Annotated in this window: 90 protein-coding genes, 1 tRNA gene and 1 pseudogene (1 of these 92 only partly in view); 53 read left to right on the top strand and 39 right to left on the bottom strand. The window is 33.8% G+C overall.

From position 1 onward, the window contains the following. The 14 genes from Q0787_RS04135 to Q0787_RS04070 all read left to right on the top strand — a co-directional run. Positions 1-927, top strand: the 3' portion of a protein-coding gene (locus Q0787_RS04135; protein WP_298900973.1) for a S8 family serine peptidase. Its footprint begins 351 nt before the window's first position; only the last 927 of its 1,278 coding nucleotides appear in the window; its start codon lies beyond the left edge, outside the window; it ends in the stop codon at positions 925-927. Positions 928-1,127: 200 nt separating this feature from the next. Then, positions 1,128-3,881, top strand: a complete 2,754-nt coding sequence (locus Q0787_RS04130; RefSeq protein WP_298900972.1) for a CHAT domain-containing tetratricopeptide repeat protein — start codon at positions 1,128-1,130, stop codon at positions 3,879-3,881. A gap of 335 nt (positions 3,882-4,216) precedes the next feature. Beyond that, positions 4,217-5,974, top strand: coding sequence for a helix-turn-helix transcriptional regulator (locus tag Q0787_RS04125; protein WP_298900971.1), 1,758 nt, complete (start codon positions 4,217-4,219; stop codon positions 5,972-5,974). 191 nt (positions 5,975-6,165) lie between these two features. Further along, positions 6,166-10,362, top strand: coding sequence for a T9SS type A sorting domain-containing protein (locus Q0787_RS04120; RefSeq protein WP_298900970.1), 4,197 nt, complete (start codon positions 6,166-6,168; stop codon positions 10,360-10,362). A 4-nt stretch (positions 10,363-10,366) separates the two neighbouring features. After that, positions 10,367-12,787, top strand: a complete 2,421-nt coding sequence (locus Q0787_RS04115) for a S8/S53 family peptidase (protein WP_298900969.1) — start codon at positions 10,367-10,369, stop codon at positions 12,785-12,787. Between the two features lie 4 nt (positions 12,788-12,791). Continuing rightward, positions 12,792-15,377 (top strand): zinc-dependent metalloprotease, encoded by a 2,586-nt coding sequence (locus Q0787_RS04110; protein WP_298900968.1) that lies wholly within the window; start codon positions 12,792-12,794, stop codon positions 15,375-15,377. Positions 15,378-15,381: 4 nt separating this feature from the next. Beyond that, entirely contained in the window at positions 15,382-16,125 is a 744-nt protein-coding gene (locus tag Q0787_RS04105; RefSeq protein WP_298900967.1) for a hypothetical protein, read from the top strand. A 4-nt stretch (positions 16,126-16,129) separates the two neighbouring features. Then, positions 16,130-18,298, top strand: coding sequence for a S8 family serine peptidase (locus tag Q0787_RS04100; protein WP_298900966.1), 2,169 nt, complete (start codon positions 16,130-16,132; stop codon positions 18,296-18,298). A gap of 227 nt (positions 18,299-18,525) precedes the next feature. Further along, on the top strand, positions 18,526-18,885 hold the full coding sequence (locus tag Q0787_RS04095) for a hypothetical protein (protein WP_298900964.1): 360 nt from the start codon (positions 18,526-18,528) through the stop codon (positions 18,883-18,885). Then, positions 18,875-19,336 (top strand): hypothetical protein, encoded by a 462-nt coding sequence (locus tag Q0787_RS04090; RefSeq protein ID WP_298900963.1) that lies wholly within the window; start codon positions 18,875-18,877, stop codon positions 19,334-19,336. The genes Q0787_RS04095 and Q0787_RS04090 overlap by 11 nt, the downstream gene beginning before the upstream one ends. Beyond that, positions 19,336-20,583, top strand: a complete 1,248-nt coding sequence (locus tag Q0787_RS04085; protein WP_298900962.1) for a hypothetical protein — start codon at positions 19,336-19,338, stop codon at positions 20,581-20,583. Before Q0787_RS04090 ends, Q0787_RS04085 begins: the two co-directional genes overlap by 1 nt. 23 nt (positions 20,584-20,606) lie before the next feature. Next, the gene (locus tag Q0787_RS04080) at positions 20,607-20,903 is read left to right on the top strand and encodes a hypothetical protein (RefSeq protein WP_298900961.1); all 297 of its coding nucleotides are present in this window, start codon (positions 20,607-20,609) and stop codon (positions 20,901-20,903) included. Continuing rightward, positions 20,900-21,358 (top strand): hypothetical protein, encoded by a 459-nt coding sequence (locus tag Q0787_RS04075; protein ID WP_298900960.1) that lies wholly within the window; start codon positions 20,900-20,902, stop codon positions 21,356-21,358. The genes Q0787_RS04080 and Q0787_RS04075 overlap by 4 nt, the downstream gene beginning before the upstream one ends. Continuing rightward, positions 21,358-22,491, top strand: a complete 1,134-nt coding sequence (locus Q0787_RS04070) for a type II secretion system F family protein (protein ID WP_298900959.1) — start codon at positions 21,358-21,360, stop codon at positions 22,489-22,491. Before Q0787_RS04075 ends, Q0787_RS04070 begins: the two co-directional genes overlap by 1 nt. 16 nt (positions 22,492-22,507) lie before the next feature. On the opposite strand, the gene pilO is transcribed toward Q0787_RS04070, so the two are convergent. Genes pilO through Q0787_RS04035 form a run of 7 tightly spaced genes read right to left on the bottom strand, consistent with a single transcriptional unit; the run spans position 22,508 to position 29,346 of the window. Next, entirely contained in the window at positions 22,508-23,020 is a 513-nt protein-coding gene (gene pilO, locus Q0787_RS04065; RefSeq protein ID WP_298900958.1) for a type 4a pilus biogenesis protein PilO, read from the bottom strand. Continuing rightward, the gene (locus Q0787_RS04060) at positions 23,004-24,218 is read right to left on the bottom strand and encodes a hypothetical protein (protein WP_298900957.1); all 1,215 of its coding nucleotides are present in this window, start codon (positions 24,216-24,218) and stop codon (positions 23,004-23,006) included. Before Q0787_RS04060 ends, pilO begins: the two co-directional genes overlap by 17 nt. Further along, on the bottom strand, positions 24,218-26,365 hold the full coding sequence (locus Q0787_RS04055) for a general secretion pathway protein GspD (RefSeq protein WP_298900956.1): 2,148 nt from the start codon (positions 26,363-26,365) through the stop codon (positions 24,218-24,220). The genes Q0787_RS04060 and Q0787_RS04055 overlap by 1 nt, the downstream gene beginning before the upstream one ends. 10 nt (positions 26,366-26,375) lie before the next feature. Beyond that, positions 26,376-27,782 (bottom strand): GspE/PulE family protein, encoded by a 1,407-nt coding sequence (locus Q0787_RS04050; protein ID WP_298900955.1) that lies wholly within the window; start codon positions 27,780-27,782, stop codon positions 26,376-26,378. Between the two features lies 1 nt (position 27,783). Continuing rightward, the gene (locus Q0787_RS04045) at positions 27,784-28,263 is read right to left on the bottom strand and encodes a general secretion pathway protein (protein WP_298900954.1); all 480 of its coding nucleotides are present in this window, start codon (positions 28,261-28,263) and stop codon (positions 27,784-27,786) included. Next, positions 28,263-28,682 carry a type II secretion system protein gene (locus Q0787_RS04040; protein WP_298900953.1) on the bottom strand — a complete coding sequence of 140 codons (420 nt, stop codon included), beginning with the start codon at positions 28,680-28,682 and terminating at the stop codon, positions 28,263-28,265. Before Q0787_RS04040 ends, Q0787_RS04045 begins: the two co-directional genes overlap by 1 nt. Further along, positions 28,669-29,346, bottom strand: a complete 678-nt coding sequence (locus Q0787_RS04035) for a response regulator (RefSeq protein WP_298900952.1) — start codon at positions 29,344-29,346, stop codon at positions 28,669-28,671. The genes Q0787_RS04040 and Q0787_RS04035 overlap by 14 nt, the downstream gene beginning before the upstream one ends. Before the next feature lie 233 nt (positions 29,347-29,579). On the opposite strand from Q0787_RS04035, the gene Q0787_RS04030 reads away from it, so the two are divergent. The 8 genes from Q0787_RS04030 (at position 29,580) to Q0787_RS03995 (ending at position 43,125) form a co-directional block, all read left to right on the top strand. Further along, entirely contained in the window at positions 29,580-33,032 is a 3,453-nt protein-coding gene (locus Q0787_RS04030; RefSeq protein WP_298900951.1) for an RHS repeat domain-containing protein, read from the top strand. Positions 33,033-33,043: 11 nt separating this feature from the next. Continuing rightward, on the top strand, positions 33,044-37,399 hold the full coding sequence (locus Q0787_RS04025; RefSeq protein ID WP_298900950.1) for a DUF6443 domain-containing protein: 4,356 nt from the start codon (positions 33,044-33,046) through the stop codon (positions 37,397-37,399). A gap of 5 nt (positions 37,400-37,404) precedes the next feature. Beyond that, the gene (locus Q0787_RS04020; RefSeq protein WP_298900949.1) at positions 37,405-37,653 is read left to right on the top strand and encodes a hypothetical protein; all 249 of its coding nucleotides are present in this window, start codon (positions 37,405-37,407) and stop codon (positions 37,651-37,653) included. 499 nt (positions 37,654-38,152) lie between these two features. After that, entirely contained in the window at positions 38,153-39,787 is a 1,635-nt protein-coding gene (locus Q0787_RS04015) for an RHS repeat-associated core domain-containing protein (protein WP_298900948.1), read from the top strand. Positions 39,788-39,790: 3 nt separating this feature from the next. After that, positions 39,791-40,210 (top strand): hypothetical protein, encoded by a 420-nt coding sequence (locus tag Q0787_RS04010; protein ID WP_298900947.1) that lies wholly within the window; start codon positions 39,791-39,793, stop codon positions 40,208-40,210. A gap of 339 nt (positions 40,211-40,549) precedes the next feature. Then, positions 40,550-42,265 (top strand): RHS repeat-associated core domain-containing protein, encoded by a 1,716-nt coding sequence (locus Q0787_RS04005; RefSeq protein WP_298900946.1) that lies wholly within the window; start codon positions 40,550-40,552, stop codon positions 42,263-42,265. A 15-nt stretch (positions 42,266-42,280) separates the two neighbouring features. Continuing rightward, positions 42,281-42,571: a hypothetical protein gene (locus tag Q0787_RS04000; protein WP_298900945.1), complete on the top strand. Its 291-nt coding sequence runs from the start codon at positions 42,281-42,283 to the stop codon at positions 42,569-42,571. 293 nt (positions 42,572-42,864) lie between these two features. Continuing rightward, on the top strand, positions 42,865-43,125 hold the full coding sequence (locus Q0787_RS03995; protein WP_298900944.1) for a hypothetical protein: 261 nt from the start codon (positions 42,865-42,867) through the stop codon (positions 43,123-43,125). An 89-nt stretch (positions 43,126-43,214) separates the two neighbouring features. Here Q0787_RS03995 and Q0787_RS03990 read toward each other — a convergent pair whose 3' ends face one another. Next, entirely contained in the window at positions 43,215-44,480 is a 1,266-nt protein-coding gene (locus Q0787_RS03990) for a DDE-type integrase/transposase/recombinase (RefSeq protein ID WP_298900943.1), read from the bottom strand. A gap of 165 nt (positions 44,481-44,645) precedes the next feature. Then, positions 44,646-45,314: a hypothetical protein gene (locus Q0787_RS03985; RefSeq protein WP_298900942.1), complete on the bottom strand. Its 669-nt coding sequence runs from the start codon at positions 45,312-45,314 to the stop codon at positions 44,646-44,648. Positions 45,315-45,483: 169 nt separating this feature from the next. On the opposite strand from Q0787_RS03985, the gene Q0787_RS03980 reads away from it, so the two are divergent. The 4 genes from Q0787_RS03980 to Q0787_RS03965 all read left to right on the top strand — a co-directional run bounded on the left by Q0787_RS03980 (position 45,484) and on the right by Q0787_RS03965 (position 54,081). After that, positions 45,484-46,200, top strand: coding sequence for an XRE family transcriptional regulator (locus Q0787_RS03980; protein ID WP_298900941.1), 717 nt, complete (start codon positions 45,484-45,486; stop codon positions 46,198-46,200). A 686-nt stretch (positions 46,201-46,886) separates the two neighbouring features. Next, positions 46,887-50,180, top strand: coding sequence for a CDC27 family protein (locus tag Q0787_RS03975; protein WP_298900940.1), 3,294 nt, complete (start codon positions 46,887-46,889; stop codon positions 50,178-50,180). Position 50,181: 1 nt separating this feature from the next. Next, positions 50,182-52,098, top strand: coding sequence for a DUF3857 domain-containing protein (locus Q0787_RS03970; RefSeq protein ID WP_298900939.1), 1,917 nt, complete (start codon positions 50,182-50,184; stop codon positions 52,096-52,098). 12 nt (positions 52,099-52,110) lie between these two features. Next, complete coding sequence (locus Q0787_RS03965) at positions 52,111-54,081, top strand: DUF3857 domain-containing protein (RefSeq protein ID WP_298900938.1); 1,971 nt, start codon at positions 52,111-52,113, stop codon at positions 54,079-54,081. Between the two features lie 89 nt (positions 54,082-54,170). Here the strand turns inward: Q0787_RS03965 and Q0787_RS03960 are convergent, their stop codons facing one another. From Q0787_RS03960 to Q0787_RS03945, 4 genes are all read right to left on the bottom strand, one after another. Then, on the bottom strand, positions 54,171-54,839 hold the full coding sequence (locus Q0787_RS03960) for a hypothetical protein (protein ID WP_298900937.1): 669 nt from the start codon (positions 54,837-54,839) through the stop codon (positions 54,171-54,173). 399 nt (positions 54,840-55,238) lie between these two features. Further along, positions 55,239-55,312: transfer RNA gene (locus tag Q0787_RS03955), tRNA-Asn, on the bottom strand. Positions 55,313-55,399: 87 nt separating this feature from the next. Further along, a complete protein-coding gene (gene rseP, locus Q0787_RS03950; RefSeq protein ID WP_298900936.1) occupies positions 55,400-56,725 on the bottom strand; it encodes an RIP metalloprotease RseP in 1,326 nt (441 codons plus the stop codon). Positions 56,726-56,804: 79 nt separating this feature from the next. Continuing rightward, positions 56,805-58,739 (bottom strand): M1 family aminopeptidase, encoded by a 1,935-nt coding sequence (locus tag Q0787_RS03945; RefSeq protein WP_298900935.1) that lies wholly within the window; start codon positions 58,737-58,739, stop codon positions 56,805-56,807. Positions 58,740-58,854: 115 nt separating this feature from the next. Here Q0787_RS03945 and Q0787_RS03940 point away from each other — a divergent pair, with 115 nt between their 5' ends. From Q0787_RS03940 to feoB, 3 genes are all read left to right on the top strand, one after another. Next, entirely contained in the window at positions 58,855-59,523 is a 669-nt protein-coding gene (locus Q0787_RS03940) for an SCO family protein (protein ID WP_298900933.1), read from the top strand. 72 nt (positions 59,524-59,595) lie between these two features. Further along, complete coding sequence (locus Q0787_RS03935; protein WP_298900932.1) at positions 59,596-59,829, top strand: FeoA family protein; 234 nt, start codon at positions 59,596-59,598, stop codon at positions 59,827-59,829. After that, a complete protein-coding gene (feoB, locus tag Q0787_RS03930; protein ID WP_298900931.1) occupies positions 59,822-61,921 on the top strand; it encodes a ferrous iron transport protein B in 2,100 nt (699 codons plus the stop codon). The genes Q0787_RS03935 and feoB overlap by 8 nt, the downstream gene beginning before the upstream one ends. Positions 61,922-62,122: 201 nt before the next feature. Here the strand turns inward: feoB and Q0787_RS03925 are convergent, their stop codons facing one another. After that, entirely contained in the window at positions 62,123-62,551 is a 429-nt protein-coding gene (locus tag Q0787_RS03925) for a hypothetical protein (protein WP_298900930.1), read from the bottom strand. Between the two features lie 116 nt (positions 62,552-62,667). Between Q0787_RS03925 and Q0787_RS03920 the strand changes: the two genes are divergently transcribed. The 6 genes from Q0787_RS03920 to Q0787_RS03895 are packed head-to-tail and all read left to right on the top strand — an operon-like array spanning position 62,668 to position 68,054. After that, the gene (locus tag Q0787_RS03920; RefSeq protein ID WP_298900929.1) at positions 62,668-63,324 is read left to right on the top strand and encodes a metal-dependent transcriptional regulator; all 657 of its coding nucleotides are present in this window, start codon (positions 62,668-62,670) and stop codon (positions 63,322-63,324) included. Then, positions 63,314-64,120, top strand: coding sequence for a transporter (locus Q0787_RS03915; RefSeq protein ID WP_298900928.1), 807 nt, complete (start codon positions 63,314-63,316; stop codon positions 64,118-64,120). Before Q0787_RS03920 ends, Q0787_RS03915 begins: the two co-directional genes overlap by 11 nt. Before the next feature lie 5 nt (positions 64,121-64,125). Further along, positions 64,126-65,037 (top strand): zinc ABC transporter substrate-binding protein, encoded by a 912-nt coding sequence (locus Q0787_RS03910; RefSeq protein WP_298900927.1) that lies wholly within the window; start codon positions 64,126-64,128, stop codon positions 65,035-65,037. Then, positions 65,037-65,774 (top strand): metal ABC transporter ATP-binding protein, encoded by a 738-nt coding sequence (locus Q0787_RS03905; protein ID WP_298900925.1) that lies wholly within the window; start codon positions 65,037-65,039, stop codon positions 65,772-65,774. The genes Q0787_RS03910 and Q0787_RS03905 overlap by 1 nt, the downstream gene beginning before the upstream one ends. Continuing rightward, a complete protein-coding gene (locus Q0787_RS03900) occupies positions 65,774-66,901 on the top strand; it encodes a metal ABC transporter permease (protein WP_298900924.1) in 1,128 nt (375 codons plus the stop codon). Before Q0787_RS03905 ends, Q0787_RS03900 begins: the two co-directional genes overlap by 1 nt. Continuing rightward, positions 66,894-68,054 carry a metal ABC transporter permease gene (locus Q0787_RS03895; protein ID WP_298900923.1) on the top strand — a complete coding sequence of 387 codons (1,161 nt, stop codon included), beginning with the start codon at positions 66,894-66,896 and terminating at the stop codon, positions 68,052-68,054. The genes Q0787_RS03900 and Q0787_RS03895 overlap by 8 nt, the downstream gene beginning before the upstream one ends. 307 nt (positions 68,055-68,361) lie before the next feature. Here Q0787_RS03895 and Q0787_RS03890 read toward each other — a convergent pair whose 3' ends face one another. The 6 genes from Q0787_RS03890 to Q0787_RS03865 form a co-directional block, all read right to left on the bottom strand. Beyond that, entirely contained in the window at positions 68,362-69,027 is a 666-nt protein-coding gene (locus Q0787_RS03890; protein ID WP_298900922.1) for a response regulator transcription factor, read from the bottom strand. 7 nt (positions 69,028-69,034) lie between these two features. Continuing rightward, positions 69,035-69,850, bottom strand: a complete 816-nt coding sequence (locus Q0787_RS03885; RefSeq protein ID WP_298900921.1) for an ATP-binding protein — start codon at positions 69,848-69,850, stop codon at positions 69,035-69,037. Further along, positions 69,817-70,305 carry a hypothetical protein gene (locus tag Q0787_RS03880; protein WP_298900920.1) on the bottom strand — a complete coding sequence of 163 codons (489 nt, stop codon included), beginning with the start codon at positions 70,303-70,305 and terminating at the stop codon, positions 69,817-69,819. The genes Q0787_RS03885 and Q0787_RS03880 overlap by 34 nt, the downstream gene beginning before the upstream one ends. Before the next feature lie 213 nt (positions 70,306-70,518). Next, positions 70,519-71,037 (bottom strand): hypothetical protein, encoded by a 519-nt coding sequence (locus Q0787_RS03875; RefSeq protein WP_298900919.1) that lies wholly within the window; start codon positions 71,035-71,037, stop codon positions 70,519-70,521. A 228-nt stretch (positions 71,038-71,265) separates the two neighbouring features. Then, a complete protein-coding gene (locus tag Q0787_RS03870) occupies positions 71,266-72,723 on the bottom strand; it encodes a hypothetical protein (RefSeq protein WP_298900918.1) in 1,458 nt (485 codons plus the stop codon). Positions 72,724-72,771: 48 nt separating this feature from the next. After that, positions 72,772-73,218 (bottom strand): hypothetical protein, encoded by a 447-nt coding sequence (locus tag Q0787_RS03865; protein ID WP_298900917.1) that lies wholly within the window; start codon positions 73,216-73,218, stop codon positions 72,772-72,774. 514 nt (positions 73,219-73,732) lie between these two features. On the opposite strand from Q0787_RS03865, the gene Q0787_RS03860 reads away from it, so the two are divergent. From Q0787_RS03860 to Q0787_RS03830, 7 genes are all read left to right on the top strand, one after another. Then, positions 73,733-77,161: a hypothetical protein gene (locus Q0787_RS03860; protein WP_298900916.1), complete on the top strand. Its 3,429-nt coding sequence runs from the start codon at positions 73,733-73,735 to the stop codon at positions 77,159-77,161. A gap of 11 nt (positions 77,162-77,172) precedes the next feature. Beyond that, a complete protein-coding gene (locus Q0787_RS03855; RefSeq protein WP_298900915.1) occupies positions 77,173-77,598 on the top strand; it encodes a hypothetical protein in 426 nt (141 codons plus the stop codon). 11 nt (positions 77,599-77,609) lie between these two features. Continuing rightward, on the top strand, positions 77,610-81,383 hold the full coding sequence (locus tag Q0787_RS03850; protein ID WP_298900914.1) for a DUF6443 domain-containing protein: 3,774 nt from the start codon (positions 77,610-77,612) through the stop codon (positions 81,381-81,383). After that, positions 81,352-81,726, top strand: coding sequence for a hypothetical protein (locus Q0787_RS03845; RefSeq protein WP_298900913.1), 375 nt, complete (start codon positions 81,352-81,354; stop codon positions 81,724-81,726). The genes Q0787_RS03850 and Q0787_RS03845 overlap by 32 nt, the downstream gene beginning before the upstream one ends. A 314-nt stretch (positions 81,727-82,040) precedes the next feature. Then, positions 82,041-83,900, top strand: a complete 1,860-nt coding sequence (locus Q0787_RS03840; protein WP_298900912.1) for an RHS repeat-associated core domain-containing protein — start codon at positions 82,041-82,043, stop codon at positions 83,898-83,900. Further along, positions 83,901-84,425 carry a hypothetical protein gene (locus Q0787_RS03835; RefSeq protein ID WP_298900910.1) on the top strand — a complete coding sequence of 175 codons (525 nt, stop codon included), beginning with the start codon at positions 83,901-83,903 and terminating at the stop codon, positions 84,423-84,425. It begins immediately after the preceding gene. A 483-nt stretch (positions 84,426-84,908) separates the two neighbouring features. Further along, positions 84,909-85,277, top strand: coding sequence for a hypothetical protein (locus Q0787_RS03830; RefSeq protein WP_298900908.1), 369 nt, complete (start codon positions 84,909-84,911; stop codon positions 85,275-85,277). 391 nt (positions 85,278-85,668) lie between these two features. Here the strand turns inward: Q0787_RS03830 and Q0787_RS03825 are convergent, their stop codons facing one another. The 3 genes from Q0787_RS03825 to Q0787_RS03815 form a co-directional block, all read right to left on the bottom strand. Continuing rightward, on the bottom strand, positions 85,669-87,834 hold the full coding sequence (locus Q0787_RS03825; RefSeq protein WP_298900907.1) for a hypothetical protein: 2,166 nt from the start codon (positions 87,832-87,834) through the stop codon (positions 85,669-85,671). Between the two features lie 11 nt (positions 87,835-87,845). Beyond that, positions 87,846-88,388, bottom strand: a complete 543-nt coding sequence (locus Q0787_RS03820; protein WP_298900906.1) for a sigma-70 family RNA polymerase sigma factor — start codon at positions 88,386-88,388, stop codon at positions 87,846-87,848. Positions 88,389-88,483: 95 nt separating this feature from the next. Next, positions 88,484-88,807, bottom strand: coding sequence for a TraR/DksA C4-type zinc finger protein (locus Q0787_RS03815; RefSeq protein ID WP_298900905.1), 324 nt, complete (start codon positions 88,805-88,807; stop codon positions 88,484-88,486). Between the two features lie 88 nt (positions 88,808-88,895). Here Q0787_RS03815 and Q0787_RS03810 point away from each other — a divergent pair, with 88 nt between their 5' ends. After that, the gene (locus Q0787_RS03810) at positions 88,896-89,039 is read left to right on the top strand and encodes a hypothetical protein (RefSeq protein ID WP_298900904.1); all 144 of its coding nucleotides are present in this window, start codon (positions 88,896-88,898) and stop codon (positions 89,037-89,039) included. Positions 89,040-89,052: 13 nt separating this feature from the next. On the opposite strand, the gene Q0787_RS03805 is transcribed toward Q0787_RS03810, so the two are convergent. Next, a complete protein-coding gene (locus Q0787_RS03805; protein WP_298900903.1) occupies positions 89,053-89,844 on the bottom strand; it encodes a TerB family tellurite resistance protein in 792 nt (263 codons plus the stop codon). 126 nt (positions 89,845-89,970) lie between these two features. Here Q0787_RS03805 and Q0787_RS03800 point away from each other — a divergent pair, with 126 nt between their 5' ends. The 4 genes from Q0787_RS03800 (at position 89,971) to Q0787_RS03785 (ending at position 92,387) form a co-directional block, all read left to right on the top strand. Further along, positions 89,971-90,372, top strand: a complete 402-nt coding sequence (locus tag Q0787_RS03800) for a hypothetical protein (RefSeq protein WP_298900902.1) — start codon at positions 89,971-89,973, stop codon at positions 90,370-90,372. A 122-nt stretch (positions 90,373-90,494) separates the two neighbouring features. Further along, positions 90,495-90,905, top strand: coding sequence for a BrxA/BrxB family bacilliredoxin (locus tag Q0787_RS03795; protein ID WP_298900901.1), 411 nt, complete (start codon positions 90,495-90,497; stop codon positions 90,903-90,905). A gap of 85 nt (positions 90,906-90,990) precedes the next feature. After that, positions 90,991-91,734 carry a 1-acyl-sn-glycerol-3-phosphate acyltransferase gene (locus Q0787_RS03790; RefSeq protein ID WP_298900900.1) on the top strand — a complete coding sequence of 248 codons (744 nt, stop codon included), beginning with the start codon at positions 90,991-90,993 and terminating at the stop codon, positions 91,732-91,734. Next, positions 91,734-92,387, top strand: coding sequence for an HD domain-containing protein (locus Q0787_RS03785; protein WP_298901522.1), 654 nt, complete (start codon positions 91,734-91,736; stop codon positions 92,385-92,387). The genes Q0787_RS03790 and Q0787_RS03785 overlap by 1 nt, the downstream gene beginning before the upstream one ends. Positions 92,388-92,404: 17 nt before the next feature. Here the strand turns inward: Q0787_RS03785 and Q0787_RS03780 are convergent, their stop codons facing one another. After that, positions 92,405-93,370, bottom strand: coding sequence for an NAD-dependent epimerase/dehydratase family protein (locus Q0787_RS03780; RefSeq protein ID WP_298900899.1), 966 nt, complete (start codon positions 93,368-93,370; stop codon positions 92,405-92,407). A gap of 154 nt (positions 93,371-93,524) precedes the next feature. On the opposite strand from Q0787_RS03780, the gene Q0787_RS03775 reads away from it, so the two are divergent. After that, complete coding sequence (locus Q0787_RS03775; RefSeq protein WP_298900898.1) at positions 93,525-94,049, top strand: hypothetical protein; 525 nt, start codon at positions 93,525-93,527, stop codon at positions 94,047-94,049. Between the two features lie 103 nt (positions 94,050-94,152). Next, positions 94,153-96,216, top strand: a complete 2,064-nt coding sequence (locus tag Q0787_RS03770) for a M13 family metallopeptidase (protein ID WP_298900897.1) — start codon at positions 94,153-94,155, stop codon at positions 96,214-96,216. Between the two features lie 71 nt (positions 96,217-96,287). Here Q0787_RS03770 and Q0787_RS03765 read toward each other — a convergent pair whose 3' ends face one another. Continuing rightward, entirely contained in the window at positions 96,288-96,977 is a 690-nt protein-coding gene (locus Q0787_RS03765; RefSeq protein WP_298900896.1) for a hypothetical protein, read from the bottom strand. 69 nt (positions 96,978-97,046) lie between these two features. Beyond that, positions 97,047-97,853 carry an NAD-dependent epimerase/dehydratase family protein gene (locus Q0787_RS03760; protein WP_298900895.1) on the bottom strand — a complete coding sequence of 269 codons (807 nt, stop codon included), beginning with the start codon at positions 97,851-97,853 and terminating at the stop codon, positions 97,047-97,049. Between the two features lie 108 nt (positions 97,854-97,961). On the opposite strand from Q0787_RS03760, the gene Q0787_RS03755 reads away from it, so the two are divergent. Continuing rightward, positions 97,962-98,426: a CBS domain-containing protein gene (locus tag Q0787_RS03755; protein WP_298900894.1), complete on the top strand. Its 465-nt coding sequence runs from the start codon at positions 97,962-97,964 to the stop codon at positions 98,424-98,426. A 2-nt stretch (positions 98,427-98,428) separates the two neighbouring features. Here Q0787_RS03755 and Q0787_RS03750 read toward each other — a convergent pair whose 3' ends face one another. Both Q0787_RS03750 and Q0787_RS03745 read right to left on the bottom strand, forming a co-directional pair. Further along, the gene (locus Q0787_RS03750; protein ID WP_298900893.1) at positions 98,429-99,118 is read right to left on the bottom strand and encodes a GIDE domain-containing protein; all 690 of its coding nucleotides are present in this window, start codon (positions 99,116-99,118) and stop codon (positions 98,429-98,431) included. A gap of 55 nt (positions 99,119-99,173) precedes the next feature. Beyond that, positions 99,174-99,524 (bottom strand): hypothetical protein, encoded by a 351-nt coding sequence (locus tag Q0787_RS03745; protein WP_298900892.1) that lies wholly within the window; start codon positions 99,522-99,524, stop codon positions 99,174-99,176. A gap of 535 nt (positions 99,525-100,059) precedes the next feature. On the opposite strand from Q0787_RS03745, the gene ssb (Q0787_RS03740) reads away from it, so the two are divergent. Further along, positions 100,060-100,386 (top strand): single-stranded DNA-binding protein, encoded by a 327-nt coding sequence (ssb, locus tag Q0787_RS03740; RefSeq protein WP_298900891.1) that lies wholly within the window; start codon positions 100,060-100,062, stop codon positions 100,384-100,386. A gap of 81 nt (positions 100,387-100,467) precedes the next feature. Beyond that, on the top strand, positions 100,468-100,800 hold the full coding sequence (gene ssb / locus Q0787_RS03735; protein ID WP_298901520.1) for a single-stranded DNA-binding protein: 333 nt from the start codon (positions 100,468-100,470) through the stop codon (positions 100,798-100,800). A 143-nt stretch (positions 100,801-100,943) separates the two neighbouring features. On the opposite strand, the gene Q0787_RS03730 is transcribed toward ssb (Q0787_RS03735), so the two are convergent. Genes Q0787_RS03730 through Q0787_RS03700 form a run of 7 tightly spaced genes read right to left on the bottom strand, consistent with a single transcriptional unit; the run spans position 100,944 to position 105,704 of the window. Beyond that, the gene (locus Q0787_RS03730; RefSeq protein ID WP_298900890.1) at positions 100,944-101,357 is read right to left on the bottom strand and encodes a bleomycin resistance protein; all 414 of its coding nucleotides are present in this window, start codon (positions 101,355-101,357) and stop codon (positions 100,944-100,946) included. A 1-nt stretch (position 101,358) separates the two neighbouring features. Next, positions 101,359-101,616 (bottom strand): hypothetical protein, encoded by a 258-nt coding sequence (locus tag Q0787_RS03725; protein WP_298900889.1) that lies wholly within the window; start codon positions 101,614-101,616, stop codon positions 101,359-101,361. Then, positions 101,600-102,022 (bottom strand): NUDIX hydrolase, encoded by a 423-nt coding sequence (locus Q0787_RS03720; protein WP_298900888.1) that lies wholly within the window; start codon positions 102,020-102,022, stop codon positions 101,600-101,602. The genes Q0787_RS03725 and Q0787_RS03720 overlap by 17 nt, the downstream gene beginning before the upstream one ends. Before the next feature lie 6 nt (positions 102,023-102,028). Further along, positions 102,029-102,328, bottom strand: coding sequence for a hypothetical protein (locus Q0787_RS03715; RefSeq protein ID WP_298900887.1), 300 nt, complete (start codon positions 102,326-102,328; stop codon positions 102,029-102,031). Positions 102,329-102,339: 11 nt separating this feature from the next. After that, positions 102,340-103,317, bottom strand: coding sequence for a deoxyhypusine synthase family protein (locus Q0787_RS03710; RefSeq protein ID WP_298900886.1), 978 nt, complete (start codon positions 103,315-103,317; stop codon positions 102,340-102,342). Further along, on the bottom strand, positions 103,304-104,242 hold the full coding sequence (speB, locus tag Q0787_RS03705) for an agmatinase (protein WP_298900885.1): 939 nt from the start codon (positions 104,240-104,242) through the stop codon (positions 103,304-103,306). The genes Q0787_RS03710 and speB overlap by 14 nt, the downstream gene beginning before the upstream one ends. A gap of 1 nt (position 104,243) precedes the next feature. Beyond that, positions 104,244-105,704, bottom strand: coding sequence for an arginine decarboxylase (locus tag Q0787_RS03700; RefSeq protein ID WP_298900884.1), 1,461 nt, complete (start codon positions 105,702-105,704; stop codon positions 104,244-104,246). Positions 105,705-106,124: 420 nt separating this feature from the next. Between Q0787_RS03700 and Q0787_RS03695 the strand changes: the two are divergent. Continuing rightward, positions 106,125-106,292 (top strand): annotated as a pseudogene (locus tag Q0787_RS03695) (single-stranded DNA-binding protein); the annotation flags it as partial. 115 nt (positions 106,293-106,407) lie between these two features. Here Q0787_RS03695 and Q0787_RS03690 read toward each other — a convergent pair. The 3 genes from Q0787_RS03690 to Q0787_RS03680 are packed head-to-tail and all read right to left on the bottom strand — an operon-like array spanning position 106,408 to position 115,157. After that, a complete protein-coding gene (locus Q0787_RS03690; protein WP_298900883.1) occupies positions 106,408-106,857 on the bottom strand; it encodes a hypothetical protein in 450 nt (149 codons plus the stop codon). 11 nt (positions 106,858-106,868) lie between these two features. Continuing rightward, positions 106,869-113,330: an RHS repeat-associated core domain-containing protein gene (locus tag Q0787_RS03685; RefSeq protein ID WP_298900882.1), complete on the bottom strand. Its 6,462-nt coding sequence runs from the start codon at positions 113,328-113,330 to the stop codon at positions 106,869-106,871. 12 nt (positions 113,331-113,342) lie between these two features. Beyond that, positions 113,343-115,157 (bottom strand): T9SS type A sorting domain-containing protein, encoded by a 1,815-nt coding sequence (locus tag Q0787_RS03680; RefSeq protein WP_298900881.1) that lies wholly within the window; start codon positions 115,155-115,157, stop codon positions 113,343-113,345. Positions 115,158-115,343: the final 186 nt, after the last annotated feature.

Genomic DNA, 115,343 nt, shown 5'->3' with positions numbered 1-115,343 from the left:
CTTAATCCAGTAATTAGTATACCTCATGATCAATTGGCATTCAATTTTAACTCCTTTGGAGTCTTAGATGATGCTGTTACTAAAGTTGTTGCCCTTAATCAAAGTATTACTATTGCCGTATTAGATACAGGGATTAATTATCACTACGACGGATTTTCGAATTCGTTTTTATATAATGCCAGTGAAGATGCTTGCATAGATAACAATAGCGAAGAATTATTTGGTTGGAATTTTGTTGAAAATAATAATGATCCGTTTGATAATCACTTGAGTATGCACGGAACAGTTGTAAGTCATATTATAACATCAAATTTAGATAGTAATAATGTGCCTTATCAATTGCTACCAGTAAAAATTGCCAATGAAAACGGAAACATAAATTATTTCGATGCGCTATGCGGATTTCAATATGCTACTAAAAAACGAAATATTAAAATAATAAATATGAGCTTTGGATGGTATAATCAGGATTATGAAATTCTGAATAAGTTTATCGATACTGTTGAAGATGATATTTTAGTGGTTTGCTCGGCTGGTAATGAGCATCAAAACAATGACCACGAACCGCATTTTCCATCATCTTTTGAATCTGAAAATGTTCTATCAATTGCTGGTTTGTCTGGAAGTTTTAATACAGCTACAGGTCCTTCTAGTCCAGGAGCAATTGGCTTATCAGACTTCTCCAATTTTGGAAACATTTCAGTTGATGTGGCAGCAATAAGTGAGAACATTCCGTTTGTTTATAATAATGAAACTTATTATTATAACGGGACCTCTTTTTCAGCAGCTTATGCATCATTTTATAGCGCCTATCATTACCAAAATGGGATGTCTGCTCAAACTTTAAAAAATCAAGTAATAGCAAGTAGTATTTATATACCTTCATTATTCAAAATTAAGCATTCGGCATTTTTATATGTAGATTGATTATAGCACAGTTTAAATTAAAGTTTAGGTAAATCTTACATTTAAACTCAAAAGAGGAGTTTAACCGCTCCTCTTTTATTTAAACAACTTATTTTCAGTGTTCTAAAAAAGAGGCTGTGAATTTTTATATGAAGTCTATCTGCGATATTTGACTGTTTATTTATATATTAATGATTTGAACTTTAAATCTAACTTGCTTAATGTTTTACAAAGGTTTTTTTGTGGTATTATGTTGTTTTTGGTCGTGCGGTTTAACGGCTCAAAATGATAAATCTCTCTTAGATATTTATGAAATACTATGTGAGAAAGAAGACTTAGATATACATAAAAAACAACAACTATTAGACAGTTTAATACATGGCAAAGAAGATAAGGTTAATCAGGATAAACTTGCACGTATATATCATTCTTTGTTAAAAGGGTTTTATAGAAAAGATCTTGACAAGTCTATTGCTTATGCTTTAAAAATTGAAAATATTGGAAAGAATATTCCCGATGAAGACGATTTTTATTTAAAGAATGATAAAAATCTTGTTAACCTATACTATAAGAAAAAACAATATAATAAATCTATCATATACGGAAAAGCATTCCTAAAAAAACACCCAAAGGAAACCGTTAGACAGGCAATAATATATAGAGTTTTAGGAAATTCTTATTGCGATCTTGGTGATTTTAACGAAGCTATTTCATTTTATAATAAAGCCATATATATTCTCAAAGAACGTGAAGATTATAAAGAAGAGGGGCGAACCCTCATTAATCTTCTAGATACGTATTCGAAAATTGACAATAGAAAATTTAAAGATGAAGTCCTACAAATTATTAAACGAATTGATAAACTTAGCCTAGAATATGAGTTTAAAAACACCGATATTATAACAAAAGAACTAAATGCAGGATCATTTTACGACGAGATTGGAGCATATGAAAACGCTAAATTTAGATACTTAAAATCTCTAGAGTTATCTCGTGAGTTATCAGATTCATTAAATATATGTAATTCACTTATAAATTTAGGAATAACAAATAGAAAAGATAACAACCTAAAAGAATCTCGAAAGTTTTTCAATGACGCATTACCTTATGTTAATGATAACGAAAAGAGAGCATCATTATACAATAATTTGGCAGATTTGCATAAAGAGGAAAAAGACTATGAACTTGCCCTATCTTATTATAATGACGCCATTTCAGAATTTCTTCAAACCGAAAACACTAATGTTTTTGATATTCCAAATTTTAATGCACTTCATGCTGTTAACGATAAGGTAGATGTATTGGGTTATATTATAGATAAGGCTAACATTCTAATGTTAATAAAGAATGAAGCCTTACAAACCAAATATTTACAATTAGCACTGAAACTATATACATTATCAGACCAAATAGTAGATGTTATTTATTTTGAGAGTAGAGAAGAATTTTCAAAATTACTTTGGAGAGAAGAAGCATCAAACTTCTATTTAAATGCTACAGAAGCAGCCTATTTATTAAACCAACCAGAAACTGCTTTCTATTTTATTGAAAAAAGTAAAGCCTTATTATTATTAGAGAATATTACAACTAGTAAAGCCAAGGTCTTAGCTCAACTTCCCGATTATTTAATTCATAGAGAATATGATCTTATTGGTGCAATTAAAAAGGTAGAAGAACAACTGTTTTTATTAAAAAAATCACATCAGGATATTAAAATAAGAGATAGCCTAAAAAACGAAGTGTTCTCTAAAAAACAAACTTATATGCGTTTTATAGATTCTCTGGAAACAGCATATCCTAGATATCATAATTTTAAGAAAAAAATCACAGTATTCAACTCTAAAATGGTCCAAGAGTCTCTTAAGGACAATGAAATAGTTCTGCAATACAAACTTAGTTTAGACAAAGGTTTTGTTGTTTTGGTAACAAAATCGCATAAGGAGGTATTCTATTTAGAAGATATGGTTTATATTAATAAGGCTTTAGATCAGTATGATGGTCTTATTAGAAAGCCGTTTGTTGATTACAAAGATCAACAGTACTTTAAAGATATATCTCATAAACTTTATCTTAACCTGTTCCCTTTTCTTAAAAACAACAAAGACATCTTTACCAATAAAAAGTTAATTATAATACCTGATAGTAGATTAAACTATATTCCTTTTGAATCGTTTATAACAAATAAAGAGCAAGATTTAGCGTCTTCATATTTAATAAATTTTTGCGAAGTGAGTTATGCGTATTCATATTCATCATTAGCAATTTCTCATAATGAGGAATTTAAGAATGATTTCTTAGCTATTAGTCCTTCGGTTTTTAAAGACCGTTCCTTACCTAATTTATTTATTTCAGAAAGCGAAACTTTAACTATTGAAACAACATTAAATACACGCATGATTGTTAATGAAGCAGCAACAAAGCATAAATTTCTTAGTGAATATGGCAATTCAAAAGTAGTTCATATATCTACACATGGAGGTGTCTTAAATAATCAACCTTGGATATCTTTTAATGATCAAAAACTAATGCTAAATGACATTTATTTTAAAAATCAAAAATCAAATTTAGTCGTACTTAGTGCCTGTAAAACGTCACATGGAGAACTTAAAAAGGGAGAAGGCGTAATGAGTATAGCTAGAGCATTTATTAATTCGGGATCTAAAAGTGTGGTGTCTTCACTCTGGGACATTAATCAACAATCAACAAACGAAATAATAACTACATTTTATTCAAACCTTAAGGAAGGCGATTCTAAATCTGAAGCCCTCAGAAATGCGAAAATATCATATATAAACAATCATAAAAACACGAGTGAAGCTTCTCCTTTTTATTGGAGTTCGTTAGTATTAACTGGAGACACAACTCCTGAGTTTGACAATCATAGAAATGTATACTATATCGTGATTGCAATTCTAAGTATTGGTATTTTATTAGTTGTGTTTTTTAAGTTTAGAACGCATAATCATAATAGATGATATACGTAATTCGTTAATAAAAAAAGTCCAACATTGCTTTTAAACTTTTGTTTGCTTCCCCTCATAATATACTATCGAACCTTAACGCCCTGTTTTGTAGAGTTGTTTGTTTTTTAAGTTTTTAATACCAAAAATCGTTTTTGTGCGTTACTTTTAGCGGTTATGAACTACTATAAGGTGTATCAATCTCCCATCAAAATAACCTATGACTTGGGATTAGAATTTCAAAAAAGATCTTTTAATTTATTTAGTAATAAAAAGTTTCATTTAATCACACAATGTTGGCTAAATTTAAATTATACTATTTCTATATTACTTACAAAAAGCAATTATCAATGAAAATTATTAAAAAGGAAATGTGCTATTTAACCCAAAATATTAATTGGTTGACGTTCCTTGTTTTTACGTTTTTATTTTTTGAGTATTCATACTCTCAGCAGAGAATTGACGAATATAAATATTGGTATGACAAAGCTCAAAATACTGAACGTGTCAAAAATGACAGTACAATATTTTATGCTGAAAAGGCAGTTTTATACGCTAAAAACAGATGTGATTCTATTAGGGCAATACACCTAAAAATAAATAGTATTCATTATGCAGAACAATATACAGAAGCAAGATCACAATGCCTTAAAGTCATTGATTTTTTAGAAAAGAACTTAAATAAGGAGAATGAGAGTTGTTTTATAGATATGAAGTCAAAAATTCTAGAACGGATTTTTTACGTAGAAAAAAATTTAACCAACTACTTAAAAGCACTTGAATACTTGGAAAAAAACAAGCAAGTGATTAAGGATTATCAACAGTATTTTCCAAGCTATTATTTTAACATAAAAATGCAGGAACTCAATATAAATCTTGAACTTTTTAATTATGATAAAGCTCGAAAGATATTGGCGGAAATGTTGAAAGAAGAGAATAAAAAATTAGAAAAAGAATATACCGGTGTTTATGTTTACTCAAACTTACTACAACTACATATTGAATACTTTAAAAGAGACCCTAGCAATATTGCATCTTTAGATTCAGCTCATTTTTACAATAAAAAAAGACATGGTTTGCTGAAAATTTTAGATAAAGACATTGCTTTTGCAGATATGTGTTACTTCTTAAGAGAAGGAAGTATAGCATTTTATAGAGAGAATTATAAAATGGCCATAGATCATTTTAGAAAAGCACTAGCTATTAGTGCTCGCAAAAGGCTTAAAACAGAAATTGACCCGTACTTTTATATGACTCAAGCTTTTTTTGAATTGAACCAGGCAGATTCTACATTGTACTATGCAAATAAAACATTAGACAATCAAAATACAACTTACAAAAAAGAAGGATCTGATATAAAATTGAAAATGTATCACATTCTTTCAAAACAATACAAAAAAATAGGGAAAGATTCACTGGCTTATATCTATGCAGAGAAAGAGTTATCCGAAACTCGTAAAAAGAATGTTGAAGAGTTAGATGGATTACAAGAACTTTCTAAAATAGATATTAATGAAGTGACCAATACTTACATTGAAAATCAAAAATCAAAAGACAATCAAATTCTATATGGAAGTATTGCCTTTGCCTGTATGATTATTTTTGGAATTGTTTTTTTCCAACATACACGTTTAAAGAATAAACGAAGATTTAATTCTATTTTAAAGGAAATTAAGAATAAAGACAAAACAGTTTCTTCTACACAGACAAAAGCGAATTTCTCAAAATCTACCTTAGATATTAAACCAGAAACCATTACTAAAATTTTAGATGGATTACAGAAACTAGAAAAGAAACATTATTTTCTAAAAAGTGAGTGCAATAGCACTAATGTTGCAAAAAAATTAAAAACAAATACAACATATTTATCTAAGGTGATTACGATTCATTATCAAACTAATTTCAACACCTATATTAACGACTTGAGGATTAATTATGCGCTTGAAAGGCTGAAAAACGATTCTCTTTTCAGATTGTACTCCATCCAGTCCATCTCAGAAGAATTAGGTTATAAAAGTCCAGACTCATTTACTAAATATTTTAAAAAAAGTACTGGATTGTTACCTTCTTATTTTATAAAGAAATTGAACAAACAACTTGAAAGTTAACTAGCTAAATATCAGAAGTATAAACATCTTCAGAAGTGCCCTATTTTTCTAAAAATAGGGCTAAAAGTGTTGCTTTTAAGGGCTTTTTATTGGTAGTTTTAAGGGTGGAGTTAGAAATAAGAACTGCGGTACACTTCACTAAATTTTATTGATAACTCGACACATCATCAATCACAAAACAAACAATAATTATGAAAAAAATAGCTCTACTCTTTTTTTGTTTCTTTACCTTTTTTATTAGTCAAGCCTCTAATTCTTGTAGTTTATATACTGGCACAGAACTAAAGGCTGATCTTCGTTATATAGATGTTTCTTTAACCTCAGGGCTCAATCAAGTTTTTGCTATCAATGGTCATAGTTTTTCCACAGATGATGTAGGTAAATTAATTGCTATAAGAAAAGGTCACCATAATCCATACAATGGTGTCGATGTTCCGTTTACAACCCCAGGGCGCATTGTTACAATTACAGCAGGTATTACTTCTGTTGCTACAGATGGCTCCTATGCAACAATAAATTTCACACCTAATCAAACAGTTAGTAATACCAAAGCTTATGTTTATACCAATAACTTTGAATTACTACAAACCTTAATGCACTCTGGAGCAACCACAATAGATTTGCCGCAGGACGGGATAATAGGTGTAAATCCATTTTATAATGCTGTTGGACCGGTTGCCAATACTGCAATTAAGGCACTAATGTTTCCCCAAACCAATGCATTAAGCATTCAAAATACAGGAAATGCACGTATTAAATTATGTGCTGAAACCATTGACTGGGATATTGAATTTGCTCTATTTGGTACTGCAGTAAGTAATCACGATATTACAGTTAATATATCTTGTATACCACCAGATGAAGCTACAACATGTTGGGGTGGTCGTTGCTCATTCTTCTCTACAAAATTAATATCTGATGATATTGGAACAGGTTCATCTCTTCGTACTATTAGATTATTAAACACTATAGCTAATGCTACAGACTTAAATTCTAACACAGACTCCTTCTGGAATTTTTATTTCGATGGACTTAATGGAGGTTTAGAGGACAACGTAAACTTTCAGGAAATTATTATTGAAAACAGTGATGAAGCAGCTGAAATTAGAACTAGAAATGGTGGTATATATCAATTTGGTGGTGGATCTCAAATGCATATCACCAATTTAAAAGTCAATTATAGTGGTCACTATTTAGGCGAAAATGGTCGAGACTTTATTGCAAATGAGGGTTTAAATGAAATCGATTATATCTATAATGAAACATTCGGTGGACAATGGCAATTTGAAAATTTTGAAATAGATAATGGCATTTTAAAACCTATAGCAAATACTGATTTTTCATGGTACGATTATGTAGCTCCTTCAAGAACTATGGGTGTTAGTATTGATGGGGTTACATTTTATCAATTTGACCTTGATGATCCATTGCGACCAGGCATAACAGATATTCTTAATGGTCATGAATTGGATATATCCAATGCTAGTTTGCCAAATGGAGTGTATACAATCACCATTCAGTTTCATAATGATTTTGATGACCTCGTGTTACCAATTCCTCGCCCTCATGATGATCCGCCTTTTGATCCTTATGTTAGAACTTATGGCCATCCAAACTATGTGCATCCAGATGTAGCCTTTAGATTAGATAATGTTACTAGTGAATTTGGGCATTGGAGATACTATGCAACGGGAGATCAATATGATGGTATTGATGCTTCAATAGTCCCTGTATTCTCAGAGATTTATAACTCCAATATTCAGGGAACTGGTTTACAATTTCAAAACTTTGGTGATGGCTCAGACAACCGAGAAATAGCCAATGTTACTAGAGGGACTTTAAAAATATTTAATAGTGATGTTAAAGCTCGGTTAATATTTGGGAGTTTAGAATTAACAGATACCGAAATTGATGGGGATTTTATTTATGTAAACAGTTTAGTGAGTCATGGAGGAAATCGTCTAGAGTTCCAAACAGTAGATGTATATCACTCTAATTTTATAAGTGTAAATGATTTTTATGACGGCTATTTAGTTCGGTTTTTAAAAGAAGATGTTTTAGTAAAACTTGATAGCACAACTTTTGGCACAAACTATGGTCAAGAACACTTGTTTCCGTATGTTCCTAATGGCACATTACAGTACATAAATAATTTAGATCCTAATAATCGATTACCACGATATGATAACAGCATAACTTCAATTTATGCCAATGAATTTACAGAGGAAAGCACAGTTATTTTTGAAAATTGTGAATTTGAACATGTTGATGGTAACTCATTCTTTTACAATAGTTTTAACAATGGTGTTCTAAGAAATGGTGCTAAGATAGAATTTAGAAATTTCAAGTTTAGAAACGCTACTGGTTTTGGTAAACTTATCCGACCATATTTCGCTCCAGATCATAAAAACAATGGCATGGCAGACATACCTATTGGGGACGAGTTACTGACATATAAACTCAACAAGACAAGTGATTTGCCATATTGCCTCGATGGATCAGACTTAAATGCCATAGGAGCTAGAATATCTTTTTCCAACAAACATACCTTGGCCAATAAATTTGTAAGTATCATAGTTCCTACTTTCACTACTAATGATTTTGGACAGTTCTTTTTTACAACAGATTGGGCTAATGGTGCTTATGTAAATGATGAATTTACACTTCGCATTACCGATGACTTTGTGCGTTTCAATCCATATTATACCAGTGGTAATACCAATAACAAAAGAGGTAATACTTCCCTTTCAAACTTAGTATTAAACACTTCAGGTAAAAGGCAAAATGGAGAAATTATTCGATTTAAGGTAGACTCAAAACAGAACAGAGTTATTGAGATTGTTGCTACATTAGATGGAAACCCAATAAACAAATATTACATAGATTCTGACCCTACTGGCACATTAGGGCTAGATGGGGAAATCTTATATTTAGAAGGAGACGACTCCGTCTTTTGGACGCACCAAGTGTTGCACAATAACATTACAGGAAACACATACTCTGTTAATCCTCAAATAGTAGATGGTCATACTGAAATTGATACAGATATCTATTTCTCTATAAAACAAGAACTACGTTCACAAGCGCCTTGGGAAGATTTTGAATTTAAACTAAAAGATACACATGGAAATGAATTTACATTCATCAACTCATCTGCCGATTTCTTCAGGCCAACAGCTATTACAGGTGCAAGTACAGATGTACATCCTGAATACTTAAAACACTTCTGGGCTTTTGAATCTCGTAGCCCTGAACACGGTAGTATTTTATGTTATATAGAAAACCGTACAGGACGAATTATATTTAAAGATGTATTGCCTTTTAATTTGGCAGCAGTAAATGCGCTAACGATAAATAACGGTTGGGAAGTTACGGAGCACCTTTGGATTCCGGGACCTAATAATCCCAGAGACTGTAGCGTTGATATCTACGGAAATTTTGACACTTCAGATACAGATTTTGCGGATGGGAATCCATGCACAGCCCTTCCTTTTGGGCATTTTAATCCTGCATGGAACACACCTTTCCCTTGGAAGGCAACAGAATACTATGCGGCATATCACACATTGTTGACCGAAAATTTCTGGGGCATCAATGGTTGTTCAGAGATTGTGAACCAAGGAACAGGAACAAATGTATGGATGCTTGGAAGCTCTAATCCTATCGATACTTCACCAGCGGGCAACGAAAGTGTGATTGCCTTTTGGGTGAAACGCAAACACTACGAATCCGTTTATAATGGTGTATTTACCGATTTGAATGATTTGGAAATAGGGAAACAGTACAGGCTTTCTTTCTACGATTCGCCAGTCTCTACACCAGGAGGGAGACAAACACCTAATCTATACTACAAGACTAAGGTAAAGGTAGAGGATGCTTCTGGGGAGCAAGAATGGGATGGTCCTAATGCGCATTACTACAATTTTAACAGCACAGCACCAAATATCTGGTATGAACGGGAGATGATTTTTACTGCAACCAGTGAAAGCATGAAACTCACCTTGGAGTTTCCATTGTATCCAGATCCGAACAATATAGTGAATGATGGTTATGTGGCCATAGATGAGATCAAGGTTACTTGTTTAGATAATATGGCAGGTAGGCAGCCTGTTGTGTCTATAGATAGAGAAACCATTGAAAATTCAATATCAGATGAGATCAAGCTGTATCCTAATCCTACAAAAGGATGGCTTACAGTCGATTTGTCCAACACAAAAGAGGTCATAGACCTAGTGACGGTATATAACCTACAAGGCGCCAAGGTAAAATCTGAAAAGCCAACCTCGTCAAATACAATCGATATTTCAGACCTGCAAAGTGGAATGTACTTTGTTAAGATTGAAACATCAACAGGTAAGAGTAACACCCAAAAAATAATTAAACTTTAAAATCATGAAAAAATTAATCACTATAACCATTTCATTCTGTATTCTTTTTTTAAATGCAAGTAATGCTCAAACAATAAGTAAAAAGAATGTCACTCTAAATGAATCATATACGCTTTATATAAAGATAAGTTCTAAAATAGATTTAGATAGTGGTAAAAATCTTTTGGGCTCTGTTTTACAAAAAATACCAGCCCTTGAGGACGTTTATAAAGAGACACCTTTCCAGTTGAAAAAAGGAATAGCTCTTTCAGTAGAAAAATTGCGAGCTATAGAAAATGCTGGCATTCAAAAACGTAAGGGTAAAAGAATTGGCCTGGAGAATATTCTCAAAGTAAGAATTGAAAACCCAACGTACGAGAAATTACTATCACTTAAGAAACGCATGGAAAAGATAATGGTTATTGAGTATTGTCATCTTGTTTCCAACAGACCACCGCTACCACCAAATGACATCTTTCCTGAAACACCATCTTTTAGAAATCAGCAAGAATACATAGATGAAGACCCAGGAGTTAATATGCAGTACGCATGGGATATTGGAGTTGATGGCTCAGGAATATTTGTTAGAAACATAGAATATGGTTTTAATAAAGCTCATGAAGAGTTAAACGATGTAAATGCATTTTATGCACCTGGAAGAACAGTACATCCATTGGCCTATGACTATTTAGGTGTTAACTACACTGAACACGGAACTTCAGTAATAGGAACTATATATGCCGATAATGGCGATTATGGAGTTACAGGAATGGTATCAGGTGTTGAAGAAGTAATTTTACACCCTGAGTGGACCGAAGAATATATAAGCGATGATAATATTTATGGTTGGGATAGAATAGCAACAGTTTCTGAGGCAATTGCAAATACAACTTCAGGAAATGTTATTATCTATGAAATGCAATCTAACGATAATGGTCCTGCAGAGCTAGACCCTGTAATTTGGGATTTAACCAAAGCTGCTACAGATGCAGGAATAATTATTGTAGCTGCCGCAGGAAACGGGGCCATAAACCTGGATGCACCAGCTTATAGTGAGTATATGTCACGTGGAGATAGTGGTGCCATAATAGTTGGTGCTGGAACGTCAGACACAAATCACGACGCATTATTTTTTAGCACTTATGGAACTCGTATAGATTTACAAGGTTGGGGAAATAATGTATTCACTTCTGGGGCAAACGCAGCCGTTGAAGTAATAGATGGCGATGTTAATCAAAGCTATACAAATTTCACAGGAACGAGTTCAGCCACAGCGATTGTAGCTAGTTGCGTGATTGCTGTTCAATCCTTTTATTTTAATAATACAGGAGCTTATTTATCAGGTGAAGAGCTAAAGAATATTTTAAGAGACACAGGAATTGCGCAGGGGACTTTAACATCTTCAGATCAACCAATTGGTCCATTACCCAACATGGAGGCAGCATTAAATTATTTAGACCCAATTGTTAATTGCAATGGTTATGTATATGGAAATTTTGATAGTGCAGATGCCGATTTTGCAGACGGGAATCAATGTACTGCCTTTCCATCAGGTCATTTTAATGCCGCATGGAATACACCTTTTCCATGGAAAGCAACCGAATTCTATGCAGCCTATCATATTCTGCTTACTGAAGATTATTGGGGCGAATATGGTTGTACATCTATCGTAAATCAAGGAACAGAAACAAATGTATGGATGCTAGGAAGCTCTAACCCTATTGATACCTCACCAGCTGGTAATAAAAGCGTCATGGCCTTTTGGGTTAAGCGTAAACATTATGAATCAAATTATAATGGTGTTTATATTCAATTAAACGATTTGGAAGTTGGAGATCAATACAAACTTACATTTTATGACTCTCCAGTCTCGACTCCTGGAGGAAGACAAACACCAAACTTATATTATAAAACCAAAGTAAAAGTAGAAGATGCCTTAGGTGTTCAAGAATGGGAGGGTCCTAATACACATTACTATTACTTCAATACAACAGCATCAAATACTTGGTATGAAAGGGAACTGATATTTAAAGTAACAAGCTCAAGTATGAAATTGACATTAGAGTTTCCATTATATCCTGATCCAGAAAACATTGTAAATGACGGTTATGTGGCTATAGATGATATTAAGCTTACTTGCGTGGGTGGCCCACAGGGTAGACAAGTAGATATAGCAATAGATAACGAAACAATTGAAAGTACATTGTCTGAAAACATAACACTATATCCTAATCCTACCAAAGGATTACTTAAAATCGACCTAAAAAACACTAAAGATTCAATAGATATAGTTAAAATCTACAATCTACAAGGTGCTCTTGTAAAATCTCAAAAACCAAACAACTCGAATGCAATTGATTTTAAAGGACTTCAAAACGGGATGTATTTTGTTAAGATCAAAACATCTTCAGGAAAACAGATCACTCAAAAAGTTATTAAGATTTAAAATCATGAAAATAAGAAAGTTACAAACTAGAATGTTGATGATTATACTTTTGTCTACAATGATATCAAGAGCTCAAAAAAATAGTCTTAATTGTGTTGATGAAACTTCTAGTGAATTTGTGCAACCTCTTAATAGGATAAGTGACAACAATTTCAGACATGAATCTAGTCAAGATATCGTAAACTTACCCGTAATTGTTCATTTAATTGGTTTTCCTGATAACGATAGTACACTTGGTGAAGATGATATTGCTAGATACTTTTCTGTAGTTAATTCCTATTTTTATAAAGTTGGACTAAGATTATATCTAGTAGAAATTCGTTATATATCTGAAGATCCTGTAGATAATGACCTTAATGTCTTATATCAATATTTGGATACAACAGCATACAACCTTCCTATAAGATACTTTGGTGGAAATTCTGGAGGAGCTAACAATGTGATTTCCTTTATCAGTAATAATTCTATTGGTGCAGAGCCTTTTGATTTTAATCAAACTTCACTTCACGAGCTAGGACATAATTATGGCTTATTACACACATTTGCAGGTACTGAATTAGGAAATAATCATCCTTTGGCTGAAAATGTAGCCAGAAGTGGAAGCCAAGCTAATTGTGATACAAAAGGTGATGGGATTTGTGACACACCTGCAGACAATTATTCGAGTTTTAATGATTTTGATATACATGGAGAACCTTATCACCCAGACTATGACAATATTATGTCTTATTACAATAGAACAAAAAGTTTTACAGAACAGCAGTATGAGGTAATGAGAGCTGGATTTCAGCACGATTTAAGCACAACAAGCCATATTAGATTGGGTCAAACCATTAATTACTCTTTAGATAGTTATGTGCAGACAGATATTCCCGATGCACCAGTTTTAAGTTCTTTAGGCGCTACTCATCTGGATAATAGAATGTCATGGTCTGTTGTTTCCAATAGTATGGGATACATGGTTGAGCGTTCTGAAGTCTCTTCCGAAGAAGGGTTTGTTACTATTGCCTTGAGTGGTGTAAGTGAGAACACCACAGAGTTTATAGATAGAAATATTCAACCAAATACTACATACTGGTATAGGGTTATTTCAGTGAATTCAAAAGAAGCATATAGCAATGTTTTACAAGTTACAAGTAATGAAATATTGTACTGCTCACCTGAAGATTTAAGTGATTGTAATTTTTTTGGATCAACTCAGTTTTACCCTCGTAGAGTAATCATATCAGATAATGTCACTTCTGTATTAGATACACCTGATATTACTTGTAGACCATATATTTCAATACAAGATTATGGCAGCGTTATTCTTTACCCTAACACAGATTATCAACTCGATCTAGATATGTACAATTATAATAATGGATTTTATAATGTATTTCTAGATTTAAATCAAGATGGTGATTTTGAAGACAGTGGTGAATGGGTAGTGAGCAACATCTATGGTGAAAGGCTTAACGATGTGCAGACAACATTTTCTTTTGATGAAGACATCGTTGTGCATGGAACTACAATTATGCGTATGAGTTTTTCTAATTATGAACTGATAAATGCTTGTGAATTTCCAAATGGACTTACATCAACCCAAGACTATATAATTTCACTTGGGGAAGACTGTAGCGTTGATATCTACGGAAATTTTGACACTTCAGATACAGATTTTGCGGATGGGAATCCATGCACAGCCCTTCCTTTTGGGCATTTTAATCCTGCATGGAACACACCTTTCCCTTGGAAGGCAACAGAATACTATGCGGCATATCACACATTGTTGACCGAAAATTTCTGGGGCATCAATGGCTGTTCAGAGATTGTGAACCAAGGAACAGGAACAAATGTATGGATGCTTGGAAGCTCTAATCCTATCGATACTTCACCAGCGGGCAACGAAAGTGTGATTGCCTTTTGGGTGAAACGTAAACACTACGAATCCGTTTATAATGGTGTATTTACCGATTTGAATGATTTGGAAATAGGGAAACAGTACAGGCTTTCTTTCTACGATTCGCCAGTCTCTACACCAGGAGGGAGACAAACACCTAATCTATACTACAAGACTAAGGTAAAGGTAGAGGATGCTTCTGGGGAGCAAGAATGGGATGGTCCTAATGCGCATTACTACAATTTTAACAGCACAGCACCAAATATCTGGTATGAACGGGAGATGACTTTTACTGCAACCAGTGAAAGCATGAAACTCACCTTGGAGTTTCCATTGTATCCAGATCCGAACAATATAGTGAATGATGGTTATGTGGCCATAGATGAGATCAAGGTTACTTGTTTAGATAATATGGCAGGTAGGCAGCCTGTTGTGTCTATAGATAGAGAAACCATTGAAAATTCAATATCAGATGAGATCAAGCTGTATCCTAATCCTACAAAAGGATGGCTTACAGTCGATTTGTCCAACATAAAAGAGGTCATAGACCTAGTGACGGTATATAACCTACAAGGCGCCAAGGTAAAATCTGAAAAGCCAACCTCGTCAAATACAATCGATATTTCAGACCTGCAAAGTGGAATGTACTTTGTTAAGATTGAAACATCAACAGGCAAGAGTAACACCCAAAAAATAATTAAACTTTAAAATCATGAAAAAATTAATCGTATTAATCTCAATGCTCATAGCGAGTATGGTAACAGCACAAAATGAAATCCCAGAAAACGGAAATGTGGGAATAAATACAACCACGCCAACCCAAGAATTAGAAGTAAATGGAATTACAAAAACAAATCAATTAATAGTAGGGGAAACAAATACAATTCCTTTTTTTGTAAATGCATGGTTAGAGGGTGGATTTTCTTCGCAATTATTCCTTAATTCCTCATTAAGCCAAACTAATGAAAGACTTTGGGCTTTATCTGCCATAAATGGAAGTTTTAAAATTTTTAGTGAGTCTGATGACTTCTCTTCAATAAAAGAGGCATTTGTTATAAATAGAAGTTCTGGTATAGAGATAGAAAACGTATTATTTCCGAACGGAAATGTAGGAATAGGCACCTCTTCTTTTGTAGAAGGAGATGATACATATCGTCTCTCTGTAAATGGGAAAATAAGAGCACACGGTGTTAAAGTATACACAACTTGGGCCGATTATGTGTTTGAAGATAGCTATGAACTTAAGCCTTTAGATGAGATAGAAAATTATATAAAAGAACGCGGCCATCTACCGAATATACCTTCTGAAGAAGAGGTATTAAAAAATGGCATTGAATTAGGTGAAATAAACAAACTGCTTCTTGAAAAAATTGAAGAACTGACCTTATATATGATAGACCAAGACAAGAAAATAAAAAGTTTACAGAGACAATTAGATACCTTAACTAAGAATTGAAATTATGTTAAAACAAAGTCATACTAAGAAATATATATGCTTGTTATTATGCTTGTTAAGTGGTTTTATGTATTCTCAATCTGAAGATGATATTGAGAACCCAAAAAAAAGTTACTATGTTGTAATGATAAGTGAGTTTCAAGCTCCAGAATTCAAAGCTCAAAATGGGGTTTTGAGATATTCAGGCGATAACTCAAAAGAAAAAGAAGTTTTTGATCGTTATGAAATATTAAAGTTTTACCAAGTGTATTCAAGATTTAAATCCTCATCGTTGAGAAGCGCATTCTATTTAGAAACGACTTCGGAGGATTTGCCATCAATTTTACTCAAAAATTTTCCTATCAAGTATAAAGCTATAGAGGATATTACGGATCATAAAATTGAATTATTGTCTCAAGATCCTTATTATCCAGAGGAATTCACTACGAGTTCAGTCAGAATCCCTTTTGATGCCAATACCTTTGATAGATCAGGATTAGAATATATTAATGCTCCTAGGGCATGGGGAATTACCAATGAGTTAGATCCCGGAACGGTTATAGGAATATCTGACGCAAAAATTGATGATACAGATAGTGAATTTGACGAAGGCAAAGTTGAATTTGTGGGTTATTATCCTTTTGCAAATACCACGCCCGACTGTGAGGATCCATCAGCAGAATCAACACACGGTACAGGTGTAGCTGCTATAGCCGCAGCAAAAGGGGATAATGGTTACGGATCTATCGGAGTATGCTACGATTGCAATATTTTGGCAACAAGCTACAAACCAGATGTTAATACAGGTCCACAGTTCAGTGAGTTAAATGGTGTCTTGGCACTTGCCCAACATGGAGCACGAGTCATTAATATGAGTTGGGGTTTAAAAACTTCACTCAACCCAGACGAATATCGAGCAACGTATTATGGATCAAATTTTCAAGAGGCTATAAACGAAATTGTTGATGGCTATGACGTTGTTTTAGTTGCTGCTGCAGGAAATAGAAATTCATTTGAAATTTGGAGTGGGAATAGTTTAATTGGGCACTCAAATACGCCTGTACATTATGAGTATCCGGCTTCATTAGATAATGTAATATCGGTATCCAGTGTAAACCATTGGTATACCTTAAACGAATATCCTGATACTGAATTTGACACAGAGTTTGAATTAAATGGTGATAAGTATTATAGATTCATGGAAGATGCTGTTTCCCCTTATGTAAAAGATCCCGAAAATGTTGATGAATCGCCTTATGGGATTTATATCAACCCATGGCATCCCGAAGTTGGGTTTCCGATGCATACATTAAATGAGAGTATAGACATTCTTGCACCAGGTTATCAAGTTTTTGGTTATCCAAAAATAATATATGATTGTGTGGGAGATTTAGACCCAGATGAAAATCCTATTCATCAATCAGGCAAATACGGCTCTGGAACTTCTGCTGCAGCACCTTTTGTCACTGGTACGATTGGCTTAATGTATACGGTTGATCAATGTTTAACGTCAAAGGAAGTAGAAGCTATTTTAAAATTAACGGCAAAAGATGTCGAATCTAACCCAATAAATTCACCTTTTATAGGACACATTGGTGCTGGAAAATTAGAGACTGGTAATGCTGTTGAATTCGTTAATGAAATGAATAAATCTGATGGCGATGTCAAAATTAAAAATCATATATTTTATCGTTACAATTTTGATATTAGCCGCTTTGAAAATGACTTATCTCTTGAAAATGTAGAGTTTATAGAAGATGCTAAAGTCACCTTCAAAGCAAAAAATATTATTGATCTTAGCGGAGAAGTTACTTTAGAACCAAATATAAACGGTTTTATTGACTTAGGAATTGATAATGATATAGAAAACAGATGTAATTATATGCCTCCTATTCCACCAGACCCAGATCCTATAGACCCAGTAGATCCAGGTCATGGAAATGATGAGCCAACGGATGAAGATGTTATGTTATCACCAAACCCTGCAAGAGATTACTTTATCGTAGAATTAAATTATGATGACGATCAAGTTTCACAGGTTTTAATATATAATTCACTTGGTGTACAAATAATGGATGTTGCTTTAGATGGGCAACAGGAAATAAATGTATCAAGTTTAAATTCAGGTATTTACTCTGTCAAAATTTTTACTTTTCAAGGCTATGTTTTTAGCAAGCAACTAATTAAATATTAAACAAAATGGGATAAAATAAAAAGCCTGACGTATTCGTCAGGCTTTTTTCGCTCCTCTTCATAGTCCACTTTCGGATCGTATAACTATGATTATCAATTGCTTAAAAGATGATAGCTTATTTTAAAGTTCTATTTTTAAGCATTATCCTTAATCATTTAAAGGTTTAACCTTTAATAAAGTATCTAAAGGCAATGTATTTTTAAGTCTAGATTAATCGTAATGAAACTATGTTAAAAAAAGTAGCCGTAGTACTTGTTCTTCTGTGCTTATATACTTGTGAAGAAATTATTGCAGTTGAAGATATTTCTGAAATGGATCTTACCATTTTAGCGCCAACAAATAATGCAACATTAGATAATACAGCAATCAATTTCTCTTGGCAGCCTATCGAATTTGCAGATAGCTATCAATTGCAAATCGCAACTCCAAATTTTGAAACGCCACTTCAGTTTGTAGAAGATACCCTTCTAACGGGTTCGAGCTTTACTAAAAGTTTATTAAGTAATGAGTACCAATGGCGTGTTAGAGCAATAAATTCTGCATACGAAACAGCGTATACTACACAAAATTTGAGTATTGAAGATTAAAAAGAAAACATATGTGCTATTGGTGTTGGTTATAGGGGTATGGGGAACCGTTACCTATAAAATTATTGCTGGATTGAATCCTGATTTGCCAGAGTTAAACACACCGCAAGTATTGGCAAAAGCAAACTTTAAAGTGGATACAGTCATTGATACGTTTTCAATTAAAACCGTAGATAGAGATCCTTTTTTAGGAACAATCACAAAACCCAAAACAGTTCAGAGTAGTACTAAAAAAAGAAAAACAGTGACATGGTTACCTGTTGAGTATTTAGGGATTGTTAAGAACAAAAATTATAAGGAACAGATCTTTATTATAAGCATTAATGGCAAACAGTCTTTAGTAAAAAAAGGACAAACAAAGGATAGTATCACTTTAGTTAGAGGTAATAAAAATAGGCTAACCCTTCGTTATAAAAATGAACAAAAAGTAATTGTAAGAAAAGCACACTAATGAGAACATTAAAAGCAGGAGCATTACAGATGGTCACTTTCATTATCGTAGTGATCGCATTGTTCTTGTCATCAATTCTCATTTTAATGCATGTTCACAAGCAATTTAGAATACAAACCAATCATACTATCGAAACGGTAAAGTTATTAGATGAAGGCATTCATTATCAAATGCCTAAAACCGTTACAACAGATGAAAATAGGACCATGTCATTAATTGCTGAAGATGATAAACACTTAAAACTAACAAAAGGCTTTTGGGGTGTTTTCGAACAGATGCACGTCGAAGCACAAATAAAGAACAAAAAGCTAGTGAAAATGGCATTTGTTGGTGAGCAACCAAGGCCATCAAGAGTAGCACTGTTTTTAAAAGATAATAATAAACCCTTAGTGGTTGTTGGCAATACCCGAATAGAAGGCAGTGCCTATTTACCCAAACGAGGGATCAAAACAGGGCATATTTCAGGACATTCCTATTACGGAACAAAAACTGTATATGGCGCTACAGAAGTAAGTCGGCAATTCCCTAAGCTAGATAGTAAACTAGAAGCACATATTAAATTATTGACCGAATATAAACTAGTGAATCAAGAAAATATACAGAACATCGATTTGCATTCAGGCAAAACACATATCAATTCGTTTGAAAATCCATTAATGTTGGCATCTAGTCGTAATGAGATTATGCTTTCTAATATCACACTTAGTGGTCATATTATCGTACAGTCCAACCGCAAGATTATCGTAGATGAGACTACACAATTAAAAGATGTTGTTCTTATAGCTCCAAATATTGAGATAAGAAAAGATGTAAAAGGAATCTTTCAAGCCTTTGCCACAAAACAGCTTAACGTTTCTGAAAATGTAAAACTCAATTATCCGTCTGCCCTCGTATTGTATGGCGATTATATAAAGGAAGAAGCGCATCACCTTGAGCTAGCTTCTAATTCTGAAATCAAAGGTATTTTACTGTGCTTAGGGAGAACACGATCTGATAATTTTGATGTTCAATTGAAAATAGAAGACAACACAATTATTGAAGGTCAAGTGTATTGCGAACAGAATCTAGACTTACGTGGTACTGTTTACGGAACCGTTTATGCCAATAATTTCTTGGTTAAAGAAAACGGAACAACATATCAAAACCACTTGTATCATGCCGAAATTAATAGCAATGAACTTACAGAACAATTTGTTGGACTGTCATTTAATACGTTGCCAAAACAGGTTATGAAATGGTTATACTAAAAAAAATAAAAGCGTCTAGCATAATGGAAACATTAGTGGCAACCATTTTAGTGCTTGTTATTTTTATGGTCTCAAGTATGATTTTAAACAATTTGTTTTCTAACACGATTAGAAACAATACGAGACAAATTACAGCACATCTTAATGAATTAGAATATATGTATCGCAGCAAAAAATTAACGATTCCTTATCAGGACGATTTTGAGCATTGGAATATTTCTATTACTAAAGAGAAGAGCGACCATCAAGATATCATCTTGTTTTCGGCATTTAATACAGCCACAGAAAAGACCATCGAAATATCAACTTTTAAAAAATGAAATCAAAAGTGCCTGCATATACCATAAATGAAATGCTAATCGTAATTATCGTATCTACCATAATTATAGGCATTGCTTTTTCGGTATTAACATTGGTGCAACGTCATATATGGGCGATTCAAGAACATTTAAAATTAAATACAGAACTAAACAGGTTAGAACAATCGCTTTGGATTGATACCGCTAAATATGGAACGATATCATTTTCAGAACAAGACAATACACTCGTATTTAGTTCACCAATTGATTCTGCTGTTTATCATTTCAACGAAAAAGTAGTCACGAAATCTACCGATACATTTCACGTAGCCTTTGAACGAAAGCAATTCTATTTTAACGGAAATATAACCAATACCAAAAAGGTAGATGCATTTCGCTTAGAACTACCAAAAGTATACGGCAAACAACGCCTATTTATTTTTAAACAAACTGATGCAACACAATTTATGAACTAATGGCATTTCAATTAGATAACATACAACCAAGTAAGACTATTAATTCAAAAGCTAGTACTAATGTTGAGTCTATTCTCAATAAAGAAATTGTTGTTTTAAAAAAGCCGTTTTCTAATAAAATTAAAGAAGCATTTTATGGAGAGCTAAGCGTATTACTCAATGCAGGTATTACCTTAAAACAGGCTTTAGAACTTATCGTTAATTCACAAAAAAATAAAAAAACCAAGGTGGTTTTAGAGGCCATTCTTAAAGCTATAGTTAATGGCGAAAGTTTCTCTGAAGCGATACAAGTCTATAAAGATTTTTCAGATTATGAATACCACTCCATAAGAATAGGTGAAGAAACAGGAACCATCCCAAAAATAGCCCAGCAATTGGGTGAATTTTATGCTAAAAAAAATGAACAGCGTAGGCAACTGATAAATGCCTTAACGTATCCAAGCATCATATTAAGTACAGCGATATTGGTTGTAATCTTTATGTTACAATTTGTTGTACCAATGTTTCAGGATATTTTTAAACAACAAAACGTAGAGTTACCTGCTATTACGCAGTTTGTGGTGAATCTGTCTAATGTAGTTCGCGATTATGGATGGTTAATGCTATTGTTTATTTTTAGTGGTGTCGTGGCTAATCTTCTATTGAAAAAAAAGGAATGGCACAAACGAATGAAAGATAATTTACTCACTAAAATCCCTTTTGTTGGAAAATTTCTAAAGACCGTGTATTTGTCTCAATTTACGCAATCCATGATGTTGTTAACAGCGTCTAAAGTTCCAATTGTTGAAAGTGTCAATCTGGTAAAAAAGATGATTGATTTCTATCCGTTAACTAAAGCCTTAAACGATGTAGAACATCAAATCGTTAAAGGACAGTCTCTAAGTAATTCATTGGAGAAACACGATATATTTGATGACAGAATGATCACATTAATAAAGGTATCTGAGGAAACCAATCAAACCGAATACATTTTTACAAAGTTGAATACACTGTACAGCACTAAAGTTCAAAACAGCTCTAAAATGTTATCGACACTCTTAGAACCTTTTATTATTATTTTTATTGGCGTATTTGTTGGTTTTATACTAATTGCAATGTATTTACCAATGTTTAAGTTGAGTAGTATTATATAAATAGATAGCCGTTTTTTTACCCAAAACTTTTAAGCAGCACATGTGCCTGTAAGTAGTGTTTACCGGATTTATAATTTTTCTTTTTCTGAAAGTCTAAGTTGATGATTTCTCCAAACTTAGTGTTTTGTTCTAACCTGTGAATAAGTGTAATAATGGCATTATAATGACCTTCTAAGGTAAATTGATAGGTGTTTACACTTAGGTCGCCTTGCTTAATTTGATGCGGCTCAATAAAATTGCTCACTTTTAAACCTGTACTATCGGCATAAGTATTTATGGTTTTTAGGATGCTGTTTTGAACGGAATTATCTTTAAGTTGGTATTTGGTGAGCAACGAATCATAGTACTTTTCCTTTTGTTTTAATGACGATAATTGCATCGGTAGATTATCGAAAGCTACCGCTTCATTTTTTAAAGCCTTGTATTCTTGTTTGGTTTCAAGGGTATTTGAAAATGCAAATTTATAGGCTATAATAACCAGTAAGATAAACCCACAAACAAGAGCGATATTTTTAGTTTTTTGCGTCATCGTTGATATAAATTTTAAATGAAAACGAAGATGAAGTTTTAGATTTATCATCAAAATTGATAATCTCAATCCGCTGAATCCAATCTATGGCTTCAAGTTTAGAAATCCAATCTGATACTAATACACTTTCTAAAGATATTCCTGAAACCCGAAGGACATTTATGTCATTTTCGATTGCTTTTTTAGCTTTTATTTTTTTTAGAAGTGGTTGATAGTTTAATTCTGAAAGCATAATTTTTTCAGGTAAACTAGTGATAATGGCATTGGCATAAAAAGAACTATGCGAAGCATTACTCTTTAGGACATCTTCAACCTGCTTTTGCATTTTAAGAACCTTTTCATTTAAACCAATGACTTTGGTCTTGGAGGTGGTTAAAACCTGGGCAGTTTCTTTGAGCTCACTAACTTTATCGTAATAGTTATTAAATAGAAAAAAATTGACTAGAAGGAGTATAAATAAAAAGGAGAGTCCAAGTTTTATAAATTGCGTAAAAAACTGTTTTTCCTTAAAGTCCGTTATCAAACGTTGTTGTGTATCACCAAATACCGATTCTAGTTGCTTAGAGGATGTAATGAGACTCAATGCCGATGAAAAATTTATCAACTGATTGGCATCCAAGGGCGTTCCATTAACGTTATAAGTAACGGTTGACGCTTCGCTATTTAAGCTAATAGAATTAATAACCTTACCCTTTTTTGTAAGTATTGCGTTTGAGGTTCGGATGGTATCTTCGGAAATAAACCCAACTATTGACGCTATCATTAAATTACCCAATGAGACATCTACCACAACCATTCCGTTTTGCTTGTAATCTTTCAGTAGATCATCGATATGTGTTTTTCTGCATATCGACACAAAATGACTATGCTCTTGCTTTAAAACCTCATAATAAAAGTCGTCAATTTTGATATTAGGAAAAGCCTGAAGCACGAGTTTAATCGTTTCGCTTGCATCACTTTCAACCTTTTTGGTAATGACTAATTCGTTATTGACAACCAAAAAAACGGCTTTTCCCTTCGGAATTGCTTTTGAAATGGCTTCGAGCGTATGCTCTTGGAAGCTGTCTTCAATAGCAACTTGGTTTTTAGATTTCTTTAAACCAATACCATGATATACCGCATTGCCATTTACTAATGTTTGTTCAACACTGTAAAAGCTATTGCCATACGTGAGATATGATATGAGTTTTTGTATCATTAATAAATTACTGTGGGTTTAATAAATACTGTGAGTTTCGATTTTCGACCTTCTCTAACTCGTTTGCTAAATAACCATTTGATAATTGGTATTCTTGCTAAAAAAGGAACACCTGAGCCAGAATTGTTTTTGTAATTTTCTTCTAAACCCCCTAATACGGCAATATCTTGGTCTTTCATACGTACAACCGATGAGAAATTACGAGAGTTGATGTCTGGCGGAGCATCATCTGCGATGCGCTGCCCGAAGCTAGATTGAATAACATTGATATCCAATAGCACTTGTTTATCTCCGGTAACATAAGGTTTGATATCTAAACCTAATTTAGCGTCAATAGGAAAATAGTTGCGTATTTCTGAAGTTTGAGGATTATCTGTACCTATGATGTTTCTTTGAACGATAGCATAATATGAGGTTTGCCCATTAGAAAAAGAGGCTCTATGGCCATTTAAAGTCGCCAATTTAGGCGTGGATTTAATTTTAAGATCACCATTGGTTTCCATGGCTTTGATTGTTGCAAAGAAGTTAGGAACCACTCTACCAAAGTTAAAGACAGAAGTACTGCTAAAACCGTTAATGATTTTATTAATGGTTTTAGCTCCCAGGGTTAAATCTGTTGTAGGGAACAAATTACCTTGCGTTGTTTGGGGTTCGTCTCCAATACCCCAGGTGACACCTGCTTCAAGTGTATTGGTTGTTTGTGCTTCTACAATCATCACTTCAATAAGAATAACAGGAATCGTTTTGTCTATTTTACTCACAAAATCTTTGAAGAATTCAATGCGCGCGCTCGTTCCAGTAACATAGATATTATTGAGTTCGAAATCTACTTTGAAATCTAAACCGAATTTAATCTCTTCGGGAATAATATCTAAGATGCTTCTAGACTCTTGGTTATGAGATCTTATATTTCGATTGTTAGAGTTTTGGGGTCTAGGTACATTACCAGTGTTGTAGCTGGTTTGGTTTCTAAATCCTTGATCTGCCGCGATAAAATTATCTCTAACATTGTTATTAGTTAACATAGATTCTGGATCATCCATAAGATTGACAGAACGATGTTTTAATGTGATGATTTCAACCTTGCGAACACTAAGCTGATTTGTTGTTCCGAAGAAATAAATATCTCCTTCTTTCTTAAAAGTATAACGTTTAGATTCGACGTTACTTGCTTGTTTACCAGAATTTCTATTACCAGAAGATGACGATGTATTGTCGGTGTTTACTCTAGGCTTTACATCGGCCTGAGGTTCAAACATTTTTACAAGAAGGTTGTCAAAACTTATAGATTTTGTTTTTATAGTAACGTTTCCTGCTTGCTCTAAAGGTGACGCTAAAAACATACTAATATCTAATGAGTCTCCAACAGTTCTTATCACGTCTGAAATGGGCGTATTTACAAAATTCACCTCTAAAAGTTGCCTGTTTTTATCTAATACTTTAAAGGTCGAATTTGGCTGCAATCGTCGCCTCAAACTCTGTTGATTTGTTGATGTGTTATCTTTCTGTGCTACATCAAACACATAAAAATTATCCTTGGTTTTGGTAAGAGTTAAATTATTGGCCAGTGCCAACTTATCCATAGCAGCATCAAAATTTGTGGTCTTAATGTACGAGGTGAGTTTTTGATTTTCCATGCCAGGCGCAAACATCAAATTTTTTGCACTAGCATCCATAATATGCCTAAAAACTTCGTAAAGATTATTCTCTTTGGTATCAAGTGCAATAGTGTTACTTGTAGGGTCATAGTCTATAACAATTGGATATTCTTTGTTTTCTTCAATGTGAACATAGGGTTTTATAGACAATATCTGACCTGTAAACTCAATATCCAGATTATACTCCTTGCACAGAAATAACAGTACGTTGGCAATTGTAACATCTGAAAAGTTATTGGTGAGATTAATTTGACCTAGTTGCGATGATACATTCATACTTATGTTATGAACATTAGAAACAGCCAAAAGAAAATTGGCAAGCGTCACTTCATTTAAAACGATACTAGCATCTAGAGTTTCGCTCAAACCTTTATTAGTTAGAGACAAACTGTCTAACTGCGTTTGTATGAGAGGTAATCTATCGTTGGTTTGTGCTTGCCCTATTGAAAAGACCAGAAATATGATAATAATTGAAAATATTGATTTCATTGATGCGGTTTTAGATTAATAGCGCGTAGACTTCTTCTACCGAAGTTATACCTGTTTTAATGAGATTAATAGCGTTGTGTTTTAAGGTCGCTATGTCATGTTCTTCTATATAATTGTCAATCTCAAGATTGTTGTTTTTAATATGAGATACCAACGCTTTTGTGATTGGAATGATTTCATAAATGGCTTTTCGTCCAGCATATCCAGTATAATAACAGTGACTACAACCTACCGAAACAAATTGCGTTGTTAAGTCTTCTGGAATATGGAATGAACTCGGAACATCAGTTTTTAAAATTGGTTGCTCTTCCTTGCAGTCTTCACATAGCTTTCTAACCAAACGTTGAGCGACGCTAACATTTAAAGTACTAGCAATTAAAAATGGAGCAATGTCCATATCAACGAGCCTTGTAATCGTAGCCCAAGCAGAATTGGTATGAATTGTTGACAATACCAAGTGGCCAGTTAATGCTGCTCTTATCGCCATATTAGCCGTTTTAGCATCTCTAATCTCACCAACCATAATCACATCTGGATCTTGCCTTAAAAAGGTGCGTAAAGTACTTGTGAAATCAAGACCGATGTTCTCTTTAAGTTGCACTTGGTTAACACCTTCTAAGGTATACTCAATAGGGTCTTCAATGGTTAAAATGTTCGCTTGTTCGTCATTTAATAGTTTCAAAGTCGCATAGAGCGTCGTGGTTTTTCCGGAACCTGTTGGACCAGAAATGAGAACAATACCATTAGGTTTTTTTATGGTTTCTTTATAGGTGTTTAATTCTTCAGTCGAAAACCCTAAATCATTCAATTCAATATGATCGGCATCTTTACTTAATATTCTAAGTACTATTTTTTCTCCATGAAGCGTAGGCAATGATGATACTCTAATATCAAACTCATCATTTGCCGTTTTAATGGTAATGCGACCATCTTGTGGTAATCGTTTTTCTGAAATATCTAATCCTGCTTTTATCTTAAGTTTGTTGATAATGACAGGATACTCTTCTTTAGAAATGATAAAGTAGGTTTTAAGTTTTCCGTCTAATCTAAAGCGTACACGACAGTTGTTTTCATAAGTCTCAAAGTGAATGTCACTACTTCCGATAGCTTTTGCTGTAGAGAGCAGTTGCTCCAAAAAATCTGACGAATAACTAAATGAAGTAGTTTGAGTTCTTTTTGTTGTTCTGAAATTTGAAGCCAGATACTGCTTAATAATTTCTGGAGTTTCATAAATTAAGGACACCGATTTACCTAATACAATGTGTAATTCTTGTTGTAGACTTTCGGAAGTGTCTTCAGACTTAAAAGTAATATGGTTACCATCCTTATGTATAGGAATAATATGATATTGATAGGCTTGCTCACTACTAATAAGTTGTGATAATTCTACGGGTATGTTGTAATCTTCCTTTATCATATTACAACGCGTATAAGGAGTTAGTGATTCCTGCCCAAAATGCGATATAAGACAGTCCGAAAAACAGACTTAAATAACCTGCTAGAGGCACAGTTTTAAGTTTAGAGCGCTTTTTCAGAATAAGGTGTGTCACTAAAGAAAAACATAAAGCGAAGACGAAAATGGTTAGGAAAGATACTGTCGAAAATGAGAATATCAAACTTATAAAAAGGAGTGCATCTCCTAGCCCGAAGGCCTCACTAACATTTAATTTTAAGATCAACTTAGCGTACAAAACAACAATGAGCAATAAAAAAATAATGAAGCCACTATTGAGTGCTATAGACACTAAAAATAATTCTGGCAATGTACTTTGATAAAATAGCAATCCAGAGCACAACCCAACTAATGGGAACAAGAACCAATAGACCTGTCGCTCTTTATAATCTTGAAAGAAAATAAGAACGAATAGTATGATTAATATGATTTTTAGAGCCAGCATCAATCTTTTACAATTTGTTTTGGTGTACCATCTTGATTGATCTCCCAAACGTTAAAAATGCCATCACCATCAAAGTCGGTAATCGCTGTAGCGCGAGCCACAAAATTGGTATTATCTGCACTTAATATGTCATACACATAATTTGCAGTGCCATTGTCTTTAACCGTTTTAGGTGCTTCAAAATCTAAGTCGTATAAATCTGTTGTGTATTTAGAATAGAGATACCTATGTGAGGTTTGATTATTGAAAATATATTTTAATTGTATCTGAGCTTCAACACTTTTTGCCTTAGCTACAAGTGGCATTAGATTGGGTAACGCAATAAGCATGAATACTCCAATAATAAGCAATACAATGAGTATCTCTTGAAGGTTGAATGCGCGTACTTTATGTTTGGATGTTGTTTTATATATAGCCATGTTCTTCTGCTTTTATTAGTAAATCTCTATCGTTGCCATGTTCAACATCAAAAAGTTGCTTGATGTTTCGTTTTCGATATTCAATGGCACTTTTAGATAATGGAATAACTTCTGCAATATCTTTTATTTGAGCACCTCTAGATATTTGATAGATAAGTTGACGGTCGAGTTGGTCTAAAACAAAATCATTAGAAATATGGCGTCTCATTAATTGTAATATGGCCTTGCTATAAAATGGACCATCGTATATTACGGCGTTTATAGCATCTATAAGTTTAGTGAAATCAACATCACTTTTTAGAAGAAACCCTTCTGGATTTAATGATTTTAAGATGTTGTTTAACCTATAATTAGTGGTATAAGATGTAAAGACGATTATTTTTATTTCTGGAAATGTTTTACGAAGCTCCTCGCCAATATCTTCTCCAGATAATAGCTGTTTGTCTTTAGAAGAAGGAATACCAATATCTAGCAATACTAAATCGAAAGGGTTTTTTCGAATCGCTCTTTTAATGGCCTCATTTGCCGAGTCACAATTATTCGTAGATTTTATTTTAAAATCTATAAGACCATTGGTTTCACTTATTTGTTTTAACGCCGCTTCTAACGAGCTCGCAATTAGAGGTTCATCTTCAACAATTAAGACGTTGATTTGTTTTGTCATAGTTGTAAATAAAATGGTTTTGGATTAATATTTACAGCTACTAATTTACTTTAGGGAGCAAGAACAAATTAAAGGTTTTTGCTTTAACTTTTAAAGGTTAAACCTTTAACAAGGTTTAGAGTTCATTAATAATTTTATCGGGTAACAATTAGGCACAAATACCGCACCAGAATTCTTTGTTCATTTCAAGTCGTGGGTTTTGTGTTTGCATTAACTATTAAACTCATTTATTAATGAAAAATTTTGTAAGCTCTAGTATGACCATCATTATGGTGATGCTATGTTCAATGTCCTATGGTCAAGAATTACCAGAAATCATTCCGCCCTCACCAACTGTAGCCAATTTAATGCAGTTTGAAGAAGTTCCTGTAAGTTATTATACAGGACAACCTAATATTTCTATCCCAATCTATTCTAAGGCTCTTAATGGCGACTTAGCTGTTAATATAGGCCTGAGTTATAATACTCAAGGTGTTAAGATTAATAATATCTCTGGATGGACAGGAACAGGATGGTCTTTAAACGCTGGTGGTGTGATATCTAGAACGGTTCGCGGCGAGCCTGATGAGATTACGCCAAGCAATTCGTCGACAATTAAGACAGGGATTTATCATTTAGATGACTACTGGAATTATGCATCATTATCAGACCCGTTAAAAGTGAAATTTAATTATTTGGTTATCGGAGATAATGGAAATAAATATGATAATAAACCAGATTTATATCAGTTCAACTTTATGGGTTATTCTGGACGCTTTGTAATTTTAAAAGAAGGTAATACCCTTGTCCCTGAATTTATTAGTAAAACAGGAAAGTTTAAGGTTGAGTTTAATCATAATTCCGATTTTGAGATTTCTGATTTTACGGTTACGGATATGAAAGGTTATATCTATACTTTTGATGTTGTTGAAAGTTCTCAAACAACACCTTTTACAGGATCAATTGCTCAAGGTACAAGTGCAGGGAATGTAAGTGCTTCTCCTAAGAATTATAATTATTCCGCAAATACTGCTTGGCATTTATCAAAAGTAGAGGCTAGTAATGGTGAGGATTTAGTGAGCTTTTCTTATCATAATATTTTAGAAAATTATGTGGCTTCGGCAAGCAGAACCACTAGTAGGATCTCTAATGCTCACTTAATGACAGATTATAACGGATTTGTCGCAAGCTCCTTTAATCAAGGTGTTTTAGAACCATTACAAACGGTTTCTTACCAAAATATGAGTACTTACACAAAAAAAATACAAAACATCACTTTTATTAGAGACAATATTAGAGTGCTATTTGATATTAAACAGGGTTACCCTCATCCAGAAACAGATGGTGCCGTATTAGATAAGATACGAATTGAGGACGCCAATGATATCAATAATATTATTCTAAATAAAACTTACCAATTGAGTTATCAAGAAACAGTAGACAACTCATTGGGGTCACAAAACTTGTTGAAACGTTTATGGTTAACAAAAGTAACGGAAACGGCGAATACAATAGACCATGATTATATCTTAGACTATAACGACAAACAAAATTTACCAGGCTTTAATAAAGATGATATTAGAGGTGATAGTTGGGGTTATTATAGTGGTATAAATGTAGGGTCTTCCGGGTGTTCTGGTAGCGCATATTCAGAAGATATTATAAGAACGGGTCTTTTAAAATCTATAGAATATCCAACGGGAGGTGTTAAAGAGTTTGTTTTTGAACACAATAGTTATTCCTACTATCAGAACCAACTTATAGGAGCAAACGACTATAACGAAAACCCAAGAAATTGGACCACACCAAATAATCCTCCTTCTAGTTTTTCTCATGACAATGGCCAAAACCCAGGAGGAACAGAATTTATTGAAATATTTACTTTAAATCACGAGCAAGATATATTCGTATCGTCTACAGCAACATCCACACCAAATGGATATTTGGATGATCATCGAATAAGAATTCATAGTAATGATGTTAACAATAATGTTAATTACGAACGCTTTGTTGAATTAAACCAATCTTGCGTACAATTAACAGATTTGCCAGCAGGGATTTATAGAGTAACCTTAGTCCCTAGCGGAAGTCTAACCCAAGATACTTATGTTATTGCAGGAACTTTTCAATCTATGTATTCTAATATTATTACCAACCCAAAACAAGAAATGATTGGTGGCGGTGTAAGAATTAAAGAAGTAAAGTTTCTCAACGATCCATTAAATACAACTGCTGAAAAGAGTATTATGTACGATTATAATGATGAAGTCAACAGTAGTTTGTCTTCAGGAGTTGTCGACTCAAAAGCCGATCGTTTAGAGCGACAATATACATTAAATACAAACAGATGGACATATAGTGATGCAGGTGAATCTCCTACGTCATTTATTGTAAGACCTATTAATTATGATGTCGTTGAAAAAACCGTCAATGTTGAACTTACACAAGGCAGTTATATTGGGTATAGACATGTTAAAGTCTATGAAACCGATAATGGTTTTTCAACCTATGCATACACCTCTCCTTATGAATATGCAAGCGATAATCAAGTATTTGATTTTACACAACCAAGACCTAAAGAAAACCTAGATTATAAAAGAGGGCTATTGTTAAGAGAGCGTACCTTTAATAAAGATAGTCTCATTCTTAAAGAAACAAGTTATTTAGATGATAATAATCTGCCAAATTATCAATTTGATGAGGACGTATTGTTTAATGATAAAACGGTGTATAAGCCTAATTGTGAATGGATATTCTTTTATAGTGAGTATGGTTTATGGGTTAATGGTACCATAAGTAATCAGTACAATTTTCCTGGTTTTCAAGGCCCATATCCTAATTGTGGTGCTTTTCCATTGGATAACGCAGATTTTAAATCGGGCTGGGCTAAGCTCAAAGGAAGTACAACCAAAGACTTCTTTTATGACGGAGCGACGACATTAGTTAAAGAAAGTAGACAGGAGTTTTTATACAATTCTGAGAATTATCAAATAAGTGTTCAAGATAGCTACTATGATGAAGGCGGTACAGAACAGCATATCGAAACTAAATATTACTATCCTGTAGGAGCAACCTTAGGGAGTAATTCCTTAGCGATTAGAAATGAACTTGTAAGTTTAAATAAGGTGAACGAGGTTTTAGAAACCGAAACATTTAAAAATACCATTAAACTCAACGAAACACAAAACATCTATCACGAATTTACTACCGACCAAGTTTTACCTCAAACAATAAATGTAGGTAAAGGAAGTGATGCTCCAGAAGCTCGTATAACGTTTCATTCTTATGACAGCTATGGTAATCCTTTAGAGGTTAGTAAGGCAGATGGTATTAGGATTATGTATGTCTGGGGTTATCATGATACGAGACCTATTGCTAAAATAGTAAACCATAGTTATGATAATATTTCGGCTGGTTTGTTGGCCGCAATCAACGATGCGAAAACTGCTTCGAATAATGACACCAATGTGGCGAATGAGAACATACTCAAAACGGAGCTAGACGACCTTAGAAATCATACAGATTTATCTAATGCTCAAATTAGCACTTACACTTACGATCCTTTAACGGGAATCACCTCTGTAAAAGATGCTAGAGGCTATTCTATGACTTATTATTATGATGCCTTCAATAGACTCTTACATGTTAAAGATCAAGACGGCAACATTTTAAGTGAAAACGAGTATAACTACAAAAACCAATACTAATACTTATAACAATGAAAAGATCAATAATCACATTAGCTTTTGCATTTGTGTCATCTATAGTATTGGCACAAACCACAACAGAGAACTACGTAAAATCTACAACTTATAAAGAAGCTGTAAAGACGCAGTCAGAAATAAACGCTTTAACCGATGACGACAAAATAGAAAGCATCACCTACTTTGACGGTTTAGGGAGAGCTAAGCAATCTATTGCCAAACAAGCGGGTGGCAATAAAGAAGATATTATCGTACCAATGGTTTATGATAATTATGGCAGGCAAGTTTTCGACTATTTACCATACTCAAGAGCAGTAAGTTCTTTTAATTTTCAAACCCAAGACCAAACCTTTTTTGACGATTTAGACAATCAATACTTGGCAAAATATCCAGACGATTTGGATGTTAATAGTCCAAATCCATTTTCAGAAAAGCATTTTGAAAAGTCCCCTCTTAACAGAGTGTTAGAGCAGGGCGCGCCTGGTGATTCTTGGGCTGTAGATTCAATTTCAGATTTAGATCATACTATTAAGTTTGACTATCAAACCAATACTGTAAACATAGATAAATACAGTGTTATTTTTCCAGATTTAAATACTGAGGCGCCACAACTTTATTACGATGGCCAATATCTAGTAGGAGAACTTTATAAGACCATTACTAAAGATGAGAACTGGCAACCAGGACAGACCTACCCAAAAGCACATACCACAGAAGAGTTTACTAACTCTCAAGGTCAAGTCATCTTAAAACGCACTTATGATTCTAATGGTTTAGAACACAATACGAACTATGTGTATGATGATTTTGGAAACCTTACTTATGTGCTGTCTCCAAAAGGGAGCGATCTCATATTAAAAAGCTTTTCACCAGAATCCTTTGTGGATGATGATACCTACAAGTCGTTTTTACCATTAGACAAAAAAGGAAATGTTGTGGGAAGCGGAACAGGACAAGTTGATATTATTGTGGATGAAACCGCCAATACGATAACCATAGATTTTGATATGACCTTTAGTCCAAGTACCGATCTTAGACAAGGTGCGATATTTCATTTGAAATCCACCATTCCAGATATGGTAGTTGGTACCATTCTTAATGGTGATTATACCGTCTCTATTCAAGACGGACATTTGTTTATTGCAGGTAGCGGAACTACAAGTTTAGTAAAAGAAGCTATAGTGGCTAGCTTACCAACCAACATCATTAAAACGAAAGTGCTTGATGGTTTGTGTTACCAGTACCATTATGATTATCGTAATAGACTCGTAGAAAAGAAGATTCCACAAAAGGGCTGGGAATATATTGTTTATGATAAACTAGACAGACCAATGGCGACCCAAGATGCTATGCAACGCGCAAAAAGCCCAATGGAATGGTCGTTTACAAAGTATGACACTTTTGATCGTGTGGCGTATACAGGACTATTTACAACAACAGCACTGGCTGGAAGTAGAGGTAATGTGCAGGCCACTGTAAATGCCAGTGCCTCATCGGTAGACGATTCGAGTACGTCTACGATTGATGGTGTTACGGTGTACTACTCTAATAATGTGTATCCAACGACTAACCTAACATTACACAGTGTTAATTATTACGATGGGTATAATGCAAGTTTAACCACTGCGGTTGCTAATCCGGGAACAGTATTTGGAACGCAAGTGACTAGTGATACCAAGTCACTTCCAACAGGAAGTCTGGTTCGTGTGTTAGGCACCAATAATTGGATCACTTCGGTAAGCTATTATGATGACAAAGCGCAGCCTATTTATGCAGGTAGTGAGAATACTTATCTTAGTACAGATGATATAATTAAATCAGAGTTGGACTTTACAGGCATTGTTACCAAGACCGAAAGTTCACATACTAAGGATACTAATGCTGCTATTGTAGTAACCGATAGGTTTACTTACGATCATGCCAATAGACTGCTTACTCAAAAACAACAAATTACAGGACATCCCGAAGAACTGATTGTATCAAATACCTATGATGAGCTTGGGCAATTAACGAGTAAAGGTGTAGGAAACCAGGAGAGCGCAACACTACAAACTATAGATTATACGTATAACATTAGAGGCTGGCTTAAGCAAATAAACAATCCAGACGCTATAGGTAATGATTTGTTTAGTTTTAAAATTAATTATGATAGCCAAGAACTTGGTTTAAATAATGACAAACTCTATAATGGAAACATAAGTGAAACGATTTGGAAAACAGCCAACGATCCAACAGCCACTGTAAGAGGTTATGGGTACAACTATGATGCACTTAATAGAATCACAGCGGGAAATATGGCTATAGACACAGGTAGTGGTTATGCTCAGGCTAATGGTTACCATGTTAACGGATTGCAATATGACAAAAACGGAAATATTGCGAGCTTACAACGTACAGGCGCAACAGCTGTTTTTGATAACCTTATTTACACCTATGATTACAATCAACTCACAACGGTTCAAGATTTGGTGACCAACCAACAAACCGAAGGCTTTATAGATGGACATCTTAATGGAACAGACTATGGTTATGATGATAATGGGAATATGATAGAGGACAAAAACAAGGATATTACTAGTATTGCATACAACCATTTAAATTTACCAACAGAGGTGAAATTTAGCAACTCGAGTACCAAGAAAATTGATTATATTTACGACGCAACAGGTCTAAAATTAAAGAAAGTGGTCAACGATAATGGCAACATGACAACAACCGAATATGCGGGGAACTACATCTATGAGAATAGTGTATTAAAGTTCTTTTCTCATCCAGAGGGTTATGTAGAACCTAATGGTGTGAGTTATGAGTATGTGTACCAATACAAAGACCATTTAGGGAATATTAGATTGAGCTACTCTGATCCTAACGACAGCTACCAAGATATTTTAGACAGTGATTTAACTAACAGTTATAGTGGTTGGGTACATAATGGTGCGGTAACCTCTGAGCTTATAAACGGAACACTAAAAGTAGATGTAAATTCGGCTTATGAAGGGATTAGAAATGAACTTCCAAATTTAACGGTCTCACCAGGTGATGTATTAGATATTACACTGGTATTTGATAAGGGAAATACGTTATCTAATGTAAGATTGTATTTCCAAGAGTTAGATGCTAATGGGAACCATTTGAGCTGGAATACCATGGATAGCAACTTACAAACAGGAACACATAATTACACCTATACGGTTAATGCAGCCAATAGATTAACCTTAAGAATAGACAAGGACAATACCAATACCAGTAGTCTAACCTCTTTTTATGTAGACCATGTGAGTGTGACCAAAGGCGCATTAGAAATACTAGAAGAAAACAACTACTATCCCTTTGGCTTAAAACATAAAGGTTACAACAATATCGTATCCGCTAATAGTAATAGTACGGCTAAGAAGTTTACTTATAACGGTGTAGAACACGAAGAAGCACTTGGTGTCAATATGTCTGAAATGTTCTTTAGATTTCACGACGCGGCCATTGCCAGATGGAATGGTACAGATGTTGTAACTCATTTTTCTGTATCGCCATATTCTGTCATGGATAACAATCCAGTTTTTTGGGCTGACCCAAGTGGTGCTGATAGTTGGAAGTATGATTGGGAAAGTAATGATGGAACTTATGTAAATAATGATACTGGTAAGAGGAGTAAAGATTGGGAACGAGCCATTTTTGAAACAGAAACTGAACTGGCGGGTATGGTTATGTTGCCTGAAGTTACTATACAACACAAGAAAGGAGGCGATGCATTAAGCAAGGCTTTTAACAATATGCATAATAGAACTGGGGCCTTTGAGATAGGAATGCATATACGAAACTCTAACTATTATTCATTTGAGAATCAAAATGTAAATGAGTTAGGGCGACTGATAACTGGTTCTAAAGTACAAGGGGCTTCTAATGGTTTCTTCGGTAAATTATTTCACAGCGGAAGTATAGAGTATGGCGGCAATGTTTATAGTGTTAATTATGATGGACGAGTTACAGGTCAGGCACCTTCGGGAAGTTCTGGAAATTTAGCTATAATTGGCGGACCCTCTAGTGTTGCTACAAGAAACATTCATTTTATGCAAAATAGCATAAAGAATACTACTGGTAACTATACTGTACTTGGAAATGCAAAGGCGTTAAGTAATGGTAGCTTAGATGCAAACGTTCTTACAATGAATGTATGGAAAGACGCTAACGGTAAAATTTGGACATTAGATCATAGAAGACTTGCTGCATTCAAATTATCGGGGTTAAAAGAAGCCCCTGTTAATTGGGTTACAAGCTCTCAGGCTCAAAGTCAAATGTGGAAAATGACAACAAGAACGAGTGGAGTATCTATTAAATTGAAACTAGGAAATGGGAAAAGCTTAATAATTAAATAGAAATTATGCAACAGGAAATAAATAAAATAAAAGACAAAAAAGATTTTTTAAACTTTATTGGTCAATTTATTCAAGACTTTTATAATAACGGAGACTCTTGGGAGAACAATAAATTAAATACCTTTTTAGAAGGTATGGAAAGTTGGGTAGAAGATATGGAAGGGTATTATGAAAACATGAATTTACCTATTCCAGAAAATATTGATTGGAGAATTTTTGCAGACATATTGTATGCTGCGAAGATGTATGAATAATAGCAATTTCAGTTAGCTCTCGTCAGGTAGTGTAGTAAAAAAGGACATGGACTAAAACATGATTTTAAATACTTGAAAACCAATAGTTAAAGTGGGTAGTGTAGTAAACTAGGTCATAGACGAAAGTGTAATTATAAATTACTGCTTTTCTTCATAATAGTTCACCTCGCTGGCGCAAGCGTCCACGCTTGTGCTAAATAAAGAAAGACAAAGCTGTGATAATAGTCATGGCTTTTGTTTTAGAGTTTTTATAGATTATTTTCTGTACTTTTACTTGGTAACATTAAACGACAACTGTTGCTTCGCGTTAAGGGTTGTAGCGGCATCCTTTTTACGTCAGTTCGAGTGATGCGACGAGAGGAGCATTGTATCGAGAACTTGTAAAAAGATACAGCGTAAGACCTGACCCACTGTAGCTTAAGCGAAAGAGGGGAACGCCCCAAAAAAACACGACGCAACAGGTCTAAAATTAAAGAAAGTGGTCAACGATAATGGCAACATGACAACAACCGAATATGCGGGGAACTACATCTATGAGAATAGTGTATTAAAGTTCTTTTCTCAACCAGAGGGTTATGTAGAACCAAATGGTGTGAGTTATGAGTATGTGTACCAGTATAGGGCAGAGCGTTTAAAAAATGTCCAGTGGACATTTTTAGCGAATGAGCCAGCTGGCGCGAGGCGAGGGAATGTTAGATTAAGCTACTCTGATCCTAACGACAGCTACCAAGATATTTTAGACAGTGATTTAACCAACAGTTATAGTGGTTGGGTACATAATGGTGCGGTCACCTCAGAGCTTATAAACGGAACACTAAGGGTAGATGTCAACTCGGCTTATGAAGGGATTAGAAATGAACTTCCAAATTTAACAGTTTCACCAGGGGATGTGCTAGATATTACACTGGTGTTTGATAAGGGTAATACACTATCTAATGTAAGATTGTATTTCCAAGAGTTAGATGCTAATGGTAATCATTTAAGTTGGAATACCATGGATGCCAACTTACAAACAGGAACACATAATTACACCTATACGGTTAATGCAGCCAACAGATTAACCTTAAGAATAGATAAGGACAATACCAATACCGGTAGTTTAACCTCTTTTTATGTAGACCATGTGAGTGTCACAACAGGCGCATTAGAAATACTAGAAGAAAACAACTACTATCCTTTTGGCTTGAAACAAAAAGGCTATAATGTCGTCGTATCTTCAAATAGCAACTCTATGGCAAGTAAATATAAATATAATGGAAAAGAGCTTAATAAAGAACTTGGACTGGATTGGTACGATTTTGGTTTTAGAAATTATGATGCCGTTTTAGGGCGCTGGATGAATATTGATCCATTAGCAGAAAATTACTATAGTTATTCAGCTTATAGTTCAATGATGAATAATCCCGTTAGCTTTATTGATCCAGATGGGAGGTTTACCATAGATATAACAGGGAATAAATCTAAAGAAGCTTTGGCGGAATTACAAGCATCGGTAAGTACAGAACTTAATTTATCTATGAAAGATGGAAGACTGTCATATACTTTGGTTGATTCTGAAGCTACTTTGTCTGATGATGCGCAGAAGCTGGTTAATGCAATAGATGACCCTTATGTGCATGTAAATGTTTCGGCTACAGATAATGACTATATTTCAACAGGAGCAGGGGTTTTAATAGGTACATTTATGGGTAATATAATAACGGGCGGATTTACACCTCCTTCAGTTGATTCAAGTTTAGAAGGTAATGGAATAATCAATCAAGTTGAAACATTCCAAGAGATTAATGTTTCGGCGTTAAGTGGAATGGATAAAATTAATCATGACCCAGGGCAAACCACCTTACACGAAATTACAGAGTCTTATTTAGGAGGTAAACTAGTACAAGCTAATGGAAAAGCAACTGGTTTCGGACAAGTAAGTGGAGGTGAAGATTATGCGTCGGCTATATATTATTTAGCACATGAAGCTGCAGCAAAGCAATCTGGAGATGTAACACTAGGTTATTTCGATAAGAATGGAGTACGACTAAATATTAAAAATGCAATTGAGTTCTCTAGGCTACATGAAACAAGAGCCTTTACTGGACCAAACTTGGATCAAATTTTTCATACAGTTAAATTGACAAAGTATTAAAAAATGAAGTATTTAATAATCACAATTGTAATAGTGTTTACCTTTGGTAGTGATACAAGAAATGTAAAAAAAGATCAAATTCAAAACTCAAAAAAAAACTATAAAGTTTTTAAAATTGACTCAATAGGTTCTTTTTACCTTGTTTATTTGAGAAAAGGAAATCTAAACTATAAAGTCATTTCTGAAAAGCTGAAAAAAAAAGAGTCTAGTGATTTAATTGAGGTTGGAGAAGAGTATAATCTAAGTTTGTATTCTATTTTTAATCAGAAATTGAAAATAAATAATAAAGAAGTAAGAGTAGTGCCTTTAATAGCAAATTGTGTTCAATTTGAGAAAGATATTAATATTTGTAAAGAAAAAGATCTAGGTATTAATGATTTACATTACACGCCGGATTTAAGAGGATTATATATTATTAGATGACCCTCGCTGGCGCAAGTGTCCACGCTTGTGCTAAAAGCTAAATAATACAAAAGCCATAATGTAAGTTGTGGCTTTTGTTTTTAATAGCATGTAGATTATTTTCTGTACTTTTAACTTTATAATATTGAGCGACAGGTGTGGCTTTGCGTTAAGGGTTGCAGCGGCATCCTTTTTACGTCAGTTCGAGTGATGCGACAATAGGAGCATTGTATCGAGAACTTGTAAAAAGATACAGCGGAAGACCTGACCCACTGTAGCTTAAGCGAAAGAGGGTAACGCCCAAAAAAGCATGACGCAACAGGTCTAAAATTAAAGAAAGTGGTCAACGATAATGGCAACATGACAACAACCGAATATGCGGGGAACTACATCTATGAGAATAGTGTATTAAAGTTCTTCTCACACCCAGAGGGTTATGTAGAACCTAATGGTGTGAGTTATGAGTATGTGTATCAGTATAGGGCAGAGCGTTTAAAAAATGTCCAGTGGACATTTTTAGCGAATGAGCCAGCTGGCGCGAGGCGAGGCAATATAAGACTAAGCTACTCTGATCCTAACGACAGCTACCAAGATATCTTAGATAGTGATTTAACCAACAGTTATAATGGTTGGGTACATAATGGTGCGGTAACCTCTGAGCTTACTAATGGGACACTAAAAGTAGATGTAAATTCAGCTTATGAAGGGATTAGAAATGAACTTCCAAATTTAACAGTCTCACCAGGGGATGTCCTAGATATTACACTGGTATTTGATAAGGGAAATACGCTATCTAATGTAAGATTGTATTTCCAAGAGTTAGATGCTAATGGTAATCATTTGAGTTGGAATACCATGGATGCCAACTTACAAACGGGAACACATAGTTATACTTATACGGTTAATGCAGCCAATAGATTAACCTTAAGAATAGATAAAGACAATACCAATACCAGCAGTTTAACCTCTTTTTATGTAGACCATGTGAGTGTGACTACAGGAGCTTTAGAAATACTAGAAGAAAACAACTACTATCCCTTTGGACTCAAACATAAAGGGTATAATGACGTGGTGAGTGCGAACTCAAATTCTGTAGCGAGTAAGTTTAAGTATAATGGTATGGAACTTGAAGAGTCTCTAGGTGTGGATTGGTATGAGATGGATTTACGTCAATATGATCCTGCTATTGCTAGATGGACAGCTATTGACCCTGTGACGCACTTCTCAAAGTCTACTTATAGTGCTTTTGATAACAATCCTATTTATTATGCTGATCCTAGTGGTGCTGATAGCAACGATTATAATGCGGAAATTCATAGACAAAGATTTGTAGAAGGTAATGGTGCATTTGACACATATGATGGTGGAATGGCCGTTGCTAATAATAATAAAAACAAAAATAACACGAATGAAAGTGTTGGTCAATGTGATGATTGCTCAAAATGTCCTGAAACCTGTAATGAAAAGAAATCAAAGCAATCTGGTGCTCCTGTATTAGCACCACCACCACCGCCACCATTCCGAGTTATTCCTGGCGGAGGAGGTGCAGTGGGCACTGGTATTAAATCAATGCTATTTAGAGCTCTTACAATGGCTACTGCATTAGGTAGTATGGCTTTATTGGAGGGCGATTCAGCGGCTGAACCATCACCGTATGATCCATCCGATGAGGATCATGCTAATATTTATGTATATAGAGCGATGAAAACAGATTCTGATGGTTTGCCTTCTTTAGGTGAATCTGGTTCAAAACTAGGAGTTAGAACACAGTTCCACCCTACAGCTCAAGTGGTTGATATTAGAGTTGACTCAAATGGAAGGGTTAATTTTAGACCATCTGAGGGAAATGGTCATGTTCCTGGTATGTCGGCTAATTTGAATCCTACTAGTGTTATGGGTAGAGGATTGACTGTTTTTAAAATTAAAATACAACACATACCTTTGGGGCTTATAGCTGTCAATGATCATGGCGCACATGTTTCTATAGCACCAGCGTCTAATATGCTATATAGTAGTTATAAGGCTTTATTAGAAATTACAAGACCATTATGGACACAACATGTCACAAAAAAATAAATATTAATTAAAAATATGAAAGTCACAAGACAAGAACTGGAATTTAGAGTTAAAAGAACACTAAATAATTTCTATAATTATATTTACTCACCAGGAGAAAAAGCAAGAAAACAGACCGAGTTTTATTTTCTAATCAACGATTTAAGAAGTTATAAATCTAATGGGGGTGATGTATTTGATTTTAAAGATTCATTCTTATTGAAACTTTTGGATGACAAAGGTTTAAAAGAGGAGCAAAAAGATTTTTTATTTGATATTATAGATGTCATTAATGATAATTGCTCTGGTCATTTAAGTTTAAGTTGATAATGTCGGTAGTGTTGTAAAAAAGGTCATGGATTAATTCGTGATTATAAATAATTGAAAACCAATAGTTAAAGTAAGATTTAATTATTGGTTTTCTATGTTCATTGATATATTAGCAAAAGACAAAACCTCTTAGAGTTCTTAAAACCTAGGTTTCTTAAATCGCAGATCCTACTTTAGGAAGATTCTTTGGCTCAGATCCAATTACCGAAGATTACTTTTATCAGTCTAACTATCAATTTGCATCTAACAATCCTATATGGAAAGTTGAAGTGGAGGGGTTAGAAGGAAAAATGACAACCCCAGGAGGAACTGATTTAACTGATTCAAAATCAGAAAGTGAACTTCAAAGTATAGCTACCGTAAGAAAGGTAAATAGTTATATAAATAGTATAAAAATTATTGGTTTTGCTTTTTATTCAGCTAAATTTGGAAATACAGAACCTGCTAAACAGCTCATAAATAATGCAGGGGCATCTGTTGTGCCGTGCAATCTACATAGCTATTTTAAAATAAAGCGTCCCATAAATGGGATTGTATTGAGAATAAGATAGTTATAATGTTGTGTTTTGAAATAAGAACATCAATTAAAAAGCAATTTCAATTTTTTGATGTTGCTTTTACTTTTAAAAGGTTCTTCAATCTATAAACATACATTACAGATGTTTTTCTTGTTAAGTTGTCTTCTTAAAGTTTTATGTTCATTGAAATTTTGAGTGTATTTGGAAATATCGATAGTAATTCCATTAAACGTTTCTTGTGGCGAGTTACCACCTAGACTCATTTGTGGTCGTATATGATTATAAATTTCGACAGATTTATTTAAGATTTTATTGAGCTGATTTGAATTAGCAATATCCTTAGGAAATAGAAATTGATGTTTAATGACTTTGTTAAGCGCTTCAACCATAGAATTGGAAAAGATTACATCTTTTTGGGCGATAAAATGTTCAATAGGAATTTCGGGATTATTTATAAAATTAGACACAGTTGTATTAACATTTTCACTTCCACCATCAGTTAAGAATTGTAGTTTATAAGGTTTATGTATTTGGTAGGCCTTATCAAGCAGTTCTTTAATAGCATTGGAAGACGGACTAGAACAAATTTTGTAACCAATAATATATTTAGAGAAATGATCTATTAAGAAATGAATGTAATGTTTTGAGGTATCTGCAGTTTTAAAAATAGTAACATCAGCACACCAGAGTTCATTTGGTTTAGATGTTTTAATAGGGTTATAACCATCAGATTTTCGTTTTCTTGGTCTATTTTTAAATCCAAGTAAACGACAGTATTTATAAAACGTCGTCATTGCACATTTTAAATTTTCATCACGTAAGGCCTTTAAATAGATAGAAGATTTTGACCAGTGTTTATAAACCTCATTTTCCATATATACTTTAATAGTTTCAACTTCTTTTGGTAATAGTTGATTAGAAAGTCGTTTAACACACCATTTGAAATAAGAAGCGTTACATTTATGAATCACGATAGATTTATAGTTTTCAAAAGTACTTCTTGAGATGTTAAATAGTTTTAGGGCGTTATTTATTGGGATGATATCTTTTAGAGCGTTGATAGTATTTACAATGAGTTCTTTCTGATTTTTAAGTAAGGATGTTACACCTTTAATATTAGATACCACATGATGAAAGGTATCAGCTAACTTAAAGTAGCTTTCATTTATTTTCTTAATTTTTGAAGATTGATTCATTCGTTTAATGAATTCAATCTCTTTTTTTATGATTTGATTAATTTCAGAAAATGCGTATTTATCATCTGGTTCATTTTTCCAGCGAGATAAATTAGAACTTGGAATGCTAGATATTTGATCAGTAGATAACAGGTCGTTTAACAATCCGTGTTTTACGAGATGTTTGATTGAAGTATCCCACGATGTTCTCATATTGCCGTAATAAAATTAGGCAAACAAAATAGAGGCTTCTCAGATAAAGCGGTAAAGGTTTAAACTTGATATTTTAAAGTATTATGCTTTACTGTTTGAATTTATATATGTTTAAAGTATAGCCATTTGCTTTAACTACAATTTATTTACAAATTAATTCAAATACTAGATAAATCCTTTTATTCGAGCTTGTTCTAATAGGAAACGGTCATTTTTTTGTTCTACATCAAAGAGTCGTTTTAGATTGCGTTTTCTACTTTCTATTCCGCTATTAGATAGGTGAACAAGCTCTGAAAGGTCTTTAGTTCTCACTCCTTTTGAGAGGTGGTGTAAAATAAGCCTGTCTCTTTGGTCAAGTGGAATATCACTTGTTATACGAGAACGTAACATTCTTAAAACAGATTTACTATAAAAAGGAACGCTATTGATAACGCTTTCAATGGCTTTTAGTAAATCATTGAAGGATACGTCTTTTTTTAATAAAACCGCATCAGGATCAAGTGTTTTAATCGTGTGTGCAATCATATAGTTGTCTTGATGAGATGTAAGCATTAAGAATTGTACATGATCATTTGATGCCTTAAACAGTTTCATCATGTCTTTTATGTACTGTAATTTTTCATGATCTTTTGATTCAATGTCTATACTTATAAACACAAGATCAAACTGTTTTTTTGATATAATTTCATCGCAAGCTAACTTATAAGAGTTTAAACATTTTGGTTTAAAGCTAATTCCTTGGTTAAGTTCAGCTACGCGTCTAAGAGCTTCTTCAATAGAAAACGAAATAAGAGGTTCCTGCTCAATAATAAGGGCGTTTTTTTGTTTGGTCATGGTTGGCGGCTTACTTAAATTTATAATTAAAAAGATGAAATGTATTTAGAATAATTTCAAAATGTTGCATATATTTGCTCTTTAGTTGTAACAAATGTAAATAATATTGCAGAATAATGCAACATTGTATTGCAAAATAATGCAATAATTAATAATAAAGCTAGATAAGATGTTGAAAATAAAAGAAATAAGGGAGGTTAAAAACTTGACTCAAGATCAGGTTGTTGCATTATCTGGTATTAAAAAGCGTAGTTATGTGGATTATGAAAGCGGAAAGAGCGACATCCCGTTCACTAAACTGCAAAAAATAGCAAGAGCCTTACATGTCTCTATATCTCAAATAACAGGGGAAGAAGAATTGCCAAAAATGGTCGTTAAAAAAAATTTTGAAACGAGAGATCATAACGCATCTTTTGGTAAACCCAGGAATGTGTTTAGTTTACGTTCTGACAAGAATATACAAAACCAAGATATTCCTTTATATAACATTGAAGCTACAGCAGGCTTGGTCGAATTATTCCAAAACCATCAAGATACTACACCAATAGATACTTTGCATATACCTAATTTACCTAAATGTGATGGGGCTGTTTTTGTTACCGGAGATAGTATGTATCCATTATTGAAAAGTGGAGATATAGTCGCTTATAAACAAATAGAAGATCTAAGGAATGATATTTTCTTTGGTGAAATGTATTTAGTCTCCGTTGATGTGGCTCAAGAAGAGTTCATAAGTGTAAAATACGTACAGCGATCTGAGAAAGGAGATGATTATATAAAATTAGTATCTCAAAACGCTCATCATCAACCCAAGGATGTGCATTTGTCTAAAGTAAGAGCGCTGGCACTTGTAAAAGCTTCAGTGCGTATTAATTCTATGAGTTAAAAAAACTCATAAGATTAATTATGAGTTTTAAATAGATATTCAATTATTTTAACCAAATCTTCTCAGCTTTTTCAAACCCCACCCACTTATGATTTTCATCATGACCACGACAGGCCAGTTCATATCGAATAAACATCTCAAGCAGAATCTTATGAGATAAAATAAACCTTAGTATTTCTCCATTAGTTCTTGTGAACATCCCTTCAATACTTTCCCAATGTGAGAGTGGGTTGATATCCATACCAATATGATCCTCGCTGGCGCAAGCGTCCACGCTTGTGCTAAAAGCTAAATAATATATAAGCCATGATTTAAATTGTGGCTTTTATTATTAATACAGTATAGATTATTTTCTGTACTTTTACTTTGTAAGATTGAGCGACAATTGTTGCTTCGCGTTAAGGGTTGCAGCGGCATCCTTTTTACGTCAGTTCGAGTGATGCGACGAGAGGAGCATTGTATCGAGAACTTGTAAAAAGATACAGCGGAAGACCTGACCCACTGTAGCTTAAGTGAAAGAGGGGAACGCCCCAAAAAAACATGACGCAACAGGTCTAAAATTAAAGAAAGTGGTCAACGATAATGGCAACATGACAACAACCTATCCTTATAATTAAGGTTAATAGTTACATCAAAAATGCTCAGGTAATAGTAACACACATGAATTATTTTTTTACTTTTATAATATGAATAAGTTTTTAGCCCTTGCCACTGCTCTTCTACTGAGCAGTTTTTCGTTTTCTCAAGATAAATTAGAATATATAGATAATGATGAAATAATTAGTTTCGTCTCAAAAAGTGTCGAAGCGGGTAATAATATTAAGGCATTAGAATATCTTAATAAAATAAATAAAAATGATTCGTCTTACTGTTCTGTTTTAACCTCAAAATCGTATTATCAACTAGAGTTAGAAAGATATGATGAGGCAATTTCAACAATAAACGAAGGTTTAGAGAATGACTGTGATACAGAAAGAGTTTCATTTTATATCAACTTGGCTGTAGCTTATAGAGCGAAAGAGGATTATTTGAAAGCCATTGATGTCCTTGATAGCGCTTTGGTAGATTATCCTAATCATTATAAATTATGGTACAACAAAGCGTTGTCATTAGAAAAACTTGGTAAACTAAACGAGGCTATATCTGCACTCCAAAAGACAATTATATTAAACCCTTATTATGTCTACCCACACTTAAGATTAGGTAATATCTGTTTTAAGCAGGAGAAAATGGCGCAGGCAATTATGTGCTATAATATGTATTTATTACTACAAACAGATGGAGCAGATGCTCCACGAATTATAAAGTCTCTAGATAATATAGTGTCTGCAACTAATAGTAATAAGGCAAATCCGGATATAAGGATATCACCAGATGATGATGTCTTTGAAGAATTAGATTTAATTTTAGATCAAAAGCTAGCCTTAAGAGATGGTTATAAAACTGAAAATGAGATTGATATGGCTTTAGTTAGACAAAACCATGTGCTGCTAAGCCAGTTAAAAGAATTAGAAGGTAATGGAGGTTTTTGGAGTGAAAAATATATTCCTTTTTTTAATTGGATAACAGAGAACAACTTTTTTAATGATTTTGCGTATACATTGCTTTATTCTTCAGATAATGAAGAACACAAAAAGATAATAGATAAAAAATCAGACGACATTTCAGCTTTCTATAGCGCTTACAGAGAAAAATGGAAAGAAATAATAGCATCAAACATAGAAAATGTTGATGGTACCGATAAAGTCATAATGTATTATTTTAATAACACTTATGTTTCTGCTATAGGCGAAGTTAAAGATGAAAACCCTGTTGGTAATTGGACTTACTATGATGAACGTGGGCAATTAAAAGCTACAGGTACTTTAGACCTAAATGGTGAAAGAACTGGAGAATGGGTTTGGTATTACACCGATGGAACAATAAAAGAAAAAGCCGTTTATGACAACGGAAAACTTAATGGGTCTAATACGCAGTGGCATGAAAATGGAAAGATTTACATTGAAGCAAACTACGTTTCAGACTCTTTAGAGAATGAATATAAATCCTATAACAATAAGGGCGCTTTATATCAAAAGAAGTATTATAAAAAGGGAAAGTTAGATGGTGTATACAATTCTTATTTTCCTGTTGGAGAGGATATACTAGAATTCGATATTCCGTATAAAAATGCTTTAGTTGAAGGTCAAGTATTAGAATATTACTCTAACGGTAACATTTATAGTGAAACTAACTTTTCTGGAGGAGTGAAAAACGGCGTTCAGAAAAAATATGATGTCAATAAAAAATTGTCTAGTGAAGCTTATTTTTTGAATGGTAATTATCACGGCAATTATAAGACATATCATTCTAATGGAACAATTTATGAAGAAGGAAACTATGTTGAAGGCGCCTTAGAGGGTACTATTAAAATGTATTTTAGAAACGGAACTTTAGCAGGTGAGTTTGAATATAGTAATGGGAAATTAGATGGCGATTATAAGAATTATGATTATGATGGAAAACCACTTTATGAATATAGTTATCGTAATGGAAAAATCATTTCCTACAAGTTCTTCGATAAAAAGGGTAATATTATAAAAGAAGATAGAAAAAAAGGAGGAGAGCTTTTCTATTATGGTTTTTCTTCAAACGGAAATATAACTTCTGAAGGCCTGTATGATATTTCAGGAGGGAAAAAAGGATTGTGGAAATTTTATACAAATAATGGAGTTAAATACGAAGAGGGTAATTATATTGATGATAAAGCTGAGGGAGAACACGTTACTTTTTTTCAAGATGGAAAAAAACAATCTATTAGTACTTATAAAGACAATCTGCTTAACGGTTATTATGCAAACTACTATAAAAATGGCCAGTTAAAATCACAAGGGTATTATAAAGATAATATGGCTCATGGTGAATGGAGACATTATTATATAAATGGAACACTGAGAGCGCTAGAATTTTATCACAAGGGTAATTACCATGGAGATCAAATTGCTTATGAAGCTAACGGAAAGTTAAGTAGGAAATATGCCTATAAATTCGGAGAGATGTTTGAGGACGCACGTTACGATTTAAATGGTGAACTCTTTGAGATAGTAACATTTGAACCTAAAACGAATACTTACAAAATAAGCTATAATCATTTTAACGGTAATCCAGATGTAGAAATAGAGTATGTTAATGGAATAAAGCATGGAAAATACTTGAGGTATGATTATGAAGGAAACAAAAGATTAACAGGGAACTACCTCAATGGATTTGAGCATGGAGCGTGGGTTGGGTATTTTAAAAACGGACAAATAAAATCAAAGTACAACTATGTGTTAGGTGAATTAGATGGTGAGGCTATAGATTACTATGAAAATGGACAAATAGAAGACCTATCGCATTATGATATTGGAAAACCTGTAGGGAAAAGATTGTCCTATTACGAAAATGGTCAATTAAAGACGGTTACCGAGTATAACTATGGAGAAAGACACGGGAGAAAAGAATTTTACGACCCGCAAGGGAAGTTACAGCTAATTCGTTTTTATGATCATGACGTTCTTATCGGTTATTCTTATTTAGATAAAAATGCCGAAGAAATACCAATGATAAAATTAGAAAATGAAACCGGAGTAATAACAGCATATTTTGACAATGGAAAATTATCAAGAGTGATGGAGTACATGAACGGTGATTTAATAAATTCCTATAAATCGTATTATTATTCAGGGCAATTAGAAAATGAAATGACCTATAAGAGTGGAGAGTATGACGGAGAAAACATTAAGTATTTTTCTAACGGCAAAGTGAAGACACAGATTAGTTATCTATATGGTAATAGAAATGGTGTCTCAAAAGAATTTCGTGAAGATGGAACTATAAAAAAAGAAGAAAATTATCTTAATGATAAAATCATAGATTCCAAGGAGTATAATGAAAAAGGAATTTTGATAAAAACTAAAAGTTATTTTGATGAAGAGACTTATAGCGTTAAAAATCATTAAAATGAAATTACTAATATTATTAGTGTTTTCAGGCTATTGTTTTGGCCAACAATCTCAATCGGCTGAATACAAATTATTTAAAAATCAATATCCAAATTCACATTCAATTAGACTTAATCAAGAGATTCATTTTGATATTACTCTAGAGGATGGTGACATAAAAATTGTACAAGAAGTTTTAGAAGAAGATATGTATCTAGACGATGCAGCCATAATGAACTCTAAGAGATCGTTGAGTTTCTCTACCTTTTTTGAAATCAATACTATTGAGGCATCTACATATATTTTTGATAAAGGAAAATACCGTGAAGTTGAGGTTAAAGATTTTAAGGAGAAAGATGAGTTAGACCAATCCTTCTATGATGATACTAAAACAATTAATTTTATACTCCCAAATTTGAAAAAAGGTGCTAAGTCAAAGGTGTATTATCTTAAAACAATTAAAGACCCTCGGTTTTTAAATGCATTCTACTTTGGTGATTTTTATCCCATTAAGAATAACAAAGTGTCCATTACAGTAAGTAACAACATCAATTTAGAGTTTAAAGAATTTAATTTAGAAGGCGTCGATATCGTTTTTAATAAAGAAGTTAAGCGCAAAACTACTGAATATACTTGGAATCTTAAGAATAGCCCTGAATATAGCTATGAAGAGCATACACCTTCCTACAGAAAAATATTGCCACATATTGTGCCTGTTATATCTTCATATACGTCTAATGGTGAGGAAATTGAAAATTTAAACGATGTATTGGGGCTTTATAAATGGTACTATTCGTTAGTAGAAAATGTAAATAATAAAGAACCCTCTCAAGAACTTATAGATATTGTTGATACTTTAACTAGAGATAAAAAAACTGAATTGGAAAAGGTCAAATCAATTTTTTATTGGGTACAACAAAACATAAAATATGTCGCTTTTGAGTACGCCTTAGGGGGTTTTATTCCTCGAGAGGCTAATGATGTTTTTAATAAAAAATATGGAGACTGTAAAGACAATTCAAGTATCCTAGCAGAAATGCTTAAAATTGCCAATATTAAAGGGCATTTAACATGGATAGGAACAAGAGAAATTCCTTATAAATATAATGACCTTCCTACACCAGCTGTAGATAACCATATGATTTTAGCTTATCAAAATGAAGGAGAAACGTACTTCTTAGATGCTACTGGAAGATATATCCCATTTGGATTTCCTACTGCATTCATTCAAGGTAAAGAAGCTCTAGTTGAAAATGGAGAAGACGATTTTAAAATTATTAATGTACCCATTATAGAAGCGGAGTCTAATGCATTTATAGATACAACAAATATTTCGATTAAAAATGATAAGGTTATTGGCTCATCTAAATCATACCTTTCGGGCTATTTAAAAATCGATTTTTATCATGTTCTCGAAGAATTAAATTCTAGTGAGAAACTAAAGGAATTTTACAATCAAGAGTTTTTAAAAGGCAATAACTCATTTCTTATTCAAGATTTATCCGAAGAAAATAAGTTTCACTATGATAAGGATATGATTATTAATTATGATTTTGAAATAAGTGATTTGTCCAAAAGATATAAGGATGAAATTTATATCAATTTAAATTTAAACAAAGTTTTATCAAAACTTCGAATAGAAGAAGATAGAACATATGAATTAGAATATGATTATAAGTCTTTTTATAGTTACACCAATAAATTAAGTATCCCAGAGGGTTATGCTATAAGTCATATGCCAGAAGGAGGTAATATTTCTAATAAATACATGTCTTTTAGTATTAATTATGAATTAGAGAACAACGAGCTGATTTATTCACATTCAGTTAAACTTGATTTTTTAACACTAGACTTACAGCAGCAAAAAAAGGTTAGAGACTTCATTAAAAAAGCTGAAAAATTATATAAAGAGATCATTGTTTTAAAGAAAATTTAAAAAATCAATAAAATGACTAAAATTAAATTTAGTATCCTTTTTTTTCTATTAGCTTTCCAAAGTGTAGTGGCTCAAGACGAGCCTTTTTATAAGAGTTATAGTTGGGAAGAAGAGCCAACATATAACACAGAAGTTGAAACAAATTTTGGAACGAATATATTAAAGCATGCTATTGTTACAGAATTTTATTACGAAGGAGATAATCTCGTTGAATATTTTTTAGAGCACTTAGTTATAAAATTAGATTCCGATGATGCCATTGAAAGCCACAATAAGGTTTATATTCCTTTTTCGTCTTCAGCAGAAGTAGATATAAGTAAGGCAAGAGTTATTACTGCTAATAAAGAGATTAGAGTCTTAGACGATTCAAAGATTTTAACATCAGAAGACCAAGAAACAGGCCAGAGATATAAGTACTTTGCTTTTGAAGGTATAGAAAAAGGCTCCATAATAGATTATTATTATGTTGTTAAAAAACATCCTGCCTATAAAGGAAAACGATTAACATTTCAATCTACGTCACCTAAAAAAAATGTCTCATTTGATTTTTTTTCACCAAAGAACTTAGCGTTCGTTTTTAAAAGTTATAATGGCTTACCAGAAGCTAAAATAGATACGCTTTCCGACGCGAAATTTCATTGGAAAATGATTGCCGATAATATCGAGGCACTTGAAGAGGAGACGTTTTCAGCCTATAATGCCTCAAAAGGTTTTATAGTTTATAAGCTTAATAAAAATTTGGTGAATAATAATATAGGATTTGCATCTCATAGCACTACAACAAAAAATTTGTATGCTTTTTATTACCCAGAATATTCGAAAAAAGTTAATGAACTGATAAATAAATTTATCTCTAAAATTGATATTACCGATAAAGAGAATTTTGAAACAATCATTCGAGAGATTGAAAGCTATATTAAAACAACAGTCTATATATCTGATACATCAGACGATGCTTTAGAAAATTTAGAACAGATATTAACAAAAGACATAGCCAGTGAGTCTGGAGTAATAAAACTTTATATATCTATTTTTCGAACTTTAGGAATAAAGCACGAGCTAGTTTTTACATCAAATAGGCAGGATCTTAAATTTGATAAAGATTTTGAAGCTATTAACTTTTTAACAGATGTTTTATTCTATTTTCCAGACTTTAAAACGTATTTAAGTCCAGAAGAAATTGATACACGTTATGGATATCCGCCAGCTTATTTAACAGATAACTATGGTTTGTTTGTAAAAGAGGTTAATCTTAGTGGTTTTAAATCAGGTGTTGGTAAGGTGAGGTATATAGATGCAATTAAAGCTGAAAACACATTTGATAATATGATTATTAATGTTGAATTTGATAAAGATGACTTAACAGAAAACGTGATTGGCTTAAACCGTTCAATGAGTGGGTATTATGCTATGTATATTCAGCCATTTATACATTTAGCTAATAAAGAAGACAAAGAAGATCTCATTGATTCGTTTGCTAAAAACCTTGATGATAATGCTGAAATATTGGAGAAAAAAGTCGTAAATGACGACCCAAAATTGTTTGGTAAAAAACCTTTTGAAGTAAATATCTCATTCAAATCAGATGCCTTTACCGAAATCGCTGGAGAAAAGATATTTTTAAAAATAGGTGAATTAATTGGCCAGCAAACTCAGATGTATCAAGAAAAAAAGCGGATTTTACCAATAGAGAATGAATTTAATAGAGCTTATCTCAGAACAATTAATGTCCATATACCAGAAGGTTATAAAGTGGTTAATCTAGAGGATATAAATATTAGCAATTCTTATGCGCTAAATGGCCAGGACATAGTCTCATTTAAGTCATTTTATGAATTGGATAATAATATTCTTAAAATTAAAGCCGATGAACATTATAGAAAAAATATAATGGATGTATCGTTGTTTGAAGAGTTTAGGAAAGTGATAAATAGTGCTGCTGATTTTAACAAAATCATACTGGTTTTAGAGTCAATAAAATAATATATCTCAATGTCTCCCAAGCTGTCTACACTTGCGTCTAATAGACTAATAATACAAAAGCAATGATGTGAATCATGGCTTTTATTACTTTAAATAAACCCTTTCAGTCGTGCTTGTTCTAATAAAAAATAATCGGGTTTCTGTTCAACGCTAAAAAGCAGTTTTAAATTACGCTTTCTACTTTCTACTGCACTTTTTGATAAGAATACGAGCTTAGGTAGGTCTTTGGTTTTAATGCCTTTAGATAAGTGATATAAAATGAGTCTGTCCCGTTTATCTAATGCAATATCGCAGGTCATACGAGAACGTAAACATTTCAAAATGGTTTGGCTATAGAACGGAATACAGTTAATAACATCCTTAATGGCTCTAACCAATTCATTAAATGAAACATCTTTTTTAAGTAATACACACTCCGGATTTAAGGTCTTAATCATTTCGGTAATAATAAAGTTATCATGAACCGAAGTAAGCGTTAGTAAATGGGTTTTAGGAGAGTTACGTCTTACTGCATCTACCAAATCTTTTACATGGTGTGTGGTGTCATATGATCCATGAACAAAATTTATATTTAGAAACACAAGACCAAATGGTTTGGATGAGCTCATTTCAGCAAGAGCACATTCATAGCTTCTGTACGATTTTGATTTAAACTGTGTTCCAGATAGTTGTTTTGTAACAATTGTTAAGGCTTCCTCAATAGAAAATGATACAAGGGGCTCTTGCTCAACAATAAGGACATTGGTTGGTTTGTTCATGGTTAGCGGTTTACTTTTTTGATACAATAATGATACCCTTTAGTTATTTTATATAACGAATTTTTATAGAATTTATTCTATAGAGCTTAGTGTTCTTTATAATCTAGCGTTGTCTAAACCCTTATTTGAAAAGATTAAAAAAATAAATTAATGGTAACTGCTTTATTTATAGGTTGTAAGAAATTTCTTTTTGTTACTTAAAGATTGTTTTTTTAACATTTAAATACAGACATAAATGCGTAAACTAGACCTTTGATTGAGGGATATGTCGTTTCCATTTATTTAAAGAAAGGCAAAGCTGTGATGTAATGTCATGGCTTTCGGTTTTAAATTTAAGTAATCTATATGCTAAATTTAAGCCACAAAAAAAGTCCAACATTGCTGTTGAACTTTTGTTTGCTCCTCTTCTTGGGCTCGAACCAAGGACCCTCTGATTAACAGTCAGATGCTCTAACCAACTGAGCTAAAGAGGAGTGTTTATCGCTTTAGCGAGCGCAAATATATACTATTTTTTATATTTAAAAAAACAATTTTTTCAAAAAATTGCTTAATTTTTTTTTCTAAATCCAATCGTTGATATTCGCGAAAAGAACTAAGGTAATTAAAATGACGAATCCAACCAGTTGAGCACGTTCTAGAAACTTCTCGCTTGGCTTTCTACCAGAGATCATTTCAAACAATAAAAACATCACGTGTCCACCATCTAATGCAGGTATAGGTAATAAGTTAAGTACACCTAACATAATCGATAAAAATGCAGTTAACACCCAAAAGGCTTGCCAGCTCCAAACACTTGGAAAAATACTATAAATGGCCTTGAAACCACCAACACCCTTATAGGCACCTGTGCTTGGATTAAAAATGGCTTTTAATTGTGCACCATACTTTTGTAAAGTATCTACAAAATCATCTGCCCCAGCTCCAAAACTTTCACCAAATGTATAGGTTTGTATCGCAATATCATAATAGCCTAATTCGGCAAAACGATCATTATCATGCATTCGTCTAATACCAAATTTTCCATTTTTATTAACCGTTAAGTTTCTCGTAATGGTTTCATCACCTCGCAATAGCTCAATGGTTAAGGTTTGGTTTTTGTAACCTTTCATTAAATCTTCTAGTTGGTCAAAGTACTTTAGCGGCTTTCCATCAATAGAGGTAATGATATCCCCTTGTTTGATGTCAACGGTTTTGTTAGCAGACGTGTCTGCCACAATTCCTACCATAAAAGGAACGCGACGCTCAAACAAATCTCTACTTTTGGCAGATGAAAATTGTCCAAGAAAATCCTCAGGTAAATTGATAACTTGCTCTTGGCCGTTTCTATTTATAGTAATATTTTCTGCACCAATAATGTTAGAACGAACGTCATAATCATTAACTACTGCAAGGTCATTAACTTTAAGAATTTTATCTCCTGTTTTAAAACCAATATCTTGAAGTAATTGATTTTCTACCCAATACCCATCTTTTAAACTTTCAACCTTAGTGGTTTTATCTCCATAAACAAAGGCAATAAAGACATAAATGAAATAAGCCAAAATAAAGTTAACTGTGACACCACCTAACATAATAATAAGACGTTGCCAAGCTGGTTTCGATCTAAATTCCCAAGGTTGAGGTGGCTGGGCCATTTGCTCTTTATCCATGCTCTCGTCAATCATTCCGGCAATTTTCACATAACCACCTAGTGGCAACCATCCTATTCCATAGACAGTTTCACCAATCTTTTTCTTAAATAATGAGAACTTAATATCAAAAAAGAGATAGAATTTCTCTACCCTAGTTTTGAATAATTTTGCTGGTATAAAGTGACCTAATTCGTGTAATACGATTAGTAGTGAAAGACTCAATAAAAATTGAGATATTCTAATTACAAACTCCATGTATCGTTAATCATATAAAATTCTAGTCGACAAAAGTAGTGTTTTAGCGCCATTTAGAAAACTTTAATAGAACTTATACTTATTTTTTTAACACCGATTTAGTAATGATGCCTTCGTTAGTTTGAAATTGAATAAATAATAATCCAGAAGACCACGATGAGGTGTTAATTGATGCGTTCCATGGTAATTCACTAATTAACTGACCAAGTGTGTTGTATATTCTTATTTCTGAAACTTCTGTTGTTTGAGGTTTTTCGACATGTAAAATCGAGGTTGTAGGATTAGGATATACTATGAATTCATTACTAAAATCAAATTCATCTGTGCTTAAGAGAACATTGTTGTTTCTTGAAATTAAATCAGATTCTGGATCAAAAAGAACTGTTTGGACTGTAAAGTTTACGGCTTCCAGGAAGTTTTGTTGATTAGACGTATTGTCTAAAACAAGATCCATTTGTTCGCCAAGGGTACCAATTAAACGTAAAGGAACAGGAGCTTCAAAATAAGACACCGAAGCATCACTTTGAGTTTGTTCTAAAGTTATACTTACTTGATTCACAGCAGGTTGGTTCCAATTTACTGTATAGCTTGGGTAACCTTGATTGTAAAGCCAGTCGTTAAAAAATTCGGTTAAATCTTCTCCAGAAGTTGTTTCTACGATACTAATAAAATCTTCAGTTTTTGCATAATCATAAGCATGTGCTGAGGTGTTCAAATAATCTTGAAGTGCCTGAAAGAATGTGACATCACCAAGTTTTTTTCTAAGCATATGTAATACCATTGCACCTTTATTATAGGTTAATCGTCCGCTAAAAATTCTACTCACCGAAGTTGTATCAATGTCTGTGAGATAAACAGCGCCATTTGGTGCAGCCGTAATTGAGTTATTGCGTTGCTGCTTCCAAGTTGTAAAGGCATTATTGCCATCTAAATTTTCAATAACAAGTCCCGATAGATAGGTTGCAAACCCTTCATTGAGCCAAATGTCTTTCCAGCTGCCACAGGTGATTTTATTTCCAAACCATTGATGAGCGAGTTCGTGTGCTATTAAATTACGACTAAAATTCCCCATGAACGACACTGTTGTATGTTCCATACCGCCTCCCCAACCAAATTGGGCATGCCCATATTTTTCGTTAGCAAAAGGATATTCTTCAAATAAATTATTAAAAAGATTCATAATTGGTACAGTCACAGCAGTGTTAGCCTGTGCTGAAGCCAAATCTTCAGGGTAAACATAATTTACGATATCAAAAGGATTTCCGTTATTAGGAACAGTTTGCGTAAATACACTGTAATTTGTTGCAGCTATAGCAATGAGATAAGCTGGAATGGGATAGCGATGTTTAAAATGTGTTGTTTTTTCATTTCCGTTTAGAAGCTGACTTTGCTCTAGACCATTTGAAACCGCAATATATTCTTCGTTAGATGGGTTAAATCGAGGCGTAGTCATATAGACATCTATCGAATCTATTTTATCTATTAAGTCTTGTTTACATGGCCACCAGGCTTTGGCACCATAAGGCTCAGAGAGTGTCCAAATAATTGGATCTCCATTATGCTGGTTTTGCTCAAATGAATTAAGTCCAGAAAATTGAGGATTTCCAGAGTAACTCACTGTTAAAGAATCTAGAGTGCCTGTGCTTAAAGTTGAAGGAAGTGTGATAATAAGCTCATCACCAAGATGTGAAAAAGACAATAAGTTGCCACGTTGCAATACTTGGTTAACCGTCATGTTTGATGATAAATCAAATGTAATAGTAGTCATATTACTCTTAGCAGTGAAATACGATGTAATATCTCCTGAAATAAATGAGACACCAGGATCTATATCTAGTTCTAACCTGTGGTATTTTAAATCGTAGTTTCCAGTGTTCAAATTAGAACGTTGCATGATACGATTTAAGGCAGATTTCGCCTCTGCTTCACGAATAGTGTTTAAGGTCTCGTTGTAATCTTGCGAAAAGGACACTGCAGAAAACAGTCCCAAGAGAAGGAGTAGTTTTAACTTCATGGCGATAATCTTTTTTTTCTTTTTAACAATATAGCTTGTTAAAAGTAGTCATTTTGTTACGATTCTGTCGTATTTTTGCACTCAAATCTTACAATAAAGCCTTAAAAATCAAGAGATGTTAGCTTATATTAAGCGGTTTAAATTTTTTTTTATAGCCTTACTTATAGTTTCAGGGATTATTATTTCAATAATCTATTCGATTCTAAAGGTAGAAGCGCCATTGCCAATTTATCAACCCAATAGAGTAGATGCTTCTTTGGTAGATAGTACAATTCAACATAAAAAAAAGTACCATACCATTGCAGATTTTAAATTGGTCAATCAAAATGGAGATACGATTACTCAAAACACCTACAAAGACAAAATCTACGTAGCCGATTTTTTTTTTACGACTTGTAAAACCATTTGTCCTATCATGACTAACCAAATGAGTCGTGTTCAACGAGAAATTATTGACGATGACGAGGTATTGCTATTATCACATTCTGTTACGCCAGAAATTGATAGCGTGGCTCAATTAAAACGATATGCTATAGAAAAAGGTGTTATGGATAACAAATGGAATCTCGTTACTGGAGACCGAAAACAAATCTATGATTTAGCAAGAAAGTCATATCTGGTTGTTAAAGATGATGGCTTAGAACAGTATGGGATGGTACATACTGAAAACTTCGCTCTTATTGATAAAGACAGGCAAATTAGAGGCTTGTACAATGGGATAAGCCCAACATCTGTAGATTCCCTAATTCAAGATATCAAGCGTTTAAAAAAAGAATATCAATAGTTTTAGCCTAACAATTTTTTTACACTGAAATTTTCTTTTATTTTTGCTTACTTAAAATCAATCTAAATAAGCGTGCAGGTCACATTAGCAGATATAAAAAGAGGTCAACAGGGCATAATTGCTGATGTATCCTCAATTCATATTCCTCTTAAACTTCTTGAAATGGGATGCTTACCTGGTAATATGGTCGAACTCGTTCAGGTAGCACCGTTTGCAGATCCAATGTATCTCAACATTAATGGAACTCATTTGGCTATTAGAAAAGAAACTGCCATTCATATTTTAATCGATATTTCTAATGAGTAAACAAATTAATGTTGCGCTTATAGGGAATCCAAATACAGGTAAAACGTCGGTATTTAATGCACTTACAGGTCTAAATCAAAAAGTAGGAAACTATCCAGGTATTACTGTCGAGAAAAAAGAAGGTATTTGTAAGTTACCAAGAGGTGTTAAAGCGCATATTATAGATTTACCTGGAACCTATAGTTTGAACGCTTCATCATTAGATGAAAATGTTGTTATCGAATTATTATTGAATAAAAATGACAAGGATTTTCCAGATGTTGCTGTTGTGGTAAGTGATGTAGAAAACTTAAAGCGTAACTTACTGCTCTATACACAAATAAAGGATTTAGAGATTCCAACAATTTTGGCAATCAACATGTCTGATCGCATGGACTATAAGGGGATTCAGCTAGATATTCCTTATTTAGAGCAAGAGCTACAAACTAAAATAGCACTTATTAGTACCCGAAAGAATAAGGGTATAAATGAACTGAAAGAGCTTATTTCAAATTATAAAGAATTATCAATAACACCTTGTTTAAATGCTTCTGAAATTGACAAAGATTATTTTGATAAGCTACGTCAAGCATTTCCAAACCAACTTTTATATAAACTTTGGTTGGTTATAACTCAAGATGTTAACTTCGGAAAGGTTGATAGAAATCAAGTTGAGGCTATTGATAGTTTTAAAACTAAAAGTACGGCCGATCTCAAGCGATTACAGCAAAAGGAAACTATTAAACGCTATCAGTTTATAAATAATACCTTAAAAAAAGGACAGACAATCGATTTAAATTCTGCTAAGGATTTACGCATTAGACTCGATAGAATTTTAACGCATAAAGTTTGGGGTTACCTTATCTTTTTTGTGATCTTATTGACCATTTTTCAAGCTATTTATGACTGGGCTCAGGTGCCTATGGAGTTTATCGATGGCGCCTTTGCGTCATTAGGAGAATGGACAAAAAACGTATTACCTGAAGGCGCTTTTACTAATTTAATTGCCGAAGGAATTATTCCTGGACTAGGTGGTATTGTCATATTTATTCCGCAAATTGCGTTCTTGTTTCTATTTATAGCAATTCTTGAAGAGAGTGGCTATATGAGTCGTGTAGTATTCCTAATGGATCGGATTATGCGGCGTTTCGGACTTAGCGGAAAAAGTGTTGTGCCCTTAATATCAGGAACGGCATGTGCCATTCCAGCAATTATGGCAACTCGAAATATTGAAAGTTGGAAAGAACGTTTAATTACAATATTGGTGACACCATTTACGACGTGTTCGGCACGTTTGCCTGTGTATTTAATAATTATCGAATTGGTGATCCCTGAAGGACGTTTTCTAGGATTGGGATATCAGCCCTTAACACTTATGCTACTCTATCTTATTGGTTTTGGAACAGCTGTACTGTCGGCATGGGCTTTGAATAAAATTCTAAAAATAAAAAGTAAGACATTTTTCGTAGTTGAAATGCCTAATTATAAACTTCCGCTTTTAAAGAACGTGGCATTAACCGTTTTAGAAAAAACCAAATCGTTCGTTTTTGGAGCTGGTAAAATCATCTTAGCCATTTCAATTGTATTGTGGTTTTTAGCATCTTACGGTCCTGGTGATGATTTTAATAAGGCCGAAGAAATTGTTCATGCAGAGTATGCTGGGCAAGGCTTGTCTGATATAGAGATGCAACAAAAAGTGGCGTCCCATAAATTAGAACATTCTTTTATAGGAATTACAGGAAGGGCTATTGAGCCAACAATTAAGCCTCTAGGATACGATTGGAAAATAGGCATTGCTATTGTAAGTTCTTTTGCAGCTCGTGAAGTATTTGTTGGGACATTGGCCACAATTTATAGCGTAGAAAATGAAGATGTCGACACCATAACAAATAGAATGGCTAAAGATACCAATAGAACCACTGGAGGTAAATTATTTACACTGGCCTCAGGAATTTCACTCTTGCTTTTCTATGCTTTTGCTATGCAATGTATGAGTACTTTGGCTATCGTAAAACGCGAAACAAATTCTTGGAAATGGCCAATATTGCAGCTCACAATTATGACTGCTTTTGCCTATATAGTAGCCTTAATTGTTTATCAATTTTTAAAGTAATCTTAGAGTCCTATTTACGACAAACCAATTATGAACAATATTTTACAAAACATATTAGTTTTTTTAGCATTGGCATATGCTATTTGGTTTTTGCTACATAGGTTTGGTGTTTTGCCTAAGAAAAAGAAAATTAACTCTAAGCAGTGTGGTCAAGACGATTGTGGATGCCATTAATATGCTATCTTATCTAGTTGTTGCTTGTTATAGACGTTTAGGTTGAAATACCACTTCCAATTGATAATCCTGCTCTGGAATACCATTTGTGCCCTTAGGATAAGGTTTTAAGTTCATACCGTAAATTTTATAATCTTCAGTTTTAAAAGCAAGATTATTTTCTTCCATTACATATCCGCTGGCATGAATAACGACTTCTTTGTCTTCAATAAAATGTCCGTCTTTATAAAATGATAAAAGCACTTTTGCTTCACCAGCTCTAACACACATTACATCTTTTGGGCATCTAGAATCTGATACTAGTTTTTTAAATTTTACTTCATAGTTTTCAACATCTATTTTCTGCTGAAAGCCAACAAAGTAACTTATACTAAGAGAATCTTTAGAAAAGGGTGTTTGCGCATGACCACTGGTACACGCAAAACTTAATACGAAGAGAAAGACTAGTTTTTTCATATTACAATTTAACCAAATCATGTCTTTTTTCATATTAGATTTAACAAAACATTAAAATTTTAGTTACATTTGTAAAAAATTTAAGTATACTTAAAAAATAATTAAAGCAGTTTAAAATGTCTATAGCGATAGAGAACTTTGTAAAGGCTATTTATAAAAATGACAAGCATGATACCCAAGACACCAAGCCAGGTAATATTGCTAAGAAACTAGGAATTTCCAATGCCGCTGCAACAGACATGGCCAAAAAGTTGGCAGCTAAAGATTTATTGAATTACGAAAAATATCAAGCCCTAAAACTTACAGACAAGGGAACTAAAATGGCTCTTAATGTCGTAAGAAAGCATCGCTTATGGGAAGCCTTCTTGTTTAAAATGTTTGATATGTCCTTGCACGATATTCATCGTGAAGCCGAATTGTTAGAGCATCAAACTTCCGATTTGCTAGCTGAAAAAATTAGCGAATATCTTGGTCACCCAAAGTTTGATCCTCATGGCGATCCTATTCCAAATGCAGATGGCGAAATTACAACGGAGGATACATCTATATCGTTATCCGATGCCATTGAAGGAAAGACTTATACTATTGCAAGGCTAATGAGTGACGATAAGGAATTTTTTGACTTCTGCGCACAAAACCAGATAAAATACAGAAATACACTAACCGTTTCAAAACAATTTATTGCTAATAAAATGACACAAATCTCTATTGGTTCTAATACTATTGTTTTGAATGAAGACTTTACAAAAATTATATATGTTGATGAAAACTAAAAACACCTACTTACTAATTACAATGTTACTTTTTTCAATCGTCGTTTCGGCACAAAGTGACAATGGAAATACGACGTCCTCTGAGCCTTTAATTACAGATAGACCTGATGCTACTGAAGCATCCTCAACTGTTGGAAAAGGTGTTCTCCAAATTGAAACAGGAGGTCTTTATGAATCTTTTGAAGATAATTCAGTTCAATTCCAAAGCTATACGTACAACACGACCCTTGTACGTTATGGTATTCTTGATAATATAGAATTACGCTTAGGCTGGGATTTTGTAGAAGGCGTTACTAAAATTAACGGGAATAAATTAGATAATGTTACCAGTGGGCTTTCGCCATTACTATTAGGCGTTAAAATTGATATTTCAGAAGAAAAAAATGGAATGCCAGAAATAGCGCTAATTGGTCATGTATTTCCTATTTTCAGTGCTTCTCGAGATTATCGTCCAGAAACCACTGGAGTTGATTTTAGATTTTCACTATCACATACCTTAAGTGAAAAATCCAGTTTAGGATATAACATTGGAGCGGAATGGGGAAATGATTCTCCAGAGGCTGCTGCCATTTATACTTTGGCTTATGGATACAGTTTTACTGATAAATTTGGCTTTTATGCAGAGCTTTATGGCGACTTGCCAGAAGATAGTTCTGCAAATCATTATTGGGATGCAGGATTCACCTATTTGGTTTCAAATGACTTACAGTTAGATACCTATGTTGGAACAAGTATCACAGAAGGCCAAGACCTTTTAATAGGTTTAGGCGCAAGTTTCAGAATACCATCAAATTAAATACTATGAAAAAGAACATACTTATACTTTTAGTAATCGCAACTATTTTTAGTTGCAAAAATGACACCCAATCTAATGGGAAGTTAAACATTGTAACCACCACAACAATGATCACAGATTTGGTTAAAAATATAGGTGGAGATCATGTTAATGTGCAAGGATTAATGGGAAGCGGCGTTGACCCTCATTTATATAAAGCGAGTGAGGGAGACGTTACAAAGTTGGTAGACGCAAATATTATTTTTTATAACGGACTCCACCTTGAAGGAAAACTCGTTGAGGTTTTCGAAAAAATGGGAAGCAGTACTAAGACACCAATTGCATTAGGTGAAGAATTAGATAAAAGCACGTTAATTGGATCCGATTATTTTGCATCTAATTATGATCCGCATGTCTGGTTTGATATTAACTATTTTACTCAATTTGCTAATAAGGTTACCCAAGTACTTTCAGAAAAGGACCCTGAACATTCAGATAGTTATGAAGCTAATAAGGATGCTTATGTTGCAAAACTAAATGCGCTTCAAACAAAATTAGATGCGATTGTTGCATCACTGCCAAAGGATAAAAGAATATTAGTTACAGCTCATGATGCTTTTAATTACTTCGGAAAAGCGTTCGACTTTGAAGTTGTTGGTTTACAAGGGTTATCGACAGCAACAGAAGCTGGCGTTAAAGATGTCCAGAGACTTTCTGCATTTATTATTGAAAAAGATATCAAAGCTATTTTTGTAGAAAGCTCAGTTCCAAAGCGTACAATTGAGGCTTTACAAGCTGCAGTAAAATCTAAAGGTCATGAAGTCGCTATTGGTGGTACATTATATTCTGACGCTTTAGGAGATGCTGGAACCATTGAAGGCACTTACCTTGGAATGTTCGAGTATAACGTGAATACTATTGTTAATGCCTTAAAGTAATGAGTAACAAGATAGCAGTACAAGTAGATGATTTAACTGTAGCGTATAACTACAAACCTGTACTTTGGGATATCGATTTGGAAATCCCAGAAGGTGTTTTAATGGCTATTGTTGGTCCTAATGGTGCTGGAAAATCAACGCTTATTAAATCTATATTAGGCATTTTAAAGCCTATTGCTGGGAGTGTTTCTATCTACGGAAAATCATACAATAAACAACGATCATTAGTGGCTTATGTTCCTCAAAAAGGAAGTGTAGATTGGGATTTTCCAACAACAGCCTTAGATGTTGTGATGATGGGAACTTATGGCAGTTTGGGTTGGATAAAACGCCCTAGACAAAAACAGAAGAAAGCCGCTTTAGAGGCCTTAGAAAAAGTAGGAATGTTACCGTTTAAAAACCGACAAATAAGTCAGTTGTCTGGCGGACAACAACAGCGTATTTTTTTAGCAAGGGCCTTAGTACAAGATGCTTCTATCTATTTTATGGATGAACCTTTTCAAGGTGTTGATGCCACTACCGAAATTGCAATTATTAATATTTTAAAAGAGTTACGAAAAGCAGGAAAAACAGTGATTGTTGTGCATCACGATTTACAAACTGTACCTGAATATTTTGATTGGGTAACCTTTTTAAACGTGAAAAAGATAGCCACAGGTCCAGTTAAGGATATCTTCAATGATGATAACTTAACAAAGACTTATGGTATTAACTATAAAGTGAGTATACAGGAATAATGGATATTCGAGAGTATTTTTCGTTAGTATTTTCAGATTACACTTTACGAACCATAACACTTGGTACGGCAATTTTAGGTGCAGTTACAGGGATGCTTGGAAGTTTTGCTGTACTACGAAAACAAAGCCTTTTAGGTGATGCCATTTCGCATGCAGCACTGCCAGGAATAGCAATTTCGTTTCTCATTACAGGGACGAAAGATAGTAATACATTGTTATTAGGTGCTTTAGTTAGTGGTTTAATTGGAACCTTTTGGATACGTGGTATTATTACCAAAACACACCTCAAATCTGATACGGCATTGGGTCTCATTTTATCATTGTTTTTTGGCTTCGGAATGCTCTTACTTACCTTTATACAAAAGCAGCCAAATGCCAATCAGGCCGGATTAGATAAATACTTATTTGGTCAGGCAGCAACACTTGTAGAAAGTGATGTATGGATGATGGCTGGAGTTACAGGAATATGCTTATTCGTACTGCTCTTGTTTTGGAAAGAGTTTAAAATTTTACTTTTCGATAAAGACTACGCTAAGACACTTGGGTTTAATACAAAAACGATAGATATACTTATTACAAGTTTTATTGTGTTGGCTATCGTTTTAGGGCTCCAAACGGTTGGGGTTGTACTTATGAGTGCTATGCTTTTGGCGCCTGCTGCTGCTGCAAGACAATGGACAAACAGTTTGGCAACAATGGTGTTTTTGGCGGCATTGTTTGGTGCTTTTTCCGGCGTTTTTGGAACGGCAATTAGTGCGAGCCAAAATAATTTATCTACTGGACCCGTAATTGTATTAGTTGCTGCTGTTTTTGTGTTCGTCTCATTTATTTTTTCGCCGAGTAGAGGTCTTTTATTTAAACAGATACGATTTATTAAAAATCGCCGCGATTTACAACTGCATAAAACACTAGCTTTTATGTATAACATTGCTGAAACACACGATGATATATCACACCCTCATGAAATTAAAATCTTAAATAACTTTCAAGGATTTACTAAAGGGACACTTAAAAAATTAGTGGAAAAAAACTATGTGACACTAGAGGGATCAACGTGGAGCTTAACTAATGAAGGCTTTAAATCGGCATCAAATTTATATAACCAATTAACAAAAAACGATGAGTAGCGCGCAAATAGAAATACAACTTATTGCCAGTTTAGTTGCTATTGCATGTGCCATACCTGGTACGTTTTTAGTGCTTCGGAAAATGGCTATGATTAGTGATGCGATTAGTCATTCTATACTTCCAGGAATTGTGGTTGGATTTTTTATTACCCAAGACTTAAATTCACCTCTTCTTATTCTTTTGGCTGCTTTAACTGGTGTTATTACTGTTGTTTTGGTAGAATATATTCAGAAAACAGGATTGGTAAAAGAAGATACAGCCATTGGGTTAGTTTTCCCTGTTTTGTTTAGCATTGGTGTATTGATGATCGCTAAAAAAGCAAATGATGTTCACCTCGATATTGATGCGGTTTTAGTAGGAGAATTGGCATTAGCACCATTTGATCGTTTAATCATTTCTGGTGTTGACGTTGGTCCTAAGTCGCTATGGATTATTGGCGGAATTTTACTATTTACTATTGGATTGTTAGTTGCCTTTTTTAAAGAATTGAAGTTAAGTACGTTCGACAAAGGTTTGGCAGCGTCGTTAGGTTTTTCTCCAGCAATTATTCATTATGGATTAATGTCTGTATCGTCTATAACAACAGTGGGAGCTTTTGACGCTGTTGGTGCAATTTTAGTTGTTGCACTTATGATAGCTCCTGCCGCTACAGCTTATTTGTTAACTACAGATCTCAAGAAAATGTTAGGACTTTCGATTGTATTTGGGGTGTTTAGTGCTATTTCGGGTTACTGGTTTGCCCATTGGTTAGATGCATCTATTGCAGGATCAATTACTACAATGCTTGGTGTTTTGTTTTTACTGGTTTATTTGTTTGCGCCTAATAAAGGCGTTATTGCTGTGCTTTATAGGGAGAAACAACAGCGCACAGAGGTTTCTTTACTAACATTTCTTTTACACCTTAAAAATCATGATGAGGAACGTGAACGACATGTTAATCATTTAAATGAACATATCAATTGGCAAAAAGTGCGTTCGAAAACCGTGCTCGAGTTGGCATTGAAAAATAATATGATCGTTATTAATAATAACATTGTATCATTAACCTCTAAAGGTGATGAATTCACAACTCAGGCCATAGACTATATCATCACCAACGAAGATGCTCAAATAGAAGATATGAAAGACGATTTCTTCTTGTTTAGAGGTTAGCTAATGCCCTTGTCATTCTAAGTATATTTACTGTTTATAGTGTAACAATTATCACCATTTTTTGTCTAATACGTTATGAAAGGTTATGTATTTATCGTTATCATGGCAATGGTTGTGTTTGTATTAATTAGGATTCATATTCTTTTTATGAAATCAAACTTTTATGCAACAAATATTAAAGCTAGATCATATAGTTATGAGCTACGTTTTTATGTTTTTGTAATCTTTCCGATTATTCTTTTTTCTATTTTAGGGTCTGGAATTGTGCTTAGTAAATTGTTTTATGAGTAGCCATACTGTTTACAAATTAATATTGTAACGGGATTTTCACCACTTCATGTTGTAAAGCAAACACAACGAGACCAGCCACATTTCTGCAATTTAGTTTTAGTAAAAGGTTATTGCGATGTCCATCAACAGTTCTCGGACTTATAAAAAGTTTTTCTGCAATTTCAGGAGCAGTATATTGCTCACAAATTAATTGCAATACTTCTTTTTCTCTTGAGGTTAATTCTATGGAAAACTTAGCTTTAGGCTTTTTCTTGGAAATTATATTCTCTCGAATTATAGATAAAACCTCACTATTGTAATAAAACCCATTTTCATAAACGGCCTTAATGGTTTCAACAACCTCTTGAGGTTGAGAGTTTTTAGGTAAATAAGATACAGCCGATAACTCAATCATGTTTATGATGAAAGCTCTACTAAAATGCGTGGAGAGGACAATAGTTTTTATCGATGGATATTTTTTTTGGAGTAACTTAGCGGCTTCGATACCATTCATTTCAGGCATTTTTAGATCCAGCAATAAAACATCAGGCAATGTTGTACAAGCCGAAAGCTGTTGTAATAAATCGTTCCCATTTTCCGCTTCTAAATCCACTTTCAGTTTAGAATAACTGTTTAAAATAAGAATCATACCTTTTCGAAATAAGGCTTCGTCATCGGCAATTGCAATAGAAATTGTTTTCATGGTCATTTTAAGTTTTATCTAAGTCGGTAGGAGGGATCTCAATGATTACATTAGTTCCGGTTTCCGAGGAAGAATTATATGTAGAACTGGCATTGATGATGCGCAGTCTGCTTTCAATATTTTTCATTCCAAGTCCTTTTTTCTCTTTAATTTTTGTGATATCAAAACCGCTACCATTGTCTTGATAATCTAATTTTACAAATGTGTTTTTGGGCCATAGTTTTATGTTAATTTCGGTTGCCTGTCCGTGTTTAATAGAATTATTAATTAATTCTTGCAATACTCTAAAAAGGTTTAACTCGACTAACTTATTGTCTATACTATTAACCTCTTCCATAGATTTAAAATTAATACGAATTTGGCCTAGTAAATTAATACTATGTTGTAATTCCCTAATCGCTTCTACTAATCCAAATTCTTCTAGTGTTGGTGGTAACAATTCATGTGAAATAAAGCGAATTGAATTTATGGTAGTGTTGATTACAGCTTCTACTTCTGTAGTAATTAAGTCAATTTCGGCATGCTCTTTTCCGTAGGCTTTTAGGCGACAGATATTTAAAAAAATCACATTGAGTTTCGATCCAATTTCATCATGAAGGTCTCTTGCTATTCTTTGTCTTTCAGCTTCTTGTGTTAATATTGTTGCATGAAGTAATTCTTCTTGATGTTTAAGACTTAAATCTTGCACGCGCACTTGTTCTTTTAAAATTTTCTTTTGTGAATAGTTAAAGAAAATAACAAAGGCCAGTGCAAAGGCTAACATTATTAATATGCCAGTCACCATTAAAGTCATATAACCTTCTTCTTGTAAAACGCCTTCCATAGTCCTAATAAAATGAGTAATTGAAAAACAAAGTTTAGTATGGCATTAAAAGCCCAAAAAACAACATAACCATCTACATTCACAAGAGAGAATTCACCATACATGAAAATAAATAAACTTCCTGAATAGTAAATTAGAATGGCCGAATTAATAATGCGTAACCCTTTAGACTCTCCTGAGGTAAATGAATGATTTTCAACCAGATTGTAAAAATACAACACAGCATAGGTTATAATGCTCAATTGAACACATGTTTTTGCATAACTATTGAATCCAAAAATATTCTGCAAAGACAAAGAATTCAAAACAATAAGCAAACTTCCACAAATTAGAACATACCGAAGTACAGTTTTAATTGATGCAGGCTTATTAATCAAACTCATAAAAAAGTAAGAGAATAACATAAATTCTCCTAAGGTGTATAGATGTAATAAAGGGAGATTGTTCCATTTCATTTGTATACATACATAAGCCAAAATTTCGATAAGGAGATTCCAAATCAGGAAATAAAATAGGCGTAAAAATGGCGTATTTAGTTTTTTCCTATTAATTAAACAGAAAGCTACATTAATACTCAAGCATACTAGTGCTAGTTTCACAGTATAGGCATATATAGTATGTAATGTAGCGTAAGAATCCATTGTTATTGAGTCATCTATTTAAGGTGTTTATTTTATAGGATAATCTATTCCTGTTATTTTTGGACAAGCAGCAGGGCAAGGTTGTGTAAAATTATAATAATGGTTTTTAACCTGTGGTGATTCTGAGTTAGGTGGCACAACAACAAAAATCATATCTGTCACAGGAGTAATATTGCCATCCTCATCCTTAACCTCTTTAATGGCATTCATCACATATAAGCTCGAACCAGGATTATCTTTTACTGCGCAAGCAACATCAAACAATTCTTGGATCTTTGTTATCTCAACACCTAAAATTAAATGTTCAGATTCAGAAGCAGGTAGGCTCTTCACAAGGTCATCATAAAAGGTATTATATCGATTTAATTCTGCAATCGCTACTGGAGCAATTTTCTTAAAAGGAGTGCCTTCAAAACCACAAAGTTCGGTTCTTTCAGAAGTGGTTGTTTCGGCTAAATTTTGAACTGTTTGCTTATCATTTTTACATCCTAAGCAGAGGAATAGTAGGATGTAAATTGCAATACTAAGTTTAATTGTTGTTTTCATAATTATTGATTTTAGAGTTTGTTAATTATTTGAATTCAAGATACTTATTAATGAAGGAGCATTTCACTTTATGGGAACAAATCAGGTTGAATTACCTGCTTATTTTAGTAGAAAAACCTGCATTGTATACAAAAAAAGCTCTGCATTTATGCAAAGCCTTTTATTGGTTAAAAGTTATAGTGCCAATTACTGTAGTTATTCATTGTTGTTAGATTTAAGTTGTGTTTTCTAATTCAATGTTTTCTTAAACCCATCATGCATCCAATCTAAAGTGTTTATAAGAGCACCAATTCCGTTTGCTGATGGATCATAATCTTTTGGAGCATTGGCTATTTTGTATTGTACTGGTGCACTTTCCGTTGCATTTTTAACCACCACCACATTGGCTTTCAATATTACTCCATTATCCAAAGTAACACTTTGGTAATTTATGGTAACTGTGACGTTCTCATTTTCAAAAGAATCTTCTACATCTTTGGTCTCATCTATTTCAAGTTTTTTACCAATTTTAAGTAAAGTGTTTTGTATTGAAAAATTAATAGCAGCCCAAACACCTAAGAAACAAACACCTCCTAATACAGGGAATGCTACGGCTAGATATGCTGCAATGGAAAATATTGAAATTACGATTGGACTGTCTGTGTTTAATGTAACAGATGAGCTTGTTTCGTCGTTTTCCAATTCGAAGGTCTGACTACCGTCTTCGTTATTAATGAGATTAATTAATGCTGAATACCCAAACGAAACGTTATTCGCATTGCTCATATTGAGATTCGTTTTCAAAGCATTGTCTGCGATATAAGTCTCACTAGACCCAGTATAACAGCTAAAAGGGGTGTCTTTAGAGGCTTTGATTATTAAAGTAGCAGGATCTGTATTAGTACCCTGAGTTGCTGTAGCGCTATTTATGTATTTGCCAAAATCATCATTATCTTTGATGTTACTTGCTATAAATTGGTACAATGTATAATCATCAAATGCAATGGCACAGTTTGAAGGCGCTGTTATGGAAAGCAATGTAGACGCTTCAAAAGCACTATGTTGATCTCCTGTAGGCGCTGGAACATCATTTACCATAACGAGCATTAAAACAGAAGGTGTGATTGTGGTACTAGACCAGTTTAGCGTAATAAATTTTATGTAGGTCGGCGCAAAGTATTGGTTTAAATTGTTTGCGGTTGCTTCGCCTAACTGATTGGGAGAACTTGCTACATAAGAATCAATACTACTCTGAAACCAACTGGTTAGCATATCTGCTTGAGAACTTGTACCAGTGGTTAGTGTTACTACAGGCGCAGATAAAGCATCGGCATTGAGACTTAAACAATTGGACCATGAGGCACCATCTGTGTTTGTGTTTGTTTCGGTTGCACCCGAACAAGGAGAAATAAAAAGATTATCCAAATATACTTTTAACGATACGCTGCCTTTAAACATGCTTTGGATACCATTTGTTGTAGTGTTTCCTGATATTGGAGCGTTTATTAAGAGCACATCCTGTTCTGTGGTATCTACCTGTATATTTGTTAATGCTGTACTGAAATTCAGGTCTATAGTACTGCCATCATATTCTTGACCTGAAATGGACTGTGGAATAATATTAGAGAATATAACGTTTCTGAGTTGGTTGTATAATGTTGGATTCATGTTCATAACCCAACTCCAATTTTGTGTTGTTGTTGACATAATTTTTGAATTTTAAAGATTATTAATAGATGATTTTTATTTTAAGAATTAAGACCCTGTTGCTGGTTCGCCACTTATTGTGATTGTAAAGTGATTTGTGGTTCCGTGATCATCTCGAGTTTTTGTAGCGATAAGATAACCGGCTTGTGATGAGGTGGCTTTAATATAAACACCTGTCTCTCCTGCATGCCAACTGCCAGCATCTGGTTCATGAAAGTGAGCATAGCCTAATGGTTTTCCAAGATTATCATAGAAGGATAATCCAAATTTACTGTCTTTAAAAAAACAGCTTCCGCTGGCTTCACTTGTCGCGTGGCAGTACACGTTCATCCCAGGTTCTATAGGTTCACTTGGAACATCCTCGTTGTGTATACATTCTTTGTAATGTGTATCTAAGGCGACTGTTATAAAAGGGTTACTTCCATGTTTTACAATATTTTGCACGTCGTTTATGCTTTTTTTTACATTAAGCTCTACTTCAATAGTTTTAGACATAATTTCTAGTATTTAAAGGTTTTTATTAATTGTTTTACCTACTCTATCTATTTAGGCTTTTCGGTTTTCGCCTTTCTTTATCATCGAAAATTGAATTACAGTTGCACTTATAAATTGTTCAGGTCTCGACTACTTTACAAATGTCGAATACCATCGTTATTAATAGTAGAGCCAAAAAACTTGATTTAGAAAATCAGGTTAAACAGCTTGTATTACATATCAGATTAATCTGAAGTTTTAAAATGGCTTGGTGTGTTATTGCATTAAAATTCTGATGATAGATTTCCTAAGTACATGACTTATATTTTGCAGGTGTAGATCTTAAATTTAGTTAGGCTTCTACACCAACATTTAAAGCATTAACCTTTAATATTTAAAGGTTAAACCACAAATGAAACTCCTTTTTCATAAGTAGCTTTAAGTCATTAAAAATGAACATATAAAATCATCGCAAAGTCCTTTGAAATGGACAATTGGTGATTTGTTTTCAATTAACTATTAAAGTATTTACTCTATGAAAAATTTTGTAGCTTCTATCGTTTCTGTGTTTACAGTAATGATATGCTCCATGTCTTATGGTCAAGAATTACCAGAAGTCATTCCGCCCTCACCAACTGTAGCCAATTTAATGCAGTTTGAAGAAGTGCCTGTAAGTTATTATACAGGACAGCCTAATATCTCTATCCCCATCTATTCTAAAGCACTTAATGGTGATTTATCCGTTAATATCGGACTGAGTTATAATACCCAAGGCATAAAGATTAACAATGTATCTGGATGGACAGGCACTGGTTGGTCTTTAAATGCAGGCGGTGTCATTTCCAGGACTGTTAGAGACGTGCCCGATGAGTTAAAGGCAAACTCTTATGGTTATTCAGGTATTAAAACTGGTGTTTTACATAGTGATGATTACTGGAATTACAATACACTATCAGGAACAGGAGCAGGCTCTAAAGAAGAATACGATTGGAGAGCCGTTGGTAGTAGTATCCATAAATATGATAATGATGTGGATCTTTACCAGTTTAATTTTATGGGTTATTCTGGTCGATTTGTGATTTTAAGGGAAGGACTTTCATTAGTTCCTAAACTAATTTCTAAAAGTGCAGCAATTGATATCAATTTTAATCAAAACTCAAGTGGTTCTAGAGCCATTAATAGCTTTACCATTACAGATCCTAATGGATATGTTTATGAATTTACTGAAGTAGAAACTACTTCTTCAGAAATTAATAGCGGTTCAGTGCCACAAGGCGATGTTGGTGTTTTGAATCCGTCAGGAACAAATGAAACCATTGCTATTAATTCGGCATGGCATCTTACTGCTGTTAAAACCAGTAATGGGATAGCATTAGCAACATTTACTTATAGTACAGAAAACGAATCTTATGTCACATCTGTGACAAGAACCTATAACAAAATCCTTGAAATTAATGGAAATTCCAATGTACAATTGGCAGATATTAGTGACCCTTATAACCAAGGAAAGCTCAAACCTGAGCAAACCGTTTCTTATTATGTAACCACTTCTCCAACAAAAAAACTGGCCTCGATAAGTTTTAAGGATGGCACTAGTGTTGCCTTTCTAAAAGATAATGCCAATTCACACCCTGAAACCACAGGAGCCATATTAAAGACAATAAACATTAAAGATACTTCTGGAGCAGTTCATAAAAGTTATACCATGAGCTACGAAACTACAACAGATACTAATACCAGTCCAGATTCACATCGTTTGTGGCTTATGAAAGTAAGAGAAACTGCAGGAGGTGTTAATCATGATTATCATCTAGCTTATAATGATAAGGCCAATTTACCTGGTTTCGATTCTAACATGGGTGACGATTGGGGCTATTATAGTGACATAGGTGTTACCACAATAAATTGTAGTAGCCCTGCTGCAAATGTTTATAGTGAGGCAACTATAAGTACTGGATTACTTTCGAGTATTTCTTATCCTACAGGTGGTACAAAGGAGTTTGAATTTGAGCATCATACGTATTCTTATTATGGAAATCAAACACTTGGCTATGATGAATATATGAAAAACCCGAGAAATACTGAACCTAAAAATGAAACACAGAGTTTTACCTATCAAAACCCTTCTCAGTTTTCCTCTTTACCAATGAGTTTAATAACAGGAACTTTGCCTTTTGCCCAAGATATATTTATATCATCAACTATAACAACACCAGCGGCAGGAAGTCCGTATTTAAATAATCATCGTGTATATGTTATTGATAGTAATAATGTTACTCATTTCGTAGAACTTAACGAAAACTGTTACAAAATTAATAATCTACCAGCTGGAGCTTTTACAGTAGGTTTTACATATAATACGAATCTAGATACTTCAGTATATACTGTAAGTGGAAACATTGAAATAGACTATATCAAAAAGCGTAAGAATTTCACACCAAGAGAAGAAATGATAGGTGGAGGTGTACGAATCAAAAACATCGCGTTTAGAGATAGCATTGTAGACCCTTCATCTCCTGTAAAGAATATTAATTATGTGTATGATGATGAAGCGAATACCTTAAGATCTTCGGGAGTAATTGATGCAGAATTAGATCGTCTTACACGAAAGTACATCCATACGGCTAATAATTTTGTAGCAGCAGCTCCTAATTACACGTCTCCTGGCGCTTCCACACCAGTAAAATATGAGATTACTGAAGTAGGCGTAAGAGCCCAACTAAGTCAAGGCGAATATGTAGGTTATAGACAGGTAAAAGTCTATGAAACAGGTAATGGTTATACCATTTACAATCATACTTCTGCTTACGAGTTTCCTAGTCCTTCGGATGTGTTTGATCTTCCAAATCCTCATCCAGCACCAAACAATGATTATAGGCGTGGACTACTCACAAGAAAACGCATTTTTAGAGAGGATGACAAACCTTTACAGGAAATCACGCATTATGATACTAATGGTGTTTTAAAATATGACTTTGTCGAGGACGCCATGTTCACCATGCGAAGTTCTTATAAAAAAGACACTTGTCCTTGGTTTATCTATTACGATCAATACAGTAATTATATCAGTTTAAACCCTGATGCAGCTGGTGGAAATGATCCATCACAGAGCTCAGGATATTATAGTGGTTGCAATACTAGTGATGTCACTCAAAACAGTAGAATATTCTATTCTGGTTGGGCGAAACTGGAAGAAGTCACCACTACCGATTTTTTCTATGATGGTCCAACGACAAGAACCAAAACGGTAAGGCAAACTTACGAGTACAACGATGAAAACTTTCAGGTAAGCCAAGAAGATGCTTACTACGAAAAGTCTGGAGTACAAGAACATTTACAAACCAAGTATTTCTATGCAGTACCTGCTGGAGCTACGCCTGGATCTAATTTTTCTGCCACCTTGGTAAATATGAGAAATCTCAATATGATTAACACCGTTTTGGAAACAGAGTCATATAGAAACTCAGTAAAAATGAATGAGACTCATAATATTTATCATCCATTTCATACCAATTTTGTCGCCTTACAAGAAGTTAAAGTAGCCAAAGAATCTCAAGGCTTGATTTCTATAGTACAATTCCATGATTATGACACGCATGGTAATTTGGTTGAAGTCAGTAAAACTGATGGCGCACGTATGAGCTACCTCTGGGGGCATAATAAAACCTTGCCAATTGCACAGCTTTCAAATGCTGAGTATGCCGATATTCCTAGTACATATAAAAGTATCTCAGGAAATATTGATTTCACTACAGAAGCTAATCTAAGAAATGTGTCTGCACTTTCAGATGCTCAGATTAGTATTTTTCACTACGATCCTATAATAGGACTTACTAAATCTATCGATCAACGAGGTTATAAGATGTACTACGAGTATGATGCCTTTGACCGATTGGAATACATAAAAGACAACGATTTTAAAATCGTGAGTAAGAACAGCTATCACTATAAAAATCAAAACTAAAACCTAAGGACATGAAAATTATATATACCATCGTTGTTTGTCTACTCTGTTTGGCAGCAACACAGCAAACAAATGCTCAAGGTCAAAACTCAGAATACACCTTGCAAAGTGAACATGTCTTCTCTTATGGTGAGGACAAACAAATCACATCGACCATTACCATTACTGAAAGCACATTTAATTGGATTCAGTTTATCAATGATGATACAGCCGCTACCAATTTTAATATTGTTAGTGTCTCAGGACAGTGGAATGAAAGTACGTCTACGGGTCAGTTAAATTATACACTAAATATTGTTGAAGATGGTGAAACATACCAAGCTAGTTTTACTATTGAGGGAACATCAGCAGGACTATCTGCAGAGCTTATATGTATACTGTCTGAAACAGAACAGGAAGTCTACGAATTTTCTATTAACGGTATCACTTACCAATAAAAATCAATGTCATGTTAGAACACAAGAATATAAAACATCGAAAAAATTCCATATTGACATTGGTAGCTATGCTCGCCTTTAGTTTTTATGGTTTTAGCCAGTTTATTGCTGGACCAACAACAGTTGTTGAAACCAGTACACATACTTATACCTATGATTCGGGGAATTTAATTACCTATCAAAAATGGACTGTTACTGGAGGTACAAAACTGTCTTACGGTTTACTCTCTGGGACTACCTATTATGTTACTATAAAATGGGGAACTACTGGTGTGGGCAATATAAAAATGCAGCAACGAAAAACAGTTTTAGCAGAATTGGATGTTAACATAACCACTGCCACCTATTGCGCAGATACCAATTTAACTAACACCAATTATGTACATACCATAACGCCAAGAGTCGCCGTATCAAACCATGCTGCATTTGACCAATTAGACAGTAGCCAAAAGCTGGAATCTGTAACTTATTTTGACGGACTTGGAAGAGCCGTTCAAAGTGTTGCCATTCGTGCAGGAGCAAGTTGCGAAGATATTATTGCGCATGCCGAGTATGATGCTTATGGGAGAGCCAAACAAGAATTCTTACCCTTTGCTCAAGAGAATAATGGAGGCGCATTTAAAACCAATGCAGAGAATACAACAGATTCATTTTATAATACCACTAAATATGAAAACACGCTCAACCCATATACCGAAAAAGCGTTTGAAGCCTCACCTTTAAATCGTGTGCTTAAGCAAGCCGCTCCTGGTAATGATTGGGCTATGGGAGGTGGCCACGAGATAGAAATGGATTACCAAACCAACGAAAATTCTGAAGTAAGACGTTTTGAGGTGACCCTTGCTTATAATAGCGCACACAAAATTTATAACACTACATTGACCTTAAACGGTATGTATAACGAAGGCGAATTGTATAAATCAATCACCAGAGATGAAAACCACACTGGAACTTCAAAAAATCATACGGTTGAAGAATTTACCGATGCCGAAGGCCGATTAATTTTAAAACGAACGTTTAATGATATCGATGTTAATAATGATGGGACCATCTCTGGAACTAATGAATCGGCAGTGAAACATGATACCTATTATGTTTATGACAGACATGGAAACTTGAGTTTCGTGCTGCCTCCTTTAATGTTAACAGACACAGGAGTGCTTACTGATGTTACGAACGCTATGGATGGTTTAGGCTACCAATACAAGTACGATGATAAAAACCGTTTGGTAGAAAAGAAAGTCCCTGGAAAGGGTTGGGAATATATCGTTTATAATAAGTTAGATTTACCTATTATGACCCAAGATGAAATTCTTGACCAGCAAGGGAAATGGTTATTCACCAAATATGATGCTTTTGGAAGAGTGGCCTATACAGGAATTAAAAATTCAACAGGATCACGAACCTATTTTCAAAATTTGGCCAATGATTATGCCTTAGCGACGCAATACGAAGTTAAAGTAAGCTCAGGAACAGGATATTCTAATACCTACTATACATCTACAGCCATCCCAACAAGTAGTGATGAAATTCATACCATTAGTTATTATGACGACTATAATTTTGATTTAGCTGGTGGTGTTTCTGAAACGGCTTATGGGATTACACCAATTACCAATGTTAAAGGATTAGCAACAGGTACAAAAGTTAAGGTTTTAGATACTAATGATTGGATTACAACGGTAAGTTACTACGATAGCAAAGCCCAGCCTTTATATATTTACAGTCATAACACCTATTTAGAAACTACAGATAAAGTAAAAAGTAACATTGAATTTGATGGTCGAGTGACAGAGACCACCACTACCCATACTAGAACAGGGCATAGTGCTGTTTATACCGTAGACACTTTTGATTATGATTCTCAAAACAGACTCCTTAGTCATCACAATAAAATTACTAGCACATTTATGCCAGAAGAGGTGATTACAGAACATAGTTATGATGAACTTGGACAGCTAGAAAGCAAAGGTGTAGGAGGCGATATTTCGCAATCTAGATTGCAAACCATAGATTACACCTATACTGTAAGAGGTTGGTTAAAATCAATAAACGATGTTGACAATTTAGGCCATGATCTTTTTGGTTTTGAATTAAATTATAATGGTGATATAGAAGGATCAGGTGGTGGAAATCCACTATATAACGGTAATATTTCACAGATAAAATGGAAGACCGAAAATGACAATATAAAAAGAGGCTACTCATTTAAGTATGACGCACTAAATCGTTTAACCACAGCTTATAGCAGAAAGCAAAGTACACTGAGTGCGGTAGATCAATATTCGATGTGGACCAAATATGATAAAAACGGAAATTTAACCCGATTACACCGAAATGGTCATACCAATTCTGGAGCAACAACCTTTGGAGCCATGGACGACTTAAATTATACTTATGAGACAAATAGCAATCAGCTTAAAAAAGTAGAAGATATGGGTAATGACACCTATGGCTTTGTAGATGGTTCTAATACAACAACAGAATACACCTATGATGTTAATGGTAATATGCTAACCGATGCCAATAAAGGTATTTCATCGAATATTACCTATAACCACTTAAATTTACCAACCCAAGTGACCTTAAGTGGTGGAAATATTCAATATATTTACGATGCAACAGGAATAAAACAAAAAAAGATAGTGAGTACAGGAGGCAATACCGAATATGCAGGAGGCTATATCTATGAGAATGGAGTATTAAAGTTCTTTTCTCACCCTGAGGGCTTTGTAGAAAAAAATGGTGCCAGTTATGATTATGTATACCAGTATAAAGATCACTTAGGTAATATTAGACTCAATTATAAAGACATCAGTACAGCAAGTACACCTAATCTAGAAATTCAAGAAGAGAATAACTACTATCCTTTTGGACTCAAACATAAAGGGTATAATGGTAATGTAGTCTCTGACCACAACTATGGTTTTGGAGGTAAAGAAGAGCAAAACGAACTAGACTTAGATTGGATAGATATTACAGCACGTAATTATGATCCCTCACTTGGGCGTTGGATGAATTTGGACCCTTTGGCTGAAATTATGAGAAGACATAGTCCTTATAGTTATGGATTTAATAATCCATTGAGATATGTCGACCCAGACGGAATGGCGCCAGATGATTTAGTTTTAGAGGGAAAGCAAAAAGCTATCAATCAATTTGAAAAATTAACAAATGAAGAATTGGGTGGACAATTTGTTCATGTTGATGGAAACGGTAATGTTACTCTTAGCGCTACTGATAAGGAATATGCAGCTTTTACTGATGAACAAAAAGGGCTATATGATGTTTTAAAAAAATCTGTTGATGCCAAAGGGGTGGTTACTGTAAATATAGTGATGAATGATGTAGATACTAGAATTGGAGGTACTGAAACAAAAACTATTGATATTGGAGATATTAGTGAAATAAAAGATGGAAAAGCATTAACCAAAAAGACATTAATAGGACACGAATTTGAAGAACAATTTGAATATCAATTAGGCTCAAAAGGTAAACCTTTAAATAAATTTGATGCGCATAGCGCAGGAGAAGCAGTCGAATCAACAATTAATGGAGGTTATGAAAGGTTACCAAATGACCCATCTGATGATAATTTTAGACAAGAAAGAATTCCAAAAAGCGCTAAGACCAGAGGTGTTACATCGTCTCAAGGAAATATAAATCATCCTAGTAAAAAAGCTATATCTGGTACATATACGTATAAATTCACTAAAAATGGTAAAACAATAACAGCAACAATAACATATAAATATGGAAACGTTACAAGTAATGAAGAGAATTAAATATGCACTTATCTTTTTTATTATTATTCAATCATGTGATAGTACAAAAAAAAATAAATTTGATTGTACAGATAAATTCGCATGCCAAGAGGTTGAAAAGAATTTAGAAATTTTATCAGATTTTATATTTTATGGTAAAACTTTTTCTGGCAAAGAACTTAATGATGCTAGATCCCTTTTTGAAAACTTATCAGGATATAAATCAGATGCTGATGTGCAGTTTGAAGGACAGTCACCTCCAACTTTAAATGATTTTTACACATGGACCTCTTGGTATTCAACAGAATATAATAGATTAAGATATAACAAAGAAAAAAAACAAATTTATTTGATATCTGAGTAAGGTAATGTGGGTAATGTCCCTCGCTGGCGCAAGCGTCCATGCTTGTGTCCAAATAGATAAGTAATACAAAAGCCATGATGTAAATTGTGGCTTTTGTTTTTAAGTTGTTATAGATTATTTTCTGTAGTTTTGATTTTATAAAATGGAGCGTACTTATGTTGTTATAGCACTAGCGTGGACGCTAGCGCCAGCGCAGGGAAACAACCACTACCCATACTAGAACAGGACATAGTGCTGTTTATACCGTAGACACTTTTGATTATGATTCTCAAAACAGACTCCTTAGTCATCACAATAAAATTACTAGCACATTTATGCCAGAAGAGGTGATTACAGAACATAGTTATGATGAACTTGGACAGCTAGAAAGCAAAGGTGTAGGAGGCGATATTTCGCAATCTAGATTGCAAACCATAGATTACACCTACACTGTAAGAGGTTGGTTAAAAACCATAAACGACCCTTCAAATTTGGGAAGTGATTTGTTTGGATTTAAGATTAACTATAATACCACAGATCATGGCGGTACAGCCTTGTATAATGGTAATATTGCTGAGACGGAATGGAAAACAAAAAACACTGATCACGGTTTAAAATGGTATAGCTACGATTATGATGCGCTGAACAGAATTACTGGAGCGACAAGTAATTCTAGTAATTATCATGTAAATGGCATTACCTATGATAAGAATGGTAATATCATGACATTAAAACGAAACGGACATACCAATACACTCGCCACAACTTTTGGTGTTATGGATGATCTGGATTATGAATATGAAACAAATAGTAATAGGCTTAAAAAAGTGACGGACAATGCTACAATACCTACTTATGGCTTCGTAGATGGCTCTAATACAACAACAGAATACACGTATGACGCCAACGGTAATATGCTCACCGATGCCAATAAAGGTATTTCATCGAATATTACTTATAACCATTTAAATTTACCAACACAAGTGACCTTAAGTGGAGGAAATATTCAATATATTTACGATGCAACAGGGGTAAAACAAAAAAAGATTGTGAGTACAGGTGGCAATACTGAATATGCAGGAAATTATATCTATGAGGATGGAGCCTTAAAGTTCTTTTCGCATCCTGAAGGCTTTGTAGAAAAAAATGGTACTAATTTTGATTATGTATATCAATATACCGATCATTTGGGAAATATTAGATTAAATTACAAGGATATAAGTACTACAAGCTCGCCTAGTTTAGAAATACAGGAAGAGAATAACTACTATCCATTTGGCTTAAAACATAAAGGGTATAATGGCAATCCGATAAGTGAACACAAATATAAATATAATGGAAAAGAATTAAATGAAGAACTAGGGTTAGATTGGTACGATTATGGTGCAAGAAATTATGACCCTGCTTTGGGAAGGTGGATGAATATTGATCCTATGACAGAAGCAATGAGAAAATTTTCTCCATATAACTATGCGTGGGATAATCCAATTATTTATATCGACCCAGATGGAATGTTTGCTACATATGGATTGAATAAAGAAAGTGGTGAAATAAAAAAAATTGACGATAAACAATATTTTGATGAGAACGGTGTTGAAGTAGATAGATTAGTTGATAGTAAAGATAAAAAAACTATAGTATCTGATAATGTAGATAAAGGACTTTTGAGTGATGGATTAAACATTAAGAAAAATGGTCTTCAAACAAGTAATGTTAGTGGTGCGGGTAAATTAGCAATAGATATTTCCATGAGTATTAAAGAAGAAGTTGTAGCTGTTGTTTACCAAAATGAAGATAAGGAAAAGTATATTGAGGTAAGGCCGTATGAAGGAGGACGTATAGTAAGAGATGAAGAAGGTAATGTTACAGAAATGATATCTGGAGCTGATATGAGGATTGAACCTTCTTTTACATCTTCTGATGAGACCTTTACTGGTAAGCCTATCTATGCAATGCATACGCACCCTGGTCACCCAGATGGAATTGATATAATAGGAAAGCCAACTCCAAGCCCTGCTGATTTAAGAATTGCTAGAATGAATAAAGAGATTAACGGTGTTGATATTCCTTTTTTCATTATTGGTTCAAAAAGTATTACATTAGATGGAAAAACATCGAATAGAACAGGATATGATAGTAAGGGTAACGTTAAAACAATTACTCCACCCAAAAAGAAAACGAAAAAGAAGAATTAAATGAAGAATATTTTTTACATTACGTGTTTAACATTGGTGAGTTTTGTTTCTTGTAAGCAAAGTCAGAATAACATCAGTTTTGAAAATAAGAATATGAAATTTTCTGAAACTCAAATTATTGATTTAATTGAGATTATCGAAAAGGATGATCACTCTATAAATAAAAGAGAATTTTATTATCATTTTCGATATGATGATTTTTTAAATGAAAATACAACTATTATAGATCTTGTTAAAAATGAAAAAAAACCTTCTCTAGAAGATGGTATTTCTGATGTTGTTAAGTATAAAGGTAGTTATATTTTCATTTATGAAACACTACAATCGCTTTCAAAAGAGAAGTTAAATTATGTTAAAGAAAATGATTTGATATCTGCTACTGAAGCATCTCCATTTTTTGTGCCTGATTCTAAATATTGGAATCTATATATTAGAAATGAAAATGATGGTTTGATAGTAAAAAGTATGAGACAATTAATGCCGACTGCAGAAAGTAATAATCTCAATGAATCAATAGATTTTTAAGTTGGGTAAGGTAATGTAGTAAATTAGTTGATATATTAATTTTAAGTTCTAAATAATTAAAAACCAGTGGTTAGAAGATTTTCTAATTACTGGTTTTTGTCCCCTCGCTAGCGCAAGCGTCCACGCTTGTGCTAAAAGATAGATAATACAAAAGCCACAATGTAAGTTGTGGTTTTTGTTTTTAAGTTATTATAGATTATTTTCTGTACTTTTAATTTTATAATATTGAGCGACAGGTGTGCCTTTGCGTTAAGGGTTGCAGCGGCATCCTTTTTACGTCAGGTCTCGATACAATGTTCCCTTTAGTCACATCACTCGATCTGACGTAAAAAGATACAGCGGAAGACCTGACGATTTTTGATAAAATCAAAAATGGGAACACCCAAAAAGAGATTCTGTTTACGATAGGGTTGTTTAGATTTGTTGTGGCACTAGCGACACGCTAGCGCCAGCGTAACGAAAAACCAAAAAAATCAAACTAATATGAAAAAAATAGCATTAATAGCTCTATCTATTATTGTAATAAGTTGCTCGTCATCTTATGAAGTTGTACACATAGAAAATAATAAATCTAATGAAAGGCCAATAGTATATGTTAAAAAAGCTAAAACTAATGTTAATGAGGTCTTTGAATTAATATCTCAACCAGCAAAAACCAGTGATCATAATTTTACTTTGATAGAAAAAGGCAGAGTATACAAATTAAAGATTAAAAAAGAGCTAAAATTAAATTTTGCTGCTCACAATGGGCAATACAACTCTAATGAAACATTATTGGATTCTATTTCTGGATATAAGGTAAATGGAAAATATTATTGTCCAGATTTGTTTGGACTATATCTTGATGAGTAAGAAAAGAGTTTCCTACTAGCTAGCGCAAGCGTCCACGCTTGTGCTAAAAGATAAATAATACAAAAGCCATGATGCGAGTCATGGCTTTTATTTTTAAATGGTTATAGATTATTTTCTGTACTTTTAACTTTATAATATTGAGCGACAGGTGTTGCTTCGCGTTAAGGGTTACAGCGGCATCCTTTTTACGTCAGGTCTCGATACAATGTTCCCTTTAGTCACATCACTCGATCTGACGTAAAAAGATACAGCGGAAGACCTGACCCACTGTAGCTTAAGCGAAAGAGGGTAACGCCCAAAAAAAACATGACGCAACAGGTCTAAAATTAAAGAAAGTAGAAGCCATGATACAAATCATGGCTTTTTAAGGTGTCGTTTTTAGAGCTAAATGTTACAATCCATTTAGTACGTCCAGAGCCTGTTTTAATTCTTCAATACTAACATCTTTAAAATTAAAATCTATTTTCGGGTTTCTAACAGTTGTAGTCTCAATCATATCGTAATAGAGTTTACCATCTTTTCGTTTAATTGCAACCAATACGACGGCTTCATCTGCACCAACAGTTTGAAAGTCATATACACTGCCATTATTCCAGCTTGGAAGCACAGATTTATACGATTTAAATACCATACTTACACTGGCGCCTTGGGCATTTTTAATTTTAAGTTTGTATTTAATACGTTTTGCACGTCTAATGAAGCGATCACAGTTTATCCATCCAAGATTTGTTGATTTTAAGGCATAATAACTTACGTCTCTAGAGGATATGTCAGAAGTAGTGTCGTCTAGCAATACGTCGAATTCTTTGGCAGTTACAGATTTTGAACCAGCAGTAAAACGAGGCCTTGGTACCAAAGTTATTGTTCTGGTTGTTGTTGGTACACGTGAAGGATCCCATAATTTTCTAATCACATGTCCGCCACGCGTTATCGAATCATCTTCTAAGATTTTAAACTTAGTACTTTCCATATCAAACAGTGGTTTTCTAAGCATTGCTGTTTTTTGTGATCCTGTTCCATAAATCCCATAAATACGAATCAGCTTTTGTCTTTCATAACGATTCCATTCTTGAAGAAATAGAGAATCTACAGGAAAATCTTTGTCGTGCATGACTTCTCTAATCATTTCAACCATGCCTCGCTCTTCAGTATAAATAGTGTCCATTTCAATCGGCTCTCTAACTATTATAGGTTTAATCTCAGAGAAAACTGGTTCTGCCTGTGTTGAAACGGTATCTATCGCGCCAATCATAGAGTTTCTGTTTGTTCTAGACGATGTGCCTTCTACAGTGAAATTAATAGGTAAAGAATAAGGTACAATTACAGGCTTACCACGTTGTATACCAGGATTAAATCGTGGGAGCATATTTATAACACGATCTGTTTCTTCACTTAATCGAGGATGAGGGGCTCTCGTTTGAACAAAAACAACATTTCCCTCTTGATCTATTTTAAAAATACAATTAATGCGTTGTTTTCCTGATAGCCCTAAACCTTGTGTGAGATCAGTATTAAATGTCTTATTTATAAATTTTGAAATGGCATTTTCGGTGCATTTTTTTCTGGTCTCATTGTCTTCGGCTTCACAGCCTGGAAATGTTGGAACCTGCTCCACAACTCCAAAAGGAACTTCTACAAGCTCTTCGGACAAATCGTCTATGTCTACCACTTCCAAAATATCATTTTGTAAGGTCCAATTAATATTTTGATCTTTCCATTCACCCGAAAATAACTGCATTCCCGATGTTTTACTTGTCGTCGGAAATAGGATGTCTATTGGAGAACTGCTATTCAATTCTAATGTGGTATCACCTTGTTTAGCTTCTACATATAACATGCCTCCAGTTTCGAGCTGTTTTCCATTTGAAACTGTTGAAAGATTCTGCAATAAAATATCTGAAATTTTGTAATACTCGGTAACGTTTAATTCAACTTGTCCGGTGACAACGTTTCCAGTATTTGGGTTTATAAATGACCCTCCTTTTATCTTTAAAATGGTACCTTCTTTACAGGTAATAGTCGTGTCGTTTTGTGCTTGAAACCTTAAATGTTCAGCTTTCTTAGTGAAATGAACAGTGCTTGTTGTTACACCTCCATATTTTTTATGAACTGTTGTTGACCTGTAATTAACATCCATTTCAGAAATGGTATCTGCTTTTGTAGCTTCGGAAAGATCTATTTGTTTTTCGAAGGCAGGTTCTTGATGAAAAGTAGAATCTGTAATACTAGTATTTAAAGGCGTATAATTTGGAGATGATTCATTTTCCGAAGTATTAAAAACTAAAGTATAGAGCGTAATTAAGGCTCCGATAATAACAATGGAGATACCCGAGATTTTTAGCCATTTTTCTGTTGTGTAAACCCGCTTAGCTTTTAAAATATCGTCTTTAATTTGAACGCGTTTTAAACCATTTATAAAAACAAGATGTTCTTCGTAAAGGGTATGAAACTCGTTATCACTCTTGAGTTTCGATTCGAAACTTTGGCGTTCCTCTTTTGATAGTGCGTCGTTGAGGTAGTTATTTATGAATTCGATGTTTAGGCTATATGTTTCCATGTTTTTCTAATTTAGGGTTGAACCGATTTTAATTTGGTTTTATAAATGTCTTTTGCTTTTTGCAAACACTTGTACTTTTGGTTTTTCGCAATTTTTGAAGATTTAAATTGCATCACTTTGGCGATGTCATGAAAAGACATGCCTTTGTGATAAAACAGTTGTAATAAGTGCTGACATCGTTTTCCAATTTCTAGAAAAGCATGTTCGGCAAGCTGGTATTTTTTTTCTTCGATGACCTCCTGAAATACTTGAACCTCTTGCGCATCGAGTTGATGTAATTGTTGTTTGGTTAAACTCTTTTGAATATCAGACCAAACAAATCTGGAGACCGAATATAAATAGGTGTAAAAGGATGAGCGTAATTCGAAATTTGAGGTTTCTAGATTCCGATTTAAAATGATTAATGCTTCCTGAAATACATCACTGGCATCGGCTTTGTTTCCACCTTTTGAAAGGATAAGTTTCTCTATTCTAGGATAAAGCCGATATAGTTTTTTAAAGGCTTTATCGCGCTGACCATTTTTAAAAAGTACTAAAATGTCTTGATCATTCATACATGCTTTTACTTATTAATGGTCAAAAGTTTAAAAGGTCTCCTATTTTTTTTAATTATGTTATACAATTATAATACCAATTTAGACCTTAAGGTCTATCTGGCACAATTAACGCAAAGCAAACTTTCGGGTCTAATTAATATCCTACCAACAGGAATAGGTTGTTTGCATTTGAGGCAAATTCCAAAATCGAGATCCTCAATTTTAGATAGGACGCGGTTTAAATTGTTGAGTTTAATTTCGGCTTGCCGTAAAGAGGCTTCATTAACACTCTTGTTATTAATGGCATCCATTCTACTCACTCGACCAATAGCGTCATTTGGAGAAATAGGTTTGGTAAGTTCTCTATAATGTTCAATAGCTGTTTTGGTTTTAGAAATTTCATCTAAAATAATGGTCTTTACTTGAGCTTTGTCCATACTTGTCCGTTATTTTATAGTTCTAAAATAAGTTATAAAAATGAAAGTTTTATATTTAGCAACGACTATAATGCTCTAATCTACGCTTATGAAACTCATTGAATATTTAACTAGCAAGGGCGGATTTATGATTCTTGCCTTGGTTGTTGTAGCTGTATTTATTTACAGAAAGTATAAAGAAAAACGCCATTTCAAAGACATTGAAAAGCGTTTAAATAATAAGGACAAATAGCTTTAAGGTTTTACTAAAAGCCTCTTTCTTTTTGCAATTGTTCGTATGCCAATTGTACTTGTCTAAACTTTTCTTCAGCACCTTTTTGATGCTCTTTTCCTAAATGAATCACTTTATCTGGATGGTATTTCTTGGCCATTTTTCGATAGGCTCTTTTCACCTCGTCGTCTGTAGCGTCTTTTGTGATTTCTAATATTTTATAAGCATTGTCACTGCTGTTATAGAACATGGCTTTAATACTTCCATAGTCTCGAGAACTAATTCCTAAATAGCCAGAAATCATATAAATTTGAGACACCTCATTATCTGTAACCATACCATCTGCTTTTGCTATTCCGAAGAGAAAATGTAGCAATTGTAATCGCGATGAATGGTCCATCATTTGCTTTATCTGTAAACATACTTTACGTGTAGGAATGCTTTGCTTATTGATGTTTTTAAACAATTTAAAAGCGTGGTTGGCTCTATCTTTTCCGTACATACTTACAAACTGCTGACGTACGTAATCTAATTCACGCTGATCTTGTATGCCATCTGCTTTGATAACTACGGAAGCCAAAATTAAAAGACTTACTTCAAAATCTCCAGACTTTGTTTGAGGTCTCGAATGTGATCGTGAACGTGTTCGCGATCGTGATGTTGATTGTCTAGAGCGTCGTTGTTGCTGTTGACCTTCATTAAGTAAAAACCCACTTTGTTCGGCAGCTCCATCTATTAAACTTCCAATAGCAAGACCAATAATAGCACCAACTGGTCCACCAAAAGACCAACCTAAAGCACCTCCAATCCATTTTGCAAAACTCATGTATGTTTCTTTTTTATAGTTAATTTCAAATATACTATATGTTAGTAGATTTTTTTAACTTTTGTTACGATTAGGCGCAACCTTTTTGAGGTTTTGACATCTTTATAGTATAAAATCAATCTTATTATGAAAAAGTATAGTTATTTACTCGTATTTACGCTGTTGGCATTCGCATGTTATAATGATGACGATAGCACACAAAATAATGAACCATCACTATTTGGTGAATGGTCTTTAATTAATGTCTCTGGTGGATTAATTGGAGTAGATCAAGATTTTGATTCAGATCTCATTATTTGGGATTTTAATCAAGACACTATGCAATTAACGATTACCAACAATAATACAGATGCTGATTTTGATGGTTGGCCAACAGGGGTCTATAATTATACAGTGTCATCCACAGATGACGGTTTGACAATTGTTATAGAAAACTTTAGTATGACTGTCGTGACATTAACATCTACGAGCCTTACATTAGATGAAGGCATTGCGGTAGATGGATTCTTATTTAAGTTTAACAGATAAGCACAATTTTGTGCTATTGAAAAATTGAATGATAGCATTCAAACTGCTTACTAAATAACTGTGTTCCTCGTACTAATTTTGCGTATCTTTGCAACTCGATAATAATAATTAAATACAAAAATATGTATCCAGCAGAATTAGTAAAACCAATGCGTGAGGATTTAACAAACGTAGGTTTTGAAGAATTACAAACAGCAGAAGCTGTTGAAGTTGCTTTAGCAAAAGAAGGCACAACTTTAGTAGTTGTAAATTCGGTATGTGGTTGTGCAGCTGCCAATGCTCGTCCTGGAGCGAGACAGAGTTTAGAAAACGCAAAACGTCCAGATCATATTGTAACAGTATTTGCTGGCGTTGATAGAGAAGCTGTAGACGCAGCCAGAGGACATATGATTCCGTTTCCACCAAGCTCGCCAAGTATGGCATTATTTAAAGATGGAGAATTGGTTCACATGTTAGAGCGTCACCATATTGAAGGTCGTCCGGCCGAGTTAATCGCCGAGAACCTTATGGATGCTTATAACGATCATTGCTAGAATCTTTTATATTAAAAGCATAATTAAAACCACGATTTCATCGTGGTTTTTTTGTGTATTATTCGCATTCAATTAATTTTACCATATGCAAAAACTTCTAGCTTATCCTTTAACAGTTATCTACTTTTTAGTCTTTGGACTAACCTTAGTTATTTTTCACCCTATACAATGGTTTTGCTATACTGTTTTTGGATATAAGGCACATAAAATAAGTGTAGATGCACTTCAGTTTTGCTTAATACGCTGCCTTAATGTTTTAGGAACACGCTTTACTTGGGATAACCAGTATAAGATTCCAAAAAACAAACCGCTACTTATTGTGTCTAACCATCAAAGTATGTATGATATCTCTCCAATTATGTGGTACATGAGACGACATCATGTTAAGTTTGTTGCAAAAAAAGAACTTGGTAAAGGGTTTCCAAGTGTCTCATATAATTTACGTCATGGAGGTTCTGTTTTAATCGACCGTAAAAACCCGAGACAAGCCTTAACAGCTATGAAGGCTTTCGGAAAATATATAGAAGAAACGAATAGAGCAGCCGTTATTTTTCCAGAAGGTACAAGAAGTAAAACAGGACAACCAAAACCTTTTAAAACAAGAGGATTAGAACTCTTGTTTAGAGAGATGCCTTCGGCTTTAATTGTACCTATAACCGTAAACAACTCTTGGAAAACGCTACGTTATGGTAAGTTTCCAATGGGTATTGGCAGCCATATTAAATTTAAAGTACATCAACCAATTGTCTTATCTGAAATAGATAATCATTTGGAGTTAATAAAAACGATAGAACATACAATTACCAGTGCTATAATTTTGGAGGAATGATGGATACAAAACAACAAATTGAACTTACAAAAACATTTGTAAAGAAGACCTTAGAAAATGCTGAAGGAGGCCACGATTGGTTTCACATTTTGAGGGTATATAATAACGCTAAAGGTATTGCTGAAAACGAAGATGTAGATTCTTTTGTAGTGGCGTTAGGTGCTTTGCTGCACGATATTGCCGATAGTAAGTTTCACAGTGGAGATGAAACTGTTGGTCCCAAAAAAGCACGTGAGTTTTTATTTGGTATTAATGTAGATTCTGCAGTGATTGAACATGTCGTAAATATCATTGAGAACATTTCCTTTAAAGGAGGGAATACTGTCCAAAAATTCAAGTCGCCAGAATTAGATGTGATTCAAGATGCAGACCGTTTAGATGCCATTGGTGCCATTGGTATTGCTAGAACATTTAATTATGGAGGATTTAAAAACCGAAAGATTTTCGACCCATCAATTCAGCCAAATTTAAACATGAGTAAAGAGGAGTATAAGGCCTCTAAAGCACCTACAATTAACCATTTCTACGAAAAATTACTGCTACTAAAAGATAGAATGAATACTAAAACAGGAAAAAGAATTGCAACGAGTAGGCATAAATTTATGGAACAATTCTTAGACCAATTTTATAACGAATGGGATGGAAATAAATAAATGTATGCTCTTTTCGGTTAGGAATTAATCTCAGAGTCCTGATATTTACGACCCAATTGCGTTAACATTTCTGTAGTCATTTTTTCGAGATTAAAGTCGTGGCTCCAGTTCCAATCTTGCCTTGCAGAAGAATCATCTATAGACTTTGGCCAGCTATCGGCAATCTGTTGCCTAAAATCTGGTGTATAAGTGATTTTAAAATCTGGAATGTGTTTTTTTATTTCTTCCGAAATAGATAATGGTGTAAAGCTAATGGCTGCTAAATTATAAGATGACCTTATTTTAACCTGTTCTGATGGTGCTTGCATTAGGTTAACCGTAGCATTAATGGCATCGTCCATAAACATCATTGGAAGCTCAGTATTTTCAGATAAAAAACAATCATAGTTTTTGTCAAGTATGGCTTGGTGATAAATTTCAACAGCATAATCTGTTGTGCCACCACCAGGCATTGTTTTCCAACTTATAATACCAGGATAGCGAATACTTCTTACGTCAACGCCGTATTTAGTATTGTAATATTCGCACCAGCGTTCTCCAACCTGTTTTGTAATACCATAAACTGTTGTAGGTTCCATGATGGTATGTTGAGGTGTGTTTTCGGTAGGTGTTGTAGGTCCAAAAACAGCAATACTCGAAGGCCAAAAGACACGTTTTATAAAACCGTCTTTTGCCAGATTGAGGACATGAAAAAGAGAATTCATATTTAAATCCCATGCTTTCATAGGATACTTTTCACCAGTGGCACTTAGCATAGCTGCCATTAAATAGATAGTGTCAATATCATGTTTTTCTACACAAATTTTTATTGAATTATAATCTTGGGCGTCCACAATTTCAAACGTTCCAGAATTAACAACCTCTAGGTTGTGGTAGCCAATATCGCTCGCAACAACCTGTTCAAATCCATGAATATCTTTAAGTTTAAATGTAAGCTCAGAACCTATTTGTCCGCAGGCACCAATAATTAATACTTTAGGCATATGTAGATGATGTTTAATCGTTCATCAAAAATAACAAGAATATAGACTACAAAAAACATAAAATTGTAAAATTAACAACTCATTAATTTTTGTTAATTGCCATTTAGATTTATTCGCTTTGCCTATATTTACCGCGAATTGAATATATTAAGTTATGCGCTTTAATACGCTATATATTATAGGATTTTGCTTGCTACTAACTAATTGCAAAAATGATAAAGTTTCTGAAGTAATTGAAGAAACACCAGAGCAGAAAGAAGCTAGAATAATATCTCAAAAAGATATTGAGAGCTTTAGGTATGCCGATTTTGAATTAAGCCCAGATTCTCGAAAAGCTGCGGCAGATTGGCAAAAGTATCAGGAACTTAATACCCAAATTGAGTTATTGAAAAAAGCCGATTTAAGTTTTTTTAATGGAGATCTTCTGTTATTAAAGACCTTCTTAACAGAATTAAGAACGGAAATGCCCGAATCCTTAAAAACTAATGAAATTAATGCAAGAATCACAGCGTTAGATACGAAAGCACAAAAATTAAACAGTCTTTTGAGCATTCCTAACATTAGTAAAGAAGACCGTTTACAAGGGATTAAAGAACTCTTAATTACGGTTTCAAATCTTAATCTACAGATTAATAAGAAGTTTGAATTTGAGAAAAACAACGTCTTTAAACCTCAATAACAGTCTTAAAATATTCTTAATATTTTGTTAATATGTAACATTTTTGGGTTTAAGGCTTCTTATTAATAACTAATTTTAATCAAATTTAATTTTCACACACATTATGAAAACCAATATCAAAAGTATTTTGGTGGTTTCTGTATTGGGACTTTTTGCATTTTTAGGATGTAAAGAAGAGCCAAAAGAAGAAACTGCCATGGTCGAGGTAATTCCTGGAATTAATCTCGAAAACATGGACACGAAGGTGGACCCTAAAAATGATTTTTACAATTACGTAAATGGTAATTGGGTAAAAACAACTAAAATCCCTGAAGAAGAAACCCGATGGGGAGGATTTGGAGTATTACGTAAATCTACAAGAGATGACGTTTTACAAATATTAAAGACCTCTAAAGAGATAGGTAATTATGAAGAGGGGTCAGATCAGAAAAAGGCATTGTTGATTTTTGAATCTGAATTAGATACTGTAGCACGTAATAAAGCAGGTATTGAACCTTTAAAGCCTATTCTGGCTAAAATAGATGGTATAAGTAGTATAGAAGAAATGCAAACTATTGAAGCAACTACTTTAGGTGTTTCATCACCTTTTGCAGGTATTGGTGCTGGACCTGATTTAAACAATAGTGCCATGAATACCGCTTGGGTAGGTCCTGGAGGAACAGGATTACAACGTGATTATTATTTGGATCAAGATGATAAGTCTAAAGAGATAAGAGAAAAGTATAAAGCTCATATTTCAAGAATGTTGCAGTTTATTGATTATAGTAAAGAAGAAGCAGATGCTGCTGCTGTCAAAGTTATTGAAATGGAAACTCAACTGGTAGAGCCAAGGTTAGATAAAGTAGCCGCAAGAGATGCTCGTAATTACAATAACCCAAGATCTATTTCTCAATTACAAGAAATGTGTCCTGCTATAAATTGGAGTAAGATGATTTCTGATCTTGGAATTGAAAAGAAAATAGATACGATTATGGTGGCTCAACCTAAATACATGGCTGCTTTAAGTGACTTCTTACAGAAAACGCCTATTGAAGATATAAAAACCTTAATAGATTGGAGCACAATTGATAATACAGCAGGATTCTTAACAACAGAAATTGAAAGAGCCAATTGGGAGTTTTATGCAAAAACATTAAGCGGTGCTAAAAAGCAGCGTGATGCTGAAGAGCGTGCCCTTGGGACTGTAACTGGATCTGTTGGTGAAGCCATTGGTCAATTATATGTTGAAGCTAAATTTCCGCCAGAAGCTAAGGAGAAGGCTGAGAAGATGATAGCCAATGTTATTAAAGCGTTCCAAATTAGAATTCAGAATTTAGATTGGATGAGTGAAGATACTAAGAAGAAAGCTATTGAGAAGTTAGACAAATTCACTGTAAAAATAGCCTATCCAGATGAGTGGAAAGATTATTCTGATTTAATGGTTAAAGAAGGTAATACTTATGCTGAAAACATGATGGCAATTGGGCATTGGGCCTTAGAAGATAACTTATCTGATATCAACGAACCAATTGATAAATCTGAATGGGGAATGCCACCTCAAATGGTAAACGCTTATTTTAATCCAATTAATAATGAAATCGTATTTCCAGCTGCAATTCTACAGCCTCCTTTCTATAACTATACGGCAGATGATGCTGTAAATTATGGTGGTATAGGTGCTGTTATTGGCCATGAAATTTCGCATGCTTTTGATGATTCTGGATCACGTTTTGATGGTGACGGAAATTTAAAAAACTGGTGGACAGAAAAAGACCTTGAAGAGTTTACAAAAAGAGGAAACGCCTTAGCCGAGCAATACAGTGCTATAGAAGTTATGGATAGCGTTTTCATTAACGGTAAATATACATTGGGTGAAAATATTGGTGACTTAGGAGGAGTACTTGGAGCTTATGATGGCTTACAATTACTTTTTGAAGAAGAAGGAAGACCTGATGATATTGATGGTTTTACTGCCGAGCAACGTTTCTTTATGTCTTGGGCAACTGTTTGGAGAACGCTAACGAGAGAAGATGCGTTAAGAAGACTTGTGAAAACAGACACACATTCTCCAGGAAAAGTAAGAGCTACTCAACCGCTTAAAAATATTGATGCTTTTTATGAAGCGTTTAATATTAAAGAAGGGGATGACATGTGGATAGCTCCTGAAGACCGTGTTAGAATTTGGTAATCTCAACCATTTAAATACAATAAAAAAAAGCACCCAATTTGGGTGCTTTTTTATTCTAAATTAGAATTTATTTATTCCTTTTTCTCTTTTCTCGCAGCTAAAGCCTCTTTGCTTAATTTGGCTAAATTAAAGTTAGCATCCATAACCATAGCTTCATCTAAGAGTCCAATGGCTGTATCTAAATTATCCGTTTGATTCATGTTAAACGTGATTAAGGCTTTTAGATAAGTTAATGCGCCTTTTAATGAGACTTCATAAGGACGTTGCGACTCATAATAAGAACGCTTCATATCGTCTTTAACATTAGTTAAACCATAATCTACTTTTGCTTTTGCCCCAGCTAAATCTTGGGTCTGCATTTTTAGTTCGGCAATTTCATAAGCCAAATATGAGTTTGCATCTCTTTTAAAAAGCTCTTCATAAAATACCAAAGCACGTTGTGGCTGATTTAATGCCTTTAATGCAATTGCTTTAACTTCAGTATTCATGTCTGTATCTGTTGGATTTTGATCTATTCCAATCGTATTTAAAGCTTCTAAGTTTCTGCCCTCAGATGCATAGATATAAGCCAAAGTATCTAATCTTGCTTTGTTGGGTTGTAACACATTAAGGTGCGTCATTGCATTGATAACACCTTGTACGTCACCCTGACTTTTCATTTGTTTGTAATAGTCTTCGAAATGTTTTACCAGTTCAGATTTTGTTTGAGCTGTTGCACCAAATGTGGTTGCTAGAGCCAAAAGGAGGATAAGTTTTTTCATCGTATTCGTCATTTATTGCGCCAAAACTAAAAAAATATATGGCATATATTCTTAAAAGTCTGCTAATTATTAGAGTTTTACTTGGAACTCATAATTCAAAAGACGTACCAATTTTTGAGAATTTATAATTTTTCCTTTGCTTTTAACGTCTTTGTTAAACTCTGGGACAGGGATATTTAATGCGTTGCAAACGGCAATATAATACGTCTTTTTGATTGGATGAGTTAATGCAGAAGCGTTTAAAACGAGATCCCACAAGTTGTGTTGAACAATTGACATAATTATGGAAATGCAGTCATCTCGATGTATTAAATTTACAGGAGCGTTAGCGTTCTTTAAATTGGTTTTGCCTGATAAAAATTTGGCAGGATGTCGGTCTTCGGCAAAGAGTCCACTAAAACGTAAAATAGTTGTTTTAAAAGATGTATTCTTCTGAAATAGGCGTTCTACAGCTACTAATTTCAATGCGGTTTTGGACGTAGATGTGGGCGAGTTTTCAGTAATAACGGGAAAAGTTTCGTGATCATCATAAACCGAAGTAGAACTAATAAAAACAACATGTTCTACCATAGATGTTTCAATATGCTCAAGAAGGAATGTCATTTGTTTTACGTAATCACTGTTGGGATTTTTCCGAAGACCAGGAGGAATGTTTACAATAAGTGTTTTACAATGTGAAAGGCAATCATCAATTTGACCCATAACACCTGTAGGAGATAAACGCACTACAAAAGGAATAATATGAGCTTGTTTAAGGCTTGGTATTTTAGTTTTGGATGTTGTAGAACCATGTACCTCGTAGCTGTTTTTAATAAGCCTTTCGGCTAATTTAAATCCTAACCAGCCACAGCCTATAACACAAATCTTCTGATGCAATGTTCTTTTTTTTAAATACTTTGAAATTTACAAATTATTAGTGGGATTTGAACTCTAGCTTAATTCACTTATTTTCAGTAACTTTAAAACACACAAAAAAAATTGGTTATGGGCATTAAAAGTTTTCAAGGGGCAAGAAAGCAACAAAATACTACAGAAACGGTAACAATTAAAGTTAGCGATTTCATGACACGAGATCTCATTACATTTAAACCAGAACAGACGGTTGAAGAAGTTATACAGACCTTGATTAAAAATAAAATTTCAGGAGGTCCAGTGGTAAATGACAACAATGAATTGATAGGTGTTATTTCAGAAGGAGATTGTCTTAAACAAATTAGTGAGAGCCGTTATTACAATATGCCAATGGAGCAACATACTGTTGAAAATCGGATGGCAAAAAATGTTGAAACTATTGATGGTAACATGAATGTTTTTGACGCAGCTAATAAGTTTTTAGAATCTAAAATACGACGCTTTCCAATTGTAGAAAATGGTAAATTAGTAGGACAGATAAGTCAGAAAGATATTTTAAAAGCTGCTATAGAACTCAAAGGGCAGAATTGGAAATAAGTTTACAACTTTCTATGGCTAGGCAAGGTTTCGGGTAAATCGGTAATAATGATTTTCTGTTTACCTTCGCTTACTAATGTGGCAATTTTAGAATATGGATATTCTGGTAAGGGCTCGCTTAATGCTTTCCATTTAGCAATTCCGGCCACTGTAATGCGCTCGCCAATTTCAATAACGCCTTCTTCATAGCGTAGACGTTTGTTCATGCCAAAGAAATTTTCAGGTTTAATATTATAACGTCTTAAAACCGCTTCAAATTTTGGGGTAGGTCCATTAAACATTCCTGAAGACGTTTTAGCATCTTTTACCAAATAACTAACATAGTTTTGAGGATGATTTGTAGGTTTTATGATAACAAAATCACCATTGGTATCTACAAAAAACTCCTGAAATTGTTCATCTTGGAGTACTGTTTTCCATCGCGTACTTTTACCAGTACTAACACGTTGTTGTATTTTAATTTGATAAAACACACATTTTTTTCCAGAATAAGGTGCAATTAATGGATCTTTTACATGCAATGCTTTTCCGCTTACTTTTGAGAGTTCGTTGGTTTTTAAACTGGACGCAGGTTTGTTTGGGATTTTAGAAAGTGTTCTAAGAATTACATTTTTTCTACTAAAATGAACCCCTAAAAAAATGATTAATCCAAAAACGCAAACAATAAGAATGATGGCAAGAGTTGTACTCATTTGAGATGGTTTGGTTGTATATATAGGTAGTGGAAACTTAAAAAACGTTACACTGTTAGCTTTCTCGTTTCACTAATGCGTAGTAATCACCTTCTAAGGGTAGGTAACCTTGATCGTATACAAAATAGTAAACTGTCCCAGCTTTAGTGGTGTAAATACTTGTAAAATAATTGAAATCGAATCCCTTTTCAACCATTTTGGCTCTAGAGACTTTTTTCTTCTGGTCTGGATTGAGAACTTCTAGAATACGGTAGTTTTTTCGTAAACGGTTATTCGTATTTCTAATGAGGTTTTTACTGTCTTTGTTTATTGAATTATTATACGAATTACGACAAGCATCACTACAGAATTTTTTATCAATTCTGCCTACTATTTTTTTACCGCATTCAGGACATTGTTTTTGCATAGTTTAAGTATTAAAATTAGGATGTAAGCGGTCCAAAATTCAATTTCTGTTTCAGCTGAAAGTTAATGAATTAAAGTTTCAGTTGAAAATTATAATAGCTTAGGACACCATCTTAATTAATAGCTTCATCTGTAAAATGTATACATTTTGAAATAATTTTGGCAATTATATACGACCTTACACTAATTGTCGCGTTCATTGACTGCAATAGTTCAATTAGGCTTTGGATAGCCAGCAAGAGCGTAATCTCAACATTACTGAATTAGTAGTAATAAGTAGATGAATGGAATGAATTGCGTACTTCAAAAAAAGTGATAATCTTCACTTAGAAATCAAACTTTAGTTGCTTGTGGTAAATTGTATATAGTTGTCCTTTCTTCTGAAATATTATTCGTTTACAAACGACTACAAACATTTACAAACGATTTTAAATATGTAACTACCGACTAGTAGTTGGAATACGTCTCATATTTGCAATGTTGAATCACTGAAGGTTCAATAGTATTAACTGTTTAACATTAAAAAAATTAAAATTATGAACACACTTAGAAACAGAGTACAGTTGATTGGAAGATTAGGACAAGATCCAGAAATTGTTAGTTTTGACGATGGCAACAAAATGGCAAAATTCTCACTCGCTACAGATGATAGCTACAAAGACAAAGATGGGAATAAGGTAGAGCGCGCTTATTGGCATAATATTGTAGTGCGTGGCGGACTTGTAAAAGTTGTAGAGGATTATGTTACTAAAGGAAAAGAGATTGCCATTGAAGGTAAACTCACCAACCGCTCTTGGGATGATAAAGAGGGTAAAAAGCATTACACAACAGAAATCATTTGTAATGAGTTATTGATGTTTTAAGCCTTCTAAACGTTATATAGTATCGAAAGAGGACGCGATAAGCGCCCTCTTTTTTTTGTGTAAATTAAAAAACAGAAAGCCATAAATACATTAAGAAATAGAGTACAATTAATAGGAAATTTAGGAAACGATCCAGAAGTCATCACCTTAGAATCTGGAAAGAAATTAGCGAAGTTCTCGCTAGCTACAAATGATAGTTATAAAGATGCTTCAGGAAATAAGGTTGAAGATGTTCAATGGCATAATCTTGTTGCCTGGAATAAGACAGCGGAGATTATTGAGGAATATGTGACTAAAGGAAAAGAGGTTGCTATTGAAGGGAAGTTAACTCACAGAAGCTATGATGATAAGGATGGGCAAAAACGATACGTTACTGAAGTTGTTGTGAATGAGTTATTGATGCTGGGCAAGTAGGTATTATAGCTATTTGTGGTAACACTTTTTATATTAGAAATATCTAAAATAGAGCTCCAACTTCAAATCCGAAATGGAGCTCTATTTAAATTACAATTTTATTTTCCAATCAAAAGAGCTTATAAGTTTCCAAGAATGGAGCATCAGAAACTGAATATTTCTTTGTCGTCTTTGAAATTTTTAAATTCTAATATATATCCGTTAGGGTCTTTGACAAAAAAAGATAAATGCTCTCCCGGTTTATTTTTTAAAAAAGCGGCCTGAGTAGTAAGCTCTAAATTTTGATTGTTTAGTTTAGAGTAAATTCTTCCCCAAGAGTCTATATCCAATATTATTCCAAAATGAAAAGATGGTAAAACCTTTCCCTCAAAAGAATAGCTAGGGTTAGTAAAATCAAATTTTCCAACTTGCGTAAATGTTAATTGATGCCCAAAAAGGTTAATGTCTAACCAATTATTTGCATACCTTCCCAAGTTCGCTCCAACGGTGTTAACATAAAACATCTTGGTGTCAACTAAGTTTTTACAAGGTAACGAAAGGTGAAATAAATTTTTCATGTTATTTTGAGTTCATTAGTACTAAATATTCAATTCTGTAAATGATGAAATCGTCTTGATTGCCAATGCTGTTTTCTGTATATTTTATACAAAATCTTTTATTTATGAGACGTTTATCATTTTTTAAGTTAAATTTCTTAAGCATTTGAGGATGAATTTCTTTAAAAATAATATCTTCATTATTACCTAATTTAAATATATAAAACCCATTAGTATTAGTATAAGACTTAAAAATAGCTGTTTCATATATGAGTTTCATGATCAATAAGGGTGTTAAATAATCTTTCAATTATATTTTTATCAAAAGAGTTTGTAAACTTTATAACTTTAGTCCATTTCACCCATTTCAATGATTTAAATTTTTCAGGCTCTTTATTTATAAACTTTTGCTCTTTTTTTGTGAGAATAAAATAGTGCCTACTTAGTGCATTTTTATCACCATTGATTATAGTGTTTGTTGTGTAATACTTAAAATGATTTTTATTTAAAATCACACCGGTTTCCTCATAGATTTCTCTAATCAATCCTTCTTCAGGGGATTCTCTTTTTTTAAGAAACCCACCAATAAAAACATATCTCTTTTTATCGTTTTTTTCTAAAACTAAAAGAGACGAATCTTCTATAACTATGAGTTTAGATTTATGTCTGTGCTTATTGATTTTCATATTTTATTATTCATCGTCACTAAAATCATCAGGAACTAAATCATGGTCATCATCATCATCATCATCATCATCATTATAATTATCGCCATTGTCCTCGAAATCTTCCATAGCTTGAACTAAACGCTTTCCTACTTTCACAAGATAAATAGTATCTTCAGTCTCTATTTCAACTGCTTCAATCAATTCATTTTTCGCATTTCTAAAGGCAATAATGTCTTTGTCTGAATATCCGTCTGGAAACTTTTCTATGAGTAGATTTAAAAGTTTCTCATTTAGTTTTTGGTAGTCTACAATTTTACGTATCATATTATTTAAGATTACATTCCTAATAAATAAGCAAAAATTAAAGGTGCTACAATGGTAGCGTCACTTTCTATAATAAACTTAGGGGTATCAATATCTAATTTTCCCCAAGTAATTTTTTCGTTTGGGACTGCTCCTGAGTAAGAACCATAGCTTGTTGTAGAATCACTTATTTGACAGAAATAGCTCCAAAAAGGGGTGTCTGTGCGCTCCATATCTTGATATAACATTGGAACTACACAGATAGGAAAATCTCCAGCTATTCCTCCTCCAATTTGAAAAAACCCAATTCCTTTATTTGAGTTAATTGTATACCAATCGGCAAGGAAGGTCATATATTCTATCCCTGATTTTATAGTGCTAGCTTTCAAATCTCCTTTTAAAACATAGCTGGCGAAAATATTTCCCATTGTACTATCTTCCCAGCCTGGGCAAACAATAGGCAAGTTCTTTTCTGCAGCCGCGTACATCCAAGAATCTTTTAGGTCTATTTCATAGTATTCTTCTAAGACGCCTGATAACAGAAGTTTGTACATAAACTCATGAGGCAAATAGCGCTCTCCTTTTTTATCAGCATCTTTCCAAATAGCATGGATATGCTTTTGAAGCCTTCTAAAGGCTTCTTCTTCAGGAATGCATGTGTCAGTTACTCTATTAAGCCCTTGTTCTAATAAATCCCATTCTTGCTGTGGTGTTAAGTCTCTATAGTTTGGAACTCGCTTATAATGTGAATGGGCTACTAAATTCATAATATCCTCTTCGAGATTTGCACCTGTACAGGAAATAATATGAACCTTGTCCTGACGAATCATTTCTGCGAATATCTTCCCTAACTCAGCAGTGCTCATGGCTCCTGCCAAAGACACCAACATTTTTGCTCCATTCTGTAATTGCGATTCATAAGCCTTTGCTGCATCTACCACAGTTGCTGCATTAAAATGCAAGTAATACGTTTCTATGAAATTTGCAATAGCTCCTTTAGTAGTCTTCATCCTCATCAAATTTTTTATAGTTCCCTAAACGGTTTGATTCTTCATAAGTATCATTATAGTTCTCCTCCGCATCTTCATTTTGAAACTTATAACTTAACATCTTGTAATATAATTTAGCAGCTAAAAAGTCTGATGATTTTTCATTTTCATTCGGGCATAACTCTACTATATCAAAACCAACTACATTTTTTTCTTTAAAAACCTCCTTTAAAAAATCTATAGTTTCATACCAAAACAATCCTCCTGGTTCAGGTGTTCCTGTGCTTGGTAATATAGATGGATCAAAAGCATCTAAATCAAAAGTGATAAACACATTTTCAGTCATTTGATCTATTGCTGAATCCATCCAAGAATCATCTGTAGCCATCTCATGAGCAAAATAGGTTTTGTCAACATCCATTACAGATTTTTCCTGTATGTCCATAGAACGAATACCTACTTGAATTAAATTAGTACTCTGGCTTGCTTCGTATACTGCACAAGCATGATTACAAGTACTTCCTTCATAGGATTTCCTTAAATCGGCATGAGCATCTATATGTAAAACTGTTAAGTTTTGAAATACTTCGTTAAAGGCTCTTATAGTTCCTATAGAAACTGAATGTTCTCCTCCAATAATGGTAACAAATTTATTCTTCTTTATATATTTTTTAGTCTCTTGGTGTACGGCGTCTACCATAACCTCAGGTGTAGCATTTAAGGTTACTGGTGCTGCAAGATATATTCCGTTTTTATACACTTCTGAATCCGTTTCTATATCATAAAGTTCCATGTTTTCAGAGGCTTCCAAAAATGCTTCTGGGCCTTTATTTGCGCCTTTTTGCCATGTGCTTGTACCATCGTAAGGTACAGGTATTAAGACAATCTTTGATGTGTCTAATTTTGCATATTCATCTGGGATACCAGCATACGTTTTAGTTTTCATTTTATGAGTTAGCTATTTGTAATTCTGTTCTAGAATTTGATTTTGTTGTTGTTTTTAATTTCGAGTTGTTGTTATAGCCTAATATCTCCATTAGGTCTTCACTTTTTTGTTGCTCTCTAAATAGTTCTGTTGTTATATCTCCATTACTATCCTTATCAATTAAAATATGTTTTGGTGCTGGAATTAAGCAATGTTGTAAACCTCCATAGCCACCAATAGTTTCTTGATATGCTCCAGTATTGAAAAAGCCGATATAGAGTGGTTTGTCTTTATGATATTTTGGTAAGTAAATTGCATTAATATGTTGTTCACTATTGTAATAATCATCGCTATCACAAGTTAAGCCACCTAATAAGACTCTTTCGTAGCTATCATTCCATCTATTAATAGGAAGCATCACAAAACGTTTGTTAATTGCCCAAGTATCTGGAAGCGTTGTAATAAATGATGAGTTTATCATGTTCCATTTCTCTCTATCATTCTGTTGTTTTTGATAGAGGACTTCATAGATTGCACCACCACTTTCACCTACTGTAAAACTTCCAAATTCAGTAAAAATATTTGGTACATCAACATCAGCTTCATCACATGCGAGTTTAATTTGATTTACGATTTCATCAATCATATACTGATAATCAAAATCAAAAGCCAATGAATTTTTAATAGGGAAACCACCACCAATGTTCAAACTATTTAATGACGGACAAATCTTTTTTAAGCTCGTATATACTTTTAAGCATTTTAAAAGTTCATTCCAATAATAGGCATTATCCCTAATCCCAGTATTGATAAAGAAATGTAGCATTTTAAGCTCGGCTCTAGGATTGTCTTTTATCTGTTTATTATAAAAAGGGACTATGTTTTTGTAACCAATACCTAATCTTGAGGTATAAAATTCAAACTTAGGTTCTTCTTCAGAAGCAATACGAATACCAATATCAAATTTGCCCTCTATTTCCTTAGAGAGTAAATCTATTTCCTCATAGTTATCAATCACAGGAATGCAGTTCCTATGTCCATGATTAATGAGTCTGGCAATATTAGTGACATATTGTTCTCTTTTAAAGCCATTACAGATAACAAAAGTGTCCTCATTTATTTTACCGTCTACTTTTAGATTTTCTACAATATCAATGTCAATTGCGGATGATGTTTCAATATGAATATCACTTTTCAAAGCTTCATTCAAAACATGTTTGAAATGTGAACTTTTTGTACAATAGCAGTATTTATAGGTACCATTATAATTATGATTGTTAATTGCATTACTGAACCATTTCTTTGCTTTTAAGATATTGTTTGTAATCTGCGGTAAATAGGTAAATTTTAAAGGTGCTCCATAGGTTTCTACTAATTTGTTTAAGTCTAAACCGTGAAACAAGAGACTTTCCCCCTCTAACTCAAATTCGGGTTGAGGAAAGTCGAATGTCTGATTGATTAAATCAACATACTTAGTGTTCATCTTATAATTTTTAAAAGTTATTAAATAGAAGGTATAGCAAAGCTACCTTCATTAAAAGGCAGTAATAACTTTCATCAAATCATAATTTGATATTGTATTTTGGGGACAAAACACAATTTTTTGAAATGCGCAGTAAATATTTCAACTTCGGAAGTTAGCTCTAAATTTCGGATACTTACACCATAAGCTGCTTTTGAATTTGACTTCCTAATTTTCAAAAGCCCGAACGTAAAAACGGTTTTCACTTTGTTCAGCTAAAAGCTCCTATGATAAAAGCTTCATATTACAAATGAAGAAAAAAAAACTTCAAAGACCAAATCAAATTTTGTAATCTAAGTTTTATATAGAAGAATTAACAATATTGATAGTGTATTAGAATTACTGTTTTAAGGTGGTAATTAATTACATTTGGTGTTTATTCACAATAGTGTTGTGCGCGGCGGACTTGTAAAAGTTGTAGAGGATTATGTTACTAAAGGAAAAGAGATTGCCATTGAAGGTAAACTCACCAACCGCTCTTGGGATGATAAAGAGGGTAAAAAACATTACACAACAGAAATCATTTGTAATGAGTTATTGATGTTTTAAAACTATAAATGAGTAATAAAAAAGGGAAACTTTAAGTTTCCCTTTTTTATTACATAGACGTGTTGTATTACAGGATATTTCTCAATATGATAGTCTTTTTTTTTCTTAGGCTAACCTATTCATAAGGAGGGTATTGCCTTATGTTTTGCATCTCTGGTGTTGGCGGATAAGTCACTCTAAAATTTAGCGCCTGTAAATCTTCAATACTTAAATCGTAACGCTTTAAAATATTGTAGTCATCTCTAATTTCATCCCAACTATAAGTTGATAGTGTATCAGGATGAAAAAAGTAAATAGACAATGTATCCGAAGGTAATGCATCAACTCTATCTTCCCATCTTCGAGAATTACCCCAATTTACTGTCCTTGTTACACTAGGCAAACTAATATCATCCATATTCATAGGTAATATAGTGTCAGGATATTTTACTGGAGAGTTTTCACTAGCTACATGAAATTGAAGCGTTTCATCCGTGTCATTTTCTACAGTAATAAAGTACCTATTATCCATACTTACTTCGCAAGAAGCTAAACTAATTAGCATTGTAAATAAAATGAGTCTCATATTATTATATTTTAAAGTGGAAAATCATCTTCAAAATCACTCCAGTCAACATTAAAATGCCTTCTAAAATATCTTGACGCATATCTATTAGCTTGTCTTTCATACCATCTTTCATCATGGTTTCCATTACCCGCTGCACTTATAACACTAGGTATTCCAACAGCAAATAAATATGACAGTCCAAATATTTGACTTTGAACATAATGTCCATATTCATGCATAAATAACGGATCTTGCAATATATAATTGTCAAAGTCTTGATCTATTTCTCCTGGGATGTTTATATTTATGAAATTACCTATTGAAACACCGTTACCATTATTTGTCTCAGAATCATTTTCATTGGTCACGAAAGTTGCACCTCCAAAAAAGTCTACTCTATCAACCTTTCCAAAAGTATTTTTAATTTGAGAATATGAACCTCCAACAAATGTTTGTAAAAACTGCCATGAATATCTGCTTACGCCTTCCCATACACCTCCAAAAAATGACTTATTCTCATCGAGGTAAAAATTCCCAACAAGTATTTCGGCCGCATTGCCAAGCCTACTCCAATCGCCAGTAAAGGCACCATGTACAGCTCCGCTTAAAATGCTTATTCCGGTAAATGCTCCATATGCAATTCCAGACCATGCGACCAGAGTTCCTACGACGGGAATTGTTAAAGCCGCGGCAATTCCGGCACCTACAATAGCTCCTGCTAATGCACCTTGGAAAAAGTAACCAACACCATCCCAAAAGTTACTAATATCTCCTCTAATAGCATGAGCAACAGTATTCCCAACTGCAAAAACTGCTGCTGCTATTGCAACTACAGCCCAGAAAAATTCTCCGGTGGCATCATTAAATGAAAGCGGATTGTTCCATACGTAGCCATAGCGGTTAAAACTTTGGGTATTAAATGGGTCTTGTATGAAATTATCTGGTGATAGAAAACGACCTAATTGCGCATCATACATTCTTCCATTCATATGTAGTAATGATACCTCAAAGAAATGCTCATGACCTGTAAACCCTCGACCAATTAAGGAGTCGTGATTAAATTCTGCAAGCTCATTATCTTTCTTAAATGCATCTGTCTTGCCCCAAGCTCCAAATTGACGCTCTTCTAAAATATTAGCCGAACCATCTGAAATAGCTAGAATGCTACCCAAATAATCTCTATGTAAATACACATATTCATCAATATCAGTTCCACCTGGCATACCGCTGGTCTTTATGTAAGATGCAGGTGAGGTATAAGCATCTCCATTGATATATGTAATGATCTTAGTACTTCCGTTTATGTTGTCATGCACCATTTCAACAGGAATGATACTTGAATATTGTTTATGGTATTGACGTTGCGTTTTATCTTCTTGAAGTCCTCCATAAAAAGCATGAGTACGCATCATTAAGGGACCATATTCAAAACTTACGCGACCTTTTTCATTTTCTGAAACCTCAATAGGTTTTTTAAAAGCATTATAAGTAATCTGTTGTAAATTATGTTGTTGATAATACAAATCGCCTTGATTATTTAAATCAATATTGGCAAGTTGGTACATGTTACTACTAGCATAATTATAACCTCCAACAGATGAGTTGTTAGTAATACGCCCTCTACCATCATATGCTTTAACATTTGAAACAGGAGCATCAACTTGTGTTAGTCTGTCTAAATTATCATGTGTAAAACTTTCATTCCAATTAGAAAAACCATAATTTTTACGACTATTTAAAATACCTCGTTCAGCATCAAAATTATAATCCATTTTTAGAGCTTGAGCACTACCTGTACCAGCGTCTTCTTTATCTAAAATATGGGTTAGAAAACCATATTGGTCATACTGTTTTGTTTTAATAATACCATTTCCTAATTCGATATCTAATGCTTGACCTCTAGCATTTTCTTCACTTATTTTCCAAATTAAATTATTGGAACTAAAATCTCTTATTTCTGTTCGAATACCTGCAGTATCATATACATTCTTTACTTTCACGTCACTGTTGGTTCCAGAACCTAAATGATTGGAAATGAAATTTTCACTTTCAATTCTTCCAAAATCATCAAAGGATAATCGCTTTTCAAAATTCCCGGTTTCGGTGGTTTCCTGAATTCTACTTAAACGCTTGTAAGTATCATAATAATAATTATAAGTGTAGCTAGAGTAGGTGTCACTTCTATTATTTGACCCATTAATAACATCCAATAATTTTGTCGTGCCATCGTATTGGTAATTCAATGTTAGGTCTGTTTCGTCACCAGTGACTACCTTTGAATCCAGTCGTCCAAGTGTGTCATATGTATAAGTTGATGTGCCTTTTGGTGTCGTTTCTTCAATAATTTCACCTAAAATATTGTATTGATAAGTATACGTTCCAGCGGAAGAATCTGTTAATGACGCTTTACGTCCCCAACCATCAATGGTTACTGAAACAGTATGACTACCATAATTGGCCGACTTCATTTCTCCATTACCATGATACTGATAAGTAACAGTTCCACCTGGATCTTGGAGGGTTGCTACATTACCTAATGCATCTTTAGTGGTAGTTACTGTTTTTGTCCCATCATCTACAGTAGCAGAAAGACCATTATAGGTTGTGTTGATTACTTTTCCAGTAAATAAAGAGTGTGAAATAGGCCTCCCATATTGATCATAGTACACTTGATTCCATTGTGTTGGACTATCTGTACTAAAATAAGGTTCACTTTCTCTCGTTTGGCGTCCCATAGCATCGAATTCAAAACGCTTTTGAATCCATTTATCATTAATGCTTAATTTTTTACTTTGCACAACCCAACCAAACTTGTTGAAATAGAGTTTTTCATCTTGTCCATCGGGATAATCGGTGCTTTTTGTTAAACACGAACCCAAACCTGAAACAGTTTCGGTATTATAGGCATATTTAGTTTCTTTACCTAGATAATTGGTTTGTTTTAATGGGCGTTGCCAGGCATCATACTCATATGAAGTAGTTTGCCCGTAAGGCGAGGTAGAAGACGTAAGAACTCCAATCGTTGCGTTATATATGTATGTTGTTTCTAGACCAAGAACATCAGTACTTTTAGTCATGAAACGACCGCCAGAGTCATATTCAAATTCTTCAACCCTATTTGTTATTCCAGTGCCGCTTAAGGTTTTTCTTGTATTGTTCCCAAAAGCATCATATTGAAAGTCTACTGTAAGCCAAGGCGTACCATTTCCTTTCTTTTTAGTTTGAGTAACTAGATTATTATTATACGTAAATTGGACTTCTGTACTAAAAGTGTTGCCATTAATTGTACTACTTTCAATTCGTTTAGTAGGGCGACCAACATGATAATATTGGTTTGTTGCAGATACATTATTAGTGTACAAATAACTTACTGTTGTAGAACCACCAGTAAATGATGTATTAATAGATAATGGATTTTTATAAGTATCATAAGAATAAGTATCTGTAGAACTTATATTTTGCAACCCATCTTCTTTAAGTATTTCAGTTGGCACATTAACAAAAACATTATTAGAAAGTAATTGTGTCGAGTACGTATAAGTCGTTCTATTTGCAAAATTTGAGGATGGGTAACTCGATGGTGACGAGGAGACCCATTGTTGTGTTACCGCGCCTCTCATTTGCATATCTCGTATAGATACATCCCAAAGTTGAGCAACACCAGATCCAAACCAATTGGTTCTTTTTACTTCTTTGAACCCTAAAAATCCTAAACCATCAGCATGAGAAACGGCACCTGTATATTGGAATAATTTAGTTTGCACATGCCCAGAACCTGTTTGTTTAGCTTCTTTTACGATTTTAAGAGGAGGTGCTATGTTAATATTGACATAAGGGTAATCTTCATCATAATCTGGAGAATATGCAGTAGGAGTATAAGGTAACCCATCATCTTCACCTATACGTTCATATAAAATATCAGTAACAAGACCATTATTTGTGATTTTATTAAGTGAAGTATCCTTTTTACTGTCACGATTAAAGACATACGTATGGACATTATTGCCATCTATATAAGCATACTCTAAGTTACTATTGGTAGACTTCGCTTCTAAAAACAAAGGAATCCCAAATTTTGTAACGCCATTGTTTGTTGCCAAAGAGTTTGTTGTTAGCTGAAAAGAAGGTGTACTCTCATTACTATTATGCTTGTTAGCGTATAGCATTAACCTATCACTCACTACCATGTAAGATGAATATGGGGAGACGACTTCATGCTTCAAAATATCAGCTTTACCATCTCCATTATAATCTTGTGCTATATAATGATACTCATATAGAGGATTACTCATATAAACCCCATTAACATAACGATTGCCATCATGTACGTAGTTTTCAGTGTAAGTCACTCCAATATTTTTCGAGTAATAATAAATATTGTTGCCTCTAGATAAATAAAAACGCCAAGTTGAGCTATTATTAGCAGATGGTTGAGCGAAGTCGGTTTTGCCATCTCCATTATAATCTGCAAGTAATATTGGTTTATCTTCATCTATATAACTATTAGATAAATAAGCAATTTGAACCAATTGATTTGAAGCGTTCATTGAATAAACCCTAACTATACCGTCGCGAATATGCATTAAATCTGTTTTACCATCTCCATCGAAGTCTACACCAAATAGCTTATCTGTACTATCTTGAATACGATGCGCTAACGAACCTATATTAACAGCAGTTGTACTGGCTGTACGTTTTAAATCGACAAAATAAACTTCAGAATTTCCTTGAGAAACGGTTTCATTACCACAAACACACTCGTCATAATCATCCCAATAATCATATTCCCATTCACATACTTTCTTATAATACTTTTTAGGAATAGCTAATACATCTGTTAATCCATCGCCATTAAAGTCTCCACTGATATAAGATTTCGGAATTTTTCTATAATCATTATTTGACGGAGGGTCACAATCAAAATCGCCAACAGGTCCAATTGGGAAATTAACAAATTTATCATATTGAAGTACTGGCCCATAAGCTGCCATTGCAAACGTTCGAAAACGTGCTGTTGAGTTAGAACTATTTACTGTTTCTCTAACATTTGTCACCCCTTGTTGAGATAGGATTTTACCATTCCAAGATAGAATTGTACTGGCAAAAACTTGATCGAATTTTTCAACATTTACAGAATACCCAATAGAGATTCCAGTGCCATAGTTATCAAAAATATCCATAAAAACATTTAGTTCATCTCTAGTGTTCTTGTTATAGGTGATAAAATCCATCTTTCCGTCTCCGTTAAATTCACCAACGGCTAATGCATCGGTATTATAATTAATACCTGGATAAATATCTAAGGTGTTACCATCCCTTTGAACTCCACTATAAGAATAATCGTAAGAAAAAGTAATTGGTGGAAATGATTGATTAGCACTGTTATATTCGCGAATTGACGACACTCTTTGATAGCCAAGAGAAGTAGTATTATGTGATAATTGATACTTTCTATATAATTGATTGCCACTTTTTACTTCAATACGATCTAAAATATTAGTGCGTTTAAAGGTGAGACCTTTGATGTAAGAAAGTTCAGGACGTGTTCTTGTTTTATAATAAAAATAGATATCATTAGGTGGTGTTGTACCTGTTCTTGAACCGTATTTAATTCTATTAATACGAAGTAAGTTATTACTTTGAGAGTAGTTGTATTCTATATAATTGCCTTGAGGGTCTTGTCGTTTGTATAATGCCCATTCTAATCGTCCACGAGAAGAACCTCCATTACCATACCATGCACGTGTACCATCAGGATAAAACACTATAAAATAGGAAGGTCCATAAGAAGATCCATAAGGTGATGTTCCGTATGCTTTAATTTTAATGTTCGAATAGTTTTCGGTTTGATATTCTGAACCGCTTGAACCGTAGCTTCCAGATTTTAAAAGAAGTCGTTGTCCGTCTATTGCAAATCTGTCACTACTATCAAAATCCACGGCATCAATTAATCCGTCGTGATGATTGCTGGCAGGGATTCTAGTTATTGTAGACAAACCAGAAACATTCCATCCCCATCCTGCAAGACCATTAGTTGCTTGGCTACTAAAAGAAATTCCAATATTGGGGGCTATATCTTTTATTCCAGGTGGCAAATTAATAGGCACGCTATAAGTAGCAGCTCCAGTCAGTGACACTGAAAACTTATCAGCCGTCGTTCCTGCATATCCAGATGATGTAGTGCCTCCTGGAGGTGGGTCAATAATTTCAAAACATTCTCCTGTTATTTGATTACATAAACCATCACAATCTGCGCAAGGGTCTGTTTCTATACAATCTCCAGTGCTTGGATCGATTATACATGGTTGTTTAGCCGCTCCGTTTGGTTGATTAGCATTAGATGCTTTTTGGTTTTTACTTGTATTTATTTTCTTATAATCTAACTTTATCGTGTTAGAAGGGTCTTCGAGGATAGAATTAGGAGTTTGTGCAAAACCAACAAATCCTATAAAAAATAATATGAAGCCTATAAAGTAATTTTTTAATTTCATTTTTTGAGTTGTTTAGTTTTTGATGATTTGTTCTGTTTTTACTGTCCCATTAGTAAAATGCATATGGATATGATAGGTTCCAGATGGCATGTCACTAATGTTTAGCTCTATTTGATTAGTAGGATTATTAATATTGATTCTTCTAACGAGAGCACCACTAGACGTATAAATATTAATAGAGTTTGTTAAATTGTAATCCTTACCTGAGAGTTTAATGGCAATTTTCCCATCAGTTGGGTTAGGATAAATGGTATGCTTTACATCTGTTAAATCTGTATCTTCTTTTGTTTCTTCACAAGGTAAAGGCACATCTGTTTGTTCTGCCACAACAACACCTTCTTCTTCCATTTTTACGCCTTCTTCGTTGATCATTCTACTTTCAGGAGCTACTGGCGAGCAGAAGCCCTCTTCTTCACAGTAGAAGCGTTGTTTTTGGTTTCCTGCAAGATCATAACTGAATATTAACTTTGAATCTGGATTAATACTTAGTAATTCTTCTAAAGTCCATTCTGAACCATTTACCTCTTCCATTCGAGGCGCATACATATATTGTCTGTCGTTGATATTAGTATCTCCATATATAAATGCTCTATGCTGTAAATTGGTAGCTGTAGATTTGAATTTATAATCGGTAATTGATTGGACAACTTCACCAGTAACTCCATCATAAATTTTCCCATGACTAACAGATGAAGCATAACTGCTATTATGAATATAACCAACTAGTAAATACCATCTATTAAGTTGAGGTAAGTCACCATTCCAAAAAGAAGGCCAGGTTTGGACAGTACCATTTAACTTAAGGGTATGATGAGAACTGCCTGTAAGACTGGTTAATTTAAAATATGAAAGCCCATCATTAGAATTTGTTTTTTTCATCCAAACAGATAAACGATAATCCTTTGTATGATTAATATTTATATATGATGATCCAAAACCGCCACTTTGAGCTCCATCACTATTAGGTATGGCCTTCCATAAAACGACGTCTTTTCCAATATGATTTTCACCTAATTCTCTACAGTTTTCTGAAGTTACCCCGTATTGAGTAAACCCTGAAACAGATCCACACCCAATTGTCCAACTTGAGTCATCTAAAAGATTAGTGTCAATTTCATTTAGTCCTAATAGATCTGCAAGGGGAGGCTCATTACCATCAACCATTTCTGCTCTAGGCGCATAAAAAAACTGTCTATCGGATGTATTAGTGTCATAATACAAATAAGCTCTATGTTTCAATTTTGTGGTTGTTGGAGCAAACTTAAAATCTGTAATATTGACAACTTTAGTTCCAGTAACAGGGTCATAAATTCCTCCATAACTTAGGTCTGAATTGTAGTTTTTACCATGAATATATCCAACTAACATATACCATTTGTTGAGTTGCGGTAAGTCTCCAACCCAGAAATATGGATTTGTTCCAATATCTCCATTTAATTTTAAAATGGTATAATCATAAAAGTTTGTGTCGGTACCGCTTTGCCACTGCTGACAACCAAAATAGCTATGCCCATCGTTAGAATTTGTTTTTTTCAACCAAACAACAAAGCGATAGGTTTCTTCATTATTGATATTATGATAGTTAGAGTTCCAACCACCATCTGCATTATTGGCAGCATCGTTTCCACCTTTCCATAAAATGGACGAATCGCCGAAAGGATCTGTCCCTAATTCTCGGCTATTTTCACTTGTAGCTCCGTTTTGAGCGAATCCAGAAACAGAACCGCTGCCAATAGTCCAAGTTGAAGTGTCTAATAAGTTTTGCGCTTTAGTTAAAGAAGAACTCAATACGAAAGCTAGAATAATAATAAGTAGTCTTAAATTCATATGTTGATGGCTTAAAAATTAATTGAAAATTTGTACGAATTTTCTTTGAAAATAAATATAAAAAACGACATTAACAATACTTCTTCTAAAAAAAATTAGTATTAAGTATTGATTTAAAGATGTTTACGCAAAAATCACTCTAAGCATCACCATATACTCTATAAAGGATTATTTAGTGTTGTTCTT

Origin of the sequence: uncultured Psychroserpens sp., assembly GCF_947492715.1 — a bacterium.
Lineage (GTDB): Bacteria > Bacteroidota > Bacteroidia > Flavobacteriales > Flavobacteriaceae > Psychroserpens.
The sequence above is the reverse complement of the archived record's forward strand: the minus strand, read 5'-3'. Positions and strand labels throughout refer to the sequence as shown.

What these genes read in the sequence shown, in the direction of transcription:
- Q0787_RS03945 (WP_298900935.1), bottom strand. Translation starts at nt 58,739, where the DNA reads ATGAAGTTAAAACTACTCCTTCTCTTGGGACTGTTTTCTGCAGTGTCC.
- Q0787_RS03940 (WP_298900933.1), top strand. Translation starts at nt 58,855, where the DNA reads ATGTTAGCTTATATTAAGCGGTTTAAATTTTTTTTTATAGCCTTACTT.
- Q0787_RS04095 (WP_298900964.1), top strand. Translation starts at nt 18,526, where the DNA reads ATGTTAAAAAAAGTAGCCGTAGTACTTGTTCTTCTGTGCTTATATACT.
- Q0787_RS03730 (WP_298900890.1), bottom strand. Translation starts at nt 101,357, where the DNA reads ATGAAAAATTTATTTCACCTTTCGTTACCTTGTAAAAACTTAGTTGAC.
- Q0787_RS03715 (WP_298900887.1), bottom strand. Translation starts at nt 102,328, where the DNA reads ATGATACGTAAAATTGTAGACTACCAAAAACTAAATGAGAAACTTTTA.
- Q0787_RS03720 (WP_298900888.1), bottom strand. Translation starts at nt 102,022, where the DNA reads ATGAAAATCAATAAGCACAGACATAAATCTAAACTCATAGTTATAGAA.
- Q0787_RS03710 (WP_298900886.1), bottom strand. Translation starts at nt 103,317, where the DNA reads ATGAAGACTACTAAAGGAGCTATTGCAAATTTCATAGAAACGTATTAC.
- Q0787_RS03785 (WP_298901522.1), top strand. Translation starts at nt 91,734, where the DNA reads ATGGATACAAAACAACAAATTGAACTTACAAAAACATTTGTAAAGAAG.
- Q0787_RS03815 (WP_298900905.1), bottom strand. Translation starts at nt 88,807, where the DNA reads ATGGACAAAGCTCAAGTAAAGACCATTATTTTAGATGAAATTTCTAAA.
- Q0787_RS03910 (WP_298900927.1), top strand. Translation starts at nt 64,126, where the DNA reads ATGAAAAAGAACATACTTATACTTTTAGTAATCGCAACTATTTTTAGT.
- Q0787_RS03890 (WP_298900922.1), bottom strand. Translation starts at nt 69,027, where the DNA reads ATGAAAACAATTTCTATTGCAATTGCCGATGACGAAGCCTTATTTCGA.
- pilO (WP_298900958.1), bottom strand. Translation starts at nt 23,020, where the DNA reads ATGACGCAAAAAACTAAAAATATCGCTCTTGTTTGTGGGTTTATCTTA.
- Q0787_RS03825 (WP_298900907.1), bottom strand. Translation starts at nt 87,834, where the DNA reads ATGGAAACATATAGCCTAAACATCGAATTCATAAATAACTACCTCAAC.
- Q0787_RS04050 (WP_298900955.1), bottom strand. Translation starts at nt 27,782, where the DNA reads ATGATAAAGGAAGATTACAACATACCCGTAGAATTATCACAACTTATT.
- Q0787_RS03915 (WP_298900928.1), top strand. Translation starts at nt 63,314, where the DNA reads ATGAAAACTAAAAACACCTACTTACTAATTACAATGTTACTTTTTTCA.
- Q0787_RS04040 (WP_298900953.1), bottom strand. Translation starts at nt 28,682, where the DNA reads ATGGCTATATATAAAACAACATCCAAACATAAAGTACGCGCATTCAAC.
- Q0787_RS04030 (WP_298900951.1), top strand. Translation starts at nt 29,580, where the DNA reads ATGAAAAATTTTGTAAGCTCTAGTATGACCATCATTATGGTGATGCTA.
- Q0787_RS04125 (WP_298900971.1), top strand. Translation starts at nt 4,217, where the DNA reads ATGAAAATTATTAAAAAGGAAATGTGCTATTTAACCCAAAATATTAAT.
- Q0787_RS03875 (WP_298900919.1), bottom strand. Translation starts at nt 71,037, where the DNA reads ATGAAAACAACAATTAAACTTAGTATTGCAATTTACATCCTACTATTC.
- Q0787_RS04005 (WP_298900946.1), top strand. Translation starts at nt 40,550, where the DNA reads ATGACAACAACCGAATATGCGGGGAACTACATCTATGAGAATAGTGTA.
- rseP (WP_298900936.1), bottom strand. Translation starts at nt 56,725, where the DNA reads ATGGAGTTTGTAATTAGAATATCTCAATTTTTATTGAGTCTTTCACTA.
- Q0787_RS04120 (WP_298900970.1), top strand. Translation starts at nt 6,166, where the DNA reads ATGAAAAAAATAGCTCTACTCTTTTTTTGTTTCTTTACCTTTTTTATT.
- Q0787_RS03880 (WP_298900920.1), bottom strand. Translation starts at nt 70,305, where the DNA reads ATGAAATGGAACAATCTCCCTTTATTACATCTATACACCTTAGGAGAA.
- Q0787_RS04115 (WP_298900969.1), top strand. Translation starts at nt 10,367, where the DNA reads ATGAAAAAATTAATCACTATAACCATTTCATTCTGTATTCTTTTTTTA.
- Q0787_RS03895 (WP_298900923.1), top strand. Translation starts at nt 66,894, where the DNA reads ATGAGTAGCGCGCAAATAGAAATACAACTTATTGCCAGTTTAGTTGCT.
- Q0787_RS03980 (WP_298900941.1), top strand. Translation starts at nt 45,484, where the DNA reads ATGTTGAAAATAAAAGAAATAAGGGAGGTTAAAAACTTGACTCAAGAT.
- Q0787_RS04015 (WP_298900948.1), top strand. Translation starts at nt 38,153, where the DNA reads ATGACAACAACCGAATATGCGGGGAACTACATCTATGAGAATAGTGTA.
- Q0787_RS03865 (WP_298900917.1), bottom strand. Translation starts at nt 73,218, where the DNA reads ATGTCTAAAACTATTGAAGTAGAGCTTAATGTAAAAAAAAGCATAAAC.
- Q0787_RS03885 (WP_298900921.1), bottom strand. Translation starts at nt 69,850, where the DNA reads ATGGAAGGCGTTTTACAAGAAGAAGGTTATATGACTTTAATGGTGACT.
- Q0787_RS03920 (WP_298900929.1), top strand. Translation starts at nt 62,668, where the DNA reads ATGTCTATAGCGATAGAGAACTTTGTAAAGGCTATTTATAAAAATGAC.
- Q0787_RS03840 (WP_298900912.1), top strand. Translation starts at nt 82,041, where the DNA reads ATGCCAGAAGAGGTGATTACAGAACATAGTTATGATGAACTTGGACAG.
- Q0787_RS03900 (WP_298900924.1), top strand. Translation starts at nt 65,774, where the DNA reads ATGGATATTCGAGAGTATTTTTCGTTAGTATTTTCAGATTACACTTTA.
- Q0787_RS04025 (WP_298900950.1), top strand. Translation starts at nt 33,044, where the DNA reads ATGAAAAGATCAATAATCACATTAGCTTTTGCATTTGTGTCATCTATA.
- Q0787_RS04130 (WP_298900972.1), top strand. Translation starts at nt 1,128, where the DNA reads ATGTTTTACAAAGGTTTTTTTGTGGTATTATGTTGTTTTTGGTCGTGC.
- Q0787_RS03745 (WP_298900892.1), bottom strand. Translation starts at nt 99,524, where the DNA reads ATGCAAAAACAATGTCCTGAATGCGGTAAAAAAATAGTAGGCAGAATT.
- Q0787_RS04110 (WP_298900968.1), top strand. Translation starts at nt 12,792, where the DNA reads ATGAAAATAAGAAAGTTACAAACTAGAATGTTGATGATTATACTTTTG.
- Q0787_RS03680 (WP_298900881.1), bottom strand. Translation starts at nt 115,157, where the DNA reads ATGAATTTAAGACTACTTATTATTATTCTAGCTTTCGTATTGAGTTCT.
- Q0787_RS04020 (WP_298900949.1), top strand. Translation starts at nt 37,405, where the DNA reads ATGCAACAGGAAATAAATAAAATAAAAGACAAAAAAGATTTTTTAAAC.
- Q0787_RS03975 (WP_298900940.1), top strand. Translation starts at nt 46,887, where the DNA reads ATGAATAAGTTTTTAGCCCTTGCCACTGCTCTTCTACTGAGCAGTTTT.
- Q0787_RS04075 (WP_298900960.1), top strand. Translation starts at nt 20,900, where the DNA reads ATGAAATCAAAAGTGCCTGCATATACCATAAATGAAATGCTAATCGTA.
- Q0787_RS03805 (WP_298900903.1), bottom strand. Translation starts at nt 89,844, where the DNA reads ATGAGTTTTGCAAAATGGATTGGAGGTGCTTTAGGTTGGTCTTTTGGT.
- Q0787_RS04080 (WP_298900961.1), top strand. Translation starts at nt 20,607, where the DNA reads ATGGAAACATTAGTGGCAACCATTTTAGTGCTTGTTATTTTTATGGTC.
- Q0787_RS03795 (WP_298900901.1), top strand. Translation starts at nt 90,495, where the DNA reads ATGTATCCAGCAGAATTAGTAAAACCAATGCGTGAGGATTTAACAAAC.
- ssb (WP_298900891.1), top strand. Translation starts at nt 100,060, where the DNA reads ATGAACACACTTAGAAACAGAGTACAGTTGATTGGAAGATTAGGACAA.
- Q0787_RS03755 (WP_298900894.1), top strand. Translation starts at nt 97,962, where the DNA reads ATGGGCATTAAAAGTTTTCAAGGGGCAAGAAAGCAACAAAATACTACA.
- Q0787_RS04045 (WP_298900954.1), bottom strand. Translation starts at nt 28,263, where the DNA reads ATGCTGGCTCTAAAAATCATATTAATCATACTATTCGTTCTTATTTTC.
- Q0787_RS04060 (WP_298900957.1), bottom strand. Translation starts at nt 24,218, where the DNA reads ATGATACAAAAACTCATATCATATCTCACGTATGGCAATAGCTTTTAC.
- Q0787_RS03690 (WP_298900883.1), bottom strand. Translation starts at nt 106,857, where the DNA reads ATGAGACTCATTTTATTTACAATGCTAATTAGTTTAGCTTCTTGCGAA.
- Q0787_RS03750 (WP_298900893.1), bottom strand. Translation starts at nt 99,118, where the DNA reads ATGAGTACAACTCTTGCCATCATTCTTATTGTTTGCGTTTTTGGATTA.
- Q0787_RS03990 (WP_298900943.1), bottom strand. Translation starts at nt 44,480, where the DNA reads ATGAGAACATCGTGGGATACTTCAATCAAACATCTCGTAAAACACGGA.
- Q0787_RS03970 (WP_298900939.1), top strand. Translation starts at nt 50,182, where the DNA reads ATGAAATTACTAATATTATTAGTGTTTTCAGGCTATTGTTTTGGCCAA.
- Q0787_RS03860 (WP_298900916.1), top strand. Translation starts at nt 73,733, where the DNA reads ATGAAAAATTTTGTAGCTTCTATCGTTTCTGTGTTTACAGTAATGATA.
- Q0787_RS03835 (WP_298900910.1), top strand. Translation starts at nt 83,901, where the DNA reads ATGAAGAATATTTTTTACATTACGTGTTTAACATTGGTGAGTTTTGTT.
- Q0787_RS03780 (WP_298900899.1), bottom strand. Translation starts at nt 93,370, where the DNA reads ATGCCTAAAGTATTAATTATTGGTGCCTGCGGACAAATAGGTTCTGAG.
- Q0787_RS04055 (WP_298900956.1), bottom strand. Translation starts at nt 26,365, where the DNA reads ATGAAATCAATATTTTCAATTATTATCATATTTCTGGTCTTTTCAATA.
- Q0787_RS03985 (WP_298900942.1), bottom strand. Translation starts at nt 45,314, where the DNA reads ATGACCAAACAAAAAAACGCCCTTATTATTGAGCAGGAACCTCTTATT.
- Q0787_RS03790 (WP_298900900.1), top strand. Translation starts at nt 90,991, where the DNA reads ATGCAAAAACTTCTAGCTTATCCTTTAACAGTTATCTACTTTTTAGTC.
- speB (WP_298900885.1), bottom strand. Translation starts at nt 104,242, where the DNA reads ATGAAAACTAAAACGTATGCTGGTATCCCAGATGAATATGCAAAATTA.
- Q0787_RS04070 (WP_298900959.1), top strand. Translation starts at nt 21,358, where the DNA reads ATGGCATTTCAATTAGATAACATACAACCAAGTAAGACTATTAATTCA.
- Q0787_RS04085 (WP_298900962.1), top strand. Translation starts at nt 19,336, where the DNA reads ATGAGAACATTAAAAGCAGGAGCATTACAGATGGTCACTTTCATTATC.
- Q0787_RS03925 (WP_298900930.1), bottom strand. Translation starts at nt 62,551, where the DNA reads ATGAAAAAACTAGTCTTTCTCTTCGTATTAAGTTTTGCGTGTACCAGT.
- Q0787_RS03870 (WP_298900918.1), bottom strand. Translation starts at nt 72,723, where the DNA reads ATGTCAACAACAACACAAAATTGGAGTTGGGTTATGAACATGAATCCA.
- Q0787_RS03765 (WP_298900896.1), bottom strand. Translation starts at nt 96,977, where the DNA reads ATGAAAAAACTTATCCTCCTTTTGGCTCTAGCAACCACATTTGGTGCA.
- Q0787_RS03820 (WP_298900906.1), bottom strand. Translation starts at nt 88,388, where the DNA reads ATGAATGATCAAGACATTTTAGTACTTTTTAAAAATGGTCAGCGCGAT.
- Q0787_RS03850 (WP_298900914.1), top strand. Translation starts at nt 77,610, where the DNA reads ATGTTAGAACACAAGAATATAAAACATCGAAAAAATTCCATATTGACA.
- Q0787_RS04000 (WP_298900945.1), top strand. Translation starts at nt 42,281, where the DNA reads ATGAAAGTCACAAGACAAGAACTGGAATTTAGAGTTAAAAGAACACTA.
- Q0787_RS04035 (WP_298900952.1), bottom strand. Translation starts at nt 29,346, where the DNA reads ATGACAAAACAAATCAACGTCTTAATTGTTGAAGATGAACCTCTAATT.
- Q0787_RS03995 (WP_298900944.1), top strand. Translation starts at nt 42,865, where the DNA reads ATGACAACCCCAGGAGGAACTGATTTAACTGATTCAAAATCAGAAAGT.
- Q0787_RS03770 (WP_298900897.1), top strand. Translation starts at nt 94,153, where the DNA reads ATGAAAACCAATATCAAAAGTATTTTGGTGGTTTCTGTATTGGGACTT.
- Q0787_RS03855 (WP_298900915.1), top strand. Translation starts at nt 77,173, where the DNA reads ATGAAAATTATATATACCATCGTTGTTTGTCTACTCTGTTTGGCAGCA.
- Q0787_RS03685 (WP_298900882.1), bottom strand. Translation starts at nt 113,330, where the DNA reads ATGAAATTAAAAAATTACTTTATAGGCTTCATATTATTTTTTATAGGA.
- Q0787_RS04105 (WP_298900967.1), top strand. Translation starts at nt 15,382, where the DNA reads ATGAAAAAATTAATCGTATTAATCTCAATGCTCATAGCGAGTATGGTA.
- Q0787_RS04100 (WP_298900966.1), top strand. Translation starts at nt 16,130, where the DNA reads ATGTTAAAACAAAGTCATACTAAGAAATATATATGCTTGTTATTATGC.
- Q0787_RS03800 (WP_298900902.1), top strand. Translation starts at nt 89,971, where the DNA reads ATGAAAAAGTATAGTTATTTACTCGTATTTACGCTGTTGGCATTCGCA.
- Q0787_RS03905 (WP_298900925.1), top strand. Translation starts at nt 65,037, where the DNA reads ATGAGTAACAAGATAGCAGTACAAGTAGATGATTTAACTGTAGCGTAT.
- feoB (WP_298900931.1), top strand. Translation starts at nt 59,822, where the DNA reads ATGAGTAAACAAATTAATGTTGCGCTTATAGGGAATCCAAATACAGGT.
- Q0787_RS03810 (WP_298900904.1), top strand. Translation starts at nt 88,896, where the DNA reads ATGAAACTCATTGAATATTTAACTAGCAAGGGCGGATTTATGATTCTT.
- Q0787_RS03725 (WP_298900889.1), bottom strand. Translation starts at nt 101,616, where the DNA reads ATGAAACTCATATATGAAACAGCTATTTTTAAGTCTTATACTAATACT.
- Q0787_RS03700 (WP_298900884.1), bottom strand. Translation starts at nt 105,704, where the DNA reads ATGAACACTAAGTATGTTGATTTAATCAATCAGACATTCGACTTTCCT.
- Q0787_RS03845 (WP_298900913.1), top strand. Translation starts at nt 81,352, where the DNA reads ATGGAAACGTTACAAGTAATGAAGAGAATTAAATATGCACTTATCTTT.
- Q0787_RS04010 (WP_298900947.1), top strand. Translation starts at nt 39,791, where the DNA reads ATGAAGTATTTAATAATCACAATTGTAATAGTGTTTACCTTTGGTAGT.
- Q0787_RS03830 (WP_298900908.1), top strand. Translation starts at nt 84,909, where the DNA reads ATGAAAAAAATAGCATTAATAGCTCTATCTATTATTGTAATAAGTTGC.
- Q0787_RS03965 (WP_298900938.1), top strand. Translation starts at nt 52,111, where the DNA reads ATGACTAAAATTAAATTTAGTATCCTTTTTTTTCTATTAGCTTTCCAA.
- Q0787_RS03960 (WP_298900937.1), bottom strand. Translation starts at nt 54,839, where the DNA reads ATGAACAAACCAACCAATGTCCTTATTGTTGAGCAAGAGCCCCTTGTA.
- Q0787_RS03775 (WP_298900898.1), top strand. Translation starts at nt 93,525, where the DNA reads ATGCGCTTTAATACGCTATATATTATAGGATTTTGCTTGCTACTAACT.